The organism is Aggregicoccus sp. 17bor-14 (assembly GCF_009659535.1).
Classification (GTDB): Bacteria; Myxococcota; Myxococcia; order Myxococcales; family Myxococcaceae; genus Aggregicoccus.
In genome coordinates this window covers 399016-499584 of the sequence record NZ_VJZZ01000004.1, presented here as the reverse complement: position 1 = coordinate 499584, position 100569 = coordinate 399016, and the positions used below count along the sequence as shown (strand labels likewise).

87 protein-coding genes, 6 tRNA genes and 1 other RNA gene (1 of these 94 only partly in view) are annotated in these 100569 nt (G+C 73.1%); 48 read left to right on the top strand and 46 right to left on the bottom strand.

Features of this window, described 5'->3' with window-relative positions:
• The first annotated feature begins 296 nt into the window (after nucleotides 1-296).
• Nucleotides 297-1322, top strand: a complete 1026-nt coding sequence (locus FGE12_RS10925; RefSeq protein ID WP_153866300.1) for a hypothetical protein — start codon at nucleotides 297-299, stop codon at nucleotides 1320-1322.
• A 101-nt stretch (nucleotides 1323-1423) separates the two neighbouring features.
• Nucleotides 1424-2275: an alpha/beta fold hydrolase gene (locus FGE12_RS10920; RefSeq protein ID WP_153866299.1), complete on the top strand. Its 852-nt coding sequence runs from the start codon at nucleotides 1424-1426 to the stop codon at nucleotides 2273-2275.
• On the opposite strand, the gene FGE12_RS10915 is transcribed toward FGE12_RS10920, so the two are convergent.
• The gene (locus FGE12_RS10915) at nucleotides 2245-3525 is read right to left on the bottom strand and encodes a phosphatidylserine/phosphatidylglycerophosphate/cardiolipin synthase family protein (RefSeq protein ID WP_153866298.1); all 1281 of its coding nucleotides are present in this window, start codon (nucleotides 3523-3525) and stop codon (nucleotides 2245-2247) included. The genes FGE12_RS10920 and FGE12_RS10915 overlap by 31 nt on opposite strands.
• Nucleotides 3526-3674: 149 nt before the next feature.
• Between FGE12_RS10915 and FGE12_RS10910 the strand changes: the two genes are divergently transcribed.
• Nucleotides 3675-3983: a hypothetical protein gene (locus FGE12_RS10910; RefSeq protein ID WP_153866297.1), complete on the top strand. Its 309-nt coding sequence runs from the start codon at nucleotides 3675-3677 to the stop codon at nucleotides 3981-3983.
• A 36-nt stretch (nucleotides 3984-4019) separates the two neighbouring features.
• Nucleotides 4020-4874, top strand: a complete 855-nt coding sequence (locus FGE12_RS10905; protein ID WP_153866296.1) for an SAM-dependent methyltransferase — start codon at nucleotides 4020-4022, stop codon at nucleotides 4872-4874.
• A gap of 36 nt (nucleotides 4875-4910) precedes the next feature.
• On the opposite strand, the gene FGE12_RS10900 is transcribed toward FGE12_RS10905, so the two are convergent.
• From FGE12_RS10900 to FGE12_RS10865, 8 genes are all read right to left on the bottom strand, one after another.
• Nucleotides 4911-6392 (bottom strand): PQQ-binding-like beta-propeller repeat protein, encoded by a 1482-nt coding sequence (locus FGE12_RS10900; protein WP_194797781.1) that lies wholly within the window; start codon nucleotides 6390-6392, stop codon nucleotides 4911-4913.
• A 545-nt stretch (nucleotides 6393-6937) separates the two neighbouring features.
• Nucleotides 6938-7669: an SDR family NAD(P)-dependent oxidoreductase gene (locus tag FGE12_RS10895; protein ID WP_153866294.1), complete on the bottom strand. Its 732-nt coding sequence runs from the start codon at nucleotides 7667-7669 to the stop codon at nucleotides 6938-6940.
• Nucleotides 7670-7765: 96 nt separating this feature from the next.
• Nucleotides 7766-8128, bottom strand: coding sequence for a monovalent cation/H(+) antiporter subunit G (mnhG, locus tag FGE12_RS10890; RefSeq protein WP_194797780.1), 363 nt, complete (start codon nucleotides 8126-8128; stop codon nucleotides 7766-7768).
• Nucleotides 8125-8403, bottom strand: coding sequence for a K+/H+ antiporter subunit F (locus FGE12_RS10885; RefSeq protein ID WP_153866293.1), 279 nt, complete (start codon nucleotides 8401-8403; stop codon nucleotides 8125-8127). Before FGE12_RS10885 ends, mnhG begins: the two co-directional genes overlap by 4 nt.
• On the bottom strand, nucleotides 8400-8888 hold the full coding sequence (locus FGE12_RS10880; RefSeq protein ID WP_153866292.1) for a Na+/H+ antiporter subunit E: 489 nt from the start codon (nucleotides 8886-8888) through the stop codon (nucleotides 8400-8402). The genes FGE12_RS10885 and FGE12_RS10880 overlap by 4 nt, the downstream gene beginning before the upstream one ends.
• Nucleotides 8885-10531 (bottom strand): monovalent cation/H+ antiporter subunit D, encoded by a 1647-nt coding sequence (locus FGE12_RS10875; RefSeq protein WP_153866291.1) that lies wholly within the window; start codon nucleotides 10529-10531, stop codon nucleotides 8885-8887. Before FGE12_RS10875 ends, FGE12_RS10880 begins: the two co-directional genes overlap by 4 nt.
• Entirely contained in the window at nucleotides 10528-10863 is a 336-nt protein-coding gene (locus tag FGE12_RS10870; protein ID WP_153866290.1) for a Na+/H+ antiporter subunit C, read from the bottom strand. Before FGE12_RS10870 ends, FGE12_RS10875 begins: the two co-directional genes overlap by 4 nt.
• Nucleotides 10863-13763, bottom strand: coding sequence for a monovalent cation/H+ antiporter subunit A (locus FGE12_RS10865; RefSeq protein WP_153866289.1), 2901 nt, complete (start codon nucleotides 13761-13763; stop codon nucleotides 10863-10865). Before FGE12_RS10865 ends, FGE12_RS10870 begins: the two co-directional genes overlap by 1 nt.
• A gap of 161 nt (nucleotides 13764-13924) precedes the next feature.
• On the opposite strand from FGE12_RS10865, the gene FGE12_RS10860 reads away from it, so the two are divergent.
• A complete protein-coding gene (locus tag FGE12_RS10860; RefSeq protein WP_153866288.1) occupies nucleotides 13925-14497 on the top strand; it encodes a DUF308 domain-containing protein in 573 nt (190 codons plus the stop codon).
• Between the two features lie 14 nt (nucleotides 14498-14511).
• On the opposite strand, the gene FGE12_RS10855 is transcribed toward FGE12_RS10860, so the two are convergent.
• Both FGE12_RS10855 and FGE12_RS10850 read right to left on the bottom strand, forming a co-directional pair.
• A complete protein-coding gene (locus FGE12_RS10855; RefSeq protein WP_370458955.1) occupies nucleotides 14512-16125 on the bottom strand; it encodes a SulP family inorganic anion transporter in 1614 nt (537 codons plus the stop codon).
• A 75-nt stretch (nucleotides 16126-16200) separates the two neighbouring features.
• A complete protein-coding gene (locus tag FGE12_RS10850) occupies nucleotides 16201-16620 on the bottom strand; it encodes an MgtC/SapB family protein (protein ID WP_228530699.1) in 420 nt (139 codons plus the stop codon).
• A gap of 214 nt (nucleotides 16621-16834) precedes the next feature.
• On the opposite strand from FGE12_RS10850, the gene FGE12_RS10845 reads away from it, so the two are divergent.
• On the top strand, nucleotides 16835-18577 hold the full coding sequence (locus FGE12_RS10845; RefSeq protein WP_194797779.1) for a sulfate permease: 1743 nt from the start codon (nucleotides 16835-16837) through the stop codon (nucleotides 18575-18577).
• A gap of 49 nt (nucleotides 18578-18626) precedes the next feature.
• On the opposite strand, the gene FGE12_RS10840 is transcribed toward FGE12_RS10845, so the two are convergent.
• The 3 genes from FGE12_RS10840 to FGE12_RS10830 form a co-directional block, all read right to left on the bottom strand.
• The gene (locus tag FGE12_RS10840; protein ID WP_153866285.1) at nucleotides 18627-20969 is read right to left on the bottom strand and encodes an arylsulfatase; all 2343 of its coding nucleotides are present in this window, start codon (nucleotides 20967-20969) and stop codon (nucleotides 18627-18629) included.
• Nucleotides 20970-21151: 182 nt separating this feature from the next.
• Nucleotides 21152-22060, bottom strand: coding sequence for a bile acid:sodium symporter (locus FGE12_RS10835; RefSeq protein ID WP_153866284.1), 909 nt, complete (start codon nucleotides 22058-22060; stop codon nucleotides 21152-21154).
• Nucleotides 22061-22166: 106 nt separating this feature from the next.
• Nucleotides 22167-23297, bottom strand: coding sequence for a hypothetical protein (locus FGE12_RS10830; protein ID WP_153866283.1), 1131 nt, complete (start codon nucleotides 23295-23297; stop codon nucleotides 22167-22169).
• 620 nt (nucleotides 23298-23917) lie between these two features.
• On the opposite strand from FGE12_RS10830, the gene FGE12_RS10825 reads away from it, so the two are divergent.
• The 6 genes from FGE12_RS10825 to FGE12_RS10800 all read left to right on the top strand — a co-directional run bounded on the left by FGE12_RS10825 (nucleotide 23918) and on the right by FGE12_RS10800 (nucleotide 30774).
• Nucleotides 23918-25072, top strand: a complete 1155-nt coding sequence (locus FGE12_RS10825) for a zinc-dependent alcohol dehydrogenase (protein WP_153866282.1) — start codon at nucleotides 23918-23920, stop codon at nucleotides 25070-25072.
• Between the two features lie 15 nt (nucleotides 25073-25087).
• Complete coding sequence (locus FGE12_RS10820; protein ID WP_153866281.1) at nucleotides 25088-25663, top strand: hypothetical protein; 576 nt, start codon at nucleotides 25088-25090, stop codon at nucleotides 25661-25663.
• A 330-nt stretch (nucleotides 25664-25993) separates the two neighbouring features.
• Entirely contained in the window at nucleotides 25994-27136 is a 1143-nt protein-coding gene (locus FGE12_RS10815; protein ID WP_153866280.1) for a glutathione-independent formaldehyde dehydrogenase, read from the top strand.
• Between the two features lie 86 nt (nucleotides 27137-27222).
• On the top strand, nucleotides 27223-28371 hold the full coding sequence (locus tag FGE12_RS10810; RefSeq protein ID WP_228530698.1) for an aspartate aminotransferase family protein: 1149 nt from the start codon (nucleotides 27223-27225) through the stop codon (nucleotides 28369-28371).
• A 12-nt stretch (nucleotides 28372-28383) separates the two neighbouring features.
• Nucleotides 28384-29571 (top strand): potassium channel family protein, encoded by a 1188-nt coding sequence (locus tag FGE12_RS10805; protein WP_228530697.1) that lies wholly within the window; start codon nucleotides 28384-28386, stop codon nucleotides 29569-29571.
• A 159-nt stretch (nucleotides 29572-29730) separates the two neighbouring features.
• Nucleotides 29731-30774 (top strand): alpha/beta fold hydrolase, encoded by a 1044-nt coding sequence (locus FGE12_RS10800; protein ID WP_153866278.1) that lies wholly within the window; start codon nucleotides 29731-29733, stop codon nucleotides 30772-30774.
• A 130-nt stretch (nucleotides 30775-30904) separates the two neighbouring features.
• On the opposite strand, the gene FGE12_RS10795 is transcribed toward FGE12_RS10800, so the two are convergent.
• A tRNA-Asn gene (locus FGE12_RS10795) sits at nucleotides 30905-30977 on the bottom strand.
• A gap of 185 nt (nucleotides 30978-31162) precedes the next feature.
• On the opposite strand from FGE12_RS10795, the gene FGE12_RS10790 reads away from it, so the two are divergent.
• From FGE12_RS10790 to FGE12_RS10765, 6 genes are all read left to right on the top strand, one after another.
• Entirely contained in the window at nucleotides 31163-32332 is a 1170-nt protein-coding gene (locus FGE12_RS10790) for an RsmB/NOP family class I SAM-dependent RNA methyltransferase (RefSeq protein WP_228530736.1), read from the top strand.
• Nucleotides 32333-32385: 53 nt separating this feature from the next.
• Complete coding sequence (locus tag FGE12_RS10785; protein WP_153866277.1) at nucleotides 32386-33300, top strand: LD-carboxypeptidase; 915 nt, start codon at nucleotides 32386-32388, stop codon at nucleotides 33298-33300.
• Nucleotides 33297-34466, top strand: a complete 1170-nt coding sequence (locus FGE12_RS10780; protein WP_153866276.1) for a serine hydrolase — start codon at nucleotides 33297-33299, stop codon at nucleotides 34464-34466. The genes FGE12_RS10785 and FGE12_RS10780 overlap by 4 nt, the downstream gene beginning before the upstream one ends.
• Nucleotides 34459-35952, top strand: coding sequence for a UDP-N-acetylmuramate:L-alanyl-gamma-D-glutamyl-meso-diaminopimelate ligase (gene mpl / locus FGE12_RS10775; RefSeq protein ID WP_153866275.1), 1494 nt, complete (start codon nucleotides 34459-34461; stop codon nucleotides 35950-35952). The genes FGE12_RS10780 and mpl overlap by 8 nt, the downstream gene beginning before the upstream one ends.
• Nucleotides 35949-36500 (top strand): TlpA disulfide reductase family protein, encoded by a 552-nt coding sequence (locus tag FGE12_RS10770; protein ID WP_194797777.1) that lies wholly within the window; start codon nucleotides 35949-35951, stop codon nucleotides 36498-36500. Before mpl ends, FGE12_RS10770 begins: the two co-directional genes overlap by 4 nt.
• Before the next feature lie 127 nt (nucleotides 36501-36627).
• Nucleotides 36628-37455 (top strand): inositol monophosphatase family protein, encoded by an 828-nt coding sequence (locus FGE12_RS10765; RefSeq protein ID WP_153866274.1) that lies wholly within the window; start codon nucleotides 36628-36630, stop codon nucleotides 37453-37455.
• A gap of 18 nt (nucleotides 37456-37473) precedes the next feature.
• Here FGE12_RS10765 and FGE12_RS10760 read toward each other — a convergent pair whose 3' ends face one another.
• From FGE12_RS10760 to FGE12_RS10745, 4 genes are all read right to left on the bottom strand, one after another.
• Nucleotides 37474-37917, bottom strand: a complete 444-nt coding sequence (locus FGE12_RS10760; protein WP_194797776.1) for a cyclic nucleotide-binding domain-containing protein — start codon at nucleotides 37915-37917, stop codon at nucleotides 37474-37476.
• Between the two features lie 27 nt (nucleotides 37918-37944).
• A complete protein-coding gene (mglA, locus tag FGE12_RS10755) occupies nucleotides 37945-38535 on the bottom strand; it encodes a gliding-motility regulator Ras-like GTPase MglA (RefSeq protein ID WP_153866273.1) in 591 nt (196 codons plus the stop codon).
• Nucleotides 38536-38546: 11 nt separating this feature from the next.
• Nucleotides 38547-39026, bottom strand: coding sequence for a gliding-motility regulator GTPase-activating protein MglB (mglB, locus tag FGE12_RS10750; protein ID WP_153866272.1), 480 nt, complete (start codon nucleotides 39024-39026; stop codon nucleotides 38547-38549).
• A gap of 188 nt (nucleotides 39027-39214) precedes the next feature.
• Nucleotides 39215-40147, bottom strand: a complete 933-nt coding sequence (locus FGE12_RS10745) for a hypothetical protein (protein WP_153866271.1) — start codon at nucleotides 40145-40147, stop codon at nucleotides 39215-39217.
• A gap of 120 nt (nucleotides 40148-40267) precedes the next feature.
• Here FGE12_RS10745 and FGE12_RS10740 point away from each other — a divergent pair, with 120 nt between their 5' ends.
• Genes FGE12_RS10740 through FGE12_RS10730 form a run of 3 tightly spaced genes read left to right on the top strand, consistent with a single transcriptional unit; the run spans nucleotide 40268 to nucleotide 46106 of the window.
• The gene (locus FGE12_RS10740; RefSeq protein WP_153866270.1) at nucleotides 40268-41782 is read left to right on the top strand and encodes a collagen binding domain-containing protein; all 1515 of its coding nucleotides are present in this window, start codon (nucleotides 40268-40270) and stop codon (nucleotides 41780-41782) included.
• 17 nt (nucleotides 41783-41799) lie between these two features.
• The gene (locus FGE12_RS10735) at nucleotides 41800-43803 is read left to right on the top strand and encodes a FecR family protein (RefSeq protein WP_194797775.1); all 2004 of its coding nucleotides are present in this window, start codon (nucleotides 41800-41802) and stop codon (nucleotides 43801-43803) included.
• Between the two features lie 8 nt (nucleotides 43804-43811).
• On the top strand, nucleotides 43812-46106 hold the full coding sequence (locus tag FGE12_RS10730) for a protein kinase (protein ID WP_153866269.1): 2295 nt from the start codon (nucleotides 43812-43814) through the stop codon (nucleotides 46104-46106).
• A gap of 15 nt (nucleotides 46107-46121) precedes the next feature.
• Here FGE12_RS10730 and recR read toward each other — a convergent pair whose 3' ends face one another.
• From recR to FGE12_RS10705, 5 genes are all read right to left on the bottom strand, one after another.
• On the bottom strand, nucleotides 46122-46715 hold the full coding sequence (recR, locus tag FGE12_RS10725; RefSeq protein ID WP_153866268.1) for a recombination mediator RecR: 594 nt from the start codon (nucleotides 46713-46715) through the stop codon (nucleotides 46122-46124).
• A gap of 6 nt (nucleotides 46716-46721) precedes the next feature.
• On the bottom strand, nucleotides 46722-47039 hold the full coding sequence (locus FGE12_RS10720) for a YbaB/EbfC family nucleoid-associated protein (protein WP_153866267.1): 318 nt from the start codon (nucleotides 47037-47039) through the stop codon (nucleotides 46722-46724).
• A gap of 72 nt (nucleotides 47040-47111) precedes the next feature.
• Nucleotides 47112-47873 (bottom strand): DNA polymerase III subunit gamma/tau, encoded by a 762-nt coding sequence (locus FGE12_RS10715; RefSeq protein WP_194797774.1) that lies wholly within the window; start codon nucleotides 47871-47873, stop codon nucleotides 47112-47114.
• Nucleotides 47874-48219: 346 nt separating this feature from the next.
• Entirely contained in the window at nucleotides 48220-49422 is a 1203-nt protein-coding gene (dnaX, locus tag FGE12_RS10710; protein ID WP_153866265.1) for a DNA polymerase III subunit gamma/tau, read from the bottom strand.
• A 108-nt stretch (nucleotides 49423-49530) separates the two neighbouring features.
• The gene (locus tag FGE12_RS10705; RefSeq protein ID WP_153866264.1) at nucleotides 49531-51081 is read right to left on the bottom strand and encodes an NAD(P)/FAD-dependent oxidoreductase; all 1551 of its coding nucleotides are present in this window, start codon (nucleotides 51079-51081) and stop codon (nucleotides 49531-49533) included.
• 99 nt (nucleotides 51082-51180) lie between these two features.
• On the opposite strand from FGE12_RS10705, the gene FGE12_RS10700 reads away from it, so the two are divergent.
• Complete coding sequence (locus FGE12_RS10700; protein WP_153866263.1) at nucleotides 51181-52587, top strand: mannosyltransferase; 1407 nt, start codon at nucleotides 51181-51183, stop codon at nucleotides 52585-52587.
• A 70-nt stretch (nucleotides 52588-52657) separates the two neighbouring features.
• On the opposite strand, the gene ffs is transcribed toward FGE12_RS10700, so the two are convergent.
• The 9 genes from ffs to FGE12_RS10655 all read right to left on the bottom strand — a co-directional run bounded on the left by ffs (nucleotide 52658) and on the right by FGE12_RS10655 (nucleotide 59365).
• Nucleotides 52658-52750: signal recognition particle sRNA small type (ffs, locus tag FGE12_RS10695), an RNA gene on the bottom strand.
• A gap of 25 nt (nucleotides 52751-52775) precedes the next feature.
• Nucleotides 52776-52862 (bottom strand) — tRNA-Ser (locus FGE12_RS10690).
• Nucleotides 52863-52886: 24 nt separating this feature from the next.
• A tRNA-Ser gene (locus FGE12_RS10685) sits at nucleotides 52887-52973 on the bottom strand.
• An 8-nt stretch (nucleotides 52974-52981) separates the two neighbouring features.
• On the bottom strand, nucleotides 52982-53443 hold the full coding sequence (gene tadA, locus FGE12_RS10680) for a tRNA adenosine(34) deaminase TadA (protein WP_153866262.1): 462 nt from the start codon (nucleotides 53441-53443) through the stop codon (nucleotides 52982-52984).
• Between the two features lie 33 nt (nucleotides 53444-53476).
• Nucleotides 53477-53553: transfer RNA gene (locus FGE12_RS10675), tRNA-Arg, on the bottom strand.
• A 31-nt stretch (nucleotides 53554-53584) separates the two neighbouring features.
• Nucleotides 53585-53674 (bottom strand) — tRNA-Ser (locus FGE12_RS10670).
• Between the two features lie 51 nt (nucleotides 53675-53725).
• A tRNA-Ser gene (locus FGE12_RS10665) sits at nucleotides 53726-53812 on the bottom strand.
• 119 nt (nucleotides 53813-53931) lie between these two features.
• Nucleotides 53932-55212, bottom strand: a complete 1281-nt coding sequence (serS, locus tag FGE12_RS10660; protein ID WP_153866261.1) for a serine--tRNA ligase — start codon at nucleotides 55210-55212, stop codon at nucleotides 53932-53934.
• A 130-nt stretch (nucleotides 55213-55342) separates the two neighbouring features.
• The gene (locus tag FGE12_RS10655; protein WP_153866260.1) at nucleotides 55343-59365 is read right to left on the bottom strand and encodes a tetratricopeptide repeat protein; all 4023 of its coding nucleotides are present in this window, start codon (nucleotides 59363-59365) and stop codon (nucleotides 55343-55345) included.
• Between the two features lie 249 nt (nucleotides 59366-59614).
• Between FGE12_RS10655 and FGE12_RS10650 the strand changes: the two genes are divergently transcribed.
• From FGE12_RS10650 to FGE12_RS10630, 5 genes are all read left to right on the top strand, one after another.
• Nucleotides 59615-60934, top strand: a complete 1320-nt coding sequence (locus FGE12_RS10650) for an NAD(P)/FAD-dependent oxidoreductase (RefSeq protein WP_153866259.1) — start codon at nucleotides 59615-59617, stop codon at nucleotides 60932-60934.
• Nucleotides 60935-61019: 85 nt separating this feature from the next.
• Nucleotides 61020-61733 carry a glycosyltransferase family 2 protein gene (locus FGE12_RS10645; protein WP_153866258.1) on the top strand — a complete coding sequence of 238 codons (714 nt, stop codon included), beginning with the start codon at nucleotides 61020-61022 and terminating at the stop codon, nucleotides 61731-61733.
• Nucleotides 61733-62716: a polysaccharide deacetylase family protein gene (locus FGE12_RS10640; protein WP_153866257.1), complete on the top strand. Its 984-nt coding sequence runs from the start codon at nucleotides 61733-61735 to the stop codon at nucleotides 62714-62716. Before FGE12_RS10645 ends, FGE12_RS10640 begins: the two co-directional genes overlap by 1 nt.
• 46 nt (nucleotides 62717-62762) lie before the next feature.
• Nucleotides 62763-63650, top strand: a complete 888-nt coding sequence (locus FGE12_RS10635; protein WP_153866256.1) for a lysophospholipid acyltransferase family protein — start codon at nucleotides 62763-62765, stop codon at nucleotides 63648-63650.
• Entirely contained in the window at nucleotides 63647-64621 is a 975-nt protein-coding gene (locus tag FGE12_RS10630; RefSeq protein WP_194797772.1) for an SDR family oxidoreductase, read from the top strand. The genes FGE12_RS10635 and FGE12_RS10630 overlap by 4 nt, the downstream gene beginning before the upstream one ends.
• A 282-nt stretch (nucleotides 64622-64903) precedes the next feature.
• Here FGE12_RS10630 and FGE12_RS10625 read toward each other — a convergent pair whose 3' ends face one another.
• Nucleotides 64904-65227 (bottom strand): hypothetical protein, encoded by a 324-nt coding sequence (locus FGE12_RS10625; protein WP_370458954.1) that lies wholly within the window; start codon nucleotides 65225-65227, stop codon nucleotides 64904-64906.
• A gap of 212 nt (nucleotides 65228-65439) precedes the next feature.
• Here FGE12_RS10625 and FGE12_RS10620 point away from each other — a divergent pair, with 212 nt between their 5' ends.
• On the top strand, nucleotides 65440-69294 hold the full coding sequence (locus FGE12_RS10620; protein ID WP_153866255.1) for a tetratricopeptide repeat protein: 3855 nt from the start codon (nucleotides 65440-65442) through the stop codon (nucleotides 69292-69294).
• Nucleotides 69291-69686, top strand: coding sequence for a hypothetical protein (locus FGE12_RS10615; protein ID WP_370458953.1), 396 nt, complete (start codon nucleotides 69291-69293; stop codon nucleotides 69684-69686). Before FGE12_RS10620 ends, FGE12_RS10615 begins: the two co-directional genes overlap by 4 nt.
• A 46-nt stretch (nucleotides 69687-69732) precedes the next feature.
• Here FGE12_RS10615 and FGE12_RS10610 read toward each other — a convergent pair whose 3' ends face one another.
• From FGE12_RS10610 to FGE12_RS10595, 4 genes are all read right to left on the bottom strand, one after another.
• Complete coding sequence (locus FGE12_RS10610) at nucleotides 69733-71775, bottom strand: ATP-dependent DNA helicase RecQ (RefSeq protein ID WP_153866254.1); 2043 nt, start codon at nucleotides 71773-71775, stop codon at nucleotides 69733-69735.
• Between the two features lie 2 nt (nucleotides 71776-71777).
• Nucleotides 71778-72080 (bottom strand): DUF3006 domain-containing protein, encoded by a 303-nt coding sequence (locus FGE12_RS10605; protein WP_153866253.1) that lies wholly within the window; start codon nucleotides 72078-72080, stop codon nucleotides 71778-71780.
• Nucleotides 72080-72823, bottom strand: a complete 744-nt coding sequence (gene radC / locus FGE12_RS10600) for a DNA repair protein RadC (RefSeq protein ID WP_153866252.1) — start codon at nucleotides 72821-72823, stop codon at nucleotides 72080-72082. Before radC ends, FGE12_RS10605 begins: the two co-directional genes overlap by 1 nt.
• 174 nt (nucleotides 72824-72997) lie before the next feature.
• Nucleotides 72998-73456: a cyclic nucleotide-binding domain-containing protein gene (locus tag FGE12_RS10595; protein ID WP_153866251.1), complete on the bottom strand. Its 459-nt coding sequence runs from the start codon at nucleotides 73454-73456 to the stop codon at nucleotides 72998-73000.
• A gap of 72 nt (nucleotides 73457-73528) precedes the next feature.
• Here FGE12_RS10595 and trxB point away from each other — a divergent pair, with 72 nt between their 5' ends.
• Genes trxB through FGE12_RS10570 form a run of 5 tightly spaced genes read left to right on the top strand, consistent with a single transcriptional unit; the run spans nucleotide 73529 to nucleotide 77589 of the window.
• Nucleotides 73529-74488 carry a thioredoxin-disulfide reductase gene (gene trxB / locus FGE12_RS10590; RefSeq protein WP_194797770.1) on the top strand — a complete coding sequence of 320 codons (960 nt, stop codon included), beginning with the start codon at nucleotides 73529-73531 and terminating at the stop codon, nucleotides 74486-74488.
• Nucleotides 74489-74522: 34 nt separating this feature from the next.
• Nucleotides 74523-75722: a PLP-dependent aspartate aminotransferase family protein gene (locus FGE12_RS10585; RefSeq protein WP_153866250.1), complete on the top strand. Its 1200-nt coding sequence runs from the start codon at nucleotides 74523-74525 to the stop codon at nucleotides 75720-75722.
• On the top strand, nucleotides 75719-76168 hold the full coding sequence (moaC, locus tag FGE12_RS10580) for a cyclic pyranopterin monophosphate synthase MoaC (protein WP_194797769.1): 450 nt from the start codon (nucleotides 75719-75721) through the stop codon (nucleotides 76166-76168). Before FGE12_RS10585 ends, moaC begins: the two co-directional genes overlap by 4 nt.
• A gap of 21 nt (nucleotides 76169-76189) precedes the next feature.
• On the top strand, nucleotides 76190-77392 hold the full coding sequence (locus tag FGE12_RS10575) for an aminotransferase class V-fold PLP-dependent enzyme (protein ID WP_153866249.1): 1203 nt from the start codon (nucleotides 76190-76192) through the stop codon (nucleotides 77390-77392).
• 32 nt (nucleotides 77393-77424) lie between these two features.
• The gene (locus FGE12_RS10570; protein WP_153866248.1) at nucleotides 77425-77589 is read left to right on the top strand and encodes a hypothetical protein; all 165 of its coding nucleotides are present in this window, start codon (nucleotides 77425-77427) and stop codon (nucleotides 77587-77589) included.
• Here FGE12_RS10570 and FGE12_RS10565 read toward each other — a convergent pair.
• The 3 genes from FGE12_RS10565 to FGE12_RS10555 all read right to left on the bottom strand — a co-directional run bounded on the left by FGE12_RS10565 (nucleotide 77586) and on the right by FGE12_RS10555 (nucleotide 79371).
• Nucleotides 77586-78131: an NUDIX hydrolase gene (locus tag FGE12_RS10565; protein WP_194797768.1), complete on the bottom strand. Its 546-nt coding sequence runs from the start codon at nucleotides 78129-78131 to the stop codon at nucleotides 77586-77588. The two genes, FGE12_RS10570 and FGE12_RS10565, sit on opposite strands and share 4 nt — an antisense overlap.
• A 12-nt stretch (nucleotides 78132-78143) precedes the next feature.
• On the bottom strand, nucleotides 78144-79013 hold the full coding sequence (locus tag FGE12_RS10560) for a transglutaminase-like domain-containing protein (protein ID WP_194797767.1): 870 nt from the start codon (nucleotides 79011-79013) through the stop codon (nucleotides 78144-78146).
• A 79-nt stretch (nucleotides 79014-79092) separates the two neighbouring features.
• Nucleotides 79093-79371 carry a hypothetical protein gene (locus FGE12_RS10555; protein WP_153866247.1) on the bottom strand — a complete coding sequence of 93 codons (279 nt, stop codon included), beginning with the start codon at nucleotides 79369-79371 and terminating at the stop codon, nucleotides 79093-79095.
• Between the two features lie 194 nt (nucleotides 79372-79565).
• Here FGE12_RS10555 and FGE12_RS10550 point away from each other — a divergent pair, with 194 nt between their 5' ends.
• The 4 genes from FGE12_RS10550 to FGE12_RS10535 all read left to right on the top strand — a co-directional run bounded on the left by FGE12_RS10550 (nucleotide 79566) and on the right by FGE12_RS10535 (nucleotide 82148).
• Complete coding sequence (locus tag FGE12_RS10550) at nucleotides 79566-79883, top strand: DUF2795 domain-containing protein (protein WP_153866246.1); 318 nt, start codon at nucleotides 79566-79568, stop codon at nucleotides 79881-79883.
• A 67-nt stretch (nucleotides 79884-79950) separates the two neighbouring features.
• Nucleotides 79951-80928, top strand: coding sequence for a hypothetical protein (locus FGE12_RS10545; RefSeq protein WP_153866245.1), 978 nt, complete (start codon nucleotides 79951-79953; stop codon nucleotides 80926-80928).
• A 40-nt stretch (nucleotides 80929-80968) separates the two neighbouring features.
• Nucleotides 80969-81409, top strand: a complete 441-nt coding sequence (locus tag FGE12_RS10540) for a CoA-binding protein (protein WP_153866244.1) — start codon at nucleotides 80969-80971, stop codon at nucleotides 81407-81409.
• Nucleotides 81410-81446: 37 nt separating this feature from the next.
• Complete coding sequence (locus FGE12_RS10535; RefSeq protein ID WP_153866243.1) at nucleotides 81447-82148, top strand: hypothetical protein; 702 nt, start codon at nucleotides 81447-81449, stop codon at nucleotides 82146-82148.
• An 18-nt stretch (nucleotides 82149-82166) separates the two neighbouring features.
• Here the strand turns inward: FGE12_RS10535 and FGE12_RS10530 are convergent, their stop codons facing one another.
• Complete coding sequence (locus FGE12_RS10530; protein WP_153866242.1) at nucleotides 82167-83060, bottom strand: patatin-like phospholipase family protein; 894 nt, start codon at nucleotides 83058-83060, stop codon at nucleotides 82167-82169.
• A 57-nt stretch (nucleotides 83061-83117) separates the two neighbouring features.
• Between FGE12_RS10530 and FGE12_RS10525 the strand changes: the two genes are divergently transcribed.
• The 3 genes from FGE12_RS10525 to FGE12_RS10515 are packed head-to-tail and all read left to right on the top strand — an operon-like array spanning nucleotide 83118 to nucleotide 88606.
• Nucleotides 83118-84026, top strand: coding sequence for a metalloregulator ArsR/SmtB family transcription factor (locus FGE12_RS10525; protein WP_153866241.1), 909 nt, complete (start codon nucleotides 83118-83120; stop codon nucleotides 84024-84026).
• Nucleotides 84023-87532 (top strand): methionine synthase, encoded by a 3510-nt coding sequence (metH, locus tag FGE12_RS10520; RefSeq protein ID WP_153866240.1) that lies wholly within the window; start codon nucleotides 84023-84025, stop codon nucleotides 87530-87532. Before FGE12_RS10525 ends, metH begins: the two co-directional genes overlap by 4 nt.
• 24 nt (nucleotides 87533-87556) lie before the next feature.
• The gene (locus FGE12_RS10515; RefSeq protein ID WP_153866239.1) at nucleotides 87557-88606 is read left to right on the top strand and encodes a hypothetical protein; all 1050 of its coding nucleotides are present in this window, start codon (nucleotides 87557-87559) and stop codon (nucleotides 88604-88606) included.
• On the opposite strand, the gene mutY is transcribed toward FGE12_RS10515, so the two are convergent.
• A complete protein-coding gene (mutY, locus tag FGE12_RS10510) occupies nucleotides 88599-89777 on the bottom strand; it encodes an A/G-specific adenine glycosylase (protein WP_153866238.1) in 1179 nt (392 codons plus the stop codon). The genes FGE12_RS10515 and mutY overlap by 8 nt on opposite strands.
• Before the next feature lie 97 nt (nucleotides 89778-89874).
• Here mutY and FGE12_RS10505 point away from each other — a divergent pair, with 97 nt between their 5' ends.
• Nucleotides 89875-90843 carry a PD-(D/E)XK nuclease family protein gene (locus tag FGE12_RS10505; RefSeq protein WP_153866237.1) on the top strand — a complete coding sequence of 323 codons (969 nt, stop codon included), beginning with the start codon at nucleotides 89875-89877 and terminating at the stop codon, nucleotides 90841-90843.
• Here FGE12_RS10505 and FGE12_RS10500 read toward each other — a convergent pair.
• The 3 genes from FGE12_RS10500 to FGE12_RS10490 form a co-directional block, all read right to left on the bottom strand.
• Nucleotides 90840-91700, bottom strand: coding sequence for a ThiF family adenylyltransferase (locus FGE12_RS10500; RefSeq protein ID WP_153866236.1), 861 nt, complete (start codon nucleotides 91698-91700; stop codon nucleotides 90840-90842). The genes FGE12_RS10505 and FGE12_RS10500 overlap by 4 nt on opposite strands.
• 30 nt (nucleotides 91701-91730) lie before the next feature.
• A complete protein-coding gene (locus tag FGE12_RS10495) occupies nucleotides 91731-92528 on the bottom strand; it encodes a TatD family hydrolase (RefSeq protein WP_153866235.1) in 798 nt (265 codons plus the stop codon).
• Between the two features lie 73 nt (nucleotides 92529-92601).
• Complete coding sequence (locus FGE12_RS10490; RefSeq protein ID WP_153866234.1) at nucleotides 92602-92844, bottom strand: hypothetical protein; 243 nt, start codon at nucleotides 92842-92844, stop codon at nucleotides 92602-92604.
• Between the two features lie 222 nt (nucleotides 92845-93066).
• Here FGE12_RS10490 and FGE12_RS10485 point away from each other — a divergent pair, with 222 nt between their 5' ends.
• From FGE12_RS10485 to FGE12_RS10460, 6 genes are all read left to right on the top strand, one after another.
• Entirely contained in the window at nucleotides 93067-94053 is a 987-nt protein-coding gene (locus FGE12_RS10485) for a hypothetical protein (RefSeq protein ID WP_153866233.1), read from the top strand.
• A gap of 140 nt (nucleotides 94054-94193) precedes the next feature.
• Nucleotides 94194-94889, top strand: a complete 696-nt coding sequence (locus FGE12_RS10480; protein ID WP_153866232.1) for a Tfp pilus assembly protein FimT/FimU — start codon at nucleotides 94194-94196, stop codon at nucleotides 94887-94889.
• Nucleotides 94890-94951: 62 nt separating this feature from the next.
• Nucleotides 94952-95467: a prepilin cleavage protein gene (locus FGE12_RS10475; protein WP_228530695.1), complete on the top strand. Its 516-nt coding sequence runs from the start codon at nucleotides 94952-94954 to the stop codon at nucleotides 95465-95467.
• 1 nt (nucleotide 95468) lies between these two features.
• Nucleotides 95469-96626, top strand: coding sequence for a prepilin-type N-terminal cleavage/methylation domain-containing protein (locus FGE12_RS30915; protein ID WP_153866230.1), 1158 nt, complete (start codon nucleotides 95469-95471; stop codon nucleotides 96624-96626).
• Nucleotides 96627-96630: 4 nt separating this feature from the next.
• Nucleotides 96631-97122 (top strand): hypothetical protein, encoded by a 492-nt coding sequence (locus tag FGE12_RS10465; protein WP_153866229.1) that lies wholly within the window; start codon nucleotides 96631-96633, stop codon nucleotides 97120-97122.
• Nucleotides 97123-97138: 16 nt separating this feature from the next.
• Nucleotides 97139-100569, top strand: partial view of a PilC/PilY family type IV pilus protein gene (locus FGE12_RS10460; protein WP_153866228.1) — the 5' portion only. 1054 nt of this gene lie beyond the right edge of the window; 3431 of the gene's 4485 nt are visible here — the first part of the coding sequence; its start codon is at nucleotides 97139-97141; its stop codon lies beyond the right edge, outside the window.

The following is a 100569-nucleotide window of genomic DNA, read 5'->3' as shown; positions in this document are numbered from 1 at the left end:
CGCGGCGCCTCCTTTCTCGCTCGCAGAGTTAGGTCTAGACACCCCAACCCTACGGGAGACTGCGCGCCGCGCGGCTCTTACTTTCCTCCCCCCCTCGCGCCGCCCAAAAGGGCGAAACACGAGTCTGGGAGAGGGAAAGAGTGAGGGAAGAAAGCGCCTCCCCATGCCACCGTGTCGCAGCCGTGCACGAGGCCGTGACGTTTCGTCACGCGGAGACGCCGTTGCTCCCGCTGCATCGCAGAGGATCCGCCTCTGGCATCCGCGCTGCAATGCGCACCGCGCGGAGGACCGAACCGATGCCGCACTGCCCTCGCCGCCCCGCGCACCTGCCCCTGCTGCTCTGCCTCGCGCCACTCCTGCTGCCCGCCTGCAGCCACGCCCCCGCGCAGGCCGCGCCCGCTCCGGCAGCGTCCACCGTGCGCCCCTTCACGTTCGCCGTGTCCTTCTGGCCGAACGTGCACGAGGCGCTGCTCTTCGACGCGCAGTCTCCGACTGAGTCTCCCGCGGTCCACGCCCCCGAGTGGGGCGCGGCGGTGGCGTACTACCGCTCGCACCTGCGGCCGGGTCCGCTCGCGGCGCTGGCGGACCCGCGCTGGGCAGAGGTGCGCCGTCGCCTCGCGAGCCTCGCGGATGCCGCGCCGCTCGAGGGCGCGGGCGTGGACCCGGAGCTCGCCCCGCTGCTCGCACGCGCGGCCGAGGCCTACCGCGCCCAGCGCTGGCCCACGGTGAGGCAGGAGGGGCAGGCCTGGGTGTCTCGGATGCGGCCGCAGGTGGAGGCGCAGGCTGCCGCGCTCGTGCCCGAGCTCGAGCGCGTGCTCGGCGTCCCCTGGCCCACGACGCCCATCGGAGTCCAGGTCTGCGAGCGGGCGGGGCGCTTCGGCGCGTACACCACGGTGCGCGAGTCCCTGGTGACGCTCTCGTACGAGACGCGCGGCGACGCGCAGGCGCTGGAGACGGTGTTCCACGAGGGGGCGCACGTGCGGGTGTTCCCGCTGCGCCACGCGCTGGAGGCGGAGCTGCAGCGCCAGGGCAAGGAAGCTCCGCCGATGCTCTGGCACGCGCTGCTCTTCTTCACCACGGACGAGCTCACGCGGCGCCACCTGCCGCAGGGCCACGTGCCCCACGCCGAGGCGCAGGGCCTGTACGCCCAGAACCCGGCCTGGACGGCCTTCCACGGCGCGATGCGGCAGGAGTGGCGGCCCTACCTCGAGGGCCGAGTGGACCGCGCCACTGCGATGCAGCGCCTGGTCGCGGCGTACACGCCCCCACCGGGGACGGAGGCCTCGGCCCCGCGCCCGAGTGCTGCGATTCCGGGGCCTTGAGCCGGAAGGGCGGGGCTCCATGGACGCGTGTCGAATCCGGGCCCCCTCGCTCGTCGCAGAGGAGAGCCCGGAGGTCCGGGCACGACCGCTTCGGAGAACCCATGCTCAGCGTGACATCCAGGGACGGGACCCGCATCGCCTTCAGCCGGGTGGGGGAGGGGCCCGCGCTCATCCTCGTGGACGGCGCCATGTGCTACCGGGCGCACGGCCCGATGACGGCGCTGGCGGCGAGCCTCGCGCCGCACTTCACCGTCTACACCTACGATCGCCGGGGCCGCGGCGAGAGCGGCGACACCGCGCCCTACGCGCCGGCGCGCGAGGTGGAGGACCTCGCGGCCCTGCTCGGCGTGGCGGGTGGCAGCGCGAGCCTCTTCGGCCTCTCCTCCGGTGCAGCGCTCGCGCTGGACGCGGCGCAGGCGCTGGGCGCGCGGGTGCAGCGGCTCGCACTCTACGAGGCCCCCTTCATCGTGGATGACAGCCGCCCGCCCGTCTCCGCGGAGGCGCTCGCGCAGCTGAACCTGTACCTCACCGGGGGCCATCGAAGCGCGGCGGTGAAGCTGTTCCTGCGCCTGGTGGGGATGCCCGCCCTCCTCGTCCCGCTCATGCCCCTGCTGCCGGGCTGGTCGAAGGGCACCGCCATCGCCCACACGCTGCGCTACGACCTGGCGGAGCTGCTGCGCGGCACGCAGGACGGGACGCCGCTGCCGCGCGAGCGCTGGCGCTCGGTGTCCGTGCCCACGCTCGCGCTGGTGGGTGGCAAGAGCCCCGCGTGGATGCACCGCGCGATGGAGGCCGTGGCCGCGCTGCTCCCGCAGGTGCAGCTGCGCGCGCTGCCGGGTCAGTCGCACCTGCTGAAGGCCGAAGCCCTCGCGCCCGTGCTCGTGGAGTTCCTCTCAGCGTCCCCGCTCCCTCTGGGAGAGGGTCAGGGTGAGGGATTGAGCTCTCCGGCGTAACCCGCACGCTCCGGGAGCAGCTCCGGCACGGTGACCTCGGGCACCCGCGCCTCGCGAGGCCACGTGCGCTGCTTCGAGCGCGAGAGGTCCACCTCCCAGCGCCGGGCGAACTCGGCCGCGAACGCGCGGTCGTCGACCACGAGCGAGCCCTCCTCCAGGTACTCCATGGACAGGTAGTCGAGGTTGATGGAGCCCACCACGACGAGCCGGTCGTCCACGAGCATGGTCTTCGCGTGGAGCATCGAGGGCTGGTACTCGTACACGCGCACCCCGCTGCGCTCGAGCCGCGGGTAGAGCCGGCGCTGCAGGAAGGTGACGGTGGGGTGGTCCTGGTAGGGCCCCGGCAGCATCAGGCGCAGCTCCACGCCGCGCGCGGCGCGGGCGCACAGCGTGCCCAGCACGCCCGGCGGCGGGATGAAGTACGCATTCGCAATCCACGCGCGCTCGCGCGCCGCCGCGAGCGCGATGTGCGTCACCCAGCGCGCGTGCGAGAGGCCCTGCACGTCGGTGCTCGTGACGTACGCGGCGCGCGCGTCGCCTGCGGGCTGCGCCTGGGTGAAGTCTTCGGCCGCGAGCATCCGTCCGCCCGTCTCCAGCCAGTGGCTCGCGAAGGCCACCTGCATCTGGCGAACGACCGGGCCCTCCACCTCCACGTTCGAGTCGCGCCAGCCGCAGGGGGACAGCCCATCGCCGTCCCACTCGGGCGAGATGCCGAAGCCGCCGGTGAAGCCCACGCGTCCGTCCACGATGACGATCTTGCGGTGGTTGCGCCCGGTGAAGGCGAAGGGGCGCTGCTCGAAGGGGCGGAAGTAGTGCACCTCGCAGCCGGCCTCCCGCAGCGCCGGCGCGAGGTGCTCGGCGAAGCCCGGGCTGCCCACCGGGTCCACGAGGATGCGCACCGCCACGCCCTCGCGCGCGCGTTGGCACGCGAGCTCCCGCAGCCGGTCCCCGGGAGGCCCCGGCTTCCAGATGTACACGTCCACGTGGATGCTGCGGCGCGCCGCGAGGAACGCCCGCTCGAGCGCGGGGAACACTTCGCCGTTGTCGCGCAGCGTGAGGCGGTTGCCGTCCAGCATCTCGGTGGACGTGGCCTGCATCAGCGCGAGCCCCACCGCGTCCACCCCGCCGGGCAGGGGCTCTCCGAGCGGGCCCCAGGGACCGAAGCGCAGCCTGCGGTGGAAGAAGCGGCGCGCGGCCACGCCGAGCGCCCCACCCACCACGAAGCCTGCGCCGAGTGCCACCCGCTGCATCCTCCCAAGGTGCGCACCGTCTGCGCGAAAGGGACGGGACGCTCCGGCGCTCGGCCTCTCGGGCGCCTGCGCGCGGCGCTCGCCCGTGGAGCGTGCGGGCCTCGGCTCCGGACAATGGCAGGCCGCAGGCGCGCCCCTAGCTTCGAACCATGAGCTCTTCGCGCAGCCGAGCCCTTGCCCTCCGTCGCGCCCTCGCCTGGCCCGCGGTGTTCAGCCTCGGCGCCCTCGCTGGAGCGCTCCTGGCCCGCGCGAGCGGCGGGCGGAGCCAGGGAGCGCCGCGCAGCGCCCCCCGCCGCGCGAAGGCACGGCGCGGTGCGCGCCGCGGCGCCGTGGGCTGGGACATCGCGCCGGGCGAGAGCCTGATGGCCAACGGCGAGCGGGACGTGGTGCTGGAGGCCTCGCTCGAGTCCTTCCCGGCAAGTGACCCGCCCGCGCTCACCGTGGCCCCCGAAGCCTGACGCCGCGGCCCTGCGCCGATGCGCTAGGGTGAGCGCATGAGTCCCTCCCCTCAGAACGTCGAACGCGTGCAGGACACCGCCCACTGGGTGGCCATGTGCCGGGCCCTCGAGTCCGAGCGCAAGGATGCGCTCTTCCACGACCCGCAGGCGCGCAAGCTCGCGGGGCCGCTCGGCGAGGACCTGCAGCGGCGCCTCTCCGGTGCGATGGGCGGCTCCTGGCCCATCGTGGCGCGCACCTGGCTCATCGACGCCCTGGTGCGCGACGCCGTGCGCGACGGCGCCGATGCGGTGCTCAACCTCGCGGCGGGGCTGGACAGCCGGCCCTACCGGCTCGAGCTGCCGGCGACGCTCACGTGGATCGAGGTGGACCACGCGGACATGATCGCCGCGAAGGAGGCGGCGCTCGTGGGCGAGCAGCCGCGCTGCAAGCTCGAGCGGGTGGCGCTGGATCTCGCGGACCTCGAGGCGCGCCGCGCCCTCTTCGCACGCATGGGCGAGCGCTTCCGCCGGGTGCTGGTCATCACGGAGGGGCTGCTCGTGTACCTGCCGCCGGAGATGGCGCTCGGCCTCGCGCGCGACCTCGTGGCGCTGCCCTCCACCTTCCGGTGGATCACGGACCTTCCCAACGCAGCGGTGCTGCACCTCGTCGCCAAGCGCTCGAAGAATGCGCTGCAGGGCACGGCGACGATGCAGTTCGCCCCGGACGAAGGGCCCAAGGTCTTCGAGCCCCTGGGCTGGAACATCGTGAGCGCGGTGTCCGTCTTCCGCACGGCCGGCAAGCTCAAGCGCCTGCGCTTCCCCATGTCCCTCTTCGCGAAGCTGCCGGAGCAGCCCTACGGGACGCCGGGCCGGCCCTGGTCGGGCGTCTGCCTGCTCGAGCCCCGCCGCTGAGCCGCCCAGGCCGGGCTGAGCCCTCGCTGCGGGAGGTCAGGGCAGCGCGTAGACCACCACGCGCGCCGGCCCTCCCTGCACCGGCCAGATGGCGGAGTTGAGGCCCGCGGCGGCCGCCACGTACTGCTTGCGGCCCGCCTCGTAGGAGATGACCCCTCCGCCGATGGCCTTGCCCGTGGCGCCGCGCCACAGCTCCTTGCCGCTGTCGGCATCCAGCGCGAGCACGTTGCCGTCCAGGTCTCCGGTGAACACCAGGCCCCCGGCCGTCGCGGTGATGCCGGCCACCATCGGCTTGGGCGTCTTCGTCTGCCAGCGCACCTGACCGGTCTGCGCGTCCACGGCGGTGATGAAACCGTTCCACTGGCTCGTGGGGTCCTGCACGCCGAAGGGCATCTTCGGGTCCGCCATCCCGGTCCACGCCTGGCCAGGGGTGCCGCCCTGCTGCAGCTGCGACAGCGGCTGCAGCTGCACCGAGGTGCACCAGTGGATGGAGTTCACGTAGAGCAGCCCCCGCTCGCGCAGGTACGTGGGGCCGTTCCACTCGATGCCGCCCTGGGAGCCGGGGCAGAAGCGCGTCATGTGGGTGGTGCTCAAGGGGGCGTTCACGTTCTCGCGCGTGGTGGTGAGCGCCTCGTAACGCACGCTGAGCGCGCCCGCGTCGGGCCCGGTGCCCCGGCGGCTGCCCACCACGCTGCGGTCGATGCCGTAGAGGTGGCCGTCCTTCGAGCCGGCGGCCACCAGCGGCCGGCCCTCGCGGGTGGTGATGAGCGCGGGCGCGGCCGAGAGGTCCCAGTCGTGGAAGTCCCCGTGGGTGGGCTGAACGTAGGCGAGCAGGCGCCCCGTCTTCGCATCCAGCGCCAGCAGGGCGTTCGTGTAGAGGTTCTTGCCCGGGTGCAGCTGCTCGGCGAAGTCCGGCCCCGGGTTGCCCGTGGACACGTAGAGGATGCCGCTCGCCTCGTCGAGCGCGTAGCTCGTCCAGGTGTTGCCCCCGTTCGGAGGATTCTGCGGCGTGGCCTTCTCCCAGGTCCCGGCGGTGGGGCCCGTGGTGGAGACCGTCTCGAACTGCCACACCGTCTTGCCGCTCGCCGCATCCAGCGCGTAGATGCGCCCGCGCACGCCGAAGTTGTCGCCGCCCGCGTTCCCCATGAACACGAGCCCCTGCCAGGCGATGGGCGCGGCCGGCGCGGACTCGCCCTTCTTCGCGTCGCCAATCGCCACGTCCCACAGCACCTTCCCGCTCTCCGCGTCGAGCGCGAGCACGTGCGCATCACCGGTGCCGCGGAACAGCCGGCCATCGCTGTAGGCGACGCCGCGGTTCACCTTGAGGAAGGTGGGCGGCTCCTCGCGCCGCTGCTTCCACTTCTGCTCGCACGTTGCTCCGTCGATGGCGTAGGTCGTGTCGAAGGCGGTGAAGTAGAGGGTTCCGCCCACCGCGACGAGGCCGCTCTGGAAGCTCACCTCCTCGGGCGCATCGAACGCGCACACCTGCTGCAGCTGCGCGACGTTCTGCCGCGTCACCTCGAGGAGCGGCGAGAAGCGGTCGCCGCTGAGCGGGCCGTTGTAGGTGGGCCAGTCGCCGCGCTGCAGCGGCTGCGACCGGGTCGGCTGCGCGGACGCTGCCTCGGCCGGCGGCGCCGGGGTTGTCGGAGCCGTTGGCGGCGCGGGAGTTGTCGGCGGCGCCGGAGTCGTCGGCGGCGGAGTGGGTGCGGGTGCCGGGGTCGTGGGGGGCGCCGGAGCCGGAGGGGCCTGAGCGGCGGGAGGCGTGCTCTCGCGCGGCGCCTCCTTCGACGTCGCGCAGGCACAGAGCAGTGCGGCACCGAGCAGGAGGGCCTTCAGTGCAGGGCGGGAAGTGAGGCGCATCATCGAGGGCATCCGTTGCGGAGAGGGAGCGCACTGCGGGCCACGCGGCCGACGGGTCAGGTCCTGCCCCTCTCGGATGTGGAGGCTCCTCGCCTGGACGCCCACTGAACACCCGGTGCGAGGTGCGCTGGCTGCCCGCACGGCCGGCAGCCGGGCGCGGACGGGGCCCGTATTCAAGGCTCGGTCAGGCTGCGTCCGCTCCCTCAGGTCAGGGACGTGCCGGTCGCCCGGGCCAGCGCGTCGAGGAGGCGCGCCTGGAACTCCAAGTCGTGGACCGCGGGGTGCGGCTCGCTGCGCCGCTGGTGATGCCAGTAGCCGCCCGTGGTGCGGGCCTCGGGGGCGTCGCTCGTCGCGAGCCACTCCTGGGTGAGGTGGCCCAGCCGCAGGTCGTCGGGGGCATTGGGGCCGCCCATCTTCGTGGGCACCCAGCCCGGGTCCACCGCATTGCTGAGCACCTCGGGCCACAGCCGCGCGACCGCCGCCGCGAGCGCGGTGACGAAGAGCTTGCTGTCCGAGTAGGAGCCCGAAGCCTGGCGCCCGCTCCAGTCCATCCCCTCGAGCCGGGTGTGCCCCCCGCGGTGCATGCCGCTGCTCAGGTACACGAGCCGCCGGGGACGCGGGATGAGCGCGGTGAGCACGTAGGGCGCGACCACGTTCACGGGCAATATCGACGAGCCCGTGTACACGCCCGCGTTGTGGATGACGGCGTCCAGCGGCCCCAGCTTCTGCACCTGCCGGGCGAGCGCGCGCGTCTGCTCCAGGTCCGCGAGATCTCCGACCACGACCGCCGCCCCTCGCTTCGCGAGCGCCTCCACACTCGCGCGGCGCTTCTCGCTGCGCACGTGGACCACGAGCTCGTGCCCCTCGTCGAGGAGCGTCTGGGCGGCCGCCTTGCCCAGCCCGTCCGCGGATCCGGTGATGAAGATGCGTGCCATGCCCAGACCATGCGTCCCGCGGCCCCGAGGCGCCAGCGCTCCGGGGTTGGGCAGCTCGGCCGCTGCCCACCCGGACGCCTGCGCCACGGGGCGCCCTCAGGTGGAAGGGGGCGTGCGCGGTCCGGTCACCGTGGGGGGCATGTCCTCGCCCGCGAGGCGCGCGCGGAACACGGCCGCGCGCATCAAGAAGACGGTGGTGACGGGGGCGGTGAGCGAGAGGAAGACGCCGATGAGCAGCGCGTGCACGAAGAGCTGGCCGTGCGCGAAGGAGATCTGCAGCGCGGTGGCCAGCGAGAACGACCAGGCGCCCACCGTGGTGCACAGCGTGGGGGCGTGCACGCGCTGGAAGAAGGTGGGCAGGCGCACCAGGCCGAACGCGCCCACCAGCGAGGTGAGCGCGCCCAGCACCACCAGCGCCGCGGTGATCAGGTCCACCCAGAGCGGGAGCGCGGGCGTCACTCGATCACCTCCCCGCGCAGCAGGAACTTGGCCATCGCCGTGGAGCCCGCGAAGCCGAAGAGGGCGATGAGCAGGGCCGCCTCGAAGTAGGTGCTGCTGCGGTACACCAGCCCCAGCGCGAGCACCACCAGCATCGCGTTCACGTAGAGGCAGTCGAAGGCGAGCACGCGGTCCTGCGCGCGCGGGCCGCGAAAGAGGCGCCAGAGGGCGCAGGTCATGGCCAGCACGAGGCAGGCGAGCGCGAAGCGCAGCGCGCCCAGGAGCAGGGGGCTCATTCGAAGATCTCCCTCAGGGGCCGCTCGTAGCGGCGCTGGATGAGCGCAATCAGCTCGGCCTCGTCCTCCACGTCCAGCACGTGCAGCAGCAGGGCGCTGCGGTCGTAGGACAGCTCCGCCCACGCGGTGCCCGGCACGGTGGTGACGATCATCGCCAGGACGCTCAGCGCGTTGGGGTCGCGCACCGCGAGCGGGATGCGCACGAAGCGCGAGCGCAGCGCCTGCGGCCGGCGGCCGAGGATGGCGCGGGCCACCGCGAGGTTCGAGGCGAGCATGTCCACGAGCACCGCGCCCACCAGGCGCAGGATGACGAGCGGGCGGCGCATCCGCACCGGCGCGGGGCGCAGCCGCGCCGTGAGCTGCGGGCCGAGCACCCCCAGCACCGCCCCCAGCAGCAGGTTGCCCGCGTCCACCGCCTGCGCGAGCAGCAGCCAGAGCACGAAGAGCGCGCCCGAGAGCACCGGCGAGGGGAAGAGCCGCCTCATCGCGTGGACCTCGCCTCGGTAGAGGGGGAGGGCCGCACCGGCGCCCCGAACACCGCGTCCAGGTAGCCCTGCGGCGCGTACAGGGCCTGCGCCGCCGCCTGCGTGTAGCGCAGCGCCGGGCCCGCCCCCGCGGTGAGCGCCGCGCACGCGCCGAGCAGCGCCAGCACCGGCAGCCCCTCGGCCAGCCGCAGCCGCGGGCCCTCGCGCCGCTCCCCGGACCAGAAGGCCCGGATGCCCGCGCGCGTGAGGGCCACCAGGCTCAGGAACCCCGAGCCCAGCAGCACCGCGAGGAAGGTCCCCGCCCGCGCGGAGACCGGGCCACCCGCGCCCGCCTGCCCCAGCGCGGACGAGAGCATCGCCAGCTTGCCCACGAAGCTCGAGAGCGGCGGCAGCCCCGCCACGAGCAGCACGCACACGAGGAAGGCCAGCCCCAGCGCCGCCGTGGAGGCGGGGAAGGGCCAGCCCACCAGCGGCGCCTGCTCGTCGTCGAGGTTGACCTCCTGCGCCTCGAGCCCCGGGCCGAGGAAGGGCGCCTCGTCCTCCAGCGTCGCCCCCGCGTTGCGCCAGCGCTCCACCAGGTCGATGACGAGGAGGAGCGCGCCGCCGGAGAGCGCGGAGCTCACCAGGTAGAAGAGTGCGCCGCCGGTGACGCCCGCCTGACCCAGCCCCAGCGCCGCGAGCAGCGTGCCCGCCGAGAGCACCACGCTGAAGGCCGCCTGGGTGCCCAGCCGCTGCGCGCCCACCATCCCCAGCGAGGCGAGCGCCGCCGTCACCAGGCCGAGGGCGAGCAGCGCGTCCGTGCCGAAGCCCGCCTGCGGGCCGCCCGAGAAGAGCAGCGTCCACAGCCGCGCCAGCGCGTACACGCCCACCTTGGTGAGGATGGCGAACAGCCCCGCCACCGGCGCGGTCGCCGCGGCGTACGCAGGCGCGAGCCACAGGTTGAGCGGCCAGGCGGCCGCCTTGATGAGGAAGGCCACCGCGAGGATGGTCGCCGCCGCGAAGACGAGCCCCCGGTTCGCCGCGCTCACCTGCGCCACCTGCCGCGACAGCTCCGCCAGGTTCAGCGTCCCGGTGACGCCGTAGAGCATCGAGGCGCCGATGAGGAAGAGCGAGGAGGCGGCCAGGTTGATGACCACGTAGTGCAGCCCCGCGCGCACCCGGGCCCGCCCCGAGCCGTGCAGGAGCAGCCCGTACGAGGCCGCGAGCAGCACCTCGAAGAAGACGAAGAGGTTGAAGAGGTCTCCGGTGAGGAAGGCGCCGGACAGGCCCATCAGCTGCAGCTGCACCAGCGGATGGAAGTGCACGCCCGCGCGGTGCCAGCGCGCGGACGCGAACAGCACCGTGCACAGCCCCAGCACCCAGGTGGGCAGCAGCATCAGCACCGCGAGCCGGTCCGCCACCAGCGCGATGCCGAAGGGTACCGGCCAGTTGCCCGGCAGGTACGCCACCGTGCCGCGCGCGTCCACCCACGCGAGCAGCGCCACGGACGCGCCCAGCCCCAACAGCGCCGAGAGGCTGCCCACCGCCACCTTCAGCGGGCGGCGCCCCTCGCCCAAGAGCAGCATGAGGGCCGCCGCCAGCATGGGCAGCAGGATGGGCGCCACGATCAGGTGCGGCATCAGCCGCTCCACGAGCGCGCTCATTCCACACCGTCCACGTGGTCCGTCCCCGAGAGTCCCCGCGAGGCGAGCAGCACCACCAGGAGCAGCGCCGTCATCGCGAAGCTGATCACGATCGCCGTGAGCACCAGGGCCTGCGGCATGGGGTCCGCGTAGTGCGCGAGGTCTGCCGGCACGCCGTCCACCAGGATGGGCTCCTCGTCGATCGCGAGCCCCCCCATGCTGAAGATGAACAGGTTCACTGCGTAGGCGATGAGCGAGAGCCCGATGACCACCTGGAAGGTGCGCGGGCGCAGGATGAGCCACACCCCCGCCCCGAGCAGCACGCCGATGGCGAGCGAGAGCACCGCCTCCATCACGGCTCTCCCGGCGTGCGGTGGGCGCGGATGGACTGGTGGGCGAGCGCCACGAGGATGAACAGCGTGGAGCCCAGCACCAGCGAGAAGATGCCCAGGTCGAAGAAGAGCGCGCTCGCCACGTGCACCTCGCCCAGCAGCGGCAAGGACAGGTGCCAGGTGTGCGAGGTGAGCAGCGGGTAGCCCGCGAACAAGGCGCCCGCCGAGGTGCCCAGCACCAGCAAGAGCCCCACCGCGATGAGCGTGCGCGGCGCGAGCTTCAGGCGCTCCTCCACCCACTCCGTGCCGGACACCAGGTACTGCAGCAGCACGCCCACCGACACCACCAGCCCGGCCACGAAGCCGCCGCCCGGCGCGTTGTGCCCGCGCAGGAAGAAGAACACCGCCACCACGAAGGTGACCGGGAAGAGCAGGCGCACCAGCACCGCCGGGACCATCAGGTAGCCCACGGCCGTGTCCCGGGCGCGGCGCGGGTTGATGAGGTCCGTCTGTAGATCTGGCGGCAGCGCGCGCTGCTGCGGCGGCAGCTCCAGCATCTCCTCGGCGGGCCGGAAGCGGCGCAAGAGCGCGTAGACGGTGAGCGCCACCAGCCCCAGCACCACGCCCTCGCCGAAGGTGTCGAAGCCGCGGAAGTCCACCAGCATCACGTTCACCACGTTGCGGCCGCCGCCCCCTTCCAGCGCGTTCGCGAGGAAGAAGGAGGCCGGCCCCTGCGGCAGGTTGCGCGTGGAGACGGCGTACGCGAGCGCCGCCATCCCGCCTCCCGCCCCGAGCGCCACGACGAGGTCGCGCGAGCGCCGCCACCGCGCCTGGCGCAGCGTGGCCCGCGTGAACTCGCCGCGCTGCGGCTCGCGCGGCGGCAGCCAGCGCAGGCCCAGCAGGATGAGCAGCGTCGTCACCACCTCCACCACCAGCTGGGTGAGCGCGAGGTCGGGAGCGGAGAACCAGATGAAGGTGATGCAGCACACCACCCCCGCCACCCCCGAGAGCATCAGCGCCGCGAGCCGGTGGTACTTCGCCTGCCACGCCGCCCCCAGCGCCGCCACGCCCCCCACGAGCCACAGCGCCGCGAAGGCGGGCGCGAGCGGCACCCGCGGCCGGTCCCCCGGCCCCGCCCCGCCGTGGCGCAGCGCCGCCGCGCCCAGCACCAGCGTCACCAGCACCAGCAGCAGCAGCTGGCGCTGCAGCCCCGCCGAGAGCAGCTGCCGGCGCACCCCGCGCGAGGCGAGCGTGAGCCGCGCGAGCAGCGAGGTGAAGACGCGCCGGCCCTCGAGCGGCACCAGCGTCCACGCCTGCTCCGGCAGGCCGCGCGCGCGCCCCCGGCGCCGCAGCAGCAGGTAGCAGCCCACCCCGCCCGCCAAGGCCACGAGGCTCATCAGCAGCGGGAGGTTGAAGCCGTGCCACAGCGCGAGGCTGAAGGCGGGCAGCGTCCCGCCCACCACGGGCCGCGCCGCCTCGTCCAGCACCCGGCCCACCGTGGCTGCCGGCGCCACCCCCACGACGACGCACAGGAGCACGAGCAGGTCCACCGGCACGCGCATCCAGCGCGGCGGCTCCTCGGGCTCGCGCGGCAGCGCCTTCGCGCTGGAGGGGCCGAAGAACACGTCTACCGTGAAGCGCAGCGAGTAGGCCACGCTGCCCATGCCCGCCACCGTCGCGAGCAAGGGCAGCCCCCACTCCACCAGCGGCGTGCCCTCGAGGAACACGGTCTCCGCGAAGAACATCTCCTTGGAGAGGAAGCCGTTGAGCAGCGGCACGCCCGCCATGGCAGCGCTCGCCACGATGGCCAGGGTGGCGGTGTACGGCATGGGCCGCCAAAGTCCGCTGAGCCGCTGGATGTCGCGCGTGCCCGTCTCGTGGTCGATGATGCCCACCGCCATGAACAGCGAGGCCTTGAAGGCCGCGTGGTTCATGATGTGGAACACGGCCGCCACCGCGGCCAGCGGGCTGTTGAGCCCCAGCAGCAGCGTGATGAGTCCCAGGTGCGAGAGCGTGGAGTAGGCGAGCAGCCCCTTGAGGTCGCGCTGGAACAGCGCCACCCACGCGCCGTGCAGCAGGGTGACGAGCCCCGCGCCCCCCACCAGCCAGAACCACAGCTCGGTGCCCGAGAGCACCGGCCACAGCCGCGCGAGCAGGAACACCCCCAGCTTCACCATCGTGGCCGAGTGCAGGTACGCGCTGACGGGCGTGGGCGCCGCCATCGCGTTGGGCAGCCAGAAGTGGAAGGGGAACTGCGCGCTCTTGGTGAAGGCCCCGAGCAGCACCAGCACCAGCGCCACCGGGTAGAGCGGGTGGGCCTGCACGCGCGCGCCGCTCGCGAGCACCGCCGCGAGCTCGTAGCTGCCCGCGAGGTGGCCCAGCAGCAGCACCCCGCCCAGCAGCGCGAGCCCGCCCGCGCCCGTCACCGTGAGCGCCATGCGGGCGCCGCGCTGCGCGTCGCGGCGGTGGTACCAGTAGCCGATGAGCAGGAAGGAGAAGAGCGAGGTCAGCTCCCAGAAGAAGGCGAGCTGCAAGAGGTTCCCCGAGAGCACCACGCCCACCATCGCCCCCATGAAGGCGAGCAGGAAGGCGAAGAAGCGCGGCACCGGGTCCGTGGGCGAGAGGTAGTAGCGCGCGTAGAGCACCACCAGCGCGCCGATGCCCAGCACCAGGAGGCAGAACAGCCAGGCGAAGCCGTCCAGCCGCAGCACCAGGTCCAGCCCCAGCCCGGGCACCCAGCGCAGGCGCTGCTCGGGCACCTCGCCCCGGGCGATGGCCGGCAGGTACAGCGCCGCCCCCACCGCGCACGCGAGCGCGGTGAGCCCCGCGAGCGCCGCCGCGCGGTTGCGCGCCCGCGTCGGCAGCAGCGCCGCGACCAGGCTCGAGAGGAAGGGCAGGGTGAGCAGGGCGAGCAGCGGCATCGCCCGGCACGATACCGGCGGCCCTCCAGGCGCGGGGCCTCCGCCCGGCGCTTGCGCTCGGCAGTGCACAGCACCCGACGCGCCGCACGCTCGTCTGTCGGGCGTCCACGCCTTCCCGCGGCGTTCCCTGCGTCCTAGCTTGCCGCAAGAGGAGGCATCCGGTGCCCACCCCACTCGCGGATCCACACCCCACGGACGAGGCGGCAGGAGCGCTGCTCGCCGGCCTCGGGCTCCTCTTCGTGGGAGTGCTCGCGCTCGTCCTCAGCCTCCTCTCCTCCGTCATGACCGTGCTGGTGCTCGGCATCGCGCTCGGGGTGGGCGCCGGCGTGGCGCTGCGCGAGCTGCACGCGGAGCACCGCGGCGGGTGGCACCTCGCCGTCCCGCTGCTTGCCCTGGCCGTGGCCCTCGCGCTCGTCCTGCGCCCCCTGAGCAGCCTGCGGGTGGTGACGCCGCTGCTCATGGCGGTGTTCCTGCTGGACGGCCTGTTCCTGATGCTCGTCGCCTTCCGCAGGCGCGAGGGCGCCTGGAGAGCGGAGCTGGTGACGGGCGCGGTGAACGTCACCTTGGGTGTGCTGCTCGCGCTGCAGTGGCGCAGCGTGGGCATGCGGCTCGCCGGCACGCTGACCGGGCTCTACCTCGTCAGCCGCGGGGTGATGTTCCTCGCCACCTCCGCGCTGCAGTACGCGCGCCTGCGCCGCTCGCCGCCGGGCCGCCGCCGCTACCGGTTTCGCTGAGCCCGGGCCCGCGCTCACGGGGACTGGCGCAGGAAGTCCCTCGCCGCGGAGACGGCGTCCCGGGTGGAGCCTCCGAGGACGTGGGTCGCCGGGAAGAGGGAGACCTCCTCGTCCAGCTCGAGCCGGTGGGCCCGCTCCAGCCGCTCGCTCACCTCGTCGGTCATCCCGCTCAGGTAGAGGCGCCCCCCTGCGTCCGCCAGCGCGTGCGCGTAGTCGTTCAGCACCTCGATGGAGGTGGTGCCGACCTGGCTGTTGCCGCGCAGCCGGAGCACCACCACGGGCCGCTCGCTCCCCTCCGGCCGCGGCAGCAGCTCGCGCAGCCGGCGCGCCGCGGCGAAGAAGAGGCTCCCATGCACGTCGAGCACGGTGATGCTCCGGTCCGCCAGGCGCTCGGGAACCTCGACGACGTGGACCTCCCCGTCCTCCTGAGGCTCGAGCGCCTGCAGCCGCAGGTGGCTCGCGGACGAGTAGAGGTAGAGCACCACGGCGCAGACGACGCCCAGCGCGACGGCCTGCGAGATGGAGAGCACCAGCGTGGCGAGGAAGGTCACCGCGAGCACCCAGCGGCCCGGGCCGCCGGTGCGCCAGATGAAGCCCATGGCCCCGAAGCGGATCGCGCTGTAGCCCGCGACGACCATGACCGAGGCGAGCGCGGGCATCGGCACCCGCCCCACCAGCCCGGGCACGAGCAGGATGATCACCAGCATGAACGCCGAGTGGAACACGCCCGCCAGGCGGCTCTTCGCGCCGGCGCTCACGTTCAGGGCGGTCTGCCCCACCGAGCCGCCGGTGGGCATCCCCGAGACGAGGCTGCCGAGGACGTTGGCCACCCCCTGCGCGAGCATGTCCCGCGAGGGGTCGGCCCTGGTGCCGTCCGGGTTGCCGTAGCTCTGGCTGATGCCGGCCCCCTGGATGGCGATGACCACGGCGAGCGCGAACGCGGAGAGGAGCAGGCCCGGCGTGAACAGCCGGAAGTCCGGCAGCCCGAGCGGCGGCAGGCCCCGGGGAATCTCGCTCACGTCGGAGACGAGCTGGACCCCGGCGGGCCTCCAGAGCACCACGAGCACCGTCGGCACCACCAGCCCCACCAGGGTGGAGACCTTGCCCAGCGGCGTGCGCAGCAGGCCGAGGATGAGGGCGAGCCCGAGGAGCCCGACGACGGCGGACGGCAGGTGGATCTCGCCCAGGTGCAGCAGCAGATCCACGAACTCTCCGAGGCTCGTCCGCGCCTCCGGGCTGTAGCCCACCAGCTGCGCCGTCTGGTCGAACACCAGCACCACCGCCACGCCCGAGAGGAACGCGCTCATCACCGGGAAGGACACGTAGCGCAGCAGGCGCCCCGCCTTCAGCAGGCCGAAGAGCACGAGGAAGGCGCCGGCGAGCGCGACGAGCAGGAACAGGGCCTCGCTGCGCTGTGCACCCGGGTAGCGGGAGATGCCCTGGCTCGCCGTGAGCGCCGCGGCCCCGGTGGTCGCCACCTGCATCAGCTGCGAGCTGGCGACGAGCCCTCCCGCCGCCGGCGCGACGGTGACCGCGTACAGGCCGAAGACGGGGTTGACGCCCGCCATCGCCGCCGTCGCGAGCCCCGAGGGCACGCTCGCCACGCCGTTGACGAGGCCCGCGACCACGTCTCCCCGCAGGCCCTGGAGCCAGGAGCGGGACTGTGGAGTGGCGGAGGCGCGCGTGGGCATGGGGAGGCCGGGTCAGCGCGGGTCGCAGCTGCGCGGAAGGTGAACGTGGAGGGTGAGGGTGGTGAGCAGCGAGAGCACGAGCGCGAGCAGGAACTCTCCGTGCGCGGTGGCCGCGCCGATGCCCGCGGTGCTCCACACGCCGGTCGCCGTGGCGACCCCGTGCACCTCTCCCTTCTCCTTGAGGATCGCACCGCCCCCGAGGAAGCCGACGCCCGTCAGCAGCGCCTGGAGCACGCGCGCCCGGGCGTCCGCCTCGCCCGCGAACACGTGCTCCCCGATGAGCAGGAACGCGCACGCCCCCAGCGCGACGAGCGGAAAGGTGCGCAGCCCGGGCGTCCTGTCGCGGCTCTCGCGCTCCCAGCCGACGGGGAGCCCCAGCACGCAGGCAGCCGCCAGGCGCAGCAGCATCTGCAACGTCCAACCGCGCTCCATGACGCTCCTCGGCCCAGCCCACGCCGCCGGGAAACTTCATCATCCGGGGAGCCGCCCGCACGGTGGACGGAGGTAGGAGAGGCCGCCGTGCGCTCGCCGGACTGAACGGGCTCCTGGGCGCTCGGCCTGCAGGTCCTGCCCAGCACCCGGGGACAGCTGCAGCTCGCTTGCGCTGCATCTCGCGCATCCTCAGTCTCGGCAGATGAGCAAGCGGGTGAAGCGCGTCCCTGTCCCGCGGTGGCTGCGCCGCTACGAGCGCAGGTTCATCGCGCGGGACCTCGCCGGCGGGCTGGCCGTGGGCTCCATGCTGATTCCGCAGGGCCTGGCGTTCGCACAGATCGTCCAGGTCCCGCCCGTCGCCGGCCTGTGGTCCGGCATCGCCGCGATGATCGCCTACGCGCTCTTCGGTCCATCGCGCCACCTCATCGTCGGCCCCGAGGCGGGCACGGCGATGATGGTCGCCTCCGTGCTCACCGCGGCGGGGCTGCAGACTCCGGAGCAGCGGCTCGAGGGGGCGGCACTCCTGGCCCTCATGGTCGGCGCCGCGCTCGTCGTCGCCGGCTGCTTCCGGCTCGGCTCCATCTCCAACTTCCTCTCCCGGCCGATCCTCGTCGGCTACATCAACGGGGTTGCGCTGGTGCTGGTCGTCTCGCAGCTGCCGGGGGTGCTCGGCATCCGCAGCACGCAGGGCGACTTCTTCCCGCAGGTGGAAGAGGTGGCCTCGAAAATCCCGGAGGCGCACGGGCCCACCGTCTGGCTCTCCGGCTCCGCGCTGCTGTTCCTCCTCGTCGTTCGCCGTGTCCGCCCCCAGCTGCCGGGGGCCGTCCTCGTGGTGGTCGCTGGCATCGCGCTGTCTGCCCTGCTCGGCCTCGAGGCGCACGGGCTGCGGGTGCTCGGGCACATCGAGCAGGGCCTTCCGGCGCTCGCGCTGCCCAGGCTGCCGGAAGGCGGAGTCCTGCAGCTCGCCCCCGGTGCGCTGAGCATCGCGCTGCTCGTCTTCGCGAGCTCGGCGCTGACCAGCCGCATCTTCGCGGACAAGAACCGCGACGCCTTCAGGGCCAACCGGGAGCTCTTCGGGGTCGCGGCGGCCAACGTCGCCGCGGGCCTCGTCAACGGCGTGCCCGCCGCCGGCAGCGACGCGCGCACCGCCATCAACGATGCGAGCGGCTCTCGGACGCAGGCTGCGGGTCTGTTCGCCGCCGCGTTCGTCGCCGTCATCCTCTTCTTCCTGGCTTCGGTCATGAGCCTGCTTCCGCTCGCCTTGCTCGGGTCGGTGGTGATCGCCTCGGCGCTCTCCCTCTTCGACCTGCGTGGGTTCGTGCGCATCTTCCAGCTGCGCAGACTCGAGGGCGTCCTCGCCATGGCGACCTTCGTGGGGGTGCTGGTGCTCGGCATCCTGCCGGGCGTGCTCGTGGCGGTGGCGCTCTCGATCTCGGACCTGGTGCGCCGCGCCGCCCACCCGCATGACGCGGTGCTGGGACGGCTCAGGGGGCAGCCCGGCTACCAGGACATCGAGGGCCGGCCGGGCAGTGAGACGCTGCCGGGGCTCATCATCTACCGCATGGACGCGCCCCTCTTCTTCGCCAACGCGCGCTTCCTGCGCGAGCAGGTCCACGGGCTCGTCGGCGCCGCCGAGACGCCGGTGCGGATGGTCGTCCTCGACTGCGGCGCGATGTTCGATCTGGACGTCACCGGGGCGGAGACGCTGGAGGAGCTGGACCGCGAGCTCGCCGAGCGAGGCATCACGCTGGGCCTGGCGGAGCCCCACGCGCCGATGCGCCGCGTGCTTCGCCGGTCGGGGCTGCTCGAGAAGCTCGGCCGGCACGACATCTTCTCCACGGTCGGCGAGGCGATCCGCGCCTACGTGGAGCGCGCGGAGGCGGACCTCGGGAGGGACATCGACTGGCAGCGCGTGAGCGAGCCGGTGCGCCCGAGCGGGCACCATCCCGAGCCGTGAGGCCCCCACCCCTCGCAGCGGCGCTCCCGCCGGCGCGCGCGGCGAGCGCTCAGTCCGCGTGCAGTTGCTCCTCCAGCAGCTCGGCGGTGGTCAGCTCCGCCGCCTCGCCGAGCTGCACGTCGATGCGCTCCAGCGTCCCGGTGAAGCGGAAGGGCAGCCGGTCGCGGTAGCCGGGGTACACCGGTGACATCTTGTCCTCGCCCACGTCGAGGCTCTCGCTGAAGCGGCCGGGCACCTGCTTCTCGATGCGGCCCTGGCCCACGGGCCTGCCATTGCAGAACAGCCGCACCTCGGCGGGTCCGCCGCGCGCCTGCGGGTCCTCGCACTCGAACTCCAGCCGCAGCTCCACGCGGCCGCTCGGCAGCGGCTCGTCGGAGACCACGTCGTAGCGGTGCAGCGTGAACCAGTTGTAGTGGTAGTGCAGCCGGCCCTCGTCCACGAAGAGGCTCCAGCCGGCCATGTCCCCGCCCATGCACATCAGCACCCCCTGGGCGCCCTCTGCGGGGAGCTCGGCGTGCACCGTGAGCGTGTGGTCGACGTTGGAGAAGCGCGGCGCGCTGCCCTCCGGCAGCCGCACCATGCCGGGATAGAAGGTCAGCTCGCGGCGGCCGAGGTAGTGGCCCGGGCGCAGCGTCACGTCCGCGCGCTCGCTGAAGCGGTCGTCGAGCGGGAAGACGTCGTACTTCGCCGCCTCCACGAGGAACTGGTCCTGCATCTCGCGCAGCTTGTCCGGCAGCTGCGCGGCGAGGTCCTCGCTCTGGCTGAAGTCGTCCTCGAGGCGGTACAGCTCCCAGCGGTCCTTCGCGAAGTCCGCCGTCCCCGAGGTCTCCCACGGCAGGCGCCCGTGGCGGCAGCTCGCGATCCACCCGTCCAGGTACAGCGCGCGGTTGCCCATCATCTCGAAGTACTGCACCGCGCGGCGGCTCGGCGCCTGCGCGTTCGCGCGGTCGAAGGTGTAGGCCATGCTCACGCCCTCGATGGGCTTCTGCGGCACGCCGTTGACCCGCTCGGGCGGCTCGACGCCCACCACCTCGAGCAGCGTGGGCACCACGTCGATGACGTGGTGGAACTGGAAGCGGCGCGCGCCCCGGTCGGCGATCCACGCGGGCCAGCTCACCACCATCCCGTTGCGCGTCCCGCCGAAGTGCGACGCCACCTGCTTCATCCACTGGAACGGCGTGTCTCCCGCCCACGCCCAGCCCGCGGCGAAGTGCGGCCAGGTGCCCGGCAGCCCCCACTGGTCCTTGAAGGGCACGCTCTGCTGCAGCGGCGGGGAGAGCCCCTGCATGGTGGTGCCCTCGTTGATGGTGCCCTCGAGGCCGCCCTCCGCGCTCGAGCCGTTGTCTCCGAGGATGTAGAGGAAGAGCGTGTTGTCCCACTCGGCCAGCGCCTCGAGCGCGCCCACGAGCCGCCCCACCTCGTGGTCGCAGTGCTCGAGGTAGTCGGCGAAGTTCTCCATCTGCAGCGCGAGCAGCGCCTGGTGGTCGGCGCTGAAGCTGTCCCAGGCGGGCAGCTGCTCGGGACGCGCGGTGAGCCGCGTTCCCGGTGGGACCACGCCCAGCTCGAGCTGCCGCGCGAGGATCTGCTCGCGGCAGCGGTCCCAACCCATGTCGAAGCGGCCCCGGTTGCGCCCGCGCCAGTCGAGCGGGGGCTGGTGGGGCCCGTGCGCGGCGGCGGGCGCGAAGTGCACGAAGAGGGGCCGCTCGGGCGCGATCGCCTTCTGCGTGCGCATCCACCCGATGCAGTCGTCCGCGAGGTCGCGCGTGAGCTGGTAGCCCGCCTCGGGCGTGCGGGGCACGTCCACCGGGGTCGTGTTGCGGAACAGCGCCGGATAGAACTGGTCGGTCTCGCCGCCGACGAAGCCGTAGAAGTAGTCGAAGCCGCGGCGCATGGGCCAGTAGTCGAAGGGACCCGCGGCGCTGGTGTGCGAGTCCGGCACGTTGTGGTTCTTGCCGAACCACGCGGTGGCGTAGCCGTTGGGCGAGAGCAGCTCGCCGATGGTGGCGCAGCTCCGGGGCAGCAGGCCGCAGTAGCCGGGGTACCCGGTGGACATCTCCGCCACCACGCCGGTGGAGACGCTGTGGTGGTTGCGGCCGGTGAGCAGCGCGGCGCGGGTCGGCGCGCACAGGCCGGTGACGTGGAACTGGCAGTAGGTCAGCCCTCCGCCGGCGAGGCGGTCCGCCGTGGGCATCCGCACAGGGCCGCCGTAGGTGCTCGGCCAGGCGAAGCCCACGTCATCGAGCAGCACCAGGACGATGTTCGGCGCACCGCGGGGTGCCCGCTGTATCGGCGGGAAGTCCGGCCGCGACTGCGCGTAGGTCATGCCGATCTTCGCGCGGGGGAAGCGGTAGTCGGGCCGGGGATAACTCTCGGGGGACTTCCTCTCGGCCATGGTCGTCGCTCCAGGTCACGCGCGAGGCGGGTGCAGAGGACGGTGGGCACGACGGGCTACCCGCGCCGGCTGGACCCCGGGCCCATGCGGGCGCACGGCCGGCCTCGCGTCCGCCAGGCTCGCCCGCGCCGGGCGGACGGCACCTCGCCGTACTCCTGGCAGAGCGCCGGAACGCAGCCCCGTCACGCCCGCCTCCGGCCGAGCTGCTCCGTCTCCGGTTCACTGAAGCGCGGGCGCCTCGGTGCACGGTGCCGCTCGAGCAGGCGCCGCAGCGCCCAGGCCGCGGGAAAGAGCAGGGCGAAGCCCACCAGCGAGGTGACGACCACCATCACCAGCGGCTCCTCCGTGTCGAAGCCGCTCGTGGCGACGGTCATCGCCGCGGCCACGTTGCGCTGGCCCGTGCCCAGCCCGAGCACGACGCGCCACTCCCGCGTCGGGACGCCCGCGAGGTAGCCGGTAAGCAGCGCGCCGGCGACGAGCAGCGCGGCCGCGGGAATGGCCCCGGTGCCCCGCAGTGACGCGATGGCGCGCAGGTTCGCGAGTAGCGAGGCGGGCAGCAGGAGCAGCAGCGAGAGGGTGGAGACCTTCTGGAGCACCGGGAGCAGGCGCTCCACGCGCTGCCCGAACCTCCACCGGGCGACGATGCCGAGCGCGAGCGGCAGCAGGAGCGTGAGCGCGAGGCTCCTCGCCACGGCGCCGACGTGCTCGTGGGCCTCCGGGAGCGCGAGCGGGAGCACGAGTGGCAGGAAGACGAGGGTGCTGGGCAGCAGCAGCATGAGCAGGCCTCCGGCCAGCGCACCGTCCGCCCTCGCGGTCCGCACGAGTGCGAGCAGGAAGGGTGCGCCCGCGGCGCTGGCGACGAGGAACAGGCCGACCTTCTGCGGGAGGGCCAGGTCGAACACCCGCAGCAGCAGCAGGCCCAGCAGCGGAACGACGACGAAGTTCGCGAGCAGCGCCATCGCCACCTTGACCGGGCGGCGCAGCGGCCGGGTCACCTCTCGCAGCGGGTGCGCCAGCCCCACGGAGGCCATGCTCGAGACGGCGAAGAGGGGGATGACGATGCCCAGCAGGGACTGCAGGAACGCGCTCATGCCACGGAGGCTTGCGACGCACCTGGCTACGCGCAGGAGCCAGGCCACCGAGCGGAGGCTGCGCACGCAGGTGCGGCTCGTCGCGGCGGCGCGCGTGGCGTCCGGCTCAGGGCAGCACCACGTGGTTCTCGTGGAAGGTCAGGCGGATGGGGGTCGCCAGGTCGGGCCTGAGCGCCGTGAGGTTGTGGCCGAGCTCGACGATGTTCCGCGGATGGTTGTGCTGGTCGTCGGATGGGACTGGGTCGTTGCGCATCGCCTCCCACAGCTGGTCCAGACTGAGGGTGGTCTGGTCCACGGAACCATTGCGGTCATGGTCCTCGCCGTTGGCGGCGTCCAGCAGGTCCCAGAGGATGGCGAGGTCAGCGACGACGGGCTCGAGCCCTCCCACTGCGTGGGAGGTGTGCGGCGGCAGCTCGATGGTTCCGCACAGCCCCGTGGAGGTGCAGAGAGGCCCGGTACCGCGGCCGCTCGCCTGGCTCATCACCTCGAGCAGGAAGGCGGGGAAGCTGCCCATCCAATCCAGGGGGGAAGCCGAGGTGGGACCCAGCTGCTGGGCCATCACCCCCACGGTGTACGCCTGGGTGATGTTGCGGTAGCTCCACTCGCTGCCGCAGCAGGCCAGGAAGCCACCACGGTCGAAGACGAGCACGCCGCCACTCGACGCGGCGTCGTCGTGCGGCCAGGTGATCTCCTGCAGGCCGACTCCAGTGCCGGGGGCCTTGGGGTTGACGCCATGGAAGACGTCGGGCGTCGAGGCGCCGCGCAGGAAATCGAAGGCCTCCGTCGCATACCGGTAGATCATCCAGGCCCCTTGCTCGACCGCGGCGCTGCCGCCGTACGTGCAGTTGCGGCCGATGAGGGGGGAGACCTCTCCGAAGTCGACGACCTGTCCGTGGTGCACGTTCTCGACCGTGCGGGTCTTGAAGCAGTAGATGTGGCCGTCGCGGTTCTTGACCCGCACGCCGGGGTTCTCGGCGCGAATGCGCACCTCGAGCTCGGGGAGGTCTCCGGCCCAGTCGCCCGAGGTGCCGCTCACGTCGAACTCGCCCGAAGGGCCGGTGGTGCCCCTGGCGAACACCGAGCACATGCCGCCTCCATCCTCGTCGCAGAGCTCGATGCTCGCGTTCGCGAGGCCGCGCTTCTCGCCCGTCGCGGTATTCGTCACGACGAAGGTGCCCTTGGCGCGCATCTTCGCATCCGCTCCGAACGCCTGGCCCGCGCAGATGAGGAGCGTCACGCAGGCCACGGCCGACGCCCCGCTCTGATGGCGGAACCCTCGCCGCGGGAGCTGAAGAGAGCCCATCACCTTCCTCCTCCCCTCCCTGTGGACGACGACACGCTGTGGACGGCCCGCAGCCGCGACCACTTCCTTCAGGGGCAGTGTCTGCTGCTCACAGGGGGAGCGACCGAACGCAAGGAGCCCAGCGGGAACGATGGGTCCTGCGTCCGGTCGGGCTCACGACTCTGGGGCAGCGCGAGCGCGACGCAACGCAACTCAGTTTCGGGAACCCTCCCGGGTACGCTGCGAGGGCCTGCACCGGCGCCCTGGGCGCCGAGCCAGAAGGCGGCCGTCTGCGCAGGACAGGGCGCGGGCGCCGTGGGGGCTCGCCTCGGTGACGAATAGGAAGCGATGCGCAGGGTTCGTCTCGGAGATGCGCAGGGTTCGTCGCACGAGCGCTGCGCGGGAGAGCCCGCCCTTCATGGGGTAGAGACCATCCGACCGCGCCGTGAACCTGCATGAAGGGTGGCCTTCCCCCCGCCCTCCGAGGTGTCGCGCGGCGATGCGGATGTCCAGCCTTCGCACGGCACCGCCGGCGTCATCCCGGCGTCACGGCGCGCGCCTCGAGCGAGGAACCCATGCAAGCGCTGTCGTACGAAGGACCCTGGCGGGTCACCGTCAAGGAGAAGGCGGACCCGCGAATCGAGCATCCCCAGGACGGCATCGTGCGCGTGGAGACCGCGGCCATCTGCGGCTCGGACCTCCACATCCTGCACGGGTTGATCCCCGACACCCGCGTGGGCTCCACCTTCGGCCACGAGTTCGTCGGGATCGTCGAGGAGGTGGGCAGGCAGGTGAAGGGCGTGCGCAAGGGCGACCGCGTGGCGCTGCCGTTCCAGATCTTCTGCGGCGCCTGCTACTTCTGCCAGCGCGGCCTCAGCTCCTGCTGCATGAACACCAGCCCGAGCACGGACGCGGCGGCCGGCATGTACGGCTACTCGCACACCATGGGCGGCTACGACGGTGGCCAGGCCCAGTACGTGCGCGTGCCCTTCATCGGCGTGGACGCGGAGAAGGTCCCCGACGACGTGTCGAGCCTGGACGCACTGCCCATCACCGATGCCTTCCCCACCGGCTACCAGGCCGCGGAGATGTGCGACATCAAGGGCGGGGAGACCGTGCTGGTGCTCGGCTGCGGCCCGGTGGGCCTCTTCGCCATGTGGTCGCTGTGGGCCATGGGGGCCGGGCGCGTCATCGCCGTGGACCAGGAGGAGTACCGGCTCGAGTTCGCGAGGCGCTGGCTCGGCGTGGAGACGCTCAACTTCCGCGACGTGGACGTGGTGACGGCGGTGAAGGGGATGACCGAGGACCTCGGTGCGGACGCCACCATCGATGCGGTGGGCGCCGAGGCGGCAGGCTCGGCCACGCACCGCGCGCTCGGCATCTACGCGAAGCTGGAGGCGGGCAGCCCGCAGGCGCTGAACACCGCCATCCACGCCACGCGCAAGGGCGGCGTCATCTCCGTCATCGGCGCGTACGGCCCGCCCTTCACCAGCGTGGACATCGGCACGTACATGAACAAGGCGCAGACCATGCGCACGGGCCAGGCGAGCGTGAAGCGCTACATGCCCCACCTCTTCGAGCACATCCGCGCCGGACGCATCCGCCCCTCGGAGGTGCTCACGCACCGCGGTCCGCTCGAGGCGGCCCCCGAGCTCTACCGGACCATGGCGCGCAAGCACGACGGCTGCATCAAGGTCGCCCTGTTCCCCAACGGCACCACCATCCACTGACTCCGGAGACACACCATGCAGACACTGACCGAAGTGACGCAGGAGAAGCTCCGCGAGCCGAAGGTGACCGGGCTCGGCGACATCTACCAACGCTCCGGCTACAAGGCCCTGGAGCCGCCGCGCCGGCCCTCGCACTGGGGCGTGGATCGCGACTACGCGCGCCGCCCCGGCGTGCCGAGCCACCGCACGCCACAGCTCATGTCCAACGCGCAGGTGGACATCGTGCGGATGGACCCGGCCCGCTCCGCGCCCTTCAAGCACGGGCGCAGCAACCGGGAGTGGCCCCCGGTGTTCGGCACCGTCTGCCAGCCCAAGGGCCTCTCCGGCCTGGTGCGCAAGTGGGCCAACAGCTACCCGGACCACAAGCCCCAGCACTGGCTGCTCAAGCTGCTGGGAGACCGCGTGGACTCGTTCGAGCACCGGCTCGCCAAGCTCGCGCCCGTGGCAGTGCCGCTCGCGGTGGCAGGGCTCCTCGGCCGCCGGTACTTCGCGGAAAGCGGGGGAGGCACTCGGCGCGTCAACTTCAGCGCGGTGCGTGGTGACCTGCGCCGCGCGCCGGCTCTCTCGCCGCGAGCACGCTACGCGCACTGACTTCCGAGGGCCCGGTTCGCCTCCCGCCGGCAGCATCCTGCGCCGGGTGGCGTGCCGCGCCCGAGCTCCGCTGTGGGCGACAGCAAGTGCACCACGCCGCCCGCGCGGCGCGTTCCCTGTGCGCTGCACCCGCAGCTGAGTTGCAAGACCGAGCACGCGCTCCTTCGGCCCACGGGCAGCAAACGTCAGGGCGGGCCCTGCAGCGCTGCACTCACCCCGCTGCCGCGCGGCACGCCCGCTCGGTACTAGGGGGTTGTCCTGATGTGACCTCCTGCGAAAGCTCGTCTTGAGCTGCTGCAACTCCATGCACAGCCTGCCCAGGGAGACGCCATGAAAGCACTCGTCTACGAGGGACCGCGCAAGGTCAGGGTGAAAGAGGTGCCGGACGCGAAGATCGAGCGGCCCACCGATGCGGTGGTGCGCATCCGCAGCACCAACATCTGCGGCTCCGACCTGCACATGTACGAAGGCCGCACCGACATGGAGTCGGGCCGGGTGCTCGGGCACGAGAACCTCGGAGAGGTGGTCGAGGTCGGCCCGGCGGTGGACAAGCTGAAGAAGGGCGACTGGGTCGCCGTTCCCTTCAACATCAGCTGCGGCCACTGCGCGAACTGCGAGCACGGCCTGACCGCCTTCTGCCTCACCGCGAATCCGTCGGGCACGGCCGGTGCCGCCTACGGCTTCGCCGACATGGGGCCCTACAACGGCGGGCAGGCCGAGTACCTGCGCGTGCCCTGGGCGGACTTCAACTGCCTGCGGCTGCCCGAGGACGCCGAGGAAAAGCAGCTCGACTACGTGATGCTCGCCGACATCTTTCCCACCGGCTACCACGTCACCGAGCTCGCCGGGCTCATGCCGGGCGAGTCCGTCGTCATCTACGGTGCAGGGCCCGTGGGACTGATGGCCGCGCTCTCGGCCACCCTCAAGAGCGCGAGCAAGGTGATGGTCGTCGACCGCCATCCGGACCGGCTCGCACTCGCCAAGAAGATCGGCGCCATCCCCATCGACGACTCGAAGGTGGACCCCGTCGAGCGGGTGATGGAGCTCACCAACGGCAAGGGCGCCGACCGCGGCTGCGAGTGCGTGGGCTACCAGGCGCACGACCCGCAGGGCAAGGAGCACCCCAACATGACGATGAACAACCTGGTGAAGTCGGTGAAGTTCACCGGCGGCATCGGCGTGGTGGGCGTCTACGTCCCCCAGGACCCCGGCGGCCCGAACCCCCTGGCCAAGAATGGTGAGATCGCCTTCGACTGGGGCATGCTCTGGTTCAAGGGGCAGCGCGTGGCGACCGGCCAGTGCAACGTGAAGGCCTACAACCGCCAGCTGCGCGAGCTCATCCACGTGGGCAAGGCGAAGCCCTCGTGGATCGTCTCGCACACGCTCCCGCTCGACAAGGCAGCGGACGGCTACCAGCACTTCGACAAGCGCGACAACGGCTGGACCAAGGTCGTCCTGCAGCCGGCCGCCTGACCGAAGCGCACGGGAGTCCCATGACGGCACCGCGGCGAGGGTCCTCGAGGGCAAGCACGAGCGTGAAGCGCGCGGACGGGCGGTACATGGGCCGCGACTCCCCACCGCGCGACGTGCAGCTCGTCGGCGCCCGGGGCAGCTACGTGGAGGGGGCGGACGGGCGCCGCTACGTGGACTTCACCGCGGGGTGGTGCGTGGGCAACCTCGGCTGGGACGTGCGGGAAATCCGCGCACGCCTGCGCCGCTTCGACGGCCCCGACTACGTCCACCCCTCGTACCTGTATGGGCCGTGGACGGAGCTCGCGAAACAGCTGGCGGACCTCACCCCGGGCCGCCTGCAGCGCAGCTATCGGGCCACCGGTGGAACCGAGGCGGTGGAGATTGCCCTCCAGCTGGCCATGGCCTCCACCGGCCGCTCGAAGTTCGTGTCCATCGAGGACAGCTACCACGGCAACTCGCTGGGCACGATGAGCGTGGGCGCCTCCGAGTACCGGGAGCACCTGCCCAACCTCCTGCGCGGCTGCCTGAAGCTGAAGCCCCCCCTGGACGCCAACGCGGTGGACCGGGTGGAGCGGCTGCTGCGCAAGCGGGACGTGGCCGCCTTCATCATGGAGCCCATCATCTGCAACCTGGGGGCGCTCGTCCCCGACGCGCAGTTCATGCGCGGCGTCCAGCGCCTGTGCCGCCGCTACGGGACGCTGCTCATCCTCGATGAGGTGGCCACGGGCTTCGGACGCACGGGCCGCCTCTTTGCCTCCGAGCTCTTCGGCCTCGCGCCGGACATCCTCACGCTGGGCAAGGCCCTCACGGGCGGGCACGCGGGCATCGGCGCCACCGTCGCCACCGAGCGGGTGGCCCGGGCGGCCGAGGGAAAGGTCAACGTCTATTCCACGTACGGCTGGCACCCGCTCAGCGTGGAGGCAGCGCTCGCCACCCTCGCGTACCTGCGCGAGCACCAGACGCAGTTGCTGAAGAACGTGGCGGAGCGCAGCGAGGACTTCCGCTCCCGGCTCCACCCGATGGACTTCGGCTCCCCCGTGGACATCCGCGTCACCGGCCTCGCCATCGGCCTGCAGTTCGAGAATGGGGCCTCCGCCGGTGCGCTCGCCGAGCGCTGCCGCAAGGCGGGGCTCCTCCTGAGCATCGACGACGACACCCTCACTCTCTTCCCCGCGCTCACCATCTCCAGGCAGACCGTGCACGAGGGCCTGGACATCCTCGAGCGCTGCCTCTGAAGGAGAACGCACATGCCCCGCTGGCTGGAACAGACAAGTGGCTTCCTCCTTCTCGCGGTCGTGCTGCTGGACGTGTTCCTCACCGTGCTCTACGCGCGGCTGGGCACGGGCATCCTGGCGCCGCGGATCTCACACGGGGTCTGGCGGCTCTTCCGCGCGGCGTCGCGGCCGCTGGGCAGGCACCGCCGCGTCGCCATGTCCTTCTGCGGGCCGGCCGTCCTTGGGGTGCTGGTGGCGACGTGGGCCCTGGGACTGACGCTCGCAACGGCGCTGGTCATCCACCCGGTGCTCGGCACGGCGGTGCGCGCCAGCAGCGGACCGACCCCGACCGACTTCATCACCGCCATGTACGTGGGCGGCAACAGCGTCTCCATCGTGGGGGGCAGCAACTTCTCCCCGCAGACGGGGGCCTTCAAGCTCTTCTTCCTGTTCAACTCGCTGGCGGGCCTGTCGGTGGTCTCGCTCACCCTCACGTACCTGATGCAGGTCTACTCCGCGCTCAAGGAACGCAATGCGCTCGGGCTGCGCCTCTACCTCTTCTCCGCGCAGCGCGAGGACGCCGCGGAGCTCGTGGCCCGGCTCGGTCCGAAGGGGCAGTTCCAGGGCGGCTACTCCAACCTGTCGGAGCTGGCGGCTTCGGTCGCCGCGATGAAGGAGATCCACCACTTCTACCCGGTGCTCTTCTACTTCCGCTTCACCGTGCCGTACTACGCGGTGTCCTCCATCTGCACGGTGAGCCTGGATGCCGTGTCGCTCATCCGCAGTGCGCTGGACGAGCAGGAGTATGGCTGGCTGCAGGAGTCGGGCGCGGTGGCGGAGCTGTGGGAGGCGTCGAGGCTCGCGAGCGGCTCCCTGGCCGAGACCTTCATGTCGAGGGGCGCGGCCCACCCGGAGCCGCCGAGCGCGGAGGTGAAGGAGCGCTGGCGCCGGCGCTACAGCGCCGCGCTCCAGCGGCTGCAGCAGGCCGGCATCCGGACCGCCGAGGACGAGGAGGCGGGGGCCCGCCACTACGTCGCGCTGCGCTCGGAGTGGGACGGCGTGGTGGGCCAGCTCGCGACGGCCCTGGCCTACCCGCGGGAGGAGATCGACCCGGCGGGTACGCACCCGGAGCGGATGCTGAAGGGACCCTCGCCGATGCGGGAGCTCGCGCGCGAGCCCTTCCCGCAGGGCCCGCGGGAGGGGCCCCGTCCGCTGCACTAGTGCGCAGGCGGCGAGCGGGGGAGTGAGCGTTCCCCCGGAACATGGTCTGCCGCCACCGTTGGCGCGCTGCGCAGCCCTGGGTGTGCCGAAGGCGGGGCGAGCTGGGCCCCGCCCTCGGGTCCGATGTTGCCCGGGGCGCTCGGGCGCTAGCGACCCGTCATGCGCCGCTCTCCAGACGACATCGATCCGGACCGCCGCCGGCTCCTCGGCACCGCCGCCACGGTGCTGGCCGTCCCGTGGCTCAGCACCGCGGCCGAAGCCGCGACCAAAGCCCTCGACCCGAAGGGGGCGGAAGGCACGCGCCCGGCTTTCGGCACGCTGAAGCAGGTCGAGGCCGGCGCCCTCGACATCGGCTACGTCGAGGCCGGGCCCGCCAGGGGGCCGGCGGTCCTGCTGCTCCACGGGTGGCCGTACGACGTGCACACCTACGCGGAGGTCGCACCGAGGCTCGCAGCGGCGGGGTTTCGCGTGCTCGTCCCGTATCTTCGCGGCTATGGCTCGACCCGGTTCCGCGCGAGCGATGCCCTGCGCAACGGTCAGCAGTCGGCGCTCGGGCGCGACGCCATCGCTCTGCTGGATGCACTCGGGATCGAGCGGGCTGTCGTCGGCGGCGTCGACTGGGGCGCGCGCACGGCCAACATCGTGGCCGCGCTGTGGCCGGAGCGGTGCAAGGCCATGGTGTCGGTGAGCGGCTATCTCATCGGGAACCCGGCCCAGGCCGGCGTCCCGCTCCTCCCCGAGGCCGAGCACCAGTGGTGGTACCAGTACTACTTCGCCACGGAGCGGGGCCGCGCGGGGTACGAGAAGTACCGCCGCGAGTTCGCGCGCCTCATCTGGAGCACGGCCTCCCCGCAGTGGCGCTTCAGTGACGCGACCTTCGATGCGAGCGCCCGCGCGCTCGACAACCCCGACCACGTCGACATCGTCATCCACAACTATCGCTGGCGGCTCGGCCTCGCAAAGGGAGAGCCGCAGTACGACGCCCTGGAGCAGAAGCTGGCGCTCCAGCCGGCCATCACGGTCCCGACCATCACGCTCGAGGGGGACGCCAACGGAGCGCCGCATCCGCCCGCGAGCGCCTACGCGGCGAAGTTCGTCGGCAAGTACGCGCACCGGGTGATCAAGGGCGGCGTGGGCCACAACCTGCCGCAGGAGGCGCCGGGCGCCTTCGTGCAGGCCATCCAGGACGTGGACCGATTCTGACGAACCCGCCGCAGCCTCGCGCTCACCCGCGTGAGCATGCACGGCGCTGGGCCGGGACCGGCAGAGGCCCGCAACGGCAACGGGCGGTCGGGATTGCTCCCGACCGCCCGTCATTCCGAAGCTATTCGTGCTCCCCGACGTGGACTCGAACCACGGACATGGTGATTAACAGTCACCCGCTCTACCAGCTGAGCTATCGGGGAATGTGACTCTCCGCGGTGCGCTGCGGCGACGCGCTATTTAGGGAACCGTGCCTGCCCTGTCAACTCCGCCGTTCGATTCACTCGCACGATTGCGTGCACAGCCATGGGAGGCGCTCTCGGGACTCGCAGAAGTCGCCGGGGCGGCCATCGCCCGGGTCCTGGGGGGGACAGCCGCCGAGCGCGTGCTGGATCGCACTCTGCGTGATCACCGCGCCCTCGGCTCCGAGCAGCGCCGCGCCCTGGTCGAGGCCGTGTTCAACGTGGGCCTGTGGCGGCGCCGGCTCGTCTTCCACCTCAGGGGAGGGGAGCCCTCGGCGGCAGCGCACCTCTTCGCCCTCCTCCACGCCCTCGCCGGGGTATCGGCGCCCGAGGCGGCCCGGCTCGCGGGTCTCCCCGAGCCCTTGCCCCTCCGCCTCGAAGAGCCCGAGGCGCTCGCCCTGCGCCACTCGCTGCCGGACTGGCTCGCGGAGCACCTCGTGCGCGAGCTGGGCGAGGAGGCCGACGCGCTCTGCGCCCACCTCAACGTTCCGGCGCCCATCACCCTGCGCACGAACACCCTGCGCACCACGCGCGACGCGCTCGCCGCCCGGCTCGAGGCGGAGGGACTCACGGTGACGCCGGGCCGCTACAGCCCGCTCGCGCTGCACGTGCAGGGGCCGGGCGGCGCGCGCCCAAACCTCTACGGAATCGCAGCCGGGCAGGAGGGGCTTTTCGAGGTCCAGGACGAGGGCAGCCAGCTGCTCGGGCTCCTCATGGAGGCACGGCCCGGAGATAGCGTGCTGGACCTGTGCGCCGGCGCGGGCGGCAAGACGCTGCAGCTGGGCGCGGCGATGGGGGACACGGGGCGCCTGCTCGCGTACGACCCGGACGCAGGCCGCCTCGACCGGCTCCTGCAGCGCGCCGCCCGCGCAGGCCTGCGCCGGCTCGAGCTGCTCCGCGCCCCTCCCGGCCCCGAGCTCCAGGTGGACCGGGTCCTGGTGGATGCCCCCTGCTCGGAGCTGGGCACGCTGCGGCGCGGGCCCGACCTGCGCTTTCGCCTCGGCGAGGACGCCCTCACGCGCTGGCTGCCCGTGCAGGCCGGGCTGCTGCGGGACGCCGCCCGCCACGTGCGCCCCGGGGGCCGCCTCGTCTACGCGACCTGCACGCTGAACGGGGCAGAGAACGCGGCGCAGGTCGCTTCCTTCCTCACCGAGCACCCAGACTTCCACCTCGTCCGCCCCACGGGAGTCGACTCCTCGCTCCTGCAGGGCGACTTCCTCGCCACCTTCCCGCACCGCCACGGCACGGACGGCTTCTTCGCCGCCGTCCTCGAGAGGGCGGATGCCCGTCCGCTCCACGACCTGCCCACCCGCTGACCAAAGCCCGGGCCCGGTGCGCGAAGCCTGAGGTGCCCCGCACCCCAGGTGCTATGAGGCAGGGCGTGTCCGCCTGGCAGAAACCCCTCCCGCTGCGCCCACAGGATGCCGTGCACGTCGTGGCTCCGGCGGGGCCCTTCGACCGCCCGAGCTTCGACGCGGGGCTCGCGCTGCTCTCCGCGCGCTTCCGGGTGCGGCACCGGGAGGATCTCTTCTCCGCCCACCGCTACCTCGCAGGCGATGACGCGCGCCGCGGCGAGGAGCTGCGCGCGGCGCTCCTGGACCGCGAGGCGCGCGCGATCTTCTGCGCGCGCGGGGGCTACGGTGCGATGCGCCTCCTGCCCGGACTGCCGCTCGCGGACGCGGCGCCCTCGTCGCTGGTGGGCTTCTCGGACATCACGGCGCTGCACCTCGCGCAGCAGGCGCTCGGCCGCGTGAGCCTCCACGCCCCCGTCCTCACGCAGCTGGGCAAGCAGCCCGCGGACGTGGTGGAGCGCCTCTTCCGGCTCCTCGAGTCCCCCGAGCCTGCGCCCCCCCTCGAGGGCACCCGCCCCCTCGTCCCGGGCCGCGCGGAAGGAACGCTCGTGGGCGGAAACCTCTCCGTCCTCACGCGCCTGCTGGGCACCCCCTACCTGCCGTCCTTCGCGGGCACCGTGCTCCTGCTCGAGGACGTGGGCGAGCGCCCCTACCGCCTCGACCGGATGTGGACGCACCTGCGGCTTGCGGGCGTCTTCACGCAGGTGGCCGGCATCGTGCTCGGCGACTTCAACGGCTGCGAGGAGAAGGACGCGGGCTACGACAGCCAGGACGTGCTGCGCGCCCTGGCCGAAGAGACGGGCCTGCCGTGCGCGGCGGGCTTCCGCATCGGCCACGCCGAGATCAACCAGCCCGTGGCCCTCGGCACGCGCGTGCGCCTGGACGCGGGCGACTGCCGCCTCACCTTCCTCGAAGGGGCGGTGCAGGGATGAGCCGGCTCTCGGTGCTGCAGGAGCTGCTCGACCAGGGCGTGGAGCTGGGGCTCTTCCCCGCGGCCCAGGCGGTGGTGCTGCACGCGGGCGTGCAGGTGTACGGCGGCGTCGCGGGCGCGGCCACGGGCGAGACGCGCTTCGACCTCGCCTCGCTCACCAAGGTGATGAGCACCACGCCGCTGTTCCTGCGCCTGTGGACGCAGGGAAAGCTCGGCCCCGAGACGCCGCTCTCGCGCTTCTTCCCCGGCAGCCCCGTCGCCGACGCAGGCGCCACCGTGGCGGACCTGCTCTACCACCGCTCGGGGCTGCCCGCCTTCGTGCCCTTCTTCGCGGAGGCCCTGCAGAAGCACCCCGAGCTCCTGCAACCGGATTGCAAGAGCACCCTGCGCGCCGAGGTCCGCGAGTCCGTGGTCCAGGCCGCTGCCGCGACTCCGCTCGCGCAAGCGCCCGGCACCCGCGCGGTGTACAGCGACGTGGGCTTCATCCTGCTGGGGGAGATCCTCGCGCGCGCGGGCGGCGCCCCCCTGGACGTCCTCTACGGCCGCGAGGTGGCCGAGCCCCTGGGCCTCTCTGCGCGCTTCCAGCGCCTGAGCGACTTCCCGGCGGACGGCGCCGCGGCGCCCACTGGCGCCACGCGCCCGCGCGAGCCCGCGCCCGGGCAGGAGGGCCTGTGGCCGGCGCTCCCCAGCACCGCCTCGCACCCGGGCGAGGTGGACGACGACAACGCCTGGGTGATGGACGGGGTGGCGGGACACGCGGGCCTCTTCGGCACGGCGGTGGACGTGGCGCGGCTCGGCCAGGCGGTGCTCGCGGACTGCACCAATGCTGGGCACCTCGCGCCGGGCCCGCTGTGGCACCGCGCGCTCGCCACGGACACGAAGGTGCCCGGCAGCACGCGCAGCATGGGCTTCGACTCGCCCTCGAAGGAGGGCTCGAGCGCGGGCCAGCACCTGGGCAACCTGCCGCCCGGCGCGGTGGGGCACCTCGGCTTCACCGGCACCAGTCTCTGGGTGGACCTGCGCCGCGCGCTCGTGGTGGCGCTGGTCACCAACCGCGTGGCGCAGGGCCGCACGGACAACCGCATCCGCGAGTTCCGCCCCCTCTTCCACGACGCCGTCGTGGAGGCACTGGGCCTCATCCAGGAGAGCGAAGGACACCATGGCTGAGCAGCAAGCGCAGCAGCAGCAGGACAACGGCAACGTGCTGGACACCCTGGACCCCAAGAGCGTGCGCCGCATCCACCTGGTGGGCGTGGGCGGCACCGGCATGGGCTCCTTCGCCGGCATGCTCAAGGCGGCGGGCTACGAGGTGACGGGCTCGGACGAGAACGTCTACCCGCCCATGAGCACCATGCTGGAGACCTGGGGCATCCCGGTGATGACGCCCTACAGCCCGCAGAACCTCGACCGCGCGAAGCCGGACCTGGTCATCATCGGCAACGTCATCCGCCGGGTGAACCCGGAGGCCACGGCGGTGCGCGAGCGGGGGCTGAAGCAGATGAGCTTCCCGGCCGCCCTGGGCTCGCTCTTCCTCGAGCACGCGCACTCGGTGGTGGTAGCCGGCACGCACGGCAAGACCACGACGAGCAGCCTCATGGCGCACGTGCTGGTGGAGGCGGGGAGGGACCCCTCCTTCCTCGTGGGCGGCGTGACCCAGAACTACGCGGGCAACTACCGCGTGGGCAAGGGCGCGCACTTCGTCGTCGAGGGCGACGAGTACGACACCGCGTACTGGGACAAGGGCAGCAAGTTCCTGCACTACCGGCCGCGCACCGCCATCCTCACCAGCGTGGAGTACGACCACGCGGACATCTTCCGCGACCTGCCGCACTACGAGGCCACCTTCGACAAGTTCGTGCGCCTGATGCCGCAGGGCGGCCGGCTCGCGGTGTGCGCCGCGTACCCGAACGCGGTGGCGCTCGCGAAGGCCGCGAAGAGTGAGGTGGTCACCTACGTGGCGAAGGAGGGCGCGCAGGCGGACTACACGCCGCGCGGCGTCTCCTTCGGCCCCGAGGGCGCGCGCTTCGAGGTGCTGGAGAAGGGCAAGGCCCTGGGCACGGTGAAGCTGCCCATGAGCGGCGCGCACAACGTGGAGAACGCGCTGGGCGTCATCGCGGCGGCGCGCGGCCTCGGCCTCTCCTTCGAGGAGATCGCCAAGGGGCTCGCGAGCTTCCAGGGCGTGAAGCGGCGCCAGGAGGTGCGCGGCGAGGTGGGCGGCGTGCTCGTGGTGGACGACTTCGCGCACCACCCCACGGCCGTGCGGGAGACCATCCAGGCCATCCGCCACCGCTACCCCGAGCGCCGGCTCTGGGCCATCTTCGAGCCGCGCTCGAACACCAGCCGCCGCAACATCCACCAGGAGGACTACGCCCACGCCTTCACGGGCGCCGCGCGCGCGAGCCTCAAGGTGCCCGAGCACCACGACAAGGTGCCCCTGGACCAGGAGCTGAACGTGCCGAAGCTGGTGCAGGCGCTCGGCGACCAGGGCATCGCGGCGGACGGCGCCACCGAGGTCCCCGTGTTGGTGGAGCGCGCGGCGAGCGAGGCCAAGCCCGGCGACGTGCTGCTGGTGATGAGCAACGGCAGCTTCGGCGGCTTCATCGACAAGCTGCTGCCGGCGCTGCGCGCACGCTTCGCGGGGAGCGCGAAGTGAGGGCGGCGCTCGCCGCGGCGGCGCTGCTCGCCCTGGCGAGCTGCGCCCACTCGCCGGAGCAGAAGAAGCCTGTGCCGGTGGAAGCCGCGGAGAAGGGCAAGGGGACCCCGCTCGAGCTCCACTTGCAGCGCTTCCCGGGCGGGGAGCCGTGGTCGCTCGAGGGCGAGCGCGGCAGCGTGGTGCTGCTCGACGTGTGGGCCACCTGGTGCATGCCCTGCCGCGACACGCTGCCCGTGTACACGGAGCTGCAGCGCCTCTACGGCGAGCGCGGGCTCAAGGTGTACGCGTTCAACGTGGACGAGGATCCACGCGCCATCCAGCCCTTCCTCGACGAGTTCCACGTGAACGTGCCGGTGCTGGTGGGCAAGGACGCGGGCGTGGCCGAGCAGGTGCTCGGGCTGGGCGTCCTGCCGACCGCCTACCTCATCGACCGCAGCGGCGTGGTGCGCAAGAAGCACGAGAGCGCGGTGGGGGACACGGGCTCGCTCTTGCGCCAGTACCGCACCGAGATCGAAGCGCTGCTCGCCGAGCCGCAGCCGGAGGGGTAGAAGGCAAACGCTGAAACCGGCAGACGCTGAAGCAGGTGAGCGAAGCCGTCCCCTCTCCCTCTGGGAGAGGGTCGGGGTGAGGGAAGAGGCTCCTCACCCGTGTGACGCGCGAGAAGGAGTACGGACCATGGACCCCTCGATGCTGAACACGTTGCGCCGCAGCGCCGAGGAGGCTGCGCAGCGCGCAGGCCGCGTCCTCGCCGAGCGCTTCTCCGGGGCGCGCACCATCGAGTTCAAGGGCGGCATCGACCTGGTGACGGACGCGGACAAGGCGTCGGAGGCCGAGCTGCTCTCCTTCCTGCGCGCGCGCCATCCGGAGCACGCAGTGCTCGCGGAGGAGAGCGGCTTCAGCGCCGCATCTGCCTCGGGCGGCACGGGGCTGCGGTGGATCGTGGACCCGCTGGATGGCACCACGAACTACGCGCACCGGGTGCCGCACTTCTGCGTGAGCGTCGCGGTGGACTCACCCGAAGGGCTGCTGGCCGGCGCCATCTACGAGCCCCTGCGCGGCGAGCTCTACTCCGCGGCGCGAGGGCAGGGCGCCACGCTCAACGGCGCGCCCCTGCGCGCAAGCAGCACGGCGAAGCTCTCCCAGGCACTGGTGGGCACGGGCTTCCCCTACGACGTGCACGAGCGCCCCGAGGTGCCGATGGGGCTCTTGAACCAGTTCATCCCGCGCGCACGGGGCATCCGGCGGATGGGCAGCGCGGCGCTGGATCTCGCGTACGTGGCGGGGGGCCGTTACGACGCCTTCTTCGAGCTGGGGCTCAAGCCCTGGGACATCGCGGCCGGCGCGCTGCTGATGCAGGAGGCGGGCGGCGTGTTGACCCACGTGGACGGGGCGCCCTTCACGCTCGCGCGCGGAGACGTGCTCGCGTGTGCGCCGGGCATCGCCGCCGAGTGCCAGCAGCTCGCCGCGGGCTACCTCGCGCAGATGCGCTGGCAGCACCGCTAGGCGCCGTCCCACGCGCCCTCAGGGCCGCTGCAGCCGGGTGTTCGCATCGCGCAGGCGGGCACTGAGCACGCGCGCGATGTTGATCACGATGAAGGTGAAGCCGTCCCGGTACGTCTGCCGGAACTGGGTGAGCTGCTCGGCGGACAGCTGCAGCAGCTGCGCATCCGTGTGCGCGCGCACGCTCGCCGAGCGGTACTCCTTGTCGATGAGGCTCATCTCCCCGAAGAACTCGGGCGCCTGCAGCGTGGCGAGCACCCGCGCGCGGCCCGAGGGCTCGCGCCGGAACACCTCCAGCTCACCGGAGACGATCACGAAGAGGCTGTCGCCCAGCTCCCCCTCCTCGAACACCGCCTCGCCCGCCGCGTAGTGCCGCGGCACCGAGAGGTCCGCCACCGCCGAGAGCTCCTGGTTGCTGAGCATCTCGAACAGCGGCGAAGCGGAGATGACCGAGAGCTTCTCCACGGCGTCCTCGCGCGGGCGGGCGGGAAGCTACCCGCCGCCCTTCTTGAGCTCCGTCAGCACCAGCTTCGCCACCGCCTTGAGCGTGTCGAACACGCCCACGCCCGTGGGCGCCACCGCCTGGTACTCCGGGATGTTCTTCGGGTTGAGCACCTTGCGCATCTCGTCCATCGTCACCGCGTTGGGCAGGTCGCGCTTGTTGTACTGCAGCACGTAGGGGACCTTGTTCAGGTCGTAGCCCTGCTCCGCCAGGTTGATGCGCAGGTTCTCGATGCTCTCCATGTTCGCCTCCATGCGCTCGACCTGGCTGTCGGCGACGAAGACGACCCCGTCCACTCCCTTGAGAATGAGCTTGCGGCTGGCGTCGTAGAACACCTGCCCGGGCACCGTGTACAGGTGGAAGCGCGTCTTGAAGCCGCGGATCTCACCGAGCGAGAGCGGGAGGAAGTCGAAGAACAGCGTGCGATCCGTCTCCGTGGAGAGCGAGATGAGCTTGCCCTTCGTCTCGGGGTTGGTCTTGTTGTAGATGTACTGCAGGTTCGTCGTCTTCCCGCACAGACCGGGCCCGTAATAGACGATCTTGCAGTTGATCTCGCGGGACGAGTAGTTGATGAAGGACATGGCTTCCCGGGTTACTCGCTGAACAGGTTATCGATGTCGTCGTCGGAGATCTCGGCGAACGGCGAACCGGCACCGGGGGCGTCCGTCTTCTTCACCAGGCTCTCGAAGATCTTCCCGAGCTCGTCGCTGGCCTTCTTGATGCGCAGGCGCACCAGGCCCAGGCTCGTGCGGTTGTCGAAGATGACCACCAGCACCACGCGGCTGCCCACGATGGTCATGTAGAGCGAGTCCTTCGCTCCCTCGTGGAACTGGTTCGGGAACTCGTTCTCCCCGATCAGCTTCGCCAGGCCGCCCATCGCCGCCACGTTGCCCGCCGTCAGCGACGCGAGGCTCGTGGTGTCGATGTTCTGCGTCTGCCCGGCGGACGAGATGAGCTGCCCGTTCTTGTCGACGAGGAACACCACCTTCGCGTTCGCGTCCTTGGTCAGCCGGTCGCAAACCGCGTTGATCTTGGTGAACTCCTCTTCGTACATCACCAGTTGCGTGCCCATGGGCGTTACGCTCCTCAGCGTTCGCTCGAGAAGAAGGGTTTCTAGAGTGAATTTCGGAGGTTAGTGCAGCGCTCCGGACGCTGCGAATGCTTAGCAAACGGACCCCGCTCCAGCAAGGCGGCACGTCGCGGCTCCAATCGACGTCGCGAGGCGCACATTCCCCTCCGGATGTGCGAGGGGCCACCCCGTCAGGGCGCGCGCACCGCGAGGTCGCGCACACTGCAGCGCACGCCGACGTGCGCCGAGGCCGACGCGTCCTCGATGAACAGCTGCGGGTCGTCCTCGGGGGCGCGAAAGGTGTAGGCGCTGCGCTCCGGGTCCAGCCCCACGCGCAGCGGCCACGCCTCCAGCCCTCCCACCCGGGCGCGGAAGTCCACCCCGAAGAGGTCTCTGGGCGCCGGGCTCGTCTTGCGGCGGTGGCCCTTGTGGGCGGAGGGGGAGGGCAGCGTGCACTGGCCCGTCGCCAGGAGCACGTAGGTCTCCCCGGCGCGCACGTTGTGCAGCCGGAAGGTGCGCTGGCCGCCGCTCTCCACCACGCCGCGCGTGCCCCAGGCCTCGCGCCCCCGGCGCAGCCGCGCGGGCGGCGGCTCGCGCAGGGCCGCCTCGCGCTCGCGCGCCTGCTGCGCCCGGGCCAGCTCCGCGAGCTGCTGGCGAGCCTCGGAGCGCGCCGGGAGCTGCGCGCGGGCCTCCCCGAGCAGCGCCTGCGCGCGCGCCGAGCGGGGCGTGGCGCGGGTCTCGAGCAGCCGCACCACCTGCTCGGGCTCCCCCTCGTCGCGCGCGAGCTCGGCGCGCAGGAGCCGCTCCTCACCGCCGTCACCGGGGGTGCGCAGGGCCTCGTCCAGAAGCTGCGCCGCCGCCCCCCGCTCCCCCAGCGCGAGCAGGCTGCGCGCGTGGGCGAGCCGCACGCCGGGCGCGTCCGGAGCGAGCGCCAGCGCGCGCTGGCTCAGCCCGAAGGCGATCACGGCGTCCTCCGCGCGGCAGCGCCCGGCGTCGAGCACGAGCTCCCCCACGTCGCGTACACCCGCGCTCCCCGCGGCCTCCAGCCGCGCCTCGCACGGGGGCCTTGGGGCGGCGGAAGAGGGCAGGGCGGCGAGCGCGGCGAGCAGGAGCGAGAGCAGCATAGGCAGTCATCCCTGGATACCCTGCCGGGCTGACAGCCGGGCGTTCCCAGGCCTGCCGTCCCTCTCTGCGGCACGACGGAAACACGGTAGTCTTCCGCCCTCTTGGCTCCCCGGTTGCGCTTGCTCCACTGCCTGCTCTTCGCCCTGCTCGCCGCGTGTGCGGCGGGGGCGGGATCTGCGCAGGCGCAGGTGCCCCAGGCCGAGCTGCGGGTGCGCGCGGGCGCGGCGCTGCGCAGCGGCGGCCAGCAGGACGCGGGGCCGGGCCTGAGCTACGCGGGCCACACCTTCGACGACCTCGGGCTGGACGCCGCGGCCTTCGTCCACCCCCGGCTCGCCCTGCGCCTCTCGCTGCAGCGCGAGGCCTTCTCGCTCGTCGAGGGCGCCGACGCGGTCACCTCCGGCAGCCTCGTGCGCGCCTCGCTCGGCCCTGCGCTGCGGCTGGGGCTGGGGCCGCTGCGCGCGGAGCTCGGCGCGGGCTACGAGCTCGCCCAGCTGCCCCTCTTCGGCGACTCGCGCACCCCCCAGCTCGCGCGCGCCGTGCGCCACGCCGCGCTGCTGGGCGCACGGCTGCAGCTGCCCCTGCCGCACGGGCTCCAGGCGGAGCTGCGCGGCGCGCTGCCGGTGACGCTCGCGGCGCACGAGGCGGGTGGAGGGGCGGCGAGCGCGAGCGGCTTCAGCGCGGGCGCGGCGCTGCTCGTGCCGGTGGCGCAGCGCGGGCGCTGGTCGGGCGCGCTGGTGCTGGACGCGCAGCACGTGCGCGACGCCGTCGCCTCCGGGGACGGCAGCGCGCACTCCACCCAGCGCCTCACGCGCCTGGGGCTCGCGCTGCAGGTGGCGCTCTCGGAGAAGGTGGCGCCGCGCTCCGGCGCCCTGCGCCTCTCGGTGAGCGACGCGCGCACGGGGCTGCCCCTGCGCTACGTGCCGGTGGCGCTCACCTCGGTGGGGCACGAGCAGGGCCTGCGCAGCTCGGACGGACGGGGCCTGCTCACGGCGGAGGGGCTCGCGCCGGGCGAGCTGTGGGCGCGGCTCGAGGTCCCCGGCTACCTGCCGGCGGAGGCGCGGGTGCAGGTGGTGGCCGGTGCGCTCACGCGCCTCGAGCTGCTCGCCCAGCCCACCCCCTACTCGCCTCCGCCCACCGGCACCCTGCGCGTGCGCGTCACCGACGCCACCAGCGGCGAGCCGCTTGCCGGAGCGCGCGTGCAGCTGGGCGAGGACGCCCTCGAGTCGGACGGCGACGGCACGGTGAGCGCGCCCTGGCTCACGCCCGGCCCCGTCGCGGTGCGCGTCTCGCACTCGCAGTACCGCGACGGCGAGGAGGCGGTGGTGGTGGTGGCCGGCAGCGAGACGCAGCTGCCGGTGGCGCTCACTCCGCTGCGCAAGCGCACCCCCGCGCTGCTCAGCGGCCAGGTGCGCAGCGCGGGCCTCGGCCGGCCGCTGCTCGCGGTGCTGGAGATCCCGCGCCTGGGCCTGCGGACAATTACCAACGCGGGCGGGGTGTTCTCGGTGCACCTGCCGCCCGGCACCTGGCGCGTCGTCATCTCGGCGGGCGAGCACCTCGCGCAGACGAAGCTCGTCTCCGTGCAGGACGGCGAGCAGGCCATCTTCAACGTGGATCTCTTCCCCGCCCACCGCTGAAAGGGCCCTGACGCACCGTGCGCCGCTCCCTCCTCCCCCTCGCGCTGCTCGCCGCCCTCGGCTGCCGGGCGCGCCCGGCCTCCGCGCCGGACGCGGGGACCCCTGCGGACGCGGGGCTCGCCAGCGCATGGCTCGAGGGGCTCACCCTGGAGGGGCTCACGGGCGAGGTCCGGGTGCTGCGCGGCGACGCCCCGGGTACCCCAGCGCTCGCGGGCCCGCTGCGGGACGGAGACCTGCTGCAGACGGGCGCCGCGGCGGGCGCCACGGTGCGCCTGCCGGACGGGCGCAGCGTGGAGCTGGGCCCCGCGGCGCGCCTGCGCGTGCAGGCGCGCGAGGGCCACGTGGAGCTGGAGGTGCTGCAGGGCGAGGTGCTCTCGCGCACGCCCGCCGCGGCGCCGGACGCACGGCCCGGCGGCCAGGTCGAGCTCGCGCTGCTCACCCCCCAGGGCCTTACCCGCGTCGGTGCGGGCGGCGAGGTGCAGGTGGCGGTGCGCGCGGGCGACAGCGTACGCGTGGAGGTGCGGCTCGGCGAGGTGGAGTTCGAGCGCCCCACGGGCGAGCGCACCCGGGCGCGCCGCGGCGAGGTGCTCGAGGTGACGGCGGGCCGCCTCGAGGTCGTAGCGCGCGAGCCGCGCGTGGTGGAGCTCGCCCCGCTGCGGGTGACGGTGCGCGCCGAGGGCGGCGGGGGCGCGCAGCTGCGGCGGCGCGGCGAGGCGGCGTGGCGCGCGCTGCCGTCGGCCGGCGAGGCGCTCGCCGCGGGAGACGCGCTGCGCACGGGCAGCAGCCCGGCGCGCCTCGCGCTCGAGGGCAGCGGCTCCTCGCTGCTCCTGCAGGGCCGCGGCGAGCTCGCCTTCGGCGGGGCCTCGACGGGCGATGCGCTGGACGAGGCTCGGGTCGAGCTGCGCCGCGGCGCGCTCGCGCTGCAGCTCGCACCGGGGCGCACCGGACGCCTCGTGCTGCCCGAGCTCACGGTGGAGGGCGGCGGCGCGGACGGCGGCGGGCTGCAGCTGGAGCGCGGCGCGAAGGGGCTCACCGTGGCGGCGAGCGCCGGCGATGCGACGCTGGTGCGCGGCGAGCAGCGCCACAGCCTGCGCGCGGGCGAGCGCGCGCGCGTCCCCGAGCGCGCGGGCGACGCCCTCGAGGTGGAGGCCGTGCCTGCGGCCCCGGTGGCGCTGCCGGCGGACGGCGCGGGCGCGGACGGAGCGCCGCTGCAGGTCTTCCACGCGGGGCTCACCGAGGTGGCCCTCACCTGGGCCGCGGCGCCGCCGCCCGAGGGCGTACAGGTGGAGGTCGCGAGCGACGCGGCCTTCGCGCACCCGGTGCTGGTGGGCCGGGTGCACGCCGCGAGCGTGAACGTGCCCGTGCCGGCGCGCGGCAGCCTCTACTGGCGGGTGCGGGGTGCGGACGGCGCGCCGCTCGCACAGGGCAGCGCCCACTTCGCGCCCGAGCCGCGGCAGCGCCCGCTCGCGCAGCTGCGCAACGAGGTGCCCGAGGGGCCCGAGCGCACCACCATCTTCTACCAGGACCGGGACAAGCCCCCGGCGGTGACCTTCACCTGGGAGCCCACGCCCGGCGCCACGCGCTACCGCCTCAGCGTCTACCGGGACGGTGCGCTCGACAGCCCGGTCACCGGCACGCTCACCCCGCTCACGCGCGCGGCGCTCGAGGCCGGAGCGCTGGGCGAGGGGCGCTTCCTCTGGTCGGTCGCCCCGCTCTCGGCGCAGGGCGCGGTGCTGCGCGGCGGGCGCATGAACAAGCTGGAGCTCGCGTACGACAACTCGGTGCCCGCCCTGATGGTGCAGGCGCCCCGCAACGGGCAGCGCGCGGGCACTGGCCCCGTGCGGGTGCTGGGCGTGGCGCCCGTGGGCAGCCGCGTGAGCGTGAACGGAGATCCGCTGCGGCTGGACGCCAAGGGGCGCTTCGATGCCCGGGTGGCCCCCAGGGGACAGCCGCCGCTGCTCCTGTTTATGATGAGCCGGCCCGGCGCACCGGACTCCCTGACGGTGCGCCGCCTGAGGTGAAGTCCCCGATGTCCCGCCCGTCGTCCACAGCGCTCGCGCAGCGGCTCCCCGGCCGCGTCTTCGGCCCCTTCGTGCTGGTGCGCAAGCTCGCCGAGGGCGGGATGGCCGAGGTCTTCCTTGCCAAGCGCGTGGGCACGGGCGGCTTCGAGAAGGCGGTGGTGATCAAGCGCCTGCTGCGCCACCTCTCGGCGCTCAAGGACTTCGTGGACATGTTCCACGACGAGGCGTCGCTCGCCGCGCGCCTCGCGCACCCGAACATCATCCACATCGAAGAGCCGGGCTTCGTCGACGGCTACCACTTCATCTGCATGGAGTACCTCGCGGGCGAGGACCTGCGCTCGGTGCTGCAGCAGGCCACCCTCCAGGAGGACGACGGCCTGCCACTCGCGGTGCTGCTGCGGGTGATGGTGGACGCGGCGCACGGGCTGCACCACGCGCACGAGCTGGGGGTGGTGCACCGCGACGTCTCGCCCTCCAACCTCTTCCTCACCTACCAGGGGCAGGTGAAGGTGCTCGACTTCGGCATCGCCAAGGCCGAGTCGCGCCTCACCCAGACCAACACCGGGGTGGTGAAGGGCAAGTACAGCTACATGGCGCCGGAGCAGGCGCGCGGCGGGGCGGTGGACCGGCGCGCGGACGTGTTCGCGCTGGGCGTGAGCCTGTACGAGGCGCTCACCGGCGTGCGCCCCTTCGCGCGCGACCACGAGCTCGCGGTGCTCAACGCCGTGCTCAGCGGCCAGGTGGTGCCCCCGCGCCAGCTGCGCCCGGAGCTGCCCGCGGCGCTCGAGGAGATCGTGCTGTGCGCCATGGCCGCGGAGCCGGAGCAGCGCTTCGCCACGGCCGCGGCGCTCGCCGAGGCACTGGAGTCGTTTGCCCGCGGCGGCACCCTGCTCGCGAGCACCCCGCAGGTGGCGGCCTACCTGCGCGCCGCCTTCGGCGAGGAGCAGGTCGCGCGCCGCACCCGCATCCCCACCGTGGCCATGCTGCTGAGCGGGGACGGCACGTCGAGCGAGGACACCGCGCTCGAGCTGCCGGGAGCCGGGGGCGCGGGCCGTCACGGGGCCACGGCCGTGCTGCCCACCGAGCCCGCGGCGGGAAGCGCTGCCGGCGCGCCCGAGCCGGAGGTTCCGCGCGCCGGCGCCGCGAGCACGCCGGCTCCGGCCGCCTCGCCCCCGCACGACGCTGCCTCCGTCCCGTGGCTTCCCGCCGCGGCGGAGCCCCCGGCCGAGCTCCTCGCGCGGCGTGGGCACGCGCCTGCCCCGGCCGCGGGGACTGCGCAGCGGGCCAATGCGACTGGCGATGGAGCCGCCGCGGCTGCAGCTCCTGCGGCGCGCGCTCGCGCCGCCGTGGACCCGGTCGCCGCGGCCTGGGCCGCGCGCGGAGCGGGCGCCGCGCACGCCAGCGCGCCGCCCGCGTCCGGCTCGGCGTCGAGCGCTGGGACCCACCCGTCGACGCGCGCGCCTCGCGACCCGTCCGCGCCCACGCCTGCGTATCCGCTGCCCGCGGTGGGTGAACCCACGGCGTCTCTCGCGGGCCCTGCCTCCGGCGCCGCGGAAGCCGGGGGAGGGGATGCGGCAGAGCGCGCACTCCCGGTGACCCGGTCGAGCGCGCACCCGGCAGCGCTCGCGGCTGCGCAGGGCGCTCGCTCCGGGGACCGCCCGCGCGAGCCCGGCTCGACCGCAGCGTCCAGCGCTTCACCGGCGCCCCGCCGCTGGAGCGCGCTGCTGCTGGGTGCGCTGGTGGGCGGCGTGCTCGTCGCAGCGGGCGCGGCGCTCACGGTGAGCCGACTCGAGGCCCCCAGGTCCGCGACCCCACGAGCCGCGCCCGCGCCCCAGGCGGCCGCTCCCGAGGCCTCAGGGACCGTTGCCGCGCCCCCCGCTGCGGCCCAGGTTGCCGCGAGTGAGACCTCCGGGCCCGCCGCCGCTGCGCCGGCTCCCGAGGCCCCCGCGCCAGCGACCGCGCAGGAGGCCACCGCGCCGGCGCTCGCCCCCGCGCGTCCGGCGCGCGCGCGCCCGGTGGTGCTGGACGAGACCGTCATCCGGCGCGTGGTGTCGCGCGGGCAGGCGCGCATCATGGCCTGCTTCGAGGCGCACAAGGCGGACCTCTCCGAGGACTCGGGCGAGGTGCGGGTGCAGTTCGACGTGCTGGGCTCGGGCCGGGTGGAGGCGCGCACGCTCGGGCCGCTCGCCGACACGGCCGTGGGGCGCTGCCTCGAGGAGCAGGTGCGGCACCTGCGCTTCCCGGCCCACCGCGACGAGAAGGTCACCGCGGTGCAGCCCTTCGCCTACCGCGTCACGCGCTAGGCGGCCTCCGCAGGCTCAGATGTCGCGGCGGGCGGAGAGCGCCTTCGCGAGCGTGGCCTGGTCGGCGAACTCCATGTCGCCGCCCATCGGCAGGCCCTGCGCGATGCGGCTGAGGCGCAGGCCCATCGGCTTGAGCAGGCGGGTGAGGTAGAGGGCCGTCGCCTCGCCCTCCACGTCCGGGTTGGTGGCGAGGATGATCTCCTCGGCCTTCCCGTCCCCGAGCCGCTCGAGCAGCTCCTTGATGCGCAGCTGGTCTGGCCCCACGCCCTCGAGCGGGCTGAGCACGCCGTGCAGCACGTGGTAGCGGCCCTTGAACTCGCGCGTGCGCTCCAGCGCCATCAAGTCCGCGAAGCTCTCCACCACGCACAGGAGGCGCTCGTCGCGCCGCGTGTCGCGGCAGAAGCCGCACAGCTCCGAGTCCGTGAGCGCGAAGCAGCGGGTGCACAGGTGCACCTTCTCCTTCACCTCGCGGATGGCCTGCGAGAGGTCCACGGCGTACTCGCCGGGGGCGCGCAGGATGTGGAAGGCCAGGCGCTGCGCGGTCTTCTCGCCGATGCCCGGCAGCTTCGCCAGCTGGGCGACGAGTCGGTTGAGAGGATCGGGGGTCATCCGGCTTTAAGTAATGCCGGGGATCTTGATGCCGCCGGAGATTTTCGCGAGCTCGCGCTGCATGTGATCACGGCTGCCCGCCAGGGCAGCGTTCACGGCTGCGGTGACCAGGTCCTCGAGCATCCCCATGTCGTTGGGGTCGACCACGGCGGGGTCGATCTTGATGCTCTTGACCTCCTGCACGCAGTTGGCGACCACGGTCACGCGGCCGTCCCCGGCCTTGCCCTCCACGGTCTCCTCGGCGAGCTCCTTCTTGCGCGCCTCGATCTTCTCGGTGAGCTTGTTGGCCTGTCGGATGAAGTAGTTCAGGTCGATGCCGGGCATGTCACTTCCTCGTCGGGGACTGCTCTGTGCTCAGTGCTCAGGAGGGGCGCACCCTAGCGCCCGCCCCCGGGGTTAGGAACCGTCTTCCGGACCGTCTGTCGGCGGAGGAGCCGGGCGAGCAGGCTCGAGCACCTGGATGTGCTCGATCTCCCCGCCGAGGAACTTCAGCGCCGCGCGCACCGCCGGGTGGCTGCGCACCTTGCCCTCGGTGCTGCGCTCGTGGGCGCTGCGCTGCTGCTGGTCCTCCTCGGCCACGCTGAGGGTCGCCCCCACGCCGTCCACGGCCTGCTCGACCACGAGCTTCGTGGGCCGGCCGAAGTGCTCGCTCAGCGCGCGCTCCACGATGGTGCGGCCCGCGCTCGCGGTGACGGTGGTGCGGTGGAAGCCCATGGCTGCGGGGTAGGCCACGCCCACCTCGCCCGGACGGATCCAGAGCAGGCGACCGAACGCGAGCGAGGCCCCGTGTCGCGCCGACGCGGCGCGCACCGTGTCCACCGCGGAGCGCCAGCGCTCGGTGAGCGCCTGCATCGGGCTGTCGCGGCTGGGGCGGGCGGGGGCGGCGGCTGGCGCCTCGGAGACGGGCGCACGAGGAGCAGGGGGCTCGGCGGCTCCACCCGCAGCCGCACGCAGGGCCACCGCCGCCGCGGGGGCTGCGGGATCTCCGTGAGGAGCGGAGGCCGGAGCGGGCTCGGGAGCGGCGGCCTCGGGAAGGCACTCGCCGGAGGCACAGCCGCCTGCGGGCCCCTCCTCGGGGAACAGGCGCTCGTCCTCGCCCGAGGGCTCCTCGCGCTGGAGCGCCTCGGCGGCGGCGCTGCGCGCATTCACCGCGCGCACGACGGGCGCCGCGGCCGCGTGGGGAGCCCCGGCAGCGGGCAGGCCGCCGCTCACCGCAGAGGGCGTACGCGGGGGGCCACCCGCCGACGAGGGCAGTCCCCCACCCATCACGGGGGCCGCCGCAGCGGGCACACCGCCGCCCACGGGGCGCAGGGGTGTCGCCGCAGGCCGCGCGGGCTCCTTCACCGGGGTCGCTGCCGAGGGCGCCCCGCTGTGAGAGCCCGCAGCGCCGGAGGAGGGCTGGGAGGACTCGCTGCGCGCAGGCGCCGCGCCGCCCGGAGGCGGACGTGCGCCGGCGCTCACCGGCCGCGCGGGCTCGGGCGGCGCCGTGCGCGCAGGTGCAGCCTCAGGCGCGAAAGGGACCCGAAGCGGAGCGACCTCCGGACGCTCCGGCAGACGCGGGCTTGGCGCCGAGGCCACCGGCGAGCCGGTCCACGCGCGCGAGCAGCTCGGGGATGGAGCCGGCGGGCGAGAGCTGGATGGCCTTGAGCAGGGCCATCTCCAGGGCGAGCCGCGGCTGGGCGGCGCGCGAGACGTCGTAGACGCAGCCGTGCACCACGTCGAAGAGGCGGGAGATCTGCGCGGCATCCGCCTCGGCGGCGAGCGCCACCAGGGCCTTCTGCTCGCTCTCGGCGAGCTCCGCGGGCGCCTGTCCCAGGGTCTTCGCCACGAAGAGGTGGCGCAGCTGCAGGGCGAGCTCCTCGGCGAGCCGCTTCAGGTCCACGCCGCGGTTGAACACGTCCTCCACGCGCTCGAGCACGCGCGCGGCGTCCTTGCGCACCAGCGCCTCGGCGAAGTCCTGCACCACGCCGCGGTCGATGGTGCCCAGCGCCTCGGCCACGGCCTCGTCCGTGGGCTCGGAGCCGCAGGCGGAGAGGATCTGGTCGAGCAGGCTGAGCGCATCGCGCATGCCGCCCTCGCTCTGGCGCACCACCATGCTCAGGGCGCGGTCCGAGATGCCGGCCTTCTCCTCGGTGCAGATGTGCTTGAGGCGCTGCAGCATCACGGCGGCCGGGATGCGGCGGAAGTTGTGGCGCTGGCAGCGGCTGAGGATGGTGTCCGGCAGCTTGTGCGCCTCGGTGGTCGCGAAGATGAACTTCACGTGCCCGGGCGGCTCCTCCAGCGTCTTGAGCAGCGCGTTGAACGCCGCTCCGGACAGCATGTGCACCTCGTCGATGATGTAGATCTTGTGCCGGTCGCGCTGCGGCAGGTACTTCGCGTTCTCGCGGATCTCGCGCACGTTCTCGACGCCGTTGTTGCTCGCGCCGTCGATCTCCGCCACGTCCACGCTGGTGCCCGCGGCGATCTCGGTGCAGGCGCGGCACACGCCGCAGGGCTCCGGGGTGGGGCCCTTCTCGCAGTTGAGCGCCTTGGCCAGCAGGCGGGCGGCCGTCGTCTTGCCCACCCCGCGCGGGCCGCAGAACAGGTACGCGTGCGCGACGCGATCCTGCTTGATGGCGTTGGCCACCGTGCGGACCACGTGCTCCTGGCCCGTCATGTCGTCGAAGGTCTGGGGGCGCCACTTACGCGCCAGGACGAGGTAGCTCATAGGGAGGGTGGAGTCTAAACAGCCGGGACGGGGGAAACCATGCGCATCGCACGCGGCTGGGAGCCGGTAGGGAGCCGGTGAAGCGCGCTTCACTCCCGGTCCTTGCGCCTACCGCCCCAGCGCCTGGAGCACCACGTTCGCCGCGTTGTGCCCGGCCGCGCCGATCACGCTGCCGGCCGGGTGACACCCCGCGCTGCAGAAGTAGAGCCCCGCCACGGGCGTCTCGTAGGGGAGCCGGTCGCTGAAGCCGAGCTTGTTGTCCACGTGGTGGATGTGGCCGCGGCTGATGCCGAAGTGCTTCTCGATCTTCGGCGGCGTGAGCGCGAAGGTGTCCACCACCAGGTCGCTGGTGCCGGGGGCGAAGCGGTCGCACACGGCGAGCAGCTGCTTCACGTAGCGCTGCTCCTCGGCCTCCCAGGTGGTACCCGTGAGCTTCTCCGGCACCCACTCCACGAAGAGGGCGGAGTTGTGGTGCCCCTCGGGGTCGCGCAGGGTGGGGTCCACGGTGGTGTGGATGTACCACTCGATGGAGGGGAACTCGGTGAGCCGGCCGGCGCGCGTGTCCGCGTACGCGCGCTGCAGCGCCCCGAGCGGGTCCTCCTGCGGCAGCAGGTGGATGGTGGGGCCGAACTGCCCGCGGTCCTCCGGCAGGCAGGTGAAGCGCGGCAGCCCCTTGAGCGCCAGGTTCACCTTCATCGTGGTGCCCGGCGCGCTCATCGCCTCCACGCGCGCGCGGTACTCGTCCGGCAGCGCGTCCTCGGAGAGCAGCCCGAAGGTGCGGAAGGGGTCCGCGTTGGAGAGCACCACCGGCGCGCGCAGCTCCTCGCCGCTCTCGAGCGCCACGCCCTGCACGCTGCCTGCCTGCGTGAGGATGCGCGCCACCTTCGCGCCCGTGCGCAGCTCGGCCCCGTGCGAGCGCGCGAGCCCGGCGAGCCCCTGCGTCACGGCGCCCATGCCGCCCTCCACGATCATCCACGTGCCGCCGCTGCCCGGAAGCCGGCACATGTTGTGGACGAGCAGGTTCATCCCGGTGCCCGGCGTGTCGTAGCCGCCGTCCAGGCCGCTGAACGCGTCCGTCACCGCGTACATCGCCTTGAGCAGGTCCGAGCGGAACCCGAAGCGCTCCAGGTACTCGCGCGCGGTGCCGCGGCACAGGCGCACGAAGCGCTCGCGCAGGGCCGGGCGGATGTAGCGCTCGGCCGTCTCCTCCACGCTCACCGGGGCCCGCAGCCACGCGGGCGCCACGTCCTCGCGCAGCTGCGCGAGCTCCGCGTTGAGCTCGCTGTTCGCGCGCCAGTCCTCCTCGGAGAAGAACGCGACGAACTGCCGGTGCATCTCGCGCTCGTCCGAGCCGAAGAGCAGGTAGCGCTTGTCCAGCGTGGGCAGGAAGTAGTGCGGGTCGCGGCGCTTGAGCGTGAGCTTCAGCCCCAGCTCCCGCAAGAGCTCGGGCGGGGCGAGCCCCAGCAGGTAGGCGCCCGTGGACACGCCGAGCCGCGGGGCGCGCCCGAACGGGTACTCCGTCTTCGCGGCCCCGCCCACCTGCTCCTTCTCCTCCAGCACCGTGACCTTGAGGCCGCGGCGCGCGAGCAGCACCGCGCTCACCAGACCGTTGTGGCCTCCGCCGACGATGAGGACATCCGACGTGTGGGGAGCGGGCATGGCGGCCTCCAGGCGGGGTGGGGGAGTGCTCTGCGAAGCTACCTCGGGCGCCGCGCTTGCGTGCCCGGGCGCCGCTGGGGAGAGTGCGCGAGCCAACCCATGCACGCGCCCCTGCCCACCCCCGGCCCTCCTGCCCGCGCGCGCCTGCTGCTGCTCTGCGCCGGGGCGCTGCTGCCCGCGGCGCTCGCGGTGGCCCAGCTGGGCCGCGTGCACCCGGACGAGGTGTACCAGTTCCTCGAGCCCGCCTGGCACCGCGCCCACGGCTACGGGGTGCTCGCGTGGGAGTGGCGCGAGGGGCTGCGCAACTGGGCCCTGCCGCTGCTCGCCTCGTGGCTGCTGCGGCTCGCCGCGCTGCTCGGCCTGGACCACCCGCTCGCCTACCGCGCCCTGCTCGCGCTGCCGCAGGCCGCGCTGCACGGCGCGGTGCTCGCCGCGGCCTACCGCTCCTCGCTGAGGCGCACCGGGTCCGGCGCCGCGGCGCTGCTCGCCACTGCGCTGCTCGCCCTGTACGGCCCGGTGCTGGTCTTCGCGGGGCGCACCCTGGGGGAGTCCTTCTCCGCCGCCTTCCTCGTGCTCGCGGTGTGCGCGCTGGACGGCGCCCCGCGCGAGGGGAACGCGCAGGAGCTCCGGCACGGGCTCTGGGGAGGCCTGTGGCTGGGGCTCTCGGTGGTGGCGCGCTACGGCTCCGCCGTCTTCGTGCTCGCCGCGCTCGCGTGGCTCGCCGCGGCGCGCCGCCTGCGCGCGCTGGGCGGGGTGCTGCTCGCCGGAGGCGCGGTCGCCGCGGGGCTCGCGGCGCTGGACGCGTGGAGCTGGGGCGCGCCACTGCACTCGCTGCTCGCCTACCTGCGCTTCAACGTCCTCTCGGACGGCGCCGTGCGCCAGTTCGGCGCCCAGCCGCCCGGCTTCTACCTCGCGCCGCTCGCGCTCGCGCTGCCCCTCTGGGGCCTGCTCGCGCTGCCCGCCGCCACGCGCTCCCTGCGCGCGCGCCACCTCGCGCTCGCCCCCGTCATGGCGCTCGCCTACCTCGCGGCGGTCGCGGCCACCCCGCACAAGGAGGACCGCTTCCTCTACCCCGCGCTGGTGCTGCTCGCGCTCGCCGCGGCGCCGGCCGCCGCGAGCGCACTGCGCTCACTCGGCTCGGCGCGGGCGCGGACGGGTGGGGCGCTCGCCGCGCTCCTGCTCGGGCTGCTGCCGCTGTGGGGCTATCCCGCGCTGGACCTGCGCGGAGACCAGCTCCGCGCCATCGTGCGCGCGAGCCGCGGCGGCGCCACCGGCCTGCTCATCGTGAACGAGGGGCTGTGGGGCGCCGGCGGCTTCTTCTACCTGGGCCGCCCCATCCCCTGGACGACGTGCGACTGGCCCCGGGATGCCGCCTTCCAGGGCGCGCTCGCCGACCCGCGCTTCAACCGCGCCGTCACCTTCGAGGGCCGCGCGCTCGCCGAGCTGCAGGCGGGGGGCTTCCGGGTGGTGGGGCAGGAGGGGCGCGAGACCCTGCTCGCCCGCTAGCCCCAAAAGCCAGAAGCCGACGCCCCGGGAGGGGCATCGGCTTCCGAAAACGACTCGCTGCTTGTTCGCGAAGAGAACGGCCGGGACACACGCGAGGGTGCGCTACCGTTGCTTCCTTCCGGACCTGGCGGGGTTCGCGTCCCCACGTTGTCCCGACCACAAAGCTTTTCGTGCTGCGGTGCTGCGTACGGAGAGGGTGGGATTCGAACCCACGATACCCTTTCAGATATACACGCGTTCCAGGCGTGCGCCTTCAACCGCTCGGCCACCTCTCCAACTGCCTGAACTTCAAGAGGATGCGGAGAGCGTAGGATTCGAACCTACGATACCGTTCCCGGTATGCCTGATTTCGAGTCAGGTGCCTTCGACCACTCGGCCAGCTCTCCACAAGTATTCAGATGTCACGCTTCTTCTGGCGCAGGGCGCCGAAGAAGGTCTTGAGAAGGAGGCGGCAGTCGTCCGCCAGGATGCCACTCGTCACCTGGAGCCGGTGGTTGTGCCGCGGCTCCTCGACCAGGTTGTACAGGCTGCCCACGGCGCCGGCCTTGGGATCCAAGGTCCCGAAGACGAGCCGGCTCACCCGCGCCTGCACCATGGCTCCGGCGCACATCGCGCACGGCTCGAGGGTCACGTACAGCGTGACCCCGCTCAGCCGCCAGCACCCGAGCGTCCGGGCCGCCTGGTTCAGCGCGAGCACCTCTGCGTGAGCGAGCGGGTCGCGGTCGATCTCCCGGCGGTTGTAGCCGGTCCCCACGACCTTGCCGTCATGGACGGCCACGGCTCCGACGGGGACCTCCCCGAGAGCGGCGGCCTCCTGCGCCAGCGCGAGCGCTTGCTGCATGAAGGCTTCGTCCATGGCGGGGAAGAAGAACTGCGGATGGGGGGAAGATGGCGCTCCCTGGAGGATTCGAACCTCCGGCCTTCGGATTCGTAGTCCGACGCTCTATCCAGCTGAGCTAAGGGAGCGGGTCTTCCAACGCCCTGCAACAACGATAAATGGCGGAGAGAAAGGGATTCGAACCCTTGATACCCTTTCGAGTATGCAGGTTTAGCAAACCTGTGCCTTCAGCCTCTCGGCCATCTCTCCAAACCTTCTCTTTCAAAGAGCCCTGAACTGCAAGAACAATTTCGACTATTTCGGAGGAGGTAGGATTCGAACCTACGGAGAGCTTTCACCCTCTGCGGTTTTCAAGACCGCTGCCTTCAGCCGCTCGGCCACTCCTCCAACTGCCACTTCACCGAAGCCGGCTTGTCCCACCCGTGGTGGCGCGGGGCGAAGCCTTCTACCCTAATTCGCGCCCATTGCAACTGGGATGTGCGCGCCCGGGCTCATTCCGAGTCCCCTCACGCCGGGCGCAGCTCCTTGAGGCCGCCCATGTAGGGCTGCAGCGCCTCGGGGATGGCCACGCTGCCGTCCTCGCGCTGGTAGTTCTCGAGGATGGCCACCGAGGTGCGCCCCACCGCGAGCCCGCTGCCGTTGAGCGTGTGCACGAGCTGGGGCTTGTCCCCCTTCTGGGCGCGGAAGCGGATCTTCGCGCGGCGCGCCTGGAAGTCGCCGCAGTCCGAGCAGCTGGAGATCTCGCGGTAGGTGTCCTGCCCGGGCATCCAGACCTCGATGTCGTAGGTCTTGCGCGCCCCGAAGCCCATGTCCCCGGTGCACAGCAGCATCACGCGGTGGTGCAGCCCGAGCCGGCGCAGGATGTCGCAGGCGTCGTCCGTCATCGCCTCGAGCTCGTCCAGGCTCTTGTCCGGGTGGGCGAACTTCACCAGCTCCACCTTGTGGAACTGGTGCTGGCGGATGAGGCCGCGCGTGTCCTTGCCGGCGCTGCCCGCCTCCTTGCGGAAGCAGGGGCTGAAGGCGGTGTAGCGGATGGGGAGCGCCTCGCCCTCGAGGATCTCGTCCGCGTGGTAGTTCGTGACGGGCACTTCCGAGGTGGGGATGAGGAAGCGCTCCGGCTCCCCCAGCGTCTTGAACGCGTCCTCCTCGAACTTGGGCAACTGGCCCGTGCCGGTCATCGCCTCGCGGCTGACGAGGTAGGGCGGCATGAGCTCGACGTAGCCCTTGCTCGTGTGCACGTCGATCATGAAGGCCACGAGCGCGCGCTCGAGCCGCGCGAGCGCCCCCTTCACGAAGACGAAGCGGCTGCCGCTCACCTTCGCCGCGCGCTCGAAGTCGAGCATCCCCAGCCGCTCGCCCAGCTCGAAGTGCTGCTTCGGCGTGAAGGGCAGCTGCGGCTTCTCGCCCCAGGCCCGCACCTGCACGTTGTCCTCGGCGCCCGCGCCCACCGGCACGCTCTCGTGCGGCACGTTGGGGATGAGGAGCAGGATGGAGCTCAGCTCCTCCTCCACCTCCTTGAGCCGCGCCTCCTTCTCCTTGATCTCCTGGGAAACGGCGCGAAGGTCCCCGCGCAGCGCATCCAGCGCCTTGGGGTCCTCCTTCGCCTTCTTCTTCATCTCCTCGTTCGCGCTGTTGCGCTTCGCGGAGAGCCCCTCCATGGCCACGTAGAGGTCGCGGCGCTCGCCGACCAGCCGCTGGAAGGGACCGAGGTCGAGGCTGCCGCCGCGCGCCTTGAGCCGGGCGACCACCGCATCGAAGTTCTGGGCGACGTTCCTGAGGTCCAACATGGGGGGCACTTGTAGCCACCCCGGCCACAGGCGGCAAGGCTCGCCTTCGCCTTGCCGGACGCAGGCGTCTGCGACGAAACGGCGCGAGGCCCGGGCGCGCCGCGCGGGCGCCCGGGCTCAGCGCCCCTGCTCAGTGCTCGAGGTCGTAGATCTCGTCCTCGATGTCCTTCTTGTCCTCGGCGTCGGGGCGGCGCGAGAGGTAGTCCTTGAAGGCCGCAATCGCCTCGCGCTTCTTGCCCTTCTCCTTGTACGCGAAGCCCAGGTAGTAGTACGGCATCGGGTTCTGGGCGTCGGAGACGATGGCCTTCTTGTACCACTCCACCGCCTTCGCGTGGTCGGCCTGCTCGCTGTAGGCGCGCCCCACCTTGTAGAGCAGGGCGGTGAGGCTGGGGTCCTGCTTCAGCGCGGTCTGGTACTGCGCCACGGCGTCGCTCCAGCGCGCGGCGTTGAAGTACACATCGCCGATGGACCCGATGACGCGCGTGCGCTTCGGGTCCGCCTTCAGGCTCGCCTCGAACGCGCCCACGGCCGCCTCCACGTCACCGCGCTCGAGGTAGCCCTGGCCCAGCGCCTCGTGCGCGTCCGCGGAGGCCGGGTCCAGCTTCACCGCCGTCTTCCACTCCTCCATCGCCTCGCCGAGCTTCTTCGCGTCGCGCAGGATGAGGCCGTAGGTGTAGTGGTAGTCCGCGCGCTTGGGCGCGCGCTCCACCGCGCTGCGCATGCTGTCGAGCGCCTGGGTGTACTCGGCGCGCTTCGCCTTCACCTGCGCGAGGTAGTACAGCGCCTCGGCGTTCGAGGGCTCGGAGCGCAGCGCGAGCAGCAGGTTGCTCTCGGCGCCCGCGAGGTCTCCGCTCTGCAGCTTCACCGCACCCAGCATCACCGGGATGGCGACCGCGCGCGGGTCCTCCGCCTTGGCCGCCTCCAGCTCGGTGACCGCGTCCGCGAGCGCGCCCTGGCGCCAGAGCACCCGGCCGCGGTGCAGCCGCGCCTCCTTCAGCCGCGGGTCCAGCTCCAGCGCGCGGTCCGCCTCGGTCTTCGCGCGCTCCAGCTCGCCGGCCGCCAGCGCCTGGCGCGACAGGCCCAGGTGCGCGTCCGCCAGGTTCGGGTCCAGCGAGACCGCGTGCTCGAAGGCCTCGCGCGCGGCGGCGCCCTCACCGGAGGCGAGCGCGAGCTCGCCCAGGCCCGTGTGCACCAGCGCGCTGTCCGGCTGCACCTTGAGCGCGAGCGCCAGCTGCTCCTTCGCCTTGTCCAGCTGGTTCGCGCGCAGCATGTGGCGCGCGAGGTACAGCCGCGCCTCCACCAGGTCCGCGTCCGAGGCCAGCGCCTGCGTGTAGTGCGTCTCGGCGCTCGCGCTCTCGCCGCGCGCATCGTCGATGCGGCCGAAGAGGTACGCGATGCGGGCGTTGTCGGGGAAGCGCGCGTTGGCGGCCTTCACCGCGTCCAGCGCCTCGCCCATGTTGCCGGTGGCCACCAGCGTGCGGATGTAGCCGTCCGTCGAGTCGATGTTGCGCGGCTCGCGCGTCGCGGCCTCCTTGTACAGCGGCAGCGCCGCGGCGTACTCGCGCTGGCTCAGCAGCACGCGCGCCAGGTTCACCTTCGTGAAGACGCTCTGCGGGTCCTTCTTCAGCGCCTCCTCGAACTCGGCCTGCGCCTCCTTCGGCTTGAACTGCTGCGCGCGCACCACGCCGCGCAGGGTGAGCGCGCGCGCGAGCTCCGCGGGGCCCAGCTCCGCGCGCACCTTCTCCTCGAGCGCGCGCTCCACTGCCGCCTCGCCCTTGGCCACGTCCTTGCGCACCAGCAGCTCCACCGCCGCCAGCTCCACCGCGGACATGGCGTGGCGCGGGTCCGCCTTGAGCGCCGCGTCGTAGGCGCGCGCCGCCTCGTCCGCGCGCGCGGCCGCCTGGTGCAGGTCGCCCAGCGCGTGCAGCGCCTTCGCCGTGGGCTTGCCCTGCGCGAGCAGGCCCTTGAGCACCTCCGAAGCGTCCTTGCCCTGGCCCTTCTGCGCGTAGGCCTCGGCGAGCAGGAACGCGAGCTCCACGTCGCTGCGGTTGCCCTCGCGGCTCCACGCGTCCTGCAGCGCAGGCAGCGCGTCCTCGGGGCGGTGCTGCACCAGCGCCTGGCCCGCGAAGGCCTTCACCACCTCGGGGTCCTTCGCCCCCAGCATCTCCACCGCCGGCAGCGCCTCCTGCGCCCGGGCGAGATCCGCCGGGGTGGCGGCCGCGTAGCGGCGCTGCAGGTAGAACACCGCCTGGCACCACAGCGCGCGCACCTCCGGGTACTCCTTCACCGCGAGCACGCGCTCGCTCAGCGCCTTCGCCTGCTTGTAGCTCGCGAAGGTGTCACCCAGCAGCGCCTGGCGCGCCTTGTTCAGCTCCGCCGCCGCGCCCGAGCCCTCCGAGACGCGCGCCGGGAAGAGCCGGTGCACGCCGAAGGCCCCGTAGCGCGTGAGGCCGAGGCTCGCTCCGGCGAGCAGCGCGAGGCCCAGCGCGCCGGCGCCCAGGAGCACCGGCAGCCGCCGCTTCAGCCGCGCCGTGCCCGCGCCGCCGTCCACCATGGCGGCCGCCGCCATGCGGCCCTCGTACAGCTGCTTCAGCCGGTCCATGCCGAGCGAGGGGTCCTCGTCGCGCCGCTCGAGGTTGGGGATGGCCGGCTCCGCGCCGCTGCCGGCTCCGACGTTGCCCAGCGAGACCGAGCTGCCGGAGCCCGCGGCGCTGCCGCTGCCGGAGGCCGGCGCCTCCATCAGGCGCTGGATGGCCGCGGCGAAGCCCGGCTGGGTGCCGATGGGCGCCCAGCTCTCCGCGTCCAGCGAGACGTCCTCGTTGCCCAGCAGCTGCCCGTCCTCGAGCATCTTGACGACGGCCGCCTCGTCGAAGGGGCCGAACACCTTGCCGGAGCGGCGCCGGACATGGAAGCGCTGCGCACTGCCGCCCGCGGCAGCGCGCGCGGCGCCGCCCTCGTCGATGAAGCTCAGCATCTCCAGCCCCTCGGGGGAGGCGGGCTTCGAGGCGTGGGAGGCGTCCGTGGGGTCGAACTCGAGCGCGCCGGAGGCCCGGGCGGGCGGGGGCGGGGGCTCGCTGAAGTCCACGTCCCCGAAGCCCGTGGTCGGATCCGGCGCGGGCGCCTCCGAGAAGTCCAGGTCCGAGGCCATCGGCACCTCGTCCGCGGGCGTGGGCAGGCTGGAGAAGTCCATCTGCGCGGCGCGCGGCGCGGCCGCCGGCGGCGCGTACGCCTCGCTCGCGGGCGTGGGCAGGCTGGAGAAGTCCATCTCCTGCGCCGCAGCGGGGGGCGGCGGCAGCGCGAACGCGTCGTCGGCGGGCGTGGGGAGGCTGGAGAAGTCCATCTCCTGGGCGCCTGCGCGCGCGGCCACGCCCGGCGCTGCGGCGGGCACGTCGGCGAAGTCGATGTCCTGCGAGGGCAGGGCCGAGGGGTCCACGTCCACCGGAGGCGGCGCGGCCTCCGAGAAGTCGAAGTCGCGCGCGGTGCCCTGCGGCGCGGAGACGCCCGGCAGGGGCAGCGCGTCCGCGGCGAAGGGGTTCGCGCCCGGCAGGGGCAGCGCCTCATCGGCGTAGCGGTTACCGCCCGGCAGCGGCACCGCGCCCGGGTGCGCGCCGCCCGGCAGCGGCACCGCCTGCGCGGGGGGCGCGAAGCCGTAGCCGTCCGCCTCGCCGTAGCCGCCGCTGGCCGCGGGCCCGCCCGCGCCGGGCAGGGGCACCGCGCCCGGCGAGGGCAGGTCCAGCCCGAAGTCGGCCGAGCGCGCGCGCCCCGCGCCCGGCAGGGGCACGGCGGCAGGGGACTCGCCGAAGGCGGCCGGCGGGACCGGCATCGTCATCACCCGCGTGGACTCCGCGTCCCAGTCCTCGCCCGCCGGCGCCGGAGCGCCCGGCAGCGGGATGGCGCCGGGGGCGGCCGCGTAGGCGTTGCCCGGCAGCGGGACGGCGTCCGAGGGGCCGCCTGCAGAGGCGGGCAGCGGGACCGCGTCCGCGGCGAAGGGGTTCGCGCCCGGCAGCGGCACCGCGGCGCCCGCGCTCTCGGAAGCCGGCCGGATGGGGAAGGTGTTCTGACAGCGCGCGCACTTGAGCTTCGCGCCCCCCGGCGGGATCCGCTTGTCATCGATGTTGTAGTTCGTCTGGCAAGACGGGCACGAGACTTTCATGGGCTTCCTTCAAGCGGGGGAGCGCTGCGCGCGGGGGGGCCACACGCGCGGGGCGGCGCGAGGGAGCGCACGGTAGCAGAGCCACTTTCTTCCGTGGAGGCTCGCTTGCTCCGCTGCTGCGCGAAGCGGCTGGGAGGGTAGGCGGGCAAGCGACATGTACTGCCCCCGTCCTGCGCGCGAGCGCGATCAGCGCCCGCGTGCTCGCGCGGCAGGTCGGGGGCGCGCGGGCGTGGTAGACCCCGGACGTACATGGAACCGACCGTCATCCTGGGTGGGGGACTCGCAGGGCTCTCGACCGCGCACTTCCTCGGGCGCGCGCGGCCCTGGCAGCTCGTGGAGCGCAGCGAGCGGGTGGGCGGGCTGATCAAGACGGAGGAGATCGAGGGCTGCCTCTTCGACCCCACCGGGCACTGGCTGCACCTGCGCGACCCGGAGATCCGCGCGCTCGTCACCGAGCGCTGGCTGCCGGGCCAGCTGGTCACCCTCCAGCGCCGCGCGGCGGTGTTCAGCCGCGGCGTCTTCACGCGCTTTCCCTACCAGGTGAACACGCACGGCCTGCCGCCCGAGGTCGTGGCCGAGAACCTCGTGGGCTACGTGGAGGCCGTGTACGGCGAGAAGGGCAGGGCGCTGCGCGAGCGCGAGCCCGCGAACTTCACCGAGTTCATCCTGCGCTACATGGGCGAGGGCTTCGCGAAGAACTTCATGCTGCCCTACAACCGCAAGCTCTGGACGGTGGACCCCTCCGAGCTCTCGGCCGAGTGGGTGGGGCGCTTCGTGCCGCGCCCCACGCTCAAGGAGGTCGTGGACGGGGCGCTCGGCGTGGGCAGCGATGCGCTGGGCTACAACGCCTCGTTCATCTACCCGCGCGAGGGCGGCATCGAGTCGCTCGCGCGCGCGATGCTGCGCGGGCTCGAGGGCGGCGAGGTCTCGGTGCGCACCGAGCCCACCGCCATCGACTGGCGCGCGCGCCGGGTGAGCCTCTCGGACGGGCGCACGCTCGGCTACCGCCACCTGGTGTCCACCGTGTCCCTGCCCGGGCTGGTGCGGCTGCTGGGCGAGGGCGCCTCGGGGGTGCCGGACGAGGTGCGCGCGGCCGCCTCGCGCCTGAGGGCCACCACCGTCACCTACGTGAGCGTGGGCGTGCGCGGCGCGAACCGCCAGCCCTGGCACTGGATCTACCTGCCGGAGCCCGAGTTCAAGACCTACCGCATCGGCTCGCCCTCGGCGGTGTACGCGGCGCTCGCGCCCCCGGACACCAGCACCTTCTACGTGGAGTACAGCCACCACGGCGAGCTCTCGAAGGAGGCGTGCGAGCGCCACGCGGTCGAGGACCTGCTGCGCTCGCAGATGATCCACGCGGCCGAGGACGTGCGCTTCGCGCGCGCGCGGGAGATCCCCCACGCCTACGTGCTCTACGACGCGGCCTACGGCGAGGCGAAGCGGGAGATCCTCCGCTTCCTCGAGCACGCGGGCATCCAGACCGCCGGCCGCTACGGGCAGTGGGAGTACTCCTCCATGGAGGACGCCATCCTCGCGGGCCGCGCGGCCGCGCGCGCCGTGCAGGGCTAGCGCGCGCTGTCGGCTCCGAGGCAGGGGGCGCCACAAACCGTCGACGCCCCGCGCGCGGCCGTGTTAGCAGCGCGGACCCAGAGCCATGGCCCCGTTCCTCTCCATCGTCATCCCCGTCTACAACGAGGCCTCCATCGTCGCCTCGGCCGCCGCCGAGCTGCGCGAGGGGCTCGAGGCCCGCGGCCTCGACTACGAGATCATCTTCGCGGAGAACGGCAGCCGGGACGCCACGCCGCAGATCCTCGAGCGCATGTGCCAGGAGCACCCGGGCCGGCTGCGCTGGTTCCACAGCGAGACGCCCAACTACGGCGCGGCGCTCAAGCGCGGCCTGCTCGAGGCGCGCGGGAAGTTCGTCATCTGCGACGAGATCGACCTGTGCGACCTCACCTTCTACGACGCCGCGCTCCCGCGGCTCGTGCACGACGAGGCGGACATGGTGGTGGGGAGCAAGGCCGCGCGCGGCGCGAGCGACCACCGCCCCCTCGTGCGCCGCGCCGCCACCCGCGTGCACAACCGCCTGCTCAAGGTGGCGCTCGGCTTCAAGGGCACGGACACCCACGGGCTCAAGGCCTTCCGCCGCGAGGCGCTGCTGCCCGTCATCGAGCGCTGCGTGGTGGACATGGACGTGTTCGCCAGCGAGTTCGTCATCCGCGCCTGGCGCCAGGGCCTGCGCGTGCTGGAGATCCCCATCCAGCTCCACGAGAAGCGCCAGCCCTCCATCCACCTCTTCCGGCGCGTGCCCAACGTGCTCAAGAACGTGGGCAAGCTCTTCTACGTCATCCGCATCCGCGGCACCTGATGCGCACGGGCCCGCTCGCGTCGGTCTCGCTCGCGTCGGCGTCGGTCGACCTCGACTCGCTGCCCCACTACTGCCGCATCCACGGGCTGGACGAGCGGCTGCTCGACGAGCGCGCGCGCCGCCTCGTCTACGGCGTGGCGCTGCCGCGGCTGCTCGAGTGCTTCGAGCGCGCGGGCGCCCCCGCCACGCTCTTCGCCATCGGCGAGGACCTCGCGCTGCCGGGCGCGAGCGCTGCGCTCGCGGCCGCCCATGCGAGCGGCCACGAGGTGGCGAGCCACTCCTTCTCCCACGACTACGCGCTCTCGCGCCGCGCGCCCGGGGACATCCTCGAGGACCTCGCGCGCGCGGACGCGGCGCTGGAGGCGGCCACGGGACGTGCGCCCGTGGGCTTTCGCGCGCCGGGCTACACGCTGAGCGCCGCGCTGTACCGGGCCTGTGAGGCGCGCGGCTACCGCTACGCCTCCTCCACCTTCCCGGCCGCGCCCTACTACGCCGCGAAGGCCACCGTGATGGGCGCGCTCGCGCTCGCGCGGCGCCCCTCGCGCTCGGTGCTGGACAGCCCGCGCGTGCTGCTCGCGCCGCGCACGCCCTACTGGCCCGACCCCGCCGCCCCCTACCGGCGCGGCGAGGGCCGCGTGCTGGAGCTGCCGGTGAGCGTCACCCCGGGCCTGCGCTTTCCCGTCATCGGCACCTTCGTGGCCACGCTGCCCGGGGCCGTCACCGCCTCGCTCTACCGCGCCCTGCGCCGGGACGCACTCTTCAACCTGGAGCTGCACGCGGTGGACGCGCTGGACGCGAGCGACGGCATCCCGGAGGCGCTGGTGCGCCGCCAGCGCGACCTGCGCGTGAGGGCCTCGCTCAAGCTCGAGCGCCTCGCGGCGCTGCTCGCCCGGGTGCGCGCGGAGCGCGAGCTGCTGCCGCTGTGCCAGGCGGCCGAGCGCCTCGCCCCGCAGGGGCGCCCGTCGGGTGCCGACGCTCCGTGAGTTGCGCCTCCCCTTCGGGGCCGGGCCGGGTGTAAACACCCCACCCATGCTCGAGCAGCTCGGCGACAGGGTGAAGCGCGGCCTGCGGCAGTGGACGGAGCGCATGGCGGCAGAGGGCGCGGCTGGCGGTGCGGCGGGCGGCGCCGGCAGCAGCGCCGACCGCTTCAGCGCGCTCGCGCGCACGGAGAACGAGTACGGGGTGGACCCCTTCGGCTTCAACCGCGAGTTCAGCCTCGCGGCGCTCGCCCCCTTCATCTGGCTCTACCGCCACTACCACCGCGTGCAGGTGCACGGCATCGAGCGCGTGCCGCCGGGCCGGGTGCTGCTGGTGAGCAACCACTCGGGCCAGCTGCCCATGGACGGCGCGATGATCGGCGTGGCCATGGTGCTCGAGGCCCGGCCCCCGCGCTTCATCCGCAGCCTCGTGGACAAGTGGGTGCCGGCCCTGCCCTACGTCTCCACCTTCATGGCGCGCATGGGGCAGATCGTGGGCACCCCGGAGAACTGCCGCCGCCTGCTCAACGCGGGCGAGGCCATCCTCGTCTTCCCCGAGGGCACGCGCGGCATCGCCAAGCTCTGGCCCCAGCGCTACCAGCTGCAGGACTTCGGCCTGGGCTTCATGCGGCTCGCGCTGGAGACGGACACCCCCATCGTGCCGGTGGCCGTGGTGGGCGCCGAGGAGCAGGCGCCCGCGCTGCTGGACCTCAAGCCGCTCGCGCGGCTGCTCGGCATGCCCGCCTTCCCCATCACCCCCACCGGCGTGCCCTTCCCGCTGCCCACCAAGTACCGCATCTACTTCGGCGAGCCGCTGCACTTCCGCGGCCGCGCGGACGACGAGGACAGCGAGCTGGACAAGAAGGTGCGCACCGTGAAGGGCGCCATCCAGACCCTGCTCAACCAGGGGCTGCGCGAGCGCCAGGGGGTGTTCCGGTGAGCCCGCGCGAGAAGGGCGGCAGCGGCGGCTCCAGCGGCGCTGGGCGCGAGCGCCCCGGCGTGGTGGTCACCGGCATCAGCGGCAACCTCGGCCGCACGCTGGCGAAGCTGCTGCACACGCGCGAGCGCATCCTCGGCCTGGACCGCCGCCCCTTCGTGGGCGCGCCCAAGGACGTGGAGATGCACCAGCTGGACCTGCGCAAGAAGAAGGCGGAGGACGTGTTCCGCAAGCACGACGTGCGCGCCGTCATCCACATGGGCATCATGCACGACCCGCGCATGAGCGAGGAGGAGCACCACTCCTTCAACGTGGTGGGCACCACGCGCCTGCTCGAGTACTGCGCGAAGTACGGCGTGAAGAAGCTGGTGGTGCTCAGCAGCGCGAACGTCTACGGCCCCAGCCCCGACAACTCGAACTTCCTCACCGAGGATGCGCCCCTCATGGGCGCGAGCCGCTTCTCGGGCGTGCGCGACCTCATCGAGGTGGACATGCTCGCGCACGGCTTCTTCTGGAAGCACCCGGACATCGAGACGGTCATCCTGCGCCCGGTGCACATCGTGGGGCCGGGCATCAAGAACGCGCCCAGCAACTACCTGCGCAAGCGCCACCCGTGGGTGCTCGCGGGTTTCGATCCCATGGTGCAGCTCATCCACGTGGAGGACGTGGCGCGCGCGATGGTGGAGGCGCTGCGGCCCGGCCTGCGCGGCGTCTACAACGTGGTGGGCCCCGGCGAGGTGCCGCTCTCCGCCATCTTCCGCGAGCTGGGCAGCACGCCCATCCCCGTGCCCCATCCCCTCGCGCGCCCGCTGCTCGGCGCGCTCTTCAAGTACCGGCTCGCGAGCTTCCCGCCGCCGGAGCTGGACCACATCCAGTTCCTCTGCGCGGTGGACGGCGCGCGCTGGCGCGAGGACGTGGCGTGGCAGCCGCGCCACACGATGCGCGAGACCATCCGCGCCGTGCTCGGCGAGTAGACAGGGGAGCGGGTGCGCAGCCCTTTGCCCACCCGCGTGCAGCCCGCTGCACGCCGTCCCTGACAGTCGTGTCGCATCCCGCGGGGAGGGAGGGGGCCCCGCAGGCCCTGCGTCAGCCCAACTGCCCGATTTCCCGAGCGGCCCCTGAGAAGCTCCGAGGTGGCACCTGGATTGCTCTTCGGGTCCTCCGACATGGGCGCTCCATGGGGGAGCTCCCGACGCCCGTCACCTCGGCCGGCCCCGGGGTGGCGGGCGGATTTTTTTGAGCGTGCTGCAGCCTCGCTAGCGCAGCGCGTCCGCGAAGGGGCCCTCGCTCTGGCGCTCGAGCAGCCAGGCCCCGTTCACGTAGACGAACTGCGACGTCACCGTGGAGGTCTTCGCGCTCATCGACGGCAGGCGCATCCACTGGATGCGGCTGACGACGGTGGCGTGCTGCTCGTCGGGGGCGAGCGTGGCCTCGTCGATCTCGTAGTCGGTGATGGAGAGGTCGCGCGCGTCGTTGAGCTCGCGGCGCGCGCGCTCGAAGTCCGCGCGCCGCTCGGGCACGACGTAGCGCGCCGCGGCGCGGTACTCGCCCCAGCGCACCATCTTGTGGAAGTCCTCCACGACTGGGCGCAGGCCCTCCAACCCGCTGGAGCGGGGCTTCGTGTGGGAACAGCCCCCACCCAGTACGGGGAGGAGGCACAGGAGCAGGGCGAGCAGGCGGATCACGGTGCGGCAGGCTAGCACCAAGGGAGGCCGGAGGCGCGCGCACGGGTGCTATGGTCTCGCGCCCCCGCCCGCTCTTCCGAGAGTCCGCACCGGAGTCTGCAACGCCCATGGCCAAGTCGATGGTGGAGCGCTACGCGCAAGTCCTCGCCCAGGATCCAACCTCCACCGTGTTCGTGGAGCTCGCGCGCGCGCTGCTCGATGCCGGAGACCCGGCGCGCGCCGTGGAGGTCTGCGCGCAGGGGCTCACGCACCACCCCACCTCGGTGGTGGGCCGCGTGCTGTGGGGCAAGGCGCTCATCGTCCAGGGGCGCCCCGCCGAGGCGATGTCCCAGTTCGACCAGGCCATCGCGATCGACCGCGACAACCCGCACGCCTACAACCTCATCGGCGAGACGCTGCTGCAGCGCGGGCTCTACCGCTCCGCGCTGCCCATCCTGCGCAAGGCCGTGGCGCTGCAGCCCGAGGACGGGCGCGTGCGGCTGTGGCTGGAGCAGACGCAGGGCGCGCTCGCCGGCGGCCCCGCACCCGTCTTCGCCGACCTCCACAGCGTGACGCGCGCGCAGGACGCCGCGGGGGCCCACGACCCGGACGCGCCCGCCACCGACGCATCGACGCACGCTCCGGACGCAGTGAGCGCTTCGAGCGCGCGCCCCTCGAGCACCGCCGAGGCGCCCGCAGCAGGGAACGCGAAGTCCTCGGGGCTCCGTGCGCAGACGGCGCCGCGCGCCGGACGGGAGGAGCCTGCCTCCTCCGCCGTGGGGACGAGCGCCGCGGGCGAGGCGATTGCCCTGCCGGGCCCCGCTGGGCGGACGCACTCCGCCGGGCCCGACGCAATCGCGCTGCCCGGCCCCGCGGCAACCGCGACTTCCGCTGCGGGTGACGCGAACGCGCTGCCCAGCCCCGCGGCGGCGGGCGGGCGCGCCGGGAAGCCGGAGCTTCCCTCCGAGGACGTGGACCTGAGCACGCCGGCGCAGGGCACCCCGGTGCACGAGGCGCCGCGCGCGGCCGCCCCGCGCGAGGCGGGCTTGCCGCAGGTGGTGCGCCGCGCGCGTCCCGAGCGCTCCCGCGGCGCACCGCCCGTGCTCGTGTCCGCGGAGGGCGGCCCCCCCGTGCTGCAGCCGGTGGAGGCCCCGCCCAGCGCGGGTGCCCCGCCGGTGCTGCAGCCCGTGGACTCCTCGCCCGGCTCGAATGATTTCGCCCCGCCGGTGCTGCAGGCGCTCGACGGCGGCCTCCAGGGCGTGAGCGAGCACGCCGCCTCCGCTCCCGAGGGCAACGCGGGCGAGCCCGCCCTGGACGTCGCGCTGCCCAGCTGGGCGGACCCGCAGGAGGCCGCGGCCCCGGTGGCGGGCGGTGACGGCGGAGGCCTGCTCGGAGAGCTCCTCCCGCCGCCTCCCGAGCCGCTGCCCGAGCCCGTCCCGGCGCCCGCGCGCTCCAAGCGCTCGCTGCTGGAGGACCTGCCCGAGCTCGCGCCCCCGGCGGCCCCGGAGCTCGCCGCGAGCGCGCCCACCGCGACCACGCCGACGCGTGCCGCGGAGATTGCCCAGGCCTACGAGCGCGAGCTGCGCGAGAAGCTCGCGCAGCAGGAGGCTCGCCCCTCGCTGCTGCGCCGCCACGGACCGAAGCTCGCGCTCGCGCTCGTCGCGCTCGTGGTGCTGGGGGTGGGCGCCGGCGTCTTCTTCACCCGCCGCGCTGCGCAGGGCGGGCAGACGCTGGGCGAGACCCTGGACCTGGCGGAGCGGGCGCTCGGTGAGGACACGCCCGCCTCACTGGAGCGTGCGCTCACCCTGCTCTCGCGCGCGCACGAGATGGACCCGGAGAGCACGCGGGCCTGGGGCCTGAGCGCGCACGCGCACGCGCTGCGCTTCTCCGAGCAGGGGCAGAGCCCCGAGGAGCGCCGCCTCGCCCTCGAGGCGCTCGCGCACCCGGGCGTGCGCGCGGAGCAGCCGGCGCTCGCGCTGGTGACGGACCTGCGCGTGGCGGACGACGCCGCGCGCCCCGCCGCCCGCGCTGCGCTGCTCGGCTCGAGCCTGGAGAACGCGGAGGTGCACGCGCTCGCCGGCCAGCTCGCGCTGCGCGAGCACGACGCGAAGGCCGCCGTGGGCCACTTCCAGCGCGCGCTCGCGCTGCAGCCGCGCCACGTGCGCGCGCTGGTGGCACTGGGGGGCTACTACCTCGAGTACGGAGACCTGCCCAACGCGCTCAAGGTGTACGAGACGGCGCGCTCGGCCTCCCCGCAGCACCCGGCCGTGCGGGTGGGCAGCGCGGAGGCCCGCATCGCGCTGGGCCAGGAGCTGCCCCAGGCGCTCGCGGACATGGAGGCGCTGGGCCGGGAGCTCGCGCGCGAGAAGGGCGCGGGCCTGCCCGAGGGCCTGCGCGAGCGCCAGGTGCTCGCACAGGCGCGGCTGCTCTCGGCGCTGGGCCGCCATCCGGAGGCGCGCAGCCTCCTCGCCGCGCAGGCCGAGGGGCCGCGCTCCTTCGAGGTGCAGCTCGCCCTCGGGCAGGTGGCGCGCGTGGCCGGAGACCTGCCCGCGGCCCAGCGCGCCTTCGAGGCGGCGCTGGCCCTGCGCGCCGACAACGAGGAGGCGCTCGAGGGGCTGGGGCGCACGCTGGTGGACCGCGACCGCGAGCGCGACGCGCTCGCGCGGCTGGGCGAGGCGCCCGGGCGCAAGGTGGCCCTGGTGCGCGGCGCGGCGTACACGCGCCTGGGCGACTGGAAGCGCGCCCGCGCCGAGCTCGCCCGCACGCGGGTGAGCGACCGCTACCCCACGGAGGCCGTGGTGTACCTCGCCCTCGCGGACGCGGCGGCGGGCAACGCCGAGCAGGCGCGCAGCGTGCTCGAGCGCACGCTGGCCTCGGTGCGCAGCGCGCGCGGGCCCGTGCAGGTGGCCCTGGGCAAGGTGTACTGGCAGTTGGGCCAGCGCGACCGCGCCCGCAGCCAGTTCGAGTCCGCGAGCAAGGATCCGCTCGACGCCGAGGGCGCCTGCGCGCTCGGCCGGCTTCTGCTCTCCCTGGGGCTGCCGGACCTCGCGCTCGAGCCGCTGAACCAGGCGGTGGCCCGCAACGGCTACCACGGTGAGGCGCGCGACGCGCTGGGCCGCACGCTGCTCGCGCTGGGCCGCGGCCCCGAGGCGCTCAAGCAGTACGAGGCGTGGCAGCTGGACAACCCGGGCGATGCGCGGGGGCAGAAGGGCTTCGCGCTCGCCCTGCTGCAGGCGGGCCGGGTCGCCGAGGCGGACGCGGCGTCCGCGCGCGCCGTGAAGCTCTCTCCCGCGGACCCCGAGGCGCAGCGCCTGCGCGCGGTGCTCGCCTTCCGCGCAGGCGACGCGAAGGCGGGCTTCGCCGCGCTCGAGCGCGCGAACAAGCTGGACCCGCACAGCGCCCCCACCTTCTGCGAGATCGGCCACGCCTTCCTGCGCCAGGGCAACGCCGGGGGCGCGCAGAAGGCCTTCGAGGCGGCGCGGCGCGAGGAGCCCGAGAGCGCCTGCGGCCAGGTGGGCGCCTACTGGTCCGAGCTGCCGGAGGGCGGCGGCAAGCCCGCGGTGCGCGCGCTGCAGCAGCTCGCCGGCAAGGCCCCGAGCGCCGCGGACCGCGCCTTTGCGCAGGCGGCGCTCGCGCGGGTGCTGCTCGCCACGGGCGCGCCGAAAGAGGCGCGCGCCGCGGCCGAGGAGGCCGTGAAGCTGGACCCGCAGTCCGGCCGCGCCCAGCTCGCGCTCGGCCTGGTGCTGCTGCGCCAGCGCCAGGAGGAGGCGGGGCGCACGGCGCTGCAGCGCGCCGCCGAGCTCGAGCCCGCGGACGGGCTCGTGCGCCTCGCGCTCGCCGAGTCCCTCGAGCGCACGGACCCGGGCCGCGCGCTCGCCGAGTACGAGGCCTTCCTCGAGCGCGCAGGCGCCGCGCCCGAGGCCGCGCGGGTGAAGAAGCTCGTGCCCACGCTCAAGCGCCGGCTCGTGGCGGTGGGCCAGTGAGCGCACCTGCCGGCACACCCCGCTCGCCGCCCTCGGGCCCGCGCCCGCGCGCCCCGCTGTGGTCGGTGCTCGGCGGCAATGCCTTCATCCTCTCGGTGCTCTACCTGCTGCTGGGCATCGGCGTGGAGCTGGGCCGGCGCATGTACCCCTCGCGCTTCCTGCAGCGCCTCTCGCTCTCGCTGGACTCGCTGCCCGCGCGGGCGCTGGAGCTGGTGGGGGCGCTCTCGCCCCTGCGCGACGCGTACCTCGAGGGCCGCGTGAGCGAGCTCGGGGTGCGGCTCGTGTTCGGCGCGACCACGCTGGGGGTCATCTTCCTGCTCGCGCTGCTGGTGGGGCTCGCCGGCTGGAGCGTGCGCGGCGCGCTCGAGCGCCGCCTGCAGCAGCGGCACTGAGGCCCCGGGGGCGCCTCCGCATTCCGGAGGCGCACGCGCGCCGGCCCTACACCTTGCGGCTGCGCGCGCGCCGAAGGTGCGGCGCCACGGGTGCGGCGGTGGGGGTGTGCCCGGCCGCGCGGGCCATGAGGCAGATCTCCACCACCTTGGGCCCGAAGCGCTCCCAGCGGCTCTCCCCGGTGCCCTTCACCCCGAGGAAGCTCGCGCGGTCGGTGGGCAGCACCGCGGCGAGGCCCAGCAGGGTGGCGTCGTTGAAGATGATGAAAGGCGGGATGTCCAGCTCGCGCGCGAGCTCCTTGCGCCAGCGCCGCAGCTCGGTGGCCGCGAGCTCGCTGTAGCCCGGGGGCGGGGCCCCCGGTGCGCCCGCCGTGCGTGAGGCCGAGACGAGCTTCTGCGCGCGGCTGCCCGCGCACACGTCGCAGCCGGTGCAGGTGGGCTCCACGTCCTGCTGCCCGAAGTACTGCAGCAGGAAGGCGCGGCGGCAGCGCTTGGTGTACGCGTAGTCCGTCATCCGCTTGAGCAGCAGCAGCGCGCGCCGCTCCTGCTCGCGCACGCGTTCCAGGTCCACGCCCAGCTCGCGGAAGGGGACGCGCGCCAGCGCGCGGATGGCGCGGCCGGCGAAGGGCCTGCGCACGTGCAGCGCCCCGGCTTTCTCCAGGAGCCCCACCGCGTGGCGCACCTCGTCCTCGGAGAGGGCCGTGCGGCGCGCGAGCAGGGGCAGCTCGGTGGTGATGGTGCGGCCGATGGAGACCGTCTCCAACATCGACTGCAGGAGGCGCTGGGCGTCCGGGGCGTGGGGGTGGGCGAGGGTGGCGCGCTCCGTGAGGGTGAGGCCGTACTCGCCCTCGCCGCGCCCGCCGCGCTCGAGCTTCCCCTCGCGCTCGAAGATCTTGAGCGCGGCGCTCACCTCGAACTCGCTCGCGCCCACCGCGCCCGCGAGCGCGAGCAGGCCGCGGTCGTACGCGTCCACGCCCTGCAGGAGCCCCCACACGTCCGCGAGCACCGCCTCGGAGGGGTGGCTGCTCTCGATGAGCCGCTCCTGCGTGTACACGTCCGCGTGGTTGAAGAGCAGCACCGCGCGCGCGGGCTCCCCGTCTCGTCCCGCGCGGCCGATCTCCTGGTAGTAGGCCTCCACGGCCTTGGGGATGTTCGCGTGGGCGACGAAGCGGATGTCCGGCTTGTCGATGCCCATGCCGAAGGCATTGGTGGCCACGGCCACCGCGTCCTTCGCGGACATGAAGTCGTCCTGGGCGCGCCGCCGCGCCTCGTCCTCCATGCCCGCGTGGTACAGCACGCTGCGCAGCCCCCGCGTGCGCAGGCTCGCGTGCAGGCCCTCCGCCGCGCGCCGCGTGGAGCAGTAGATGATGCCGCTGCCGCCCTCGGAGGCGAGCTGTGCGCTCGCCTGGCGCCGCTCCTCGTCTCCGCTCACCCCCACCACGTCCAGGAAGAGGTTGGGCCGATCGAAGCCGCGCGCGTACACGAGCGGGTCCTTCATCAGCAGCGAGCGCACGATGTCGTCGCGCACCTCGGGGGTGGCGGTGGCGGTGAGGGCCACGGTGCGCGGGGGGCGCAGGCGCTTGCGCACCTGGCCCAGCAGCGCGTAGTCCGGGCGGAAGTCGTGGCCCCAGGCGCTGATGCAGTGCGCCTCGTCCACCGCGAGCAGGTCCACGCCCACGCCGGCCAGCGTCTCCAGGAAGCTCCCGCTGCGAAAGCGCTCGGGCGCCACGTAGAGCAGCCGGTACTCGCGCGCGCGCACCCGCCGCAGCCGCTCGGCGCGCTCCAGGTCGCCCAGGCTCGAGTTGATGAAGGTGGCGGGAATGCCGCGCGCCGTGAGCGCCTCCACCTGGTCCTTCATCAGCGCGATGAGCGGGCTCACCACCAGCGTGAGCCCGGGCAGGAGCATCGCCGGGAGCTGGTAGCAGAGGCTCTTGCCCGCGCCGGTGGGCATCACCACCACCACGTTGCGGCCGTCGAGCACCGCGCTGATGACCTCGTCCTGGCCGGGCCGGAAGCTCGCGAGCCCGAAGTGGCGCACCAGCCCCGCGTGGGCTTGCTCGAGGTGGGGCAGGGCTGCGGGCATCCGGCGCATATTCACCGTTCCCTTCGGGAATTCAACCCAAGGCGTGAGGGGGCCGCGAGATCCAGGCCGCCCGCCACTGGGACGGCGAGCCGGGCCCGCAGCGCGCGGACCTCCTCCGCGAGCCTGGCCGTCCGCTCCGCGTCCAGCCGGCCGTCCACCACGACGTCCCCCTCGCGCACCCCGCGCGGCAGTGCGCAACGTGCCATCCCGCGCACCTGTCCCGTGTCCAGGTCCACGACCTCGGCGCGCGCCCCCTCGAGCAGCTCCACCTGCAGCGCGCCCCCTGCACCGCCCACACCCCCGATGCCCGCCATCAGCGCCTCCTCCTGCCGCCGCCCGCGCTCCACTGCACGCCCGCTTCGGGCGGCGCGAGCAGCTGCCCGCGCTCGAGCAGCGAGGCGAAGGCGCCATCTCCCACCACCACGTGGTCCAGCACCTTGATGCCCAGGAGGCGCCCCCCTTCCGCGAGCTGGGCGGTGAGGGCCACGTCCTGCGCCGAGGGCTCGGGGTCTCCGGAGGGGTGGTTGTGCGCGAGCACGATGGCGCTCGCGCGCGCGGTGAGCGCCGTGGCGAACACCTCGCGCGGGTCCACCGGGCACGCGTTCATGGTGCCCTCGGCCACGCGGGCGTCGTGCAGCAGCACGTTGCGCGGGTTGAAGCACAGGACGTGGAAGACCTCGCGGCGCAGCGCGCTGAGCGTGGGGGCGAGGTAGGCGTAGATCTCCGAGGGCGTGCGCAGCCGCGGCCGCCGCTCGGAGGCCCGCTGCGCGCGCCGCCCCAGCTCCAGCGCGGCCACCAGCTGCGCGGCGCGCACCCGCCCCAGTCCCGGCCGCTGGCACAGCTCCTGGGGATCCAGCTGCAGCAGGGCCCGCAGGCCGCCGCCCGCCGCGAGCAGCGAGCCCGCGAGACCCCCGGCGCCGCGCCCCGCCGGCGCGAGCAGCACCCCGAGCAGCTCCGGGTCGGTGAGCGCCGCGGCCCCCAGCCGGTACAGCCGCTCGCGCGGTGCCTCCAGCCCCTCGTCTCCCGACCCCTCGCCCCCGACCTCCCACCGCTCCATCCCGCCCCCCGTCCCGGCCGCCGGCCGCGCCGGAGAGAGAAGAGCAACGTGCGTGCCCACCGCCGCGCCCTGGGCAGGGCCCCGGCCGCGCCGTCCCGGCCCGCCGCAGCTGCCCGCGGCCCCGGACGGACGCGCCCGCACCAGCTGCCCTCTCGGGCGCCGAGAACGCGGGCGCTAGAAGCGCGAGATGGCGAAGAACGCCTTGATCTTGTCGTTCGTCTCGCGCAGGCGGACCGAGAGCGTGCGCACGAAGGTCCAGAGCAGCACGTACGCCAGGTCCTTGTCGGTGAACATCAGCCGGTCCAGCTGGGCGCGCTCGATGACCCACACGCTGCAGGGGGTGTGGGCGATGGCGTCCGCGGAGCGGGGGCTGTCCTCGATGAGCGCCATCTCGCCGAAGTACTGGCCGGGCTCGAGGATGGCCAGCGCCTCCTCCCCGATGCCTGGCACGCTCTTGGAAATGCGCACCTTGCCGGACAGGAGGATGAACACCTCGTGCCCGGCGTCTCCCTCCCGGAAGAGGAAGGCGCCCCCCTCGTAGGTGCGGGGCTGGGCGATGCTGGCCACCTTGGCGAGCTGGCCCTGGGTCAATCCCTCGAAGAGCGCAACCTTCTTGAGCAGCTGGGCATCCATCTGGGACTCACGGGGGCAGGGCGGCTCTGGTACGGTTCCCCCTCTCTACAGCAATCAGGAGCGAGGTCCAAAGTGGCGGAGAAGATCAACAAGGTCACCATCATCGGCTCGGGGCCTGCGGGCTACACGGCCGCCATCTACGCGGCGCGGGCCAACCTGCAGCCGGTGATGTTCGCGGGCGGCCCCACGCTCGAGGCGCCCCAGCGCGTGCCCGGCGGCCAGCTGATGGTCACCACGGACGTGGAGAACTACCCGGGCTTCCCCACGGGTGTGACCGGTCCGGAGCTGATGGAGAACTTCCAGAAGCAGGCCGAGCGCTTCGGCACCAAGATCCACATGGAGAACGTGCTGAAGGTGGACTTCAGCAAGCGCCCCTTCTTCATCCAGGGCGAGACCGCCTCCTACCACTCGGAGACCGTGATCATCGCCACCGGTGCGTCCGCCAAGTGGCTGCACGTGAAGGGCGAGGACACCTACCAGAACCGCGGCGTCTCGGCCTGCGCCACCTGTGACGGCGCCTTCTTCAAGAACCAGGACGTGCTGGTGGTGGGCGGCGGCGACACGGCGATGGAGGAGGCCAACTACCTGGCCAAGATCGTGAAGAGCGTCACGGTCATCCACCGCCGCGACTCCCTGCGCGCCTCCAAGATCATGCAGGAGCGCGCCTTCCAGAACCCCAAGATCTCCTTCCTCTGGGACAGCGCGGTGGAGGAGGTGCTCGGGGACGCCAAGGGCATGAGCGGCGCCATCGTGAAGAACCTCAAGACGGGGGACCGCAAGCAGCTCGCGGCCACCGGGCTCTTCGTGGCCATCGGCCACACGCCGAGCACCGAGCTGTTCAAGGGCATCCTCGAGACCCACGACAACGGCTACCTCAAGACCGTGCCGGGCAGCACCCGCACGAGCATCGAGGGCGTGTTCGCCTGCGGCGACGTGCAGGACAGCTACTACCGCCAGGCGATCACCGCGGCAGGCACCGGCTGCATGGCGGCGATCGACGCCGAGCGCTGGATGATCGAGCACGGCGAGTAGTCCCCTCCACCTCTCCAGCCCCAGGCCCCCCTCCATGAGCACGAAGCAGCAGAAGGCGAAGACCGTCGCGGTGCACGCGGGCGCCCGCCCCCTGGCGACCCGCTCCCACCCGGTGGTGCCCTCCATCCACGTCTCGGCCGTCAGCTACTTCGACTCCTGTGACGACCTGGAGCTGGCGCTGGACGGCAAGGACTACAGCTACAGCCGCATCAGCGCCCCCAACACCGAGCTGCTCGAGGAGGCCATCGCCGCGCTCGAGGGGGCGGAGGCCTGCGTGGCCTACGGCAGCGGCATGGCGGCGCTGAAGGCGGTGTTCGAGGCCCAGGGCTTCAAGCCCGGGGACCGCATCCTCATGCCGGGAGACGGCTACGGCGTCACCCTGCGCCTCTACAAGCAGCTGTGCGCCCGCTTCGGCGTGGAGCTGCACACCGCGCAGATGTCCAAGCCCGGCGCCCTCGAGCGCATCGCGCAGGTGAAGCCCAGGATGGTGCTCGCCGAGAGCGTGACCAACCCGCTGCTCAGCGTGCCGGACATCCGCCGCATCGCGAAGGCAGCCCACGAGGTGGGCGCTGCGCTCGTGGTGGACGCCACCTTCCCGTCCCCCCACGGCCAGCGCGCGCTCGCGCTCGGCGCGGACTACGCGGTGCAGTCCACCACCAAGTGGCTCAACGGCCACTCGGACGCGCTGGGCGGCGCGGTGAGCGGCAGCCGCGAGCGCATGGCGGAGCTGCGCAGCAACCGGCTCGTCGGTGGCGAGGTCATCGGGCCCTTCGAGGCCTGGCTCACGCTGCGCGGCATCCGCACGCTCGCGGTGCGCATGAAGGCCCACAACGAGCACGCCCTGCACGTGGCGAAGCGGCTCAGCGAGAGCCCGCTGCTCGAGCGCGTGTACTACCCGGGCCTGCCGAGCCACGCGGACCACGCGGTGGCGAAGGAGGTGCTCGAGGGCGGCTATGGCGGCATGGTGGCCTTCGAGATCAAGGGCGCGGCCCGCCCCGAGGGCTTCCGCTTCCTCGAGTCGGTGCGCCTCGCGCGCCCCGGCCCCAGCCTCGGGGACGTGTGCACGCTGGTGATGCACGCGGCGAGCGCCAGCGCCCGCCGGATGACGCCCGAGGAGCGCGAGGCGGCCGGCATCAAGGAGAGCCTCATCCGCGTCTCGGTGGGCCTCGAGGACCCGGACGACGTGGCGGACGACCTGCTCGCCGCGGTGGCCGAGGCGGTGAAGCGCCCGTGAAGATGGTGGACGTGGGGGGCAAGGAGAAGACCGAGCGCGTCGCGGTGGCGACCGCGCGGCTCTCCATGCTCCCGGCCACGCTCGCGCGCATCCAGGCGGGCGAGGTGGAGAAGGGGGACGTGCTCGCCGCGGCCCGGCTCGCCGGGGTGATGGCGACCAAGCGCACCCCGGACCTCATCCCGCTCTGCCACCCCATCTCCATCTCCGGCGTGGAGGTGCAGCTGGAGCCGGAGGCGGGCGGCGCGGGACTGCTCGTCCGCGTCACCGTGCGCACGGTGGACCGCACCGGCGTGGAGATGGAGGCGCTCACGGCGGCCTGCGCCTCGGCCCTCACGGTCTACGACATGTGCAAGAGCATGGACCGCGGCATGGTGCTCGAGGCGGTGCAGCTCGAGCACAAGGCAGGGGGCCGCTCGGGGGAGTGGAGCCGCGAGCCCAAGCGCTAGCGTCCGTGCTAGGGAAGGGGCATGGCCCCTTCCACCCCAGATCCGCTGCTCAAGTGGCGCTCGGAGTTCCCCATCCTCGAGCGCAAGGCCGGCTACCTCATCAACAACTCGCTCGGCGCGATGCCGCGCAAGGTGCCCGAGTACCTGCGCGCCTACGCGGACCGCTGGGACAGCGAGGGCGTGGTGGCCTGGCACACCTGGCTGCCCATGGTGGCCGAGGTCGCGGGCATGCTCGGTGACATCCTCCACGCGCCCAAGGGCACGATGATGATGCACCAGAACGTGAGCACGCTGACCTCCATCCTCATCTCGGGGCTGGACTTCCGGCAGAAGCGCAACAAGGTGGTGCTCACCGAGCTGAACTTCCCCTCGGTGGCCTACAACTGGTTCGCGCAGCGGGACCAGGGCGCGCGCATCGAGGTGGTGAAGAGCCGCGACGGCGGCCTCAACGTCGAGACCGAGGACCTGCTCGCCGCCATCGACGACGAGACCCTCGTGCTCGCGCTGGACCTGGTGCTCTTCCGCTCCTCGGGGCTCATCGACATCCAGCCGGTCATCGAGAAGGCGCACCGGCACGGCGCGATGGTCATCCTGGACTGCTACCAGGCCACCGGCGCGGTCCCCATCGACGTGCAGGCGCTGAACGTGGACTTCCTCATCGGCGGCAGCGTGAAGTGGCTGTGCGGCGGCCCCGGCGCGGCGTACCTCTACGCGCGGCCCGACCACGTCAAGACCTTCCGCCCTCGCAACACCGGCTGGTTCAGCGACCCGCACCCCTTCGACTTCCGCTTCGGAGACCCCGAGTACGCGGAGGACGCGCACCGCTTCATGGGCGGCTCTCCCAGCGTGCCCGCGCTGCACGCGGCGAAGGCGGGCTACGAGATCATCCGCGAGGTGGGGCTCCCGGCCATCCGCGAGAAGAGCCTGCGGCAGACGTCCCTGCTGATGGAGCTGGCGGACGCGCAGGGGCTCACCGTCAACACCCCGCGCGCCCCGCACCGGCGCGGCAACACGGTGGTGATGGACTTCGAGGGCGCGGAGGACGCGTGCCAGCGCCTCATCGCGCAGGGCTTCGTGGTGGACTACCGCCCCGGCGGCGGCATCCGCGTGAGCCCCCACTTCTACAACTCGGACGCCGAGTGCCGCGCCATCCTCGGGGCCATCGCCGAGCTGCGCGCCTCGGGTACACTGCAGAAGCAGCTCCAGGGCAAGCGCGCCCACTGAGGGCGCGCGCGCACAGGACGAGCGAGGGACCGATGTTCAAGATGGGGATGGGCGAGCTGCTCTTCGTGGTGCTGGTGCCGCTCGTGTATGGGCTGCTCTTCGTGGGCCTCATCGCGCTGGGCACGCTCGTGGCCCGGCGCGTGTGGCGCTGGGACGAGCGGCGCGAGCAGGCCGGGCAGCAGCCGCCGCAGGCCTAGCGTCCGGAGCGCGCCTCCTCGAGGTAGAAGGCCACCACCACGAGCGAGTGGGTGATCTCGTTCTCGAGGATGAGCCGCGCCACGTCCTCGCGCCGGTGCAGCTCCACGGCGATGTCCTCGCCCGCGTCCTGGGCGCCCGCGTGCACCTTCTCGCAGTCGCGCGCGACGAAGCTGTAGGTGCGGTTGGTCTGCATCGCGGGGTTGGGGTGCACCCAGCCCAGCGGCTCCACGCGGGCGGGCCGGTAGCCCGTCTCCTCCTCCAGCTCGCGCGCCGCCGCGAGCGCGGGGTCCTCGCCGGGCTCGATGATGCCGCCGGGCACCTCCAGGGTGTTGGCCCGGATGCCGTTGCGGAACTGGCGGATGAGCACCAGCTCGCCGCCCTTCGTGTACGCGATGACGTTGACCCAGTCCGCGCACTCCAGCGTCACGCGCGGGTGCTCGTTGCCGGTGCGCGGGTCGGCGACCACGTCCTCGCGCACCTGGAGGATCTTGAAGTCGTAGGTGCGGCCGCGGCGCAGCAGGGGCCAGGGCTTCGGAGTCACGCAGGCTCCTCGTCAGTTGAGCAGGGCGGCGCGGTCGCGCAGCTCGCGGGCGGTGATCTCGAGGCGCTCGCGGTCGGGCGCCTCGGGGGACAGCTCGAGGCAGCGCTCCACGTCCTTCAGGGCCGCGCGGAAGGCGCCCATGGCGGCGTAGAGCCCGGCGCGGGTGCGCAGCTCGCCCGGGTGGTTCGGGGCGAGCAGCAGCAGCAGGTCCACCACGGCGAGCCCGCGCTCGGCGTCCTCGCGCTCGAGGTACACGCGCCGCAGGTTCGCGAGCATGCGGTAGGTGACGAGCTCCACCGGGGCGGGGGTGAGCATGGAGGGCTCGAACTTGAGCTGGGGCGCCACGCGCTCGAGCAGCTCGCGGCAGCCGGTCTCGGTGAGGATCTCCCCGCCGTGGAAGGGGTCCAGCACCAGCTTGTGGTCTCCCACCTCGCGCGCCACGAGGAAGTGGCCGGGGAAGGGCACGCCGTAGAGCGGGATGCCGGCGCGGCGCGCGACCTCCAGGTAGACGACCGAGAGCGTGATGGGCAGCCCCACCTTCCGCTCCAGCACGCAGTCCAGGAAGCTGTTGTCCGGGGCGCCGTAGTCCTCGGTGTTGCCTCGGAAGCCCTCCACGTCCGCGAGCACGTGGCGCAGGGCCGCGAGCTGGTTGAGGGCCGGGTCGCGCTCGCCCAGGGCGGCGTGGCGCTCGGCCTCCAGCTGCACGTGGGCGGCGAGCGCATCCAGGGTGTGCAGGCAGGCCGCCACATCCAGCTCGGGGTGGGCGAGCGCGGCGATGGCGAGCGCCGCCAGGTCGAGGCGAGGCGGGTCGGCCGCGAGGGCGGAGATGAGTCGCTCGCGGGCGAGCTCGGGGCGGGCGGTGGCGGCAGTGGGTCGCGTCACGTCCCCTTCACCTAACCCTCCGCCCCTCGCGGGGCAAATGCGAGCACCGCCGAGCCCCACCGGCCCCCCCACCGAAGCGTCAGGTTCCGGGCGGCAGGGGCGGCAGGAAGCGGCCCTTGATCTCCGCGCGCACGGCGATCTGCGCCGAGATGAGCCCCGCGAGCAGGCCGTCCTCGTACTCGAAGGTCGGGTGGGCCTTGAGCTCGGGGAAGTCGTGGGCGTTGCGCAGGTCCTCCGGCCCGATGTTGGGCACGGCCTGGCGGGCGAGCCTGAGCACCTTGGCCTGCTGCTGGGTGATCATGCGCTCGAACAGCTGCTCGGCCAGCTGCAGCATCTGCTCTGCAGTCTGCAAGTCCATCTGGATATCCATGCCCCCCCTTCTAACCGACCGGGGGCCCCGGAAGGGCGGCCACGGCTGGCTGCCTGCCCGGGCGGGGGGCTTAGGCCGGCGGGGCGCAGCAAGCCCGGGTGGCTGGTGCGCGGGCTCACGCGTTCCCATCTTGTGACCCGAGCGCCCGGCGCAAGCGCCCGGGCAGAAAGGCACAGGCAAAGATGGCTTACGGACTCAAGGAGGACCCGGCGCTCTCGCCGTCGTCCCACCTGGACAGCGTGGACTACCCCGTGTGGCGCGAGCAGCTGGTGAAGGCCGCCGCGGACAACGGGGCGCCCGTCGAGGTCATCAACCTCTTCAAGTTCCTGCCCAAGGGCCAGTACGACTCGCGCGAGGACGTGATGCGCGACTTCGCCGAGGCCGCGCGCCGCATGGCGGTGGGCGGGCTGTCGGACGATGACGGCGCGAACCGCGACCGCCGCAACCTCGGCCGCGATGCGGTGGAGAACGCCCCCGAGGGCCTCACCCGTCACCCGTAACCGGGACAGCACTCGCATCATGAAGGGCTCGCGGGCGCTGGCGCTTTCTGCCAGCGTCCGCAGCCGCATGAGCGCCCCCGTTCGTCCTGGTCTGCAGCCTGGTCTTCCGCGCCTCGGCCGGCTCGCCCTCGCGCTGCTCGCACTGAGCGCTGCCTCGGGCTGCAAGCGCCGCAGCACCCTGGTGCCCGCCACCGAGTACGTGCAGCCCCTGCGCCTGGAGTTCCGTCCCCCCGTGGGCCGCGACGTCGTCGAGGACATCACCGTGCGCACCCGGCCTGGCGCCGCGGACCTCGCGGCCTCCTCCGATGCCGCCTCCGACGCACCTCCCACCGACGAGCTGACGCTGCGCACCGTCTCGCGCTTCGCCCCGGACCACCAGGCCTGGGTGCTCACGCAGCGCACCACCGCGCTGCAGCTGCGCCACGAGGGCGCCGACGTGCAGAGCCCGCTCGCGCCCCTGCTCCTGCGCGTGCCGCTGCGCGTGCAGCTCGCGCGCGACGGGGCCTTCGTGCGGGTGCTGGAGGCCGAGGGGCTGGAGAGCGCGCTCGCGGAGGCGGGCCTGGACCCGCAGGTGCAGGCGCAGGCGCAGGCGCTGCTCGGAGCGGAGGCGCAGCAGCAGCGGGTGCAGCGCGAGTGGACGGCGCGCTACGGCGGGGTCTACGGGCGCAACCTGCAGCTGGGACAGCGCCTGTACGCGCTGGACGCGGTGGCGGTGGGCGGGCGCGAGCGGGGCTACGTGCTCGAGCGCACCCTGAGCGGCACGCTGCTCACCGACTTCGGCGAGGCGCTGGTGTTCCAGCTGCGCTGCCTCGGCCAGCCGCCGCCCGGCGCGCCCGCCGAGCTGCAGGCGCAGCTCGCCTCCTCCGACGCCCCGGCGCTCGAGCCCAGCGTCTCCTGCGAGGGGGAACAGGTGCTCGCGCGCGGGACGTTCGTGCCGGTGAGGAGCCGCTTGAGCGTGCACGTGCAGGAGCCGGGCGCGGACGGCGGCGCGCCTCAGGCGTGGACGTGGAGCCGCAGCAGCGTGGCGCAGCGGCTCGAGCCCTGAGCGCGCTGGAGCGCCATCAACCCGAAGGAGGTCAGAGGCCATGCAGCATCCGGAGAATCTCATCGAGGACGAGGCGGGCGTGCGCCAGGTGGTGCAGGCAGCGCGGCGCGTGGCGGTGCTCGGCATCAAGACGGAGGCGCAGTCGGGCCAGCCCGCCTTCTACGTGCCGCAGTACCTCGCGCAGGCGGGCGTCGAGGTGGTGCCGGTGCCCGTGTACTACCCGGAGGTGACCGAGATCCTGGGCCGCAAGGTGTACCGCCGGCTCGTGGACGTGCCCGGCGAGCTGGACCTGGTGGACGTGTTCCGCCGGCCGCAGGACCTCGAGCAGCACCTGGAGGACCTGCTCGCCAAGCGCCCCCGGGCGGTGTGGTTCCAGAGCGGCATCCGCAACGACCGCGTCGCCGAGCGCCTCGCCGAGGCGGGCATCCAGGTGGTGCAGGACCGCTGCCTCATGGTGGACCACCGCCGCTACGGCCGCTGAAGGCCGCGACTCCCTCCAGACCCAGGAGCACACCCCGATGGCGCAGGACACCGGAGCGGTCCCCTTTGGCTACAAGCTCGGCTGGCTCGCGGTGCGAGGCCGCACCCCCGAGCAGGTGGCGGCGGCGCTCGGCCTCGAGTCGCTGCGGCCCGTGCCCTGGCTCGAGGGGCTGGAGCGGGTGAGCGAGGACGGGGAGGGGCAGTACTTCCTGCCCCCCGTGCTGGACGGCTGGACCCTGGTGGCCAGCGAGGACCTGCTCTCCGAGGCGTCGCGGGACCCGGACTCGCCCAGGGCCTTCGCGGACCGCGTGGCCACGCTCAGCGCGAGGCTCGGCGAGGTGCAGGCCTTCGCCACCTCCCGCGTCATCGAGTACCACCACTGGATGCGCGCCGTGGACGGCGCGCTGCGCCGCGCCTACGCGTATCTGGGCGAGTCCGGGGAGGTGCAGCTGGACGCGGGCGCCGTGACGCCCGAGGAGGAGGCGCTGCGCGCGGGAGACCCCGAGTGGACCCCGGGCGAGCAGGACGTGATGGCGCTCGCCGGGCGCTGGAGCGTGGACCCCAGCGGCCTCGAGGGCCACCCGGCCGGAGCCCAGCCCGGCCTGCACGGCTGGCGCGCGGGCGCAGCGCCGGGCCGCGAGCCCGCGCCGCCGCCGCCGCGCAGGCCTTCTCCCGAGCAGGAGGCTGCCGACGCGGTGGGCTCGGTGGTCCAGGGGCTGCTGCGCAAGCTCTTCCGCTGAAGAGCGGGAAGGGCGCTTCTACCCGCGTGCCCCCTGCGCGAGCCCCTCGTCGAGCGAGCGCGGCGGCTCGGCGAGCGCGCGGCGCAGCGCCTCTCGCGCCTGCTGCATCGCGAGCCGGCCCTGCTCGAGGCGCTTGGGGCTCACCGCGGGCAGGTGGCTCACCACCACGTGCACCGCGACGCCGCGGGCCGCGAGCAGCGCGAGCTGCAGGCGGAAGTGGTCGTGGCGCAGCGCGAGGTTCCCCGCGGCGATGCCCTGGGCGTAGGCGAAGGGCCCGCCGAGCCGCGCGCCCTGGCGGCTGGGCAGGTAGTGCACCAGCAGCGCCTCGAGCCCCGCGCCCGCGGCGCTCTCCTGCAGCGCGAGCGCGGGCGCCTTGTCCACCAGCCCGCCGTCCCAGTAGAGGTCCTCGCCCAGGCGCACCGCGCGAAAGAGCCCCGGGTAGGCGCAGGTGGCGTGCACGCGCGGGGCGAGCTCGCCCTGGGTGAAGACCTCGGGGCGGCCGCGCGTGAGGTTCGCGCCCACCAGCACCAGCGGGTGGGGGAGCCGCTCGAAGCGGTCCACCGGCAGCGTCTGCTCGAGGAGCCGGCGGAAGCGCTGGCCCTTGAGGAGGCCCGTGGCGCCCGCGCCCCCGGGCAGCGCCGCGCGCAGCACGCCCACGGGGTCCGGGTCCCAGAAGTGCGCGCGCGTCTGCTCGAGCAGCAGCCCCTGGAGCCGCTGCACCTCCATGCCTCCGGCCGCGTACGCCGCCACCATGCCGCCCGCGGAGGTGCCCGCGTAGGCGGAAGGGCTGAGCCCCGCGTCCTGCAGCCCCTGCAGGAAGCCCGCGTGGCCGTAGAAGCCGAAGTAGCCGGCGGAGAGGACGAGGCCGAAGCGTTTGGAGGCGAGCTGGGCGTGCAGGGTGGGGGAGGACATGAGGGCCACATTCTAGCTGGTCACCCGCCCTGAATCGACATATGTAGATTTGCCGATATGAACGACTTGAGCCAGGCCTTCCGCGCGCTCGGAGACCCGACGCGGCTGCGCATCCTGCGGCTCGTGGCGCAGGCGCCGCTCAACGTGACGGAGCTGGTGTCGCTGGTGGGCGTGGCGCAGAGCTCGGTGAGCCACCACCTCGCGAAGCTGCGGGGCCTCGGGCTCATCCGCGAGGAGCGCCAGGCGGGCTTCAGCTACTACTCGCTGGGGCTCGCCGCGGACGACGGGCGCTGGCCGCTCATCCGGCTCGCGCAGGAGGCCGAGGACGGGGCGGGGGACCGCGCGCGGCTCGAGGACCTGCTGCGCCAGCGCGCCGACCGGCAGGCGCTCGCCGAGAGCCAGAACGGGCGCCTGCTCGAGCCCGGACAGAGCTGGTTCCTGTGGGCCGGCGCGCTCGCGAGCCTGCTGCCGGCGCTGGACGTGGCGGACTTCGGCTGCGGCACCGGCGTGCTCTCGGTGGCCATCGCCCGGTGGGCGAAGCAGGTGTGGGCCATCGACCAGAGCGCCGAGGCGCTGGAGGAAGCGCGCGAGCGCGCCAGGCGCGAGGGGCTCACCAACATCCGCTTCCTGCGCGAGGACCTGGGCGCGCTGTCGCTGCCGGACGGCAAGCGCGACCTGGTGGTCATCTCGCAGAGCCTGCACTACCTGGAGGCGCCCGGCGCGGTGCTCGCCGAGGCCGCACGCATCCTCAAGCCCGGCGGCCGGCTCGTGGTGCTGGAGCTGATGCCGCACGACGAGCGCTGGGTGCGCGAGCGCCTGGGGCACCGGCACCTGGGCTTCGAGCCGGAGGCGCTCGAGGCCTCGCTGCGCCGCGCCGGCTTCACCCACCTCTCCTTCGAGACCCACTCCCGCGACGGCGCGAGCCCCTTCCGCGTCTTCCTCCTCACTGGCGAGAAAAAGCGATGAGCCACTCTCCGATTCCCTCCCTCCCGCTGCCTCCGGATGCGCGCGCCGAGCGCATCCGGGCCCTCCGCGCCGCCCTGGCCGAGCGGGTGCTGGTGCTGGACGGCGCCATGGGCACGCTGCTGCAGGGCGAGGACCTGAAGGCCGCGGACTTCGGCGGCGCCGAGTACGAGGGCTGCAACGAGCACCTGGTGCTCACCCGGCCCGAGCTCATCCAGCGCATCCACACCCGCTACCTCGAGGCCGGCGCGGACGTGACCGAGACGGACACCTTCGGCGGCACCGCGCTGGTGCTCGCGGAGTTCGGGCTCGCCCCCCGCGCACTGGAGATCAACCGCGAGGCGGCCCGGCTCGCGCGCGCCGCCTGCGAGAGCGTCCAGCGGCAGGACGGCCGCCTGCGCTGGGTGGCCGGCAGCATCGGGCCCACCACCAAGGCCATCTCGGTGACCGGCGGCGTCACCTTCGAGGAGCTGGTGGACCAGTTCGCGCTGCAGGCGCGGGGGCTGTGCGAGGGCGGCAGCGACTACCTGCTCGTGGAGACGGCGCAGGACACGCGCAACGTGAAGGCGGCGCTGCTGGGCATCGCGCGCACCTTCGAGCAGCTGGGCTACCGGGTGCCGGTGGCGGTGTCGGGCACCATCGAGCCCATGGGCACCATGCTCGCGGGGCAGAGCGTGGAGAGCCTCGCCGCCTCGCTCGAGCACGTGGAGCTGCTCTACCTGGGGCTCAACTGCGCCACGGGGCCCGAGTTCATGACGGACCACGTGCGCTCGCTCGCGCAGCTCAGCCGCTTCCCGGTGGCCTGCGTGCCCAACGCGGGCCTGCCGGACGAGAACGGGCACTACCTGGAGACGCCCGAGATGCTCGCGCGCAGCTTGCGCCGCTTCTGCGAGCAGGGCTGGCTCAACGTGGTGGGCGGCTGTTGCGGCACGCACGCGGGCCACATCCGCACCCTCTCCGAGGCCGTGCGGGGCCTCGCGCCCCGCCGCCACGTGCCCTCGCCGCGCAGCAGCCTGTCCGGCGTGGATTACCTGGAGGTGCGCGAGGAGGAGCGGCCCGTCATCGTGGGCGAGCGCACCAACGTCATCGGCAGCAAGAAGTTCAAGGAGCTCATCGTCGCCGAGGCCTACGAGGACGCGAGCGAGATCGCCCGCGCCCAGGTGCGCCGCGGCGCGCAGGTCATCGACATCTGCCTCGCCAACCCGGACCGCGACGAGCGCGAGGACATGCGCCGCTTCCTCGAGTCCGTGGTGCGAAAGGTGCGCGTGCCCTTGATGATCGACAGCACGGACGAGCACGTCATCGCGATGGCGCTCACCTACAGCCAGGGCAAGGCGATCATCAACTCGGTGAACCTGGAGGACGGCGAGGAGCGCTTCGAGAAGGTGGTGCCGCTCGCGCGCCGCTTCGGCGCGGCGCTGGTGGTGGGCTGCATCGACGAGACCGGCATGGCCGTCACCCGCGAGCGCAAGCTCGCCGTGGCCAGGCGCTCCTTCGAGCTGCTCACCGGCAAGTATGGGATGCGCGCGGAGGATCTCTACTTCGACCCGCTCGTCTTCCCCTGTGCCTCGGGCGACGTGCAGTACACCGGCAGCGCGGTGGAGACCATCGAGGGGGTGCGCCTCATCAAGGGGCAGCTCCCCGGCGTGAAGACGGTGCTGGGCATCTCCAACGTCTCCTTCGGCCTGCCCACCGCGGGCCGCGAGGTGCTCAACTCGGTGTTCCTCTACCACTGCGTCCAGGCGGGCCTGGACATGGCGCTGGTGAACTCCGAGAAGCTCGAGCGCTACCCCTCGCTCCCGCCCGAGGACCGGCGCCTGAGCGAGGACCTGCTCTACGGCCGCGGGGAGGACCCCATCACTCCGTTCGCCGCGCACTTCCGCGAGAAGAAGCCGCAGAAGGCGCAGCGCTCGGACCTGCCGCTCGCGCAGCGGCTCGAGCGCTACATCGTGGAGGGCACGCGCGACGGGCTCGCGCAGGACCTGGAGCTCGCGCTGAAGGAACACGCGCCCCTGGACATCATCAACGGCCCGCTGATGAAGGGCATGGACGAGGTGGGCCGCCTCTTCGCCGCCAACGAGCTCATCGTGGCGGAGGTGCTGCAGAGCGCCGAGTCGATGAAGGCCGCCGTGAGCTTCCTCGAGCCGCACATGAGCCGCGCCCAGGCCGCGAGCCGCGGCAAGGTGGTGCTCGCCACGGTGAAGGGGGACGTGCACGACATCGGCAAGAACCTGGTGGAGATCATCCTCGCGAACAACGGCTTCGACGTGGTGAACCTGGGCATCAAGGTCCCGCCCGAGCAGCTGGTGGCCGCGGTGAAGGAGCACCGCCCGGACATCCTCGGGCTCTCGGGGCTGCTGGTGAAGAGCGCGCACCAGATGGTGGCCACCGCCGAGGACCTGAGCCGCGCGGGCGTGAGCGTGCCGGTGCTCGTGGGCGGCGCGGCGCTCAGCCGCAACTTCGTGGACAAGAACATCGCCCCTGCGTACGCGGGCACGGTGGCCTACGCCCAGGACGCGATGAGCGGCCTGGAGCTGGCGAAGCAGATGGTGGACCCGCAGCGCTTCGCGCAGCTCAAGGGCGAGCTCGCCGAGCGGCGCGAGAAGCTCGCGCGCGAGGTGCGCGAGCGGCCCAAGAGCGCGCCCGTTCCGGCCGTGCGCTCGCGCGAGGTGCCGCTGCTCGCCGAGCTCCCGCCCGCGCCCGACTACGAGCGGCACGTGCTCACCAACACGCCGCTGGACCACATCTGGCGCTTCATCAACCCGGTGATGCTCTACGGGCGCCACCTGGGCCTCAAGGGCGCCGCGCGCCAGCTGGGCACTCCCGCGGAAGGCGAGCTCGCGCGCACCGAGGAGGGGCGCAAGGCGCTCGAGCTCAAGGGCGTGGTGGACGAGCTCAAGGCGGGGCTGCGCGCAGGGCAGATGCACGCGCGCGCCGTGTTCCAGTTCTTCAAGGCGGGCAGCGAGGGCAACCGCGTGCTGCTCTTCGACGGCGCGAGCGGCCGCGAGGTGGCCCGCTTCGACTTCCCGCGCCAGGAGAAGGAGGGCGGGGTGTGCCTCGCGGACTTCGTGGCGCCGCTGGAGGGGGGCGCGCCGCGCGACAACGTCTGCCTCTTCGTCACCACCGCGGGCGCGGGCATCCGCGAGCTGAGCGACGACTACAAGGCGAAGGGGCAGTTCCTCAAGATGCACGCCGTGCAGGCGCTCGCGCTGGAGACGGCCGAGGGCTACGCGGAGCTCTTGCACACCCAGCTGCGCAGCATGTGGGGCTTCCCGGACCGGCCGGAGATGACGATGCTCGAGCGCTTCCGCGCGGAGTACACCGGCAAGCGCTACTCCTTCGGCTACCCGGCCTGCCCCCGCCTCGAGGACCAGGCGCTGCTCTTCGATGCGCTGAAGCCGCAGGACATCGGCGTGCAGCTCACGGATGGGTGCATGATGGAGCCGGAGGCCTCGGTGTCCGCCCTGGTCTTCCACCACCCGCAGGCGTTCTACTTCTCGGTGACCTAGTCTCCAGCGCTTCCGCGACCCGCCATGCCCGCGCCCACCATCCGCCGCGCCGTCCAGCTGCTGCCCCGCCTCGGTACCACCGCCGTGGGCAGCCTGCCGCTCACCCAGCTCGAGCTCGCGCTGCAGGCCGCGCTGCAGCTGGACATCCCCGCGCTCCCGCAGCTGCCGGTGGGGGCGCCCGCGGAGTTCATGCTGCCCGCCGCGCTGGAGGGGCTGCCGGGCCTGCGCGCGGACGCGGACGGCCTGTGCAGCGTGGACCCCGCGGCCTTCTCCGCGGGGCGCGCCGCGTTCGAGGAGCGGCTCGAGGCGGCGCTCGCGCCCGGCGGCTCGCTCGAGCCCTTCGAGCCCAGCGCCGCGGCGGCCCGTGCCTGGCGCCCCTTCCTCTGGGAGGTGGAGCACCGCAAGCTCGCGCTCGCCAAGGCGCAGCTCGCCGGCCCCTTCACCGTGCTGGGGGTGGTGCGCGGCGCCGCCGGGCCCGAGCTGCCCGGCCTGGAGGACGCGGTGTTCCGGCTGCTGCTCGCGCGCTCGCTCGCCATGGTGCGGGCGCTGCGGCGCGCGGGCACCACGCCGCTCTTCTTCCTGGACGAGCCCGGGCTCTACGCCTTCGCCCGCGCGAACCCCCGCCAGCTGCTCGCGCTGCAGCACCTGCGGCTGCTGGTGGCGAGCCTGCAGCGCGAGGGCGCGCTGGTGGGCGTGCACTGCTGCGGCAACACCGACTGGGGCAGCGTGCTGGAGACGGGCGTGGACGTCGTCTCGCTGGACGCGCGGCTCTCGCTCGAGCCGCTGCTGCTCGCGCGCGCGGCGCTCGCGCGCTTCCTCGAGGGCGGCGCCACCCTGAGCCTGGGCATCATCCCCACGGACCTCGCCGCGGGCTACAGCGTGGAGGAGCGGGTGGTGAGCGTCGCGGCGCTGCTGCGCGCAGGGCTCCCCGAGGGGCACTCCGCCCAGGCGCTCGCCGAGCACGTGCTGCTCACGCCCGCCTGCGGGCTCGCGATGCGCTCGGTGGTGGACGCCGAGCGCATCCTCGGAGAGCTGAAGCAGGCCCAGCGCCTGCTGCGCGAGGCGCTTACCTAGTCCTCCCTCTCCCCTTGGGAGAGGGAAGTGGCTTCCCCGCCGTGTTCAGGAGTGCCACCTCCAGCGCCTTGTGCATCGCGGTGCTCATCCCCAGCGCGAGCGCCTCCTCGCGCGTGCACCAGCGCAGGTCCACGAAGCCCGGCGCCGTCACCGGCACCTTCGCCCCCGAGACCTGCACGAGCCGCAGCGTGAGCGAGCGGTGCGTGAGCTGGCGCTTCACCTCACCGAGCGCGCGCTCGGGCAGCACGCGCACCCCGAGCGCCTCCGAGAGCGCCTCCCCCGCCTGCGCGTCCGTGGCCTCCGCCGCCACCTCCGCCGCGGGCAGCTCCCAGAGTCCGCCGAACAGGCCCTTCTCCGCGCGCCGCGCGAGCAGGAGGCGCCCCTCGTCATCCGCCCACACCGCAAGCGCGAGCGTGAGCAGCTTCGGCGCCGCGCGCACCTTCGCGGGCGGCAGCGCGTCCACGCGCCCGTGCCGGTAGGCGCCGCAGTGCTCGCGCACCGGGCATAGGAGGCACAGGGGCTTCTCCGGGCGGCACACGGTGGCCCCGTGCTCCATCAGCGCCTGGTTGAAGTCGCCGGGGCGCTCGCCCTGCACCAGCTCCCCCGCGAGCTGCCACAGCCGCGCCTCGCGCGCGCGGTCTCCGGGCAGCCCCTTCACCTCGAAGAGGCGGCTGAGCACCCGGGCGACGTTGCCGTCCACGAGCGGCGCCGCCTCGCCCCCGGCGATGGAGGCCACGGCGCCGGCGGTGTAGCGCCCGAAGCCGGGCAGGGTGAGCAGCTCGGCGGCGGTGCGCGGCAGCTGCCCGCCGTAGCGCTGCACCACCTCCTGCGCGGCGCGGTGCAGGTTGCGCGCGCGGCTGTAGTAGCCGAGCCCCTTCCACCCGGTGAGCACCTCCTCCAGAGGCGCCGCGGCGAGCGCGGCCACCGTGGGAAAGCGCGCGAGGAAGCGCTCCCAGTAGGGGATGACGGTGGCCACCTGCGTCTGCTGCAGCATGACCTCGCTGAGCCAGATGGCGTAGGGGTCGCGGGTGCGCCGCCAGGGCAGGTCGCGCTTCTCGCGGTCGTACCAGGCGAGCAGGGCGGCCCGCAGGGGGGCACGGGCAGCCTCGGGGAGCGAAGCCTTCACTGCGGGTGCGCTCGGGGCCGCGCGCCCTGTCTTCCGGGTGACCATCGCGCCCGGCACCCTAGGCCATTGCGAGAGCATGCGCTCGCCTGGATGCCTGCCCCCCTTCTGGAAGAGCGGGCGAGCGTCTAGAGTGCCCGCCCGCATGCCCCGCGTCCTGACGAACGACTTCTCCTGGTCGAAGAGCCGCCACGAGAAGCTCTCCGAGTGCCTGCGCGCCTACTACTTCCACTACTACCGCTCCTGGGGTGGGTGGGACCGCGCGGCGCCGGCCGAGGCGCGCGAGCTGTACATGCTCAAGAAGCTGGGCAACCGCTACACCTGGGCGGGCAGCGTGGTGCACGACGCCATCAAGGACGTGCTGCTCGACATCCGCGCGGGCCGCCCGGTGGACCCGCCGAAGGTGGAGGAGCGCGCGCGCAACGTGATGCGCGAGGACTTCCGCCACTCCAAGAGCCGCGCGTACCGCCAGGGCAAGGGGCCGCGCAAGTCCTTCTCGGGGCTCGTGGAGCACGAGTACGCGGAGCCGGTGACGGACCAGGCGTGGAAGGACAGCTGGGAGACGGCGCGCGCCGCGCTCGCGGGCTTCTTCGCCTCGCGCTGGCCCACCGTCGCGCGCTCGCTCAAGCCCGAGCAGTGGCTCGAGGTGGACGCGGGCTTCGAGTTCTCGCACTTCACCCTGGACGGGGTGAAGGTGTTCGCCATTCCGGACTTCGCCTTCGTGGACGAGGCGGGCACGCCGGTGGTGGTGGACTGGAAGACGGGCCGCGCGCGCGACGGCTACGACGAGCAGGTGCTCGGCTACGCGCTCTACGTGGCGCAGCGCTACCGCTTCCCGGTGGAGCGGGTGCGCACCTCGCTCGTGTACCTCAACGAGCTGCAGGACAGCCGCCCCCTGGAGACGGACGTGCCGGTGGACGAGGCGGCGATCGCGGGCTTCCGCGCGCACTTCTCGCGCTCGGTGGAGCGCATGCGCTCGCTGCTCGCGGACCCGGCCTCCAACGTGGCGAAGGACGAGAGCGCCTTCCCCATGACGGACGACCTGGGCGTGTGCGCGAAGTGCGTGTTCCGCCGCGCCTGCGGGCGCGAGAGCGTCGCCGTCGCCGCGGCCTAGCGGGCAGCGGCCAGCCGGCGCACCACGACGCCCGCCGCGTTCATCCCGAACACGCTGGTGACGAAGGCCACGCTGCCGTCGATCTGCGTGCGCGAGTCGCAGGTGTGGAAGTCGTTGTCGTTGGGGCACACGCACAGGAAGCCGTCGTGCGCGTCGTCGTACTTGAGCCCCACCGGCTGGCGGCGCACCTCGATGCTGTACACGGCGGTGATGCCGGTGTGCTTCTCGGTGTCCACGCCGTACTTGCGCTTGAGGAGCTTGCGGATGTCCTTGGCGAAGGGGTCCATGTGCGTCTCGCACAGGTCCTCCACGCGGATGGCGGTGGGGTCGAGGCGGCCGGCGGCGCCCATGGAGCTGACCACCGGCAGGCCGCGCTTCACGCAGGCGTTGAGCAGGTGCAGCTTCGCCTTCACGTTGTCGATGGCGTCCACCACGAAGTCGTAGCCCGGGCTGAGCAGCTGCTCGCTCAGCTCGTCGCGGTAGAACTCGCGCAGCGCCTCCACCTTCGCGTCCGGGTTGATCTCCCGGCAGCGCTGCGCCATCAGCTCGGCCTTGCTCTTGCCCACGGTCTTGGCCGTGGCGTGCAGCTGCCGGTTGGTGTTGGTGACGCACACCTCGTCGAAGTCCACGAGCGTGAGGTGGCCCACGCCGCTGCGCACCAGGCCCTCGGCCGCGTAGCTGCCCACGCCGCCCAGGCCGAACACCACCACGCGCGCGCCCGCGAGCCGCTCCATCGCGCTGTCGCCGAGCAGCCGCCCCGTGCGGTCGAAGCGCCGCGAGAGCTTGAAGGGCTTGGCGAGCGGGGAGACGGCGGGAGGGGGGACGGCGGCGGGCGTGGGGGTGGGCTGCTCGATCATGGCGGGGCCTCTATAACGCAGAGCGGCCCGCTACCGTGAAGGGGAGGGGAACGCTCCCCGGAACAGCTGGCGGGCGTTCTCGGTCGTCCGCTCGGCGAGCAACTCCAGGGGCTCCCCGCGCACCCGCGCCATCCCCTCGAGCACGCGGGGCAGGTGGCCGGGCTCGTTGCGCGTCCCGCGGAAGGGCACCGGCGTCTGGTCCGGGGCGTCCGTCTCCACCATCAGCCGCTCGAGCGGGATGGCCCTCAGCGCGTCCAGCGGCTTGCGGGCATTGGCCCAGGTGACCGGCCCCGCGAAGGAGAAGTGGCAGCCGCGGCCCAGGTAGAAGCGGGCGAGCTCCACCCCGCCGCTGTAGCTGTGCATCAGCACGCCCGCCTCCGGGAGCGGCACCTCCTTGAGCAGCGCGATGAGCGCGGGGTGCAGCCGGTGGCAGTGCATGAGCACGGGCAGGTCGTGGCGGCACGCGAGCTCGAGGTGGCCGCGCAGCACCCGCAGCTGGCGCTCGAGCGGGGCGCCGGGGAGGCTGGGCCCGTCCAGGCCGCACTCGCCCACGGCCACCGCGCCCCCGCGCGCGAGCAGCGCGTCGAGCCGGGCGAGGTGCGCCTCGTCGTCGCGCTCCGGGAGGTGGGGGAGCAGCTGCGGGTGGATGCCGAGCCCCACCTGCACCCGGGGCTCGCGGCCGGGCCAGGCCAGCACGTCCTCCCAGTCCGCGGGGCCCACCGCCGGGAGCACGAGCCCGGTGAGGCCCGCGGCCCAGGCGCGCGCGAGCACGGCGTCGCGGTCCGGGTCGAAGCGGGAGGCGTCCAGGTGGCAGTGGGTGTCGATCATCGGGAGGGGCGCGCGAGAGGCCCCTCTACCGCGCCCGGAGGCTACGGGCGATGCACAGTTGCAGCGGCCCGCGTCAGCGGGTGAGCACGATGCGGCGGCCCAGCGCCCGGGTCATCTGGGGGGACGTCACCAGCTTGAGCACCTCGTGGGGCTCGCCGCCCGCCGTGTCGAAGGCCGCGGCGATGATCTCCCCCAGGGACAGCTGCGCGAGGCTCGCGGCCGCCTGCACCCGCTGCGCGGTGCGACGCAGGGTGGGCAGCACGCGCCGCCCCTTGCGTGAGACCTTGCTCCCGGCTGCCTTCGTCACCCTGGCCATGGACGCTCCCGCTCTCCGCTGAGGTGGAAGAGGAGTTAGCAAGAGCAAGGCCAGGGGCTCGCCTCTCTGCCTGCCTCGTGATTCCGCGGGGTTGAGTGCGCTGACCAGCGCCGGACATCGCAAGCCGTTGAATGAATCTTTCCACTTGCCGCACCCATGGGTCCGGCCGGACGCACTATTTCGTTCAACCGGAGGGGGCGCGGGGTGCGCTAAACGCGGGTCATGAACAGCACCGTTGCCCCCCGGGTCCAGGTCCTCTTCCACGACAACTGCTTCGACGGGGCCGCGAGCGCCGCCGTGTTCACGCGCTTCTTTCGCGAGCGCGTCGCACCGCAGGCCACCTTCGGCTACGCGGGGCTCAGCCACCAGGCGGGGGGCTCGGCGGTGGACCCGGCGGTGTTCACGGGGGACGTGAACGCGATCGTGGACTTCCGCTACAGCCAGGACCCCCGGCTCACCTGGTGGTTCGACCACCACGCCTCTGCCTTCCAGCAGCCCGGGGACGAGGCGCACTTCCGCGCGGACGCGAGCGGGCGGAAGTTCCACGACGCGCACCGCAAGAGCTGCACGAAGTACCTCGCGGACGTGGCGCGCGAGCGCTTCGGCTGGGACGCGAGCCCGATGCAGGAGCTCATCGACTGGGCGGAGCTCATCGACGGGGCGCAGTTCCCCAGCCCCGAGATGGCCGTGGCCCTGAAGGAGCCGGCGCTGCAGCTGATGACCGTGCTCGAGCCCAACCGCGACCCCGCGCTCATCCCCGAGGTCATCCGGCGCATGCAGGGTGAGCCGCTCGCGCAGATTGCCGCCTCGCCCCTCGTCGCCCAGCCCTTCGCCCCTCTGTGGAAGAAGCACCAGGAGGACATCGAGCGGGTGCGCGCCAAGGCCGTCTACGAGCGGGGCGTGGTGCACTTCGACCTGGTGGACGAGGGCGTGGACAGCCTCAACAAGTTCATCGCCTACGCGCTCTACCCGCAGGCGCGCTACACGCTGTGGGTGGGGCGGGGGCCCAAGCGCAGCAAGGTGAGCCTCGGCTCCAACCCCTGGCACCCGGAGCTGCGCCGCCACGACCTCTCCCAGCTCGCGGGGCGCTACGGCGGCGGCGGCCACCCGGTGGTGGCCGCGGTGAGCTTCAAGGCAGACGAGCCCGAGCGCGCGCGCAGCGCCTACCGCGAGCTGCTCGCCGAGCTGCAGGGCGCGGAGTTGCCGTAGCGGCGGAATTCACCTGCTGTCCTGAATTTTCTGCGCGCAGGGCCTTGCCATTCACCCAGGGTCTGAGGGACAAGAAGAGCAGGTAGGCAAGCGGCCGCTGGTCTGAGTCGCTTGCCTACTTACCTCTGGAGGTCCTTCCCATGCGTCTCTCGCCCCGCGCGGGATTCACGCTGCTCGAACTGATGGTCGTGCTCGCGGTGGCCGCGATCCTCGCGGCCCTGGGGCTCGCCAGCCTGCAGGGAGTGGGGGACCGCACGGCAGCGCTGGGCGCGGCCAACGATCTGCAGTCGGTGCTCAACCTCGCGCGTGCGCGCGCCTACGAGCGCGGCGTGGACGTCTGGGTCATCGTCTATCCCGAGGGCCAGCGCGACGGCCCGAGCGACGGCGGCGGGGCCTACTTCGTCTACGAGGACCGCTCCGGCCAGTTCGGTGCCGCCGACGGTGGTGCGCCGGACGGGGGCCTGAGCTACGCGCAGTTCGCTCCCCCGTCGCGGCTGCGCCCGACTGCGGGCGTGGCGGAGGGCGTGCTCGTCGAGGAGCGCTACCTCGCGGACTACTCGCGCCGCGCCGGCGTGCACTTCGGCGTGAACCCGGCACTCGCGAGCTTCTCGGCCCCGTTCGCGATGGACGCCGGCACCTGCAGCTTCTGTACGGGCACGCCCGCGCGCGGGGCCATCGTCTTCAGCGGGGACGGCACCACCCGCTTCGTGGACGCCAGCGGCGCGCTGGTGGCCGAGCGCGCGGCGTCGCTGGGCATCGTCGATGCGGCGCAAGCGCGCGCGTACCTCTTCGGCATCTCCGCCCCCACCTCCTTCGTCGGGACCTACGGACCATGACGGCCTCCCCCTCGCCTCGTCACCGTCGTCTCGCTCGCCGCCGGCGCGCAGCCCCGCGGGGCATGAGCCTCGTGGAGGCGCTCGCGGCGAGCGCCATCCTCCTGGTGGGGCTCGCAGGCGTGCTGCAGGGCGTGATCACGGCCTCGCACCAGAACGCCCTGGCCGGCCGCATGGCGCGCGCAGGCTCCGTGGCCCAGCAGGTGCGCGCCGGGCTCGAGGTGCTCGGGCGCGCGCGGGTCAACGCGCTCTTCGACACCTGCTCCAGCGCTCCGGACGTGCTCGCGCTCGCCGGCGGGCTCGAGGCGCTCCCCGCCGCCGAGGCCGCCGTGTGCGTGGTGGACTTGGACGCGCACGACGACGCCCCCACGGCGGCGAGCCCGGCGCTGGTGCCGGGCTACCTCGCGGAGAACCGGCAGGTGTTCCGCCGGGTGCTCGTGCGCATCCGGCCGGTGGCCGCCGCGAGCACCGAGCAGGTGGCGGTGGTGGTCTCCTGGCGCAGCCTCGCGCAGCGCCAGTTCCTGCCGCTCTTCATCGGCCTCTACGATCCCGCCCTCAACGGCGCCCTGGTGGAGATCTGACGTGAGGCGCCCGGGCATACACGCTGCGCGGCGGGGCTTCACGCTGCTCGAGATGATGGTGGGCATCGCCATCACCGCCATCATCCTCACCGCCGTGACCGCAGCCTTTCTCGCCGTCTCGCGCAGCTACCACGGGGAGGCCCTGGTGAAGGGCGCGGTGGAGGGCTCGCGCACGGCGGAGATCTACATCGAGCGCACGCTGAGGATGGCGGGCTACGGCCTGGATCCCGTGCACGCCTTCGACGTGCAGACGGCCGGCCTGCCCGGCAACGACAAGGACAACTACGCGTCCACCGTCTCTGGAGACACGGTCACCACGGACGACCTCGCCTTCCGCTACCGCGACCCGGCCTTCCTGCGCCGCGGGGTGCTCTCCACGGACGGCACCGCGCTCACCCTCGCGCCGGACACCACCTGGGGCTTCACCCCGAAGGTGGGCCAGGCGCTGCTCATCGCCTGCCCGGGCGCGCGCCAGTACACGGTGCGCCGCGTGGTCTCCAGCACCGCAACCACGGCGGTGCTCACGGACCACGCCGCGGTGCCGGCCTTCCCGGGCCCTGGCGCCGCGTGCCTCTCGGACGCCTCCGAGCGCCCCTTCGTGATGCTCGTCCACGAGCTGCGCCTGCGCGTCATCCGCCTCGGCAGCCGCCCCTACCTCGTGGCCTTCCGCAACCTGGACCCGGTCGCGGGGAACACCGACTACGACCCGGTGGCGGCGGACGTGGAGAACTTCCAGGTGGCGTACGTGATGAACCGCCCCCGCACGGGCGCGGCCACGCCGGTGGACGGCACCGGGGGCAACTGGATCCTGGGCGACGACCCGGCCACGGACAACGACCTGCCGCTCACCACCGCCACCGCGCCCACCTTCGACACCGGCTACGACGACTCCGCCCGCTTCTCCCGCCACCCGGCCAACGTGCGCGCCGTGCGCGTGAGCTTCACGGTGCGCTCTGCCCGCAAGGAGAGCACGGGCCGCATCGCCTTCGCGCCGCAGACGCTGGAGAACCAGACGCTCTCCGGCGCCGCGGACGGCTACTACCGCCTCAGCGTCACCACCTCCGTGCGCGTGCCCAACCTGGCGGCGCGCGCCTTCTTCGTCCCACCCATCCAGCTCACCGGTGCGGATCCCGCTGAGCTCAACGTGTGGGGAGGCTAACCCGATGCGTCCGAACCTCGCTCCGGCCGTGCGCGGCAGCGCGCTGCTGCTCACCCTCGTGGCGCTCGCGGTGCTGGGCGTGCTGGTGGTGGGCGCCATCCAGTTCACCGGCACCAACCGCATGGCGGCGGTCTCCAAGATGCGCGGGGACCGCGTCTCGGCCTGCGCCGAGACGGCGCGGCGCTACCTGCTCGCGAAGCTGCGCCTCTACAACCTGGACCCCACCAGCCTGCGCCTCGAGCAGACGCTGATGGACGACGCGGTGGCCTCGCGCCGCTCGGTGATGACCACCACGCACTACGGCGATCCGAACGGGCAGGCCACCGTGGTGGCCGTGTCGGCCTCGTCCGTGAGCAGCTCGCGCGGGCAGGCGCGAGACCTCGCCAACCGCCTGGTCCCCCCCACGATGGGCGGCGCGTACTACCGCGTCGTCGTGATGTGCAAGGAGGAGGGCCGCTCCTCGGAGCTCGAGTTCCTCTTCCGCTATGGCCTCTGAGATGGGAGCCCTCCCGATGCGACTCCTCCGCCTTCCCCTGGCCCTCCTGCTCTCGCTCGTGCTCTCGCCCACCGCGAGCGCGGGCCCGGGCGACGCCGCCTGCTGCACGCAGTCCACCTCGCGCCTGGACGAGATGATGAACCCGGTGAGCGCCGGCGACGAGCGCTTCTTCACCTCGCCGGGCGGCGCACCCAACGTGGCCATCGTGCTGGACAACTCCACGTCCATGTACGAGTGGCCCCTCACCTACGAGGGCAGCAGCAACAACTGCGACTCCTCGCTCATCCACGCGCTCGGCTACGACAAGAACGCGGTGTACGAGCCGGAGATCCGCCAGCTGAACTCGAGCTCGCCCAACAACCGCTTCTTCAACGAGTGGTTCGCCAACGACAAGGTGTACCAGGTGGCACTGGGCCAGGAGTCGGACGTCAACGGGATGATCGGCGACTACGGCACCCGCGACAACCAGGGGTCCATCACCGTCTCCGACAGTACGCCGCCGCGGGGCAGCAGGTGGACCGGCGCCACGCGCGCGGACGCCATCAGCTCGGCCTGCAGCGGCACCAGCAGCAGCGACACCTGCCAGCGCTGCCTGCGCGACGAGGGCTACTACATCGACCGCCTCACCGCGCGCAGCCGCATGGTGGGCAACTTCCTCAACTTCTTCTCGCCCCGCTACATCATGGCGCGCCGCGTGGTGAAGCAGGTGGTGCGCGACATCCGGCCCGTGCGCATGTCGTTCTTCGACTTCGGCCTGGACGAGAACCAGCCCTCTCCGCGCCTGCGCCAGGCCTTCAACCCGCCCTGCAACCAGAGCGACCCGGCGGCCAACGCGAGCAACTTCGACAGCAACCGCCAGTCCATCGTGAACGATCTGAACACCGTGAAGCTGCGCGACTACACGCCGCTCGCCCAGACGCTCTACGGCGTGGGGCGCTACTTCACGGACACCTCCAACGCCAACTCGCTCTACCCGGCCACGGTGGGCAGCAACTGGGCGGACGTGCTCAAGCGCACGCCCAGGAACGTCGTCGTGCGCAACGCCTCTACCTCGGGACTGGACGAGCGCGGCGGGCAGAACATCTCGGTGTGCACGGCCTGCAGCTTCAACGCGGCCATCGTCCTCACGGACGGAGAGCCCACGGGTGCCCTGGACTCCCAGATGCCCAGCGCCGTCAACAGCCCGCAGGAGGTCACCTGCGACGGCTGCCCCGACAGCGACTTCGACGACGTGGCCCGCTTCCTGTGGACCCACGACCTGCGCGGCGACCAGGCCGGCGACCAGAAGCTCGCGACCTACACCGTGGCCTTCGCCCTGGACCCCGACTCCTCGGGCGGCAAGCTGCTCGCCAGCGCGGCCACCGCGGGCGGCGGCCTGCCCTTGTCCGCGAAGAGCGCGCCGCAGCTGAAGCAGGCCCTGCTCAACATCTTCGAGGACATCAACAACCGCAGCACCTCGTTCTCCTCGGCCTCCTTCGCCTCGCTGCAGTCCGCGGACGTCACCGCGAGCGCCGTGCTGCCGCGCATGTCCCCCCAGCGCAACCAGCCCTGGCGCGGCGCCCTCTACCGCTTCGGCCAGTTCAACGAGTTCGTGGAGGACCAGGACAAGAACGGCGACGGCGACAAGGACGACCTCTTCCTCACCGACTCCACCGGGGCCGTGGTGCGGGAGGACAGCACCGGGCAGTTCGTGCGCGCGCCGACCCCGGGCAACCCCAGCACCCCGGACGCCACCCCGTACTGGGAGGCCGGGGCCAAGCTGCGCGAGCTCGGCTGGGCCGCGCGCAAGGTCTACACCGTCACCGACTCCAACACCGACGGGCTCTTCAGCGAGCAGGACGCGGTCATCGCGTTCAGCACGGACAACTGGGCCACGCTCAAGCCCTACCTCGGCGTCGCGGGCACGGCCTTCTGTCCCACCGCCGTGGACGCGGGCAACTTCTTCCGGCTGCTGGGCCGCACGACCGCCGAGATGGCCGCGCTGGTGGGCGTGACCGACACCTCGACCCAGGCGCGGCGCGACGAGCTGTGCGTGAAGGCGCTCATCCAGTACGTGCGCGGGCGCGACCTCGCGGACGAGGACCGCGACGGCAGCCGCGACGACTCGCGCCCCTCCATCCTGGGCGACATCTTCCACTCCTCGCCCGTGGAGGTGGGCCCCCCGGTAGAGCCCACGCTGTGCAAGCTCGGGGTGTCCAACCAGTGCCTCTACACGCTGTTCGAGCAGGAGCTGGGCGTCGCAGCCACGCCGCTGGCGAGCTACACGGCGCAGCCCACCTGCGACGGCACCTCCACGGTGACGCGCAACGCCTACGACAAGTACCAGTGGGACCAGCGCAGGCGCGACAAGCTCATCCTCGTGGGCTCGAACGGCGGCATGCTGCACGCCTTCCACGACGGTGACGGCGCGGCCGACTGCGCGAGCGGGCTGGTCAACTACTCGGGTAGCAGCGGCCGCGAGGTGTGGGCCTTCGTGCCTCCGGACCTGCTGCCCCGCCTCCAGGACCTGCCGCGCGGCCACAGCTTCTACGTGGACGGCGACGTGATGGTGCGCGACATCTGGGCCGACCAGGACGGGGACGGCGTCAAGGACGCGGACGAGTTCCACACCGTGGCGCTCGCCGCGGAGGGCCGCGGCGGCACCCACTACTTCGCGCTCGAGCTGAAGTTCGACAGCAACGGCGATGCGACCGCCCCCGGCTTCCGCTGGCTCTTCCCGCAGCCCTGCTCGGACGAGGCGGCGCGCTTCGGCAAGACCTTCCTCTCGCTCAGCCCCAAGCCTCCGCCCATCGGGCCGGTGCTGCTCGCCAGCGAGGACGTGGGCCAGGTGCGCCACGGCGTGCGCTCGCAGGAGACGTGGGTGGCCATGCTGCACGGCGGCTGGTCCCCCATGAACGAGAAGGGCCGCGGCCTCTACATGGTGGACGTGTGGCGCGGCGAGGTGGCGAACCGCACGGACAAGGACAACCTGCTCTGGAAGTGGGAGTACGACGACGCCGCGGACGGCGAGCGCCAGGTCACCCGCAAGTACATGACCCACAGCTTCGCCGCCCCCGTGGCGATGGTGGACTACGGCGGCAACGACGAGGTCGCGAGCGACGGCTTCTTCGACACCGGCATCGTCGGAGACATGGCCGGCCAGCTCTGGACGCTGCGCTTCTACGCCCCGGGCCAGCGCGGCAGCGACGGCCTGGTGACCAACTGGAGCGCGGCGCGCTCCTTCGAGCAGGACCGCTACGCCGTGAACGCGGCGGGCGCGAAGAGCGTGAAGAACGTCTGGCCCTTCTTCTACCTGCCCTCGGTGGCGCTGCAGGTGGACAACAAGGCGCTGCGGGCCTTCGTGGGGACGGGCAACCGCTACGCCCTGCTGGAGCGCAAGGCGGGCACCTGCCGCTTCGACGATCCTGCCTCCTGCTCCAAGTACGGCTGCTCGAGCGTCTCGCACGA

Bases quoted from the DNA above. Each gene is read 5' to 3' on its own strand.
- FGE12_RS10465 (WP_153866229.1), top strand. From the start codon at position 96,631: ATGCGTCCGAACCTCGCTCCGGCCGTGCGCGGCAGCGCGCTGCTGCTC.
- FGE12_RS10550 (WP_153866246.1), top strand. From the start codon at position 79,566: ATGGCTTACGGACTCAAGGAGGACCCGGCGCTCTCGCCGTCGTCCCAC.
- FGE12_RS10655 (WP_153866260.1), bottom strand. From the start codon at position 59,365: ATGAAAGTCTCGTGCCCGTCTTGCCAGACGAACTACAACATCGATGAC.
- FGE12_RS10865 (WP_153866289.1), bottom strand. From the start codon at position 13,763: ATGCCGCTGCTCGCCCTGCTCACCCTGCCCTTCCTCTCGAGCCTGGTC.
- FGE12_RS10925 (WP_153866300.1), top strand. From the start codon at position 297: ATGCCGCACTGCCCTCGCCGCCCCGCGCACCTGCCCCTGCTGCTCTGC.
- FGE12_RS10475 (WP_228530695.1), top strand. From the start codon at position 94,952: ATGAGCCTCGTGGAGGCGCTCGCGGCGAGCGCCATCCTCCTGGTGGGG.
- FGE12_RS10595 (WP_153866251.1), bottom strand. From the start codon at position 73,456: ATGGATGCCCAGCTGCTCAAGAAGGTTGCGCTCTTCGAGGGATTGACC.
- FGE12_RS10575 (WP_153866249.1), top strand. From the start codon at position 76,190: ATGGCCCCTTCCACCCCAGATCCGCTGCTCAAGTGGCGCTCGGAGTTC.
- FGE12_RS10490 (WP_153866234.1), bottom strand. From the start codon at position 92,844: ATGGCCAGGGTGACGAAGGCAGCCGGGAGCAAGGTCTCACGCAAGGGG.
- FGE12_RS10620 (WP_153866255.1), top strand. From the start codon at position 65,440: ATGGCCAAGTCGATGGTGGAGCGCTACGCGCAAGTCCTCGCCCAGGAT.
- mglB (WP_153866272.1), bottom strand. From the start codon at position 39,026: ATGGGCACGCAACTGGTGATGTACGAAGAGGAGTTCACCAAGATCAAC.
- FGE12_RS10885 (WP_153866293.1), bottom strand. From the start codon at position 8,403: ATGAGCCCCCTGCTCCTGGGCGCGCTGCGCTTCGCGCTCGCCTGCCTC.
- FGE12_RS10850 (WP_228530699.1), bottom strand. From the start codon at position 16,620: ATGGAGCGCGGTTGGACGTTGCAGATGCTGCTGCGCCTGGCGGCTGCC.
- recR (WP_153866268.1), bottom strand. From the start codon at position 46,715: ATGACCCCCGATCCTCTCAACCGACTCGTCGCCCAGCTGGCGAAGCTG.
- FGE12_RS10745 (WP_153866271.1), bottom strand. From the start codon at position 40,147: ATGCTGCTCTCGCTCCTGCTCGCCGCGCTCGCCGCCCTGCCCTCTTCC.
- FGE12_RS10635 (WP_153866256.1), top strand. From the start codon at position 62,763: ATGCTCGAGCAGCTCGGCGACAGGGTGAAGCGCGGCCTGCGGCAGTGG.
- FGE12_RS10605 (WP_153866253.1), bottom strand. From the start codon at position 72,080: ATGGCGGGCATCGGGGGTGTGGGCGGTGCAGGGGGCGCGCTGCAGGTG.
- FGE12_RS10540 (WP_153866244.1), top strand. From the start codon at position 80,969: ATGCAGCATCCGGAGAATCTCATCGAGGACGAGGCGGGCGTGCGCCAG.
- FGE12_RS10880 (WP_153866292.1), bottom strand. From the start codon at position 8,888: ATGAGGCGGCTCTTCCCCTCGCCGGTGCTCTCGGGCGCGCTCTTCGTG.
- FGE12_RS10555 (WP_153866247.1), bottom strand. From the start codon at position 79,371: ATGGACTTGCAGACTGCAGAGCAGATGCTGCAGCTGGCCGAGCAGCTG.
- FGE12_RS10765 (WP_153866274.1), top strand. From the start codon at position 36,628: ATGGACCCCTCGATGCTGAACACGTTGCGCCGCAGCGCCGAGGAGGCT.
- FGE12_RS10780 (WP_153866276.1), top strand. From the start codon at position 33,297: ATGAGCCGGCTCTCGGTGCTGCAGGAGCTGCTCGACCAGGGCGTGGAG.
- dnaX (WP_153866265.1), bottom strand. From the start codon at position 49,422: ATGAGCTACCTCGTCCTGGCGCGTAAGTGGCGCCCCCAGACCTTCGAC.
- FGE12_RS10870 (WP_153866290.1), bottom strand. From the start codon at position 10,863: ATGGAGGCGGTGCTCTCGCTCGCCATCGGCGTGCTGCTCGGGGCGGGG.
- FGE12_RS10815 (WP_153866280.1), top strand. From the start codon at position 25,994: ATGAAAGCACTCGTCTACGAGGGACCGCGCAAGGTCAGGGTGAAAGAG.
- FGE12_RS10535 (WP_153866243.1), top strand. From the start codon at position 81,447: ATGGCGCAGGACACCGGAGCGGTCCCCTTTGGCTACAAGCTCGGCTGG.
- FGE12_RS10895 (WP_153866294.1), bottom strand. From the start codon at position 7,669: ATGGCACGCATCTTCATCACCGGATCCGCGGACGGGCTGGGCAAGGCG.
- tadA (WP_153866262.1), bottom strand. From the start codon at position 53,443: ATGGACGAAGCCTTCATGCAGCAAGCGCTCGCGCTGGCGCAGGAGGCC.
- serS (WP_153866261.1), bottom strand. From the start codon at position 55,212: ATGTTGGACCTCAGGAACGTCGCCCAGAACTTCGATGCGGTGGTCGCC.
- mpl (WP_153866275.1), top strand. From the start codon at position 34,459: ATGGCTGAGCAGCAAGCGCAGCAGCAGCAGGACAACGGCAACGTGCTG.
- FGE12_RS10530 (WP_153866242.1), bottom strand. From the start codon at position 83,060: ATGTCCTCCCCCACCCTGCACGCCCAGCTCGCCTCCAAACGCTTCGGC.
- FGE12_RS10785 (WP_153866277.1), top strand. From the start codon at position 32,386: ATGAGGCAGGGCGTGTCCGCCTGGCAGAAACCCCTCCCGCTGCGCCCA.
- FGE12_RS10610 (WP_153866254.1), bottom strand. From the start codon at position 71,775: ATGCGCCGGATGCCCGCAGCCCTGCCCCACCTCGAGCAAGCCCACGCG.
- FGE12_RS10905 (WP_153866296.1), top strand. From the start codon at position 4,020: ATGAGTCCCTCCCCTCAGAACGTCGAACGCGTGCAGGACACCGCCCAC.
- FGE12_RS10800 (WP_153866278.1), top strand. From the start codon at position 29,731: ATGCGCCGCTCTCCAGACGACATCGATCCGGACCGCCGCCGGCTCCTC.
- FGE12_RS10720 (WP_153866267.1), bottom strand. From the start codon at position 47,039: ATGCCCGGCATCGACCTGAACTACTTCATCCGACAGGCCAACAAGCTC.
- FGE12_RS10505 (WP_153866237.1), top strand. From the start codon at position 89,875: ATGCCCCGCGTCCTGACGAACGACTTCTCCTGGTCGAAGAGCCGCCAC.
- FGE12_RS10645 (WP_153866258.1), top strand. From the start codon at position 61,020: ATGGCCCCGTTCCTCTCCATCGTCATCCCCGTCTACAACGAGGCCTCC.
- FGE12_RS10640 (WP_153866257.1), top strand. From the start codon at position 61,733: ATGCGCACGGGCCCGCTCGCGTCGGTCTCGCTCGCGTCGGCGTCGGTC.
- FGE12_RS10495 (WP_153866235.1), bottom strand. From the start codon at position 92,528: ATGATCGACACCCACTGCCACCTGGACGCCTCCCGCTTCGACCCGGAC.
- FGE12_RS10650 (WP_153866259.1), top strand. From the start codon at position 59,615: ATGGAACCGACCGTCATCCTGGGTGGGGGACTCGCAGGGCTCTCGACC.
- FGE12_RS10570 (WP_153866248.1), top strand. From the start codon at position 77,425: ATGTTCAAGATGGGGATGGGCGAGCTGCTCTTCGTGGTGCTGGTGCCG.
- FGE12_RS10915 (WP_153866298.1), bottom strand. From the start codon at position 3,525: ATGCAGCGGGTGGCACTCGGCGCAGGCTTCGTGGTGGGTGGGGCGCTC.
- FGE12_RS10825 (WP_153866282.1), top strand. From the start codon at position 23,918: ATGCAAGCGCTGTCGTACGAAGGACCCTGGCGGGTCACCGTCAAGGAG.
- FGE12_RS10835 (WP_153866284.1), bottom strand. From the start codon at position 22,060: ATGAGCGCGTTCCTGCAGTCCCTGCTGGGCATCGTCATCCCCCTCTTC.
- FGE12_RS10840 (WP_153866285.1), bottom strand. From the start codon at position 20,969: ATGGCCGAGAGGAAGTCCCCCGAGAGTTATCCCCGGCCCGACTACCGC.
- FGE12_RS10810 (WP_228530698.1), top strand. From the start codon at position 27,223: ATGGGCCGCGACTCCCCACCGCGCGACGTGCAGCTCGTCGGCGCCCGG.
- FGE12_RS10875 (WP_153866291.1), bottom strand. From the start codon at position 10,531: ATGAGCGCGCTCGTGGAGCGGCTGATGCCGCACCTGATCGTGGCGCCC.
- FGE12_RS10515 (WP_153866239.1), top strand. From the start codon at position 87,557: ATGCCCGCGCCCACCATCCGCCGCGCCGTCCAGCTGCTGCCCCGCCTC.
- FGE12_RS10705 (WP_153866264.1), bottom strand. From the start codon at position 51,081: ATGCCCGCTCCCCACACGTCGGATGTCCTCATCGTCGGCGGAGGCCAC.
- FGE12_RS10820 (WP_153866281.1), top strand. From the start codon at position 25,088: ATGCAGACACTGACCGAAGTGACGCAGGAGAAGCTCCGCGAGCCGAAG.
- mglA (WP_153866273.1), bottom strand. From the start codon at position 38,535: ATGTCCTTCATCAACTACTCGTCCCGCGAGATCAACTGCAAGATCGTC.
- FGE12_RS10920 (WP_153866299.1), top strand. From the start codon at position 1,424: ATGCTCAGCGTGACATCCAGGGACGGGACCCGCATCGCCTTCAGCCGG.
- FGE12_RS10730 (WP_153866269.1), top strand. From the start codon at position 43,812: ATGTCCCGCCCGTCGTCCACAGCGCTCGCGCAGCGGCTCCCCGGCCGC.
- mutY (WP_153866238.1), bottom strand. From the start codon at position 89,777: ATGGTCACCCGGAAGACAGGGCGCGCGGCCCCGAGCGCACCCGCAGTG.
- FGE12_RS10500 (WP_153866236.1), bottom strand. From the start codon at position 91,700: ATGATCGAGCAGCCCACCCCCACGCCCGCCGCCGTCCCCCCTCCCGCC.
- FGE12_RS10480 (WP_153866232.1), top strand. From the start codon at position 94,194: ATGCGTCTCTCGCCCCGCGCGGGATTCACGCTGCTCGAACTGATGGTC.
- FGE12_RS10525 (WP_153866241.1), top strand. From the start codon at position 83,118: ATGAACGACTTGAGCCAGGCCTTCCGCGCGCTCGGAGACCCGACGCGG.
- metH (WP_153866240.1), top strand. From the start codon at position 84,023: ATGAGCCACTCTCCGATTCCCTCCCTCCCGCTGCCTCCGGATGCGCGC.
- FGE12_RS10545 (WP_153866245.1), top strand. From the start codon at position 79,951: ATGAGCGCCCCCGTTCGTCCTGGTCTGCAGCCTGGTCTTCCGCGCCTC.
- FGE12_RS10910 (WP_153866297.1), top strand. From the start codon at position 3,675: ATGAGCTCTTCGCGCAGCCGAGCCCTTGCCCTCCGTCGCGCCCTCGCC.
- FGE12_RS10700 (WP_153866263.1), top strand. From the start codon at position 51,181: ATGCACGCGCCCCTGCCCACCCCCGGCCCTCCTGCCCGCGCGCGCCTG.
- FGE12_RS10485 (WP_153866233.1), top strand. From the start codon at position 93,067: ATGAACAGCACCGTTGCCCCCCGGGTCCAGGTCCTCTTCCACGACAAC.
- FGE12_RS10805 (WP_228530697.1), top strand. From the start codon at position 28,384: ATGCCCCGCTGGCTGGAACAGACAAGTGGCTTCCTCCTTCTCGCGGTC.
- FGE12_RS10585 (WP_153866250.1), top strand. From the start codon at position 74,523: ATGAGCACGAAGCAGCAGAAGGCGAAGACCGTCGCGGTGCACGCGGGC.
- radC (WP_153866252.1), bottom strand. From the start codon at position 72,823: ATGGAGCGGTGGGAGGTCGGGGGCGAGGGGTCGGGAGACGAGGGGCTG.